At 71.7% G+C, this 112,480-nt stretch carries 110 protein-coding genes, 1 tRNA gene and 3 pseudogenes (2 of these 114 cut by a window edge); 48 read left to right on the plus strand and 66 right to left on the minus strand.

Annotation, left to right across the window (positions count from 1 at the left end):
* A protein-coding gene (locus OG965_RS20295; protein ID WP_371653504.1) for a disulfide bond formation protein B crosses the window boundary here: on the plus strand, positions 1-41 show its final stretch. Its footprint begins 616 nt before the window's first position; only the last 41 of its 657 coding nucleotides appear in the window; the start codon falls outside the window, past its left edge; its stop codon occupies positions 39-41.
* A gap of 83 nt (positions 42-124) precedes the next feature.
* On the opposite strand, the gene OG965_RS20300 is transcribed toward OG965_RS20295, so the two are convergent.
* Both OG965_RS20300 and OG965_RS20305 read right to left on the minus strand, forming a co-directional pair.
* The gene (locus tag OG965_RS20300) at positions 125-601 is read right to left on the minus strand and encodes a hypothetical protein (protein ID WP_371653505.1); all 477 of its coding nucleotides are present in this window, start codon (positions 599-601) and stop codon (positions 125-127) included.
* A 35-nt stretch (positions 602-636) separates the two neighbouring features.
* Complete coding sequence (locus OG965_RS20305; protein WP_371653506.1) at positions 637-2,412, minus strand: S8 family serine peptidase; 1,776 nt, start codon at positions 2,410-2,412, stop codon at positions 637-639.
* Positions 2,413-2,695: 283 nt separating this feature from the next.
* Here OG965_RS20305 and OG965_RS20310 point away from each other — a divergent pair, with 283 nt between their 5' ends.
* Both OG965_RS20310 and OG965_RS20315 read left to right on the plus strand, forming a co-directional pair.
* Complete coding sequence (locus OG965_RS20310) at positions 2,696-3,328, plus strand: TetR/AcrR family transcriptional regulator (RefSeq protein ID WP_371653507.1); 633 nt, start codon at positions 2,696-2,698, stop codon at positions 3,326-3,328.
* A 23-nt stretch (positions 3,329-3,351) separates the two neighbouring features.
* On the plus strand, positions 3,352-5,013 hold the full coding sequence (locus tag OG965_RS20315) for an FAD-binding dehydrogenase (protein WP_371653508.1): 1,662 nt from the start codon (positions 3,352-3,354) through the stop codon (positions 5,011-5,013).
* A 41-nt stretch (positions 5,014-5,054) separates the two neighbouring features.
* Here the strand turns inward: OG965_RS20315 and OG965_RS20320 are convergent, their stop codons facing one another.
* The 3 genes from OG965_RS20320 to OG965_RS20330 form a co-directional block, all read right to left on the minus strand.
* A complete protein-coding gene (locus OG965_RS20320; RefSeq protein ID WP_371653509.1) occupies positions 5,055-5,645 on the minus strand; it encodes a hypothetical protein in 591 nt (196 codons plus the stop codon).
* A 184-nt stretch (positions 5,646-5,829) separates the two neighbouring features.
* Positions 5,830-7,368: an alkaline phosphatase gene (locus OG965_RS20325; RefSeq protein ID WP_371653510.1), complete on the minus strand. Its 1,539-nt coding sequence runs from the start codon at positions 7,366-7,368 to the stop codon at positions 5,830-5,832.
* 100 nt (positions 7,369-7,468) lie between these two features.
* The gene (locus OG965_RS20330) at positions 7,469-8,977 is read right to left on the minus strand and encodes an LCP family protein (protein WP_371653511.1); all 1,509 of its coding nucleotides are present in this window, start codon (positions 8,975-8,977) and stop codon (positions 7,469-7,471) included.
* Positions 8,978-9,067: 90 nt separating this feature from the next.
* Here OG965_RS20330 and tatA point away from each other — a divergent pair, with 90 nt between their 5' ends.
* The 3 genes from tatA (at position 9,068) to OG965_RS20345 (ending at position 11,983) form a co-directional block, all read left to right on the plus strand.
* On the plus strand, positions 9,068-9,280 hold the full coding sequence (gene tatA, locus OG965_RS20335; protein ID WP_371653512.1) for a Sec-independent protein translocase subunit TatA: 213 nt from the start codon (positions 9,068-9,070) through the stop codon (positions 9,278-9,280).
* A 90-nt stretch (positions 9,281-9,370) separates the two neighbouring features.
* Positions 9,371-11,137, plus strand: coding sequence for a prolyl oligopeptidase family serine peptidase (locus tag OG965_RS20340; protein WP_371657004.1), 1,767 nt, complete (start codon positions 9,371-9,373; stop codon positions 11,135-11,137).
* 81 nt (positions 11,138-11,218) lie between these two features.
* Positions 11,219-11,983, plus strand: coding sequence for an SURF1 family protein (locus OG965_RS20345; protein WP_371653513.1), 765 nt, complete (start codon positions 11,219-11,221; stop codon positions 11,981-11,983).
* A gap of 204 nt (positions 11,984-12,187) precedes the next feature.
* On the opposite strand, the gene OG965_RS20350 is transcribed toward OG965_RS20345, so the two are convergent.
* The 7 genes from OG965_RS20350 to OG965_RS20380 all read right to left on the minus strand — a co-directional run bounded on the left by OG965_RS20350 (position 12,188) and on the right by OG965_RS20380 (position 18,733).
* Positions 12,188-13,507 (minus strand): hypothetical protein, encoded by a 1,320-nt coding sequence (locus OG965_RS20350; protein WP_371653514.1) that lies wholly within the window; start codon positions 13,505-13,507, stop codon positions 12,188-12,190.
* Complete coding sequence (locus OG965_RS20355) at positions 13,504-14,175, minus strand: SigE family RNA polymerase sigma factor (RefSeq protein ID WP_371653515.1); 672 nt, start codon at positions 14,173-14,175, stop codon at positions 13,504-13,506. Before OG965_RS20355 ends, OG965_RS20350 begins: the two co-directional genes overlap by 4 nt.
* 295 nt (positions 14,176-14,470) lie before the next feature.
* Entirely contained in the window at positions 14,471-15,526 is a 1,056-nt protein-coding gene (locus OG965_RS20360; protein ID WP_371653516.1) for an aspartate-semialdehyde dehydrogenase, read from the minus strand.
* The gene (locus OG965_RS20365) at positions 15,523-16,794 is read right to left on the minus strand and encodes an aspartate kinase (protein ID WP_266981148.1); all 1,272 of its coding nucleotides are present in this window, start codon (positions 16,792-16,794) and stop codon (positions 15,523-15,525) included. Before OG965_RS20365 ends, OG965_RS20360 begins: the two co-directional genes overlap by 4 nt.
* A gap of 225 nt (positions 16,795-17,019) precedes the next feature.
* Positions 17,020-17,679, minus strand: a complete 660-nt coding sequence (locus OG965_RS20370) for a DUF5063 domain-containing protein (protein ID WP_371653517.1) — start codon at positions 17,677-17,679, stop codon at positions 17,020-17,022.
* The gene (gene recR / locus OG965_RS20375) at positions 17,672-18,271 is read right to left on the minus strand and encodes a recombination mediator RecR (protein WP_371653518.1); all 600 of its coding nucleotides are present in this window, start codon (positions 18,269-18,271) and stop codon (positions 17,672-17,674) included. The genes OG965_RS20370 and recR overlap by 8 nt, the downstream gene beginning before the upstream one ends.
* 126 nt (positions 18,272-18,397) lie before the next feature.
* Positions 18,398-18,733, minus strand: coding sequence for a YbaB/EbfC family nucleoid-associated protein (locus OG965_RS20380; protein ID WP_101388998.1), 336 nt, complete (start codon positions 18,731-18,733; stop codon positions 18,398-18,400).
* Between the two features lie 313 nt (positions 18,734-19,046).
* On the opposite strand from OG965_RS20380, the gene OG965_RS20385 reads away from it, so the two are divergent.
* Positions 19,047-19,772 carry an SLATT domain-containing protein gene (locus tag OG965_RS20385; RefSeq protein WP_371653519.1) on the plus strand — a complete coding sequence of 242 codons (726 nt, stop codon included), beginning with the start codon at positions 19,047-19,049 and terminating at the stop codon, positions 19,770-19,772.
* Positions 19,773-20,042: 270 nt separating this feature from the next.
* On the opposite strand, the gene OG965_RS20390 is transcribed toward OG965_RS20385, so the two are convergent.
* From OG965_RS20390 to OG965_RS20410, 5 genes are all read right to left on the minus strand, one after another.
* Complete coding sequence (locus tag OG965_RS20390; RefSeq protein WP_371653520.1) at positions 20,043-20,915, minus strand: class I SAM-dependent methyltransferase; 873 nt, start codon at positions 20,913-20,915, stop codon at positions 20,043-20,045.
* Between the two features lie 125 nt (positions 20,916-21,040).
* Positions 21,041-21,691: a hypothetical protein gene (locus OG965_RS20395; RefSeq protein ID WP_371653521.1), complete on the minus strand. Its 651-nt coding sequence runs from the start codon at positions 21,689-21,691 to the stop codon at positions 21,041-21,043.
* Positions 21,692-21,861: 170 nt separating this feature from the next.
* The gene (locus OG965_RS20400; RefSeq protein WP_371653522.1) at positions 21,862-24,276 is read right to left on the minus strand and encodes a dolichyl-phosphate beta-glucosyltransferase; all 2,415 of its coding nucleotides are present in this window, start codon (positions 24,274-24,276) and stop codon (positions 21,862-21,864) included.
* Positions 24,273-24,938 carry a GntR family transcriptional regulator gene (locus OG965_RS20405; protein ID WP_371653523.1) on the minus strand — a complete coding sequence of 222 codons (666 nt, stop codon included), beginning with the start codon at positions 24,936-24,938 and terminating at the stop codon, positions 24,273-24,275. Before OG965_RS20405 ends, OG965_RS20400 begins: the two co-directional genes overlap by 4 nt.
* A 415-nt stretch (positions 24,939-25,353) precedes the next feature.
* The gene (locus OG965_RS20410) at positions 25,354-26,715 is read right to left on the minus strand and encodes an aspartate aminotransferase family protein (protein WP_371653524.1); all 1,362 of its coding nucleotides are present in this window, start codon (positions 26,713-26,715) and stop codon (positions 25,354-25,356) included.
* Positions 26,716-27,122: 407 nt separating this feature from the next.
* Between OG965_RS20410 and OG965_RS20415 the strand changes: the two genes are divergently transcribed.
* From OG965_RS20415 to OG965_RS20425, 3 genes and pseudogenes are all read left to right on the plus strand, one after another.
* On the plus strand, positions 27,123-28,988 hold the full coding sequence (locus tag OG965_RS20415) for a serine/threonine-protein kinase (protein WP_371653525.1): 1,866 nt from the start codon (positions 27,123-27,125) through the stop codon (positions 28,986-28,988).
* Between the two features lie 13 nt (positions 28,989-29,001).
* Positions 29,002-29,163, plus strand: a pseudogene (locus OG965_RS20420) (Scr1 family TA system antitoxin-like transcriptional regulator); the annotation flags it as partial.
* Between the two features lie 34 nt (positions 29,164-29,197).
* The gene (locus tag OG965_RS20425) at positions 29,198-29,377 is read left to right on the plus strand and encodes a DUF397 domain-containing protein (protein WP_371653526.1); all 180 of its coding nucleotides are present in this window, start codon (positions 29,198-29,200) and stop codon (positions 29,375-29,377) included.
* Here the strand turns inward: OG965_RS20425 and OG965_RS20430 are convergent.
* On the minus strand, positions 29,353-30,141 hold the full coding sequence (locus OG965_RS20430) for a hypothetical protein (RefSeq protein WP_371653527.1): 789 nt from the start codon (positions 30,139-30,141) through the stop codon (positions 29,353-29,355). The genes OG965_RS20425 and OG965_RS20430 overlap by 25 nt on opposite strands.
* 60 nt (positions 30,142-30,201) lie before the next feature.
* Here OG965_RS20430 and OG965_RS20435 point away from each other — a divergent pair, with 60 nt between their 5' ends.
* Together OG965_RS20435 and OG965_RS20440 are read left to right on the plus strand one after the other, a co-directional pair.
* Entirely contained in the window at positions 30,202-30,591 is a 390-nt protein-coding gene (locus OG965_RS20435) for a hypothetical protein (protein WP_371653528.1), read from the plus strand.
* Positions 30,592-30,717: 126 nt separating this feature from the next.
* The gene (locus OG965_RS20440) at positions 30,718-31,863 is read left to right on the plus strand and encodes a serine/threonine-protein kinase (protein WP_371653529.1); all 1,146 of its coding nucleotides are present in this window, start codon (positions 30,718-30,720) and stop codon (positions 31,861-31,863) included.
* A 69-nt stretch (positions 31,864-31,932) separates the two neighbouring features.
* Here the strand turns inward: OG965_RS20440 and OG965_RS20445 are convergent, their stop codons facing one another.
* A complete protein-coding gene (locus OG965_RS20445; RefSeq protein WP_371653530.1) occupies positions 31,933-33,216 on the minus strand; it encodes an adenylosuccinate synthase in 1,284 nt (427 codons plus the stop codon).
* Between the two features lie 143 nt (positions 33,217-33,359).
* Here OG965_RS20445 and OG965_RS20450 point away from each other — a divergent pair, with 143 nt between their 5' ends.
* The gene (locus tag OG965_RS20450; protein ID WP_371653531.1) at positions 33,360-34,184 is read left to right on the plus strand and encodes a diacylglycerol kinase; all 825 of its coding nucleotides are present in this window, start codon (positions 33,360-33,362) and stop codon (positions 34,182-34,184) included.
* Positions 34,185-34,444: 260 nt separating this feature from the next.
* On the opposite strand, the gene OG965_RS20455 is transcribed toward OG965_RS20450, so the two are convergent.
* Complete coding sequence (locus OG965_RS20455) at positions 34,445-35,932, minus strand: MFS transporter (RefSeq protein WP_371653532.1); 1,488 nt, start codon at positions 35,930-35,932, stop codon at positions 34,445-34,447.
* A gap of 133 nt (positions 35,933-36,065) precedes the next feature.
* Here OG965_RS20455 and OG965_RS20460 point away from each other — a divergent pair, with 133 nt between their 5' ends.
* Positions 36,066-36,791 (plus strand): TetR/AcrR family transcriptional regulator C-terminal domain-containing protein, encoded by a 726-nt coding sequence (locus OG965_RS20460; protein WP_371653533.1) that lies wholly within the window; start codon positions 36,066-36,068, stop codon positions 36,789-36,791.
* Here the strand turns inward: OG965_RS20460 and OG965_RS20465 are convergent.
* From OG965_RS20465 to OG965_RS20540, 16 genes are all read right to left on the minus strand, one after another.
* Positions 36,788-38,014 (minus strand): cytochrome P450, encoded by a 1,227-nt coding sequence (locus OG965_RS20465; protein WP_371653534.1) that lies wholly within the window; start codon positions 38,012-38,014, stop codon positions 36,788-36,790. The genes OG965_RS20460 and OG965_RS20465 overlap by 4 nt on opposite strands.
* A 212-nt stretch (positions 38,015-38,226) precedes the next feature.
* On the minus strand, positions 38,227-38,898 hold the full coding sequence (locus OG965_RS20470) for a response regulator (protein ID WP_371653535.1): 672 nt from the start codon (positions 38,896-38,898) through the stop codon (positions 38,227-38,229).
* On the minus strand, positions 38,895-40,262 hold the full coding sequence (locus OG965_RS20475; RefSeq protein ID WP_371653536.1) for a sensor histidine kinase: 1,368 nt from the start codon (positions 40,260-40,262) through the stop codon (positions 38,895-38,897). Before OG965_RS20475 ends, OG965_RS20470 begins: the two co-directional genes overlap by 4 nt.
* 97 nt (positions 40,263-40,359) lie before the next feature.
* Entirely contained in the window at positions 40,360-41,232 is an 873-nt protein-coding gene (locus tag OG965_RS20480; RefSeq protein ID WP_371653537.1) for an alpha/beta hydrolase, read from the minus strand.
* A 256-nt stretch (positions 41,233-41,488) separates the two neighbouring features.
* The gene (gene kynU, locus OG965_RS20485; RefSeq protein WP_371653538.1) at positions 41,489-42,679 is read right to left on the minus strand and encodes a kynureninase; all 1,191 of its coding nucleotides are present in this window, start codon (positions 42,677-42,679) and stop codon (positions 41,489-41,491) included.
* Complete coding sequence (locus OG965_RS20490) at positions 42,672-43,532, minus strand: tryptophan 2,3-dioxygenase family protein (protein ID WP_371653539.1); 861 nt, start codon at positions 43,530-43,532, stop codon at positions 42,672-42,674. The genes kynU and OG965_RS20490 overlap by 8 nt, the downstream gene beginning before the upstream one ends.
* A gap of 121 nt (positions 43,533-43,653) precedes the next feature.
* A complete protein-coding gene (locus OG965_RS20495; protein WP_371653540.1) occupies positions 43,654-44,565 on the minus strand; it encodes a DUF3152 domain-containing protein in 912 nt (303 codons plus the stop codon).
* 167 nt (positions 44,566-44,732) lie between these two features.
* The gene (locus OG965_RS20500) at positions 44,733-45,146 is read right to left on the minus strand and encodes a DUF3151 domain-containing protein (protein WP_371653541.1); all 414 of its coding nucleotides are present in this window, start codon (positions 45,144-45,146) and stop codon (positions 44,733-44,735) included.
* A gap of 198 nt (positions 45,147-45,344) precedes the next feature.
* The gene (locus OG965_RS20505; RefSeq protein WP_371653542.1) at positions 45,345-46,802 is read right to left on the minus strand and encodes an MFS transporter; all 1,458 of its coding nucleotides are present in this window, start codon (positions 46,800-46,802) and stop codon (positions 45,345-45,347) included.
* A gap of 83 nt (positions 46,803-46,885) precedes the next feature.
* Positions 46,886-47,908, minus strand: coding sequence for a class II fructose-bisphosphate aldolase (gene fbaA, locus OG965_RS20510; RefSeq protein ID WP_371653543.1), 1,023 nt, complete (start codon positions 47,906-47,908; stop codon positions 46,886-46,888).
* 292 nt (positions 47,909-48,200) lie between these two features.
* On the minus strand, positions 48,201-48,740 hold the full coding sequence (gene pyrE, locus OG965_RS20515; RefSeq protein WP_371653544.1) for an orotate phosphoribosyltransferase: 540 nt from the start codon (positions 48,738-48,740) through the stop codon (positions 48,201-48,203).
* A gap of 10 nt (positions 48,741-48,750) precedes the next feature.
* Positions 48,751-49,557, minus strand: coding sequence for an aldose 1-epimerase (locus OG965_RS20520; RefSeq protein ID WP_371653545.1), 807 nt, complete (start codon positions 49,555-49,557; stop codon positions 48,751-48,753).
* A 69-nt stretch (positions 49,558-49,626) separates the two neighbouring features.
* Positions 49,627-50,463: an SRPBCC domain-containing protein gene (locus OG965_RS20525; protein WP_371653546.1), complete on the minus strand. Its 837-nt coding sequence runs from the start codon at positions 50,461-50,463 to the stop codon at positions 49,627-49,629.
* A 63-nt stretch (positions 50,464-50,526) separates the two neighbouring features.
* On the minus strand, positions 50,527-52,107 hold the full coding sequence (locus tag OG965_RS20530) for a polyamine aminopropyltransferase (protein WP_371653547.1): 1,581 nt from the start codon (positions 52,105-52,107) through the stop codon (positions 50,527-50,529).
* Between the two features lie 122 nt (positions 52,108-52,229).
* Positions 52,230-52,754, minus strand: a complete 525-nt coding sequence (locus tag OG965_RS20535; RefSeq protein ID WP_371653548.1) for a DUF2617 family protein — start codon at positions 52,752-52,754, stop codon at positions 52,230-52,232.
* 404 nt (positions 52,755-53,158) lie between these two features.
* On the minus strand, positions 53,159-53,443 hold the full coding sequence (locus OG965_RS20540) for a hypothetical protein (protein ID WP_371653549.1): 285 nt from the start codon (positions 53,441-53,443) through the stop codon (positions 53,159-53,161).
* A gap of 101 nt (positions 53,444-53,544) precedes the next feature.
* Here OG965_RS20540 and OG965_RS20545 point away from each other — a divergent pair, with 101 nt between their 5' ends.
* On the plus strand, positions 53,545-54,762 hold the full coding sequence (locus tag OG965_RS20545; RefSeq protein WP_371653550.1) for a pyridoxal phosphate-dependent aminotransferase: 1,218 nt from the start codon (positions 53,545-53,547) through the stop codon (positions 54,760-54,762).
* Positions 54,763-54,943: 181 nt separating this feature from the next.
* Complete coding sequence (locus OG965_RS20550) at positions 54,944-55,999, plus strand: glycosyltransferase family 39 protein (RefSeq protein ID WP_371653551.1); 1,056 nt, start codon at positions 54,944-54,946, stop codon at positions 55,997-55,999.
* Positions 56,000-56,017: 18 nt separating this feature from the next.
* Here OG965_RS20550 and OG965_RS20555 read toward each other — a convergent pair whose 3' ends face one another.
* Together OG965_RS20555 and clpB are read right to left on the minus strand one after the other, a co-directional pair.
* Positions 56,018-56,563 carry a YbjN domain-containing protein gene (locus tag OG965_RS20555; protein WP_371653552.1) on the minus strand — a complete coding sequence of 182 codons (546 nt, stop codon included), beginning with the start codon at positions 56,561-56,563 and terminating at the stop codon, positions 56,018-56,020.
* Positions 56,564-56,689: 126 nt separating this feature from the next.
* Positions 56,690-59,287, minus strand: a complete 2,598-nt coding sequence (clpB, locus tag OG965_RS20560; RefSeq protein ID WP_371657005.1) for an ATP-dependent chaperone ClpB — start codon at positions 59,285-59,287, stop codon at positions 56,690-56,692.
* A 114-nt stretch (positions 59,288-59,401) separates the two neighbouring features.
* Between clpB and OG965_RS20565 the strand changes: the two genes are divergently transcribed.
* The gene (locus OG965_RS20565; RefSeq protein ID WP_371653553.1) at positions 59,402-59,854 is read left to right on the plus strand and encodes a pyridoxamine 5'-phosphate oxidase family protein; all 453 of its coding nucleotides are present in this window, start codon (positions 59,402-59,404) and stop codon (positions 59,852-59,854) included.
* Positions 59,855-59,973: 119 nt separating this feature from the next.
* On the opposite strand, the gene OG965_RS20570 is transcribed toward OG965_RS20565, so the two are convergent.
* The gene (locus OG965_RS20570) at positions 59,974-60,294 is read right to left on the minus strand and encodes a (2Fe-2S)-binding protein (protein ID WP_371653554.1); all 321 of its coding nucleotides are present in this window, start codon (positions 60,292-60,294) and stop codon (positions 59,974-59,976) included.
* Between the two features lie 398 nt (positions 60,295-60,692).
* Between OG965_RS20570 and OG965_RS20575 the strand changes: the two genes are divergently transcribed.
* The gene (locus OG965_RS20575; protein ID WP_371653555.1) at positions 60,693-61,619 is read left to right on the plus strand and encodes a helix-turn-helix transcriptional regulator; all 927 of its coding nucleotides are present in this window, start codon (positions 60,693-60,695) and stop codon (positions 61,617-61,619) included.
* Entirely contained in the window at positions 61,616-62,113 is a 498-nt protein-coding gene (locus OG965_RS20580) for a hypothetical protein (protein WP_371653556.1), read from the plus strand. Before OG965_RS20575 ends, OG965_RS20580 begins: the two co-directional genes overlap by 4 nt.
* A 181-nt stretch (positions 62,114-62,294) precedes the next feature.
* Here OG965_RS20580 and OG965_RS20585 read toward each other — a convergent pair whose 3' ends face one another.
* Both OG965_RS20585 and OG965_RS20590 read right to left on the minus strand, forming a co-directional pair.
* A complete protein-coding gene (locus tag OG965_RS20585) occupies positions 62,295-62,810 on the minus strand; it encodes a hypothetical protein (protein WP_371653557.1) in 516 nt (171 codons plus the stop codon).
* A gap of 13 nt (positions 62,811-62,823) precedes the next feature.
* Positions 62,824-63,204, minus strand: a complete 381-nt coding sequence (locus OG965_RS20590; protein ID WP_371657006.1) for a helix-turn-helix domain-containing protein — start codon at positions 63,202-63,204, stop codon at positions 62,824-62,826.
* Positions 63,205-63,792: 588 nt separating this feature from the next.
* Here OG965_RS20590 and OG965_RS20595 point away from each other — a divergent pair.
* From OG965_RS20595 to OG965_RS20615, 5 genes are all read left to right on the plus strand, one after another.
* Positions 63,793-64,356, plus strand: a complete 564-nt coding sequence (locus OG965_RS20595) for a hypothetical protein (protein WP_371653558.1) — start codon at positions 63,793-63,795, stop codon at positions 64,354-64,356.
* Complete coding sequence (locus OG965_RS20600; protein WP_371653559.1) at positions 64,353-64,538, plus strand: helix-turn-helix domain-containing protein; 186 nt, start codon at positions 64,353-64,355, stop codon at positions 64,536-64,538. Before OG965_RS20595 ends, OG965_RS20600 begins: the two co-directional genes overlap by 4 nt.
* Before the next feature lie 463 nt (positions 64,539-65,001).
* Complete coding sequence (locus OG965_RS20605) at positions 65,002-65,466, plus strand: hypothetical protein (protein ID WP_371653560.1); 465 nt, start codon at positions 65,002-65,004, stop codon at positions 65,464-65,466.
* Between the two features lie 3 nt (positions 65,467-65,469).
* A complete protein-coding gene (locus tag OG965_RS20610; protein ID WP_371653561.1) occupies positions 65,470-66,900 on the plus strand; it encodes a hypothetical protein in 1,431 nt (476 codons plus the stop codon).
* 117 nt (positions 66,901-67,017) lie between these two features.
* A complete protein-coding gene (locus OG965_RS20615; protein ID WP_371653562.1) occupies positions 67,018-68,244 on the plus strand; it encodes a lactonase family protein in 1,227 nt (408 codons plus the stop codon).
* 120 nt (positions 68,245-68,364) lie between these two features.
* Here OG965_RS20615 and OG965_RS20620 read toward each other — a convergent pair whose 3' ends face one another.
* Positions 68,365-69,240 (minus strand): sigma-70 family RNA polymerase sigma factor, encoded by an 876-nt coding sequence (locus tag OG965_RS20620; protein ID WP_371657007.1) that lies wholly within the window; start codon positions 69,238-69,240, stop codon positions 68,365-68,367.
* Positions 69,241-69,367: 127 nt separating this feature from the next.
* Here OG965_RS20620 and OG965_RS20625 point away from each other — a divergent pair, with 127 nt between their 5' ends.
* Positions 69,368-69,808, plus strand: coding sequence for a hypothetical protein (locus OG965_RS20625; protein ID WP_371657191.1), 441 nt, complete (start codon positions 69,368-69,370; stop codon positions 69,806-69,808).
* A 25-nt stretch (positions 69,809-69,833) separates the two neighbouring features.
* Positions 69,834-70,091 (plus strand): hypothetical protein, encoded by a 258-nt coding sequence (locus OG965_RS20630; protein WP_371653563.1) that lies wholly within the window; start codon positions 69,834-69,836, stop codon positions 70,089-70,091.
* A gap of 88 nt (positions 70,092-70,179) precedes the next feature.
* Here the strand turns inward: OG965_RS20630 and OG965_RS20635 are convergent, their stop codons facing one another.
* From OG965_RS20635 to OG965_RS20660, 6 genes are all read right to left on the minus strand, one after another.
* Complete coding sequence (locus OG965_RS20635) at positions 70,180-70,626, minus strand: heat shock protein transcriptional repressor HspR (protein WP_371653564.1); 447 nt, start codon at positions 70,624-70,626, stop codon at positions 70,180-70,182.
* A gap of 1 nt (position 70,627) precedes the next feature.
* Positions 70,628-71,815 (minus strand): molecular chaperone DnaJ, encoded by a 1,188-nt coding sequence (dnaJ, locus tag OG965_RS20640; protein ID WP_371653565.1) that lies wholly within the window; start codon positions 71,813-71,815, stop codon positions 70,628-70,630.
* A 45-nt stretch (positions 71,816-71,860) separates the two neighbouring features.
* Positions 71,861-72,502 carry a nucleotide exchange factor GrpE gene (gene grpE, locus OG965_RS20645; RefSeq protein ID WP_371653566.1) on the minus strand — a complete coding sequence of 214 codons (642 nt, stop codon included), beginning with the start codon at positions 72,500-72,502 and terminating at the stop codon, positions 71,861-71,863.
* Positions 72,502-74,364, minus strand: coding sequence for a molecular chaperone DnaK (dnaK, locus tag OG965_RS20650; RefSeq protein WP_371653567.1), 1,863 nt, complete (start codon positions 74,362-74,364; stop codon positions 72,502-72,504). Before dnaK ends, grpE begins: the two co-directional genes overlap by 1 nt.
* A gap of 312 nt (positions 74,365-74,676) precedes the next feature.
* Positions 74,677-75,489, minus strand: a complete 813-nt coding sequence (locus OG965_RS20655) for an FkbM family methyltransferase (protein ID WP_371653568.1) — start codon at positions 75,487-75,489, stop codon at positions 74,677-74,679.
* Positions 75,486-76,514: an MraY family glycosyltransferase gene (locus tag OG965_RS20660; protein WP_371653569.1), complete on the minus strand. Its 1,029-nt coding sequence runs from the start codon at positions 76,512-76,514 to the stop codon at positions 75,486-75,488. The genes OG965_RS20655 and OG965_RS20660 overlap by 4 nt, the downstream gene beginning before the upstream one ends.
* Before the next feature lie 242 nt (positions 76,515-76,756).
* Here OG965_RS20660 and OG965_RS20665 point away from each other — a divergent pair, with 242 nt between their 5' ends.
* Entirely contained in the window at positions 76,757-79,018 is a 2,262-nt protein-coding gene (locus OG965_RS20665; RefSeq protein WP_371653570.1) for a (Fe-S)-binding protein, read from the plus strand.
* Positions 79,019-79,126: 108 nt separating this feature from the next.
* On the opposite strand, the gene OG965_RS20670 is transcribed toward OG965_RS20665, so the two are convergent.
* On the minus strand, positions 79,127-80,050 hold the full coding sequence (locus tag OG965_RS20670) for a hypothetical protein (protein ID WP_371653571.1): 924 nt from the start codon (positions 80,048-80,050) through the stop codon (positions 79,127-79,129).
* Between the two features lie 253 nt (positions 80,051-80,303).
* On the opposite strand from OG965_RS20670, the gene OG965_RS20675 reads away from it, so the two are divergent.
* Positions 80,304-81,419, plus strand: a complete 1,116-nt coding sequence (locus OG965_RS20675; RefSeq protein WP_371657008.1) for an FG-GAP repeat domain-containing protein — start codon at positions 80,304-80,306, stop codon at positions 81,417-81,419.
* Positions 81,420-81,545: 126 nt separating this feature from the next.
* Positions 81,546-82,490, plus strand: coding sequence for a Yip1 family protein (locus OG965_RS20680; RefSeq protein WP_371653572.1), 945 nt, complete (start codon positions 81,546-81,548; stop codon positions 82,488-82,490).
* Between the two features lie 76 nt (positions 82,491-82,566).
* Here the strand turns inward: OG965_RS20680 and OG965_RS20685 are convergent, their stop codons facing one another.
* The 3 genes from OG965_RS20685 to OG965_RS20695 all read right to left on the minus strand — a co-directional run bounded on the left by OG965_RS20685 (position 82,567) and on the right by OG965_RS20695 (position 83,910).
* The gene (locus OG965_RS20685) at positions 82,567-83,064 is read right to left on the minus strand and encodes a phosphoribosyltransferase (RefSeq protein ID WP_101392481.1); all 498 of its coding nucleotides are present in this window, start codon (positions 83,062-83,064) and stop codon (positions 82,567-82,569) included.
* A gap of 14 nt (positions 83,065-83,078) precedes the next feature.
* Positions 83,079-83,654: a dCTP deaminase gene (gene dcd, locus OG965_RS20690; protein ID WP_371653573.1), complete on the minus strand. Its 576-nt coding sequence runs from the start codon at positions 83,652-83,654 to the stop codon at positions 83,079-83,081.
* Positions 83,655-83,724: 70 nt separating this feature from the next.
* Entirely contained in the window at positions 83,725-83,910 is a 186-nt protein-coding gene (locus tag OG965_RS20695) for a hypothetical protein (protein ID WP_371657192.1), read from the minus strand.
* A gap of 247 nt (positions 83,911-84,157) precedes the next feature.
* Between OG965_RS20695 and OG965_RS20700 the strand changes: the two genes are divergently transcribed.
* The 3 genes and pseudogenes from OG965_RS20700 to OG965_RS20710 all read left to right on the plus strand — a co-directional run bounded on the left by OG965_RS20700 (position 84,158) and on the right by OG965_RS20710 (position 85,370).
* Positions 84,158-84,231 (plus strand) — tRNA-Gly (locus tag OG965_RS20700).
* Between the two features lie 129 nt (positions 84,232-84,360).
* On the plus strand, positions 84,361-84,708 hold the full coding sequence (locus OG965_RS20705) for a transcriptional regulator (RefSeq protein WP_371653574.1): 348 nt from the start codon (positions 84,361-84,363) through the stop codon (positions 84,706-84,708).
* A pseudogene (locus OG965_RS20710) lies at positions 84,705-85,370 on the plus strand (nucleotidyl transferase AbiEii/AbiGii toxin family protein). The gene OG965_RS20705 and the pseudogene OG965_RS20710 overlap by 4 nt, the downstream one beginning before the upstream one ends.
* 20 nt (positions 85,371-85,390) lie before the next feature.
* Here the strand turns inward: OG965_RS20710 and OG965_RS20715 are convergent.
* Positions 85,391-85,570, minus strand: a pseudogene (locus OG965_RS20715) (UTRA domain-containing protein); the annotation flags it as partial.
* Positions 85,571-85,897: 327 nt separating this feature from the next.
* Between OG965_RS20715 and OG965_RS20720 the strand changes: the two are divergent.
* Positions 85,898-87,028 (plus strand): TIR domain-containing protein, encoded by a 1,131-nt coding sequence (locus OG965_RS20720; protein WP_371653575.1) that lies wholly within the window; start codon positions 85,898-85,900, stop codon positions 87,026-87,028.
* A gap of 256 nt (positions 87,029-87,284) precedes the next feature.
* Here the strand turns inward: OG965_RS20720 and OG965_RS20725 are convergent, their stop codons facing one another.
* Positions 87,285-87,905, minus strand: a complete 621-nt coding sequence (locus OG965_RS20725; protein WP_371653576.1) for a helix-turn-helix domain-containing protein — start codon at positions 87,903-87,905, stop codon at positions 87,285-87,287.
* A 130-nt stretch (positions 87,906-88,035) separates the two neighbouring features.
* Between OG965_RS20725 and OG965_RS20730 the strand changes: the two genes are divergently transcribed.
* Positions 88,036-88,707, plus strand: a complete 672-nt coding sequence (locus OG965_RS20730) for an FMN-dependent NADH-azoreductase (RefSeq protein ID WP_371653577.1) — start codon at positions 88,036-88,038, stop codon at positions 88,705-88,707.
* A gap of 118 nt (positions 88,708-88,825) precedes the next feature.
* Here OG965_RS20730 and OG965_RS20735 read toward each other — a convergent pair whose 3' ends face one another.
* Entirely contained in the window at positions 88,826-89,269 is a 444-nt protein-coding gene (locus OG965_RS20735; RefSeq protein ID WP_371653578.1) for a MazG nucleotide pyrophosphohydrolase domain-containing protein, read from the minus strand.
* 55 nt (positions 89,270-89,324) lie between these two features.
* Positions 89,325-89,651 (minus strand): alpha/beta fold hydrolase, encoded by a 327-nt coding sequence (locus OG965_RS20740; protein WP_371653579.1) that lies wholly within the window; start codon positions 89,649-89,651, stop codon positions 89,325-89,327.
* A 394-nt stretch (positions 89,652-90,045) separates the two neighbouring features.
* On the opposite strand from OG965_RS20740, the gene OG965_RS20745 reads away from it, so the two are divergent.
* The 4 genes from OG965_RS20745 (at position 90,046) to OG965_RS20760 (ending at position 93,113) form a co-directional block, all read left to right on the plus strand.
* The gene (locus tag OG965_RS20745; protein WP_371653580.1) at positions 90,046-90,483 is read left to right on the plus strand and encodes a hypothetical protein; all 438 of its coding nucleotides are present in this window, start codon (positions 90,046-90,048) and stop codon (positions 90,481-90,483) included.
* 107 nt (positions 90,484-90,590) lie between these two features.
* Positions 90,591-91,142 carry a toxin gene (locus OG965_RS20750; protein WP_371653581.1) on the plus strand — a complete coding sequence of 184 codons (552 nt, stop codon included), beginning with the start codon at positions 90,591-90,593 and terminating at the stop codon, positions 91,140-91,142.
* A gap of 97 nt (positions 91,143-91,239) precedes the next feature.
* Complete coding sequence (locus OG965_RS20755; RefSeq protein ID WP_371653582.1) at positions 91,240-92,499, plus strand: MAB_1171c family putative transporter; 1,260 nt, start codon at positions 91,240-91,242, stop codon at positions 92,497-92,499.
* 107 nt (positions 92,500-92,606) lie between these two features.
* On the plus strand, positions 92,607-93,113 hold the full coding sequence (locus tag OG965_RS20760; RefSeq protein ID WP_371657009.1) for a hypothetical protein: 507 nt from the start codon (positions 92,607-92,609) through the stop codon (positions 93,111-93,113).
* Positions 93,114-93,288: 175 nt separating this feature from the next.
* Here the strand turns inward: OG965_RS20760 and OG965_RS20765 are convergent, their stop codons facing one another.
* Positions 93,289-94,923, minus strand: a complete 1,635-nt coding sequence (locus tag OG965_RS20765; protein WP_371653583.1) for an MFS transporter — start codon at positions 94,921-94,923, stop codon at positions 93,289-93,291.
* A gap of 142 nt (positions 94,924-95,065) precedes the next feature.
* A complete protein-coding gene (locus tag OG965_RS20770; RefSeq protein WP_371653584.1) occupies positions 95,066-96,118 on the minus strand; it encodes a PucR family transcriptional regulator in 1,053 nt (350 codons plus the stop codon).
* 430 nt (positions 96,119-96,548) lie between these two features.
* Here OG965_RS20770 and OG965_RS20775 point away from each other — a divergent pair, with 430 nt between their 5' ends.
* A complete protein-coding gene (locus OG965_RS20775; RefSeq protein ID WP_371653585.1) occupies positions 96,549-97,490 on the plus strand; it encodes an esterase/lipase family protein in 942 nt (313 codons plus the stop codon).
* 3 nt (positions 97,491-97,493) lie between these two features.
* On the opposite strand, the gene OG965_RS20780 is transcribed toward OG965_RS20775, so the two are convergent.
* Positions 97,494-97,754, minus strand: a complete 261-nt coding sequence (locus tag OG965_RS20780) for a DUF397 domain-containing protein (protein WP_371653586.1) — start codon at positions 97,752-97,754, stop codon at positions 97,494-97,496.
* On the minus strand, positions 97,714-98,565 hold the full coding sequence (locus tag OG965_RS20785) for a Scr1 family TA system antitoxin-like transcriptional regulator (RefSeq protein ID WP_371653587.1): 852 nt from the start codon (positions 98,563-98,565) through the stop codon (positions 97,714-97,716). The genes OG965_RS20780 and OG965_RS20785 overlap by 41 nt, the downstream gene beginning before the upstream one ends.
* Positions 98,566-98,700: 135 nt before the next feature.
* Between OG965_RS20785 and OG965_RS20790 the strand changes: the two genes are divergently transcribed.
* A complete protein-coding gene (locus OG965_RS20790; protein ID WP_371653588.1) occupies positions 98,701-99,078 on the plus strand; it encodes an ATP-binding protein in 378 nt (125 codons plus the stop codon).
* Here OG965_RS20790 and trpS read toward each other — a convergent pair.
* On the minus strand, positions 99,075-100,049 hold the full coding sequence (gene trpS / locus OG965_RS20795) for a tryptophan--tRNA ligase (protein WP_371653589.1): 975 nt from the start codon (positions 100,047-100,049) through the stop codon (positions 99,075-99,077). The genes OG965_RS20790 and trpS overlap by 4 nt on opposite strands.
* 216 nt (positions 100,050-100,265) lie before the next feature.
* Complete coding sequence (locus tag OG965_RS20800) at positions 100,266-100,424, minus strand: DUF6126 family protein (RefSeq protein ID WP_371653590.1); 159 nt, start codon at positions 100,422-100,424, stop codon at positions 100,266-100,268.
* Positions 100,425-100,571: 147 nt separating this feature from the next.
* Between OG965_RS20800 and OG965_RS20805 the strand changes: the two genes are divergently transcribed.
* Positions 100,572-101,381: a thioesterase family protein gene (locus OG965_RS20805; protein ID WP_371653591.1), complete on the plus strand. Its 810-nt coding sequence runs from the start codon at positions 100,572-100,574 to the stop codon at positions 101,379-101,381.
* A 537-nt stretch (positions 101,382-101,918) separates the two neighbouring features.
* On the opposite strand, the gene OG965_RS20810 is transcribed toward OG965_RS20805, so the two are convergent.
* Positions 101,919-102,335 carry a hypothetical protein gene (locus OG965_RS20810; protein WP_371653592.1) on the minus strand — a complete coding sequence of 139 codons (417 nt, stop codon included), beginning with the start codon at positions 102,333-102,335 and terminating at the stop codon, positions 101,919-101,921.
* Positions 102,336-102,411: 76 nt separating this feature from the next.
* On the opposite strand from OG965_RS20810, the gene OG965_RS20815 reads away from it, so the two are divergent.
* Positions 102,412-102,717: a hypothetical protein gene (locus OG965_RS20815; RefSeq protein ID WP_371653593.1), complete on the plus strand. Its 306-nt coding sequence runs from the start codon at positions 102,412-102,414 to the stop codon at positions 102,715-102,717.
* Here OG965_RS20815 and OG965_RS20820 read toward each other — a convergent pair.
* Positions 102,620-103,963 (minus strand): PLP-dependent aminotransferase family protein, encoded by a 1,344-nt coding sequence (locus OG965_RS20820; RefSeq protein WP_371653594.1) that lies wholly within the window; start codon positions 103,961-103,963, stop codon positions 102,620-102,622. The two genes, OG965_RS20815 and OG965_RS20820, sit on opposite strands and share 98 nt — an antisense overlap.
* An 80-nt stretch (positions 103,964-104,043) precedes the next feature.
* Between OG965_RS20820 and OG965_RS20825 the strand changes: the two genes are divergently transcribed.
* The 4 genes from OG965_RS20825 (at position 104,044) to OG965_RS20840 (ending at position 109,198) form a co-directional block, all read left to right on the plus strand.
* Positions 104,044-104,799: an alpha/beta fold hydrolase gene (locus OG965_RS20825; RefSeq protein WP_371653595.1), complete on the plus strand. Its 756-nt coding sequence runs from the start codon at positions 104,044-104,046 to the stop codon at positions 104,797-104,799.
* A gap of 64 nt (positions 104,800-104,863) precedes the next feature.
* Positions 104,864-105,916 (plus strand): endonuclease/exonuclease/phosphatase family protein, encoded by a 1,053-nt coding sequence (locus OG965_RS20830; protein WP_371653596.1) that lies wholly within the window; start codon positions 104,864-104,866, stop codon positions 105,914-105,916.
* A 127-nt stretch (positions 105,917-106,043) separates the two neighbouring features.
* Complete coding sequence (locus OG965_RS20835) at positions 106,044-106,973, plus strand: NADP-dependent oxidoreductase (protein WP_371653597.1); 930 nt, start codon at positions 106,044-106,046, stop codon at positions 106,971-106,973.
* Positions 106,974-107,233: 260 nt separating this feature from the next.
* The gene (locus OG965_RS20840; RefSeq protein ID WP_371653598.1) at positions 107,234-109,198 is read left to right on the plus strand and encodes an FUSC family protein; all 1,965 of its coding nucleotides are present in this window, start codon (positions 107,234-107,236) and stop codon (positions 109,196-109,198) included.
* Positions 109,199-109,542: 344 nt separating this feature from the next.
* Here the strand turns inward: OG965_RS20840 and OG965_RS20845 are convergent, their stop codons facing one another.
* Positions 109,543-109,764, minus strand: coding sequence for a hypothetical protein (locus OG965_RS20845; protein ID WP_371653599.1), 222 nt, complete (start codon positions 109,762-109,764; stop codon positions 109,543-109,545).
* A 96-nt stretch (positions 109,765-109,860) separates the two neighbouring features.
* Positions 109,861-110,514 carry a snapalysin gene (gene snpA, locus OG965_RS20850; RefSeq protein ID WP_371653600.1) on the minus strand — a complete coding sequence of 218 codons (654 nt, stop codon included), beginning with the start codon at positions 110,512-110,514 and terminating at the stop codon, positions 109,861-109,863.
* A gap of 172 nt (positions 110,515-110,686) precedes the next feature.
* On the opposite strand from snpA, the gene OG965_RS20855 reads away from it, so the two are divergent.
* Together OG965_RS20855 and OG965_RS20860 are read left to right on the plus strand one after the other, a co-directional pair.
* Entirely contained in the window at positions 110,687-111,649 is a 963-nt protein-coding gene (locus tag OG965_RS20855) for a LysR family transcriptional regulator (RefSeq protein ID WP_371653601.1), read from the plus strand.
* A 248-nt stretch (positions 111,650-111,897) separates the two neighbouring features.
* Positions 111,898-112,480, plus strand: partial view of an APC family permease gene (locus OG965_RS20860; RefSeq protein ID WP_371653602.1) — the start only. It continues 899 nt past the right edge of the window; only the first 583 of its 1,482 coding nucleotides appear in the window; its start codon is at positions 111,898-111,900; the stop codon falls past the right edge of the window.

The raw sequence follows: 112,480 nt of genomic DNA on the forward strand, positions 1-112,480 counted from the left end.
CGCGCTATCAGTTCTTCTACGACGTCCATCTGCTGCCCTGACTCCTCGCGGGCGGCGCATCATGACGTCGTCGGGCCCGGGCCACCCTCTTCGCGGCCCGGGCCCCTCCTCGATGGTCAGAGCGCTACTGCACCGGCCTCGACGCCTCTATCTCTATCCCCTTCACCATCATCCGGTCGTCGTACGCGACCCGTACGAACTGGCCGTGGTGGAACGCGCTCAGGACCCGCTCGATCACGAACTGGCTCGGGTGCGGCAGCCGCACCTGGCGCCCATTGACCACCAGCGTCATGGCCGCCTCGATCCCCGGGAACGCGGCGATCGGGGCCTGCACCGCCGTGGCGTACGCCACGAAGTACTGCGCTTGGGGCTGCGCCTGGGGCTGGGGCTGGCCCTGGGGCTGTGTCTGTGCCTGGCCGCCCTGGTGCCGGCCGAACTGCTGGAGCAGCGACTGGAACGGCTGCTGCTGGCCCAGCTGGTGCAGCTGCTGGAGGTGCTGCGGGACGCCCTGACCCTGGCCGAAGCCCTGGCCCTGGCCCTGGCTCATCCCCAGGCCCTGGCCCATGTCCTGCTCGAACTGCTGCGGTACGAAGGACGTCATCTCTGTTCCCCTTTCGTAGTGTCGGGGTCCGGGGTTCACCGCTCGCCCGTCACCGTCACGCCCACGACCTCGTCGTCATCGGTGTACCGGACGCGTACGGCGTGGCGGCCGCCCGCGAACGCGGTGTGGACCGCGAGGCGGACGTGCGGCTCGGGGTCGCCGAGGGTGCGCCACGCCCCGTTCACGTACAGGCGCAGGCGCGTGGCGCTGCCTTGCGGGTCGGGCAGCAGGTCGTCCCAGAAGCGTTCCGCCGGGCCCTCCGTGATCCGGCGCGGTACGAGGTGGGCCACCGCGGCGCGCAGGTCCGGGCGGGTGCCGATGCGCTGCGAGGACGGGCGGCCCGGCGCCTCCCGCTGGGGCGAGCCGGTGCGGCGCAGGAGCTCGCGCAGGGGCTCGGGCGCCAGCGGGGCCAGGCCCGCCGTGCGCAGCATCCCCTGGAGCGAGGCGAGCACGCCCGCGACCTGCGCGGACGCCGGCGAGGTGCCGGAGAACGCGTCCGTGTACCAGGTGTCCTCCGACTGGCCGCCCTGCAGTTCGCCCGGCCGGTTCCAGAAGCCGCCCGCCGTGGTGACCTCGTGGCCCCAGCCCTGGGCGTCCACCCGCGTACCGAAGTTGGAGAAGCCGAGGCGGGAGCGGTCGGGTCCGTGGTCGCGGCCGTGCGTGCCCGGGGGCGGGGCGCCCGCGCCGACCACGATCGCGCCGGAGGAGGGGGCCGCCGGGTCGAACGGGTTGCGCCACCACGCCGGGAAGCCGTCCGGGCGCGCCTCGTACAGCGCGTCGTCCAGGCTCTCCGCGCCGTTGCCCGCCGCCTCGACGACCACCACGCCGCGCGCCGTCGCGTACCGTACGGCCGCGAAGTCGTCGGGCCACCACTCCAGCGGGATGTGACCGCGCTGGTCGTCGTCGGCCGCGTACCCGAAGCGCGGGCCGGGGCGGTGCAGCGGGACCAGCAGGATGTCGCCGGGGGTGAGGCGGTCGGCGGCGCAGGTGATGGCCCGGGCCGTGCCGATGCCGTGGACCGAGGCGAGCGCGAGGACGGCTTCCGGGACGATGCCCAGCGTGCCGCTGCCGGTGCGGCTGCCGCCGAGCACCCCGAGCACACCGGTGCCGTGGTTGCGCCAGGCCAGGTCCTCGACGGGGGTGCCCGCGACGATCCCGGCGAGCCTGGGGCCGAGGTCGCGGTGGCCGAGCTGCCACGCCGCCTCGACGTCGACGATGCTCACGCCCTCGCCGGAGCCGCCCGCCTGGAGCCACGCCCAGGCCGCGTCCACGCCCTGGGGCGCGGGCCCCAAGTAGCCCTGGCGGCCGCTGAAGTCGGGGGTGACGGCCCCTTCCTTCTCGCGCCGCCCTTCATCCGTACGCTCGTCCGCGTCGTCCTTGTCGGCCTTGTCGTCCTTCGCGCCGAACGGGCCCGTCGCCGGGAAAGCGCTCGGCTTCACGTACGCCGTCTCTATCCCCGGCAGCCCCGCGAGCCGGGAGGCGAGCTCCTCCAGGCGTTCCTCGCCGCCGCGCACCCGGTGGAAGAGCGTGAGGTCGGGTACGTCGGCGCCGTGCCGGGGGAGCAGCGCCAGCGCCTCACGTACCCGGGCCTCACTGCCGAACAGCGGCTCCAGAGCCAGCTGTTGGTCCATCAGGAAGATGTCCAGGGCCGACGATTCCAGGGGCTCCCCGGACGGCGAGCCGCTCTCGGCGAGCTCGGGGCGGGCGACCACGATCAGCTCCCGCTCGACCGGGTGGTACGCGAAGCCCGCGCCCTCGGGCCCGGGGTCCTGTGCCCCGGCCGAGCGTGCCGAGCCGAGCGAGTCGCCCATGGTTCCCACTCCCCATCCGTCCGTGGCCACGCGTCCGTGGCCATGCGTCCGACGGGGAGAACCCTGCTGCGGGGATCCCGACCTGTACAGGAGGCAATCTCGACAAAGGCCGACGCGGCCGAATCGATGGGACGGATACGAGCCACCTCGGCCGGGCGGCCCGGCCGGGCAGGTGGGTGGGCGAGAGGGAGGACGGGGGCGACTCGAACATCCAGGTCAGAGCCCTTGTCGATACATCAGTGCATCGGATACGTTCACGTATCCGAGAGAGGGAACCCATCCCATGAGCACCACCGCCCCGGCGCAGCCGCCCCCGCCCAAGCGCGTCACCACGCGTCGCGCCCGCACCCGGCGGCGGCTGCTCGACTCGGCGCTCGAAGTGTTCGCCGAGGAAGGGTTCGGCCGGTCCACCGTCGAGCAGATCTGTGAGCGGGCCGGCTACACCCGCGGCGCCTTCTACTCGAACTTCACCTCGCTCGACGAGCTGTTCCTCGCCATGTGGGAGGAGCGCTCGACCCGGCTGCTCGCGGATGTGCGCGCCGCCCTCGACGAGGTGTCGGCGGCCGCGCCCGAGGACGCCGTACGGGCCGCGCTGCGGGCCATCCCGGTGGACGACGCCTGGTACCGGGTCACCGCCGAGTTCACCGCGCACGCCCTGCGCAACCCCGCCCTGCGGCGGGTGATGGCCGCCCGGGAGCAGGCGATCCAGGACGCCGTGCTGCCCGCGGTCGTGGCGGCGCTCGGGCGCACCGGGCGCCGGGTGACCGACGAGGACGCGCTCGGGCAGGCGCTCGTCGCCGTCCACGACGGCACCGCCGTCCAGGTCCTGCTCGACCCCGGCAGCGAGGCCGTCCTGGCCCGCCGCGAAACGCTCTTCCTGCACGTGCTCCAGGCCTACAGCACCGCAACCTCCTAACCCCTACCCCCCAGGAGACCGCCGTGAGTGACGACGCCGATGTCATCGTCGTGGGAGCCGGCCTCGCCGGGCTCGTCGCCACGTACGAACTCGTCCGCGCGGGCCGCAAGGTGCTCGTCGTCGACCAGGAGAACGAGGCCAACCTCGGCGGACAGGCCTTCTGGTCGCTCGGCGGGCTGTTCTTCGTCGACAGCCCCGAGCAGCGCCGGATGGGCGTCAAGGACTCGTACGACCTGGCGCTCGCCGATTGGATGGGCTCGGCCGGCTTCGACCGCGAGCGCGAGGACCACTGGCCGCGCCAGTGGGCGAAGGCGTACGTCAACTTCGCCGCCGGGGAGAAGCGGAGCTATCTGCACGGGCTCGGGCTGCGCGTGACGCCGACCGTCGGGTGGGCCGAGCGCGGCGCGGGCACGGCGGGCGGGCACGGCAACTCGGTGCCCCGCTTCCATCTGACGTGGGGGACCGGGCCCGAGGTCGTCCGGGTCTTCCGCGAGCCGGTCCTGGCGGCCGCCGCGCGCGGGCTCGTGACCTTCAAGTACCGCCATCGCGTGGACGACTTGATCGTCGAGGGCGGGGCGGCGGTCGGGGTGCGCGGGAGCGTCCTGGTGCCGTCGGCCGAGCCGCGCGGCGTCGCCTCCTCGCGGGAGGTGGACGGCGAGTTCGAGCTGCGCGCACAGGCCGTCGTCGTCACCTCGGGCGGCATCGGCGGCGACCACGACCTGGTCCGCAGGAACTGGCCGGTCGAGCGGATGGGGCCCGCGCCGCGCTCGATGGTGACCGGTGTGCCCGCGTACGTGGACGGGCGGATGCTCGGCATCACCGAGGGCGCGGGCGGCTCGATCGTCAACCGCGACCGCATGTGGCACTACACCGAGGGCCTGAAGAACTGGGACCCGATCTGGCCCGGCCACGGGATCCGGATCATCCCCGGGCCCTCCTCGCTCTGGCTGGACGCGACCGGGCGGCGGCTGCCCGCGCCGCTCTTCCCCGGCCACGACACCCTCGGCACGCTCAAGCACATCGTGGGGACCGGCCACGACCACACCTGGTTCGTGCTGACGCGGTCCATCGTGGAGAAGGAGTTCGCGCTCTCCGGCTCGGAGCAGAACCCCGACATCACCGGCAAGGACCTGAAGCTGGTGCTCTCGCGGGTGCGCAAGGGCGCGCCCGGCCCCGTGCAGGCGTTCCTCGACCACGGCGAGGACTTCGTCGTCCGCCGCACCCTGCGCGACCTCGTCGACGGCATGAACGCGATCTCCCCCGGCCCCAAGCTCGAACTCGACCAGGTGGAGCGGGAGATCCTGGCGCGCGACCGCGAGATCGACAACGGGTTCGGCAAGGACTTCCAGGTCATGTCGATGCGCAACGCGCGCGCGTACTGGCCGGACCGCATCACCCGGGTCGCCAAGCCGCACCGGCTGCTCGACCCGGCGCACGGGCCGCTCATCGCCGTACGGCTGCACGTACTGACGCGCAAGACGCTCGGCGGCCTGGAGACGACCCTGGAGTCGCAGGTCGTACGGCCGGACGGCACCCCGTTCGACGGGCTGTACGCGGCCGGTGAGGTCGCCGGGTTCGGCGGCGGCGGGGTGCACGGCTACAACGCGCTGGAAGGGACGTTCCTCGGCGGCTGCATCTTCTCGGGCCGGGCGGCCGGACGGGCGCTGGCACGGCGGCTGGCGTGAGGGCCGCGGGACCAACGCCCTTCTGACAGTTACTCGTTCAGTTACTCGTTGACCAGCACCGGCACGGACAGCACGGCGCTCGTCGCCTTCCCTGTCAGCGGGGCCTTCGGTACGGCGGTGAAGTCGATGCCGGCGCCCTCCGCGCGGGGTGCGGCGTGCCCGGCGGTGCCGTGGGCGGCCTCGCCCGCCTCACCCTCCTCCGCGTACTGGAAGGAGCCGGTGCCGACGAGGTGGCCGCGCTCGTCGTAGAACGCGGCGCGCAACTCCAGCGCGAGCACATCGCTCACGTCGGAGGTGATGGCGAAGTGACCGGTGACGGACGGCTTCTCGGAGGACTTTCCGGAGGCCTTCTCCGTGGACTTCTCGGAGAGCGTGAGCTTTGTGATTCGCACCCGGTCCGTGAACGGGCCCTGTTCCAACCGCACTTCACCCCTCGCCGGGACCTTGGCGAGGGTCGCGGCGGGCGCCGGTGCCCCGCTCGGCGCGGGGAAGGTGACGGCCGGGGCCGCCGCCTGCTCGGCCTGCGCGGGCCGCTGCCCGGCGTCGGCCTTGTCGCCGCCGGAGCCTCCGCAGGCCGTGGTGAGGGCCAGGGCGGTCAGGGCGAGGGCGGCCAGACGGATCGAGCGGTTCACTGCGTACTCCTGTGTCGGCGGGTGCGGGGCCGGGAGAGGGTGACCCCCGGCCCCTGGTGGCTGGCCACGGCGGGTCAACCGCTGGGCGGAAGCGGGCTGTTGGGGCGACGTTTCACGTGAAACAGCTCGTGTGGAACAGTCCGCGTTTCACGTGAAACGTCGTGCCACCAACGGCCCTGCCGCGTCAGCCGCGCGGCGCCCGGCCGAACAGCGAGCGGTACATCTTGCCGTACAGCTCGGTGTTGATCTGGCTCGCCGCGAACTTCTCGGCGCCCGGCCCGTACGCGAAGATCGGCACGTCGGCGCCGGTGTGGTTGCCGGAGAGGTAGGTCAGCCAGAGGCTCGCGTCGGGGCTGCCGTCCTTGACGCCCGCCGCGTCGTCCGGCGTACGGAAGGTCGCCGGGGCGAAGTTCTTGGCGTCGCCGGAGCCGGCGCCGTTGAGGATGCCGGACGAGCGGACCGGGTCCTTGGCACCCGACTTGTCGCGCGACGGCGTCGAGTTGTTCGCCGGGTTGCCCGCGTCCGTGTTGGCCGGGGGCGCGACGGACTCGGCGTTGGTGTACGTGCCCTTCTCGATGATGTTGAAGCCCGCGCACTCGTGGTCGGCGGTGACGACGACCAGCGTGTGCCCGTCCTTCTTGGCGAAGTCGTACGCGGCCTTGACCGCGTCGTCGAACGCCTTGACCTCGGCGAGCGTCTGGGCGGCGTCGTTGGCGTGCGAGCGCTTGTCGATCTGGGCGCCCTCGATCTGGAGGAAGAAGCCCTTCTTGGACCGGCCGTTGAGCAGGTCGATCGACTTCTTCGCCATGTCGGAGAGGGTCGGCTCCTGCTTCTGCGGGGCGTCCGCCGGGAGCCCGGCCTTGGCCTGCTCGACGGTCAGGTTGCCGCGGTTGAAGAGGCCGACGACCTTCTTGCCCTTGACGCCGTCGAGGTCGGCCTTGGTGGCGACCTTCTGGCTGGCGGCGGTCTGGGCGGGCAGGTTCGCGTCGCCGAAGCTGCCGAGCACCTGGTAGCCCTGGGCCTGGAGGGCCTTCTGGTCGTCCGGCTCGAAGCGGGCGAGGCCGCCGCCGAGGACCACGTCGGCGGTGCCGTTGCGGGCGATCTGCTCGGCGACCGGGGTGATCAGCGTCTTGTCCTCGGGGGCCTTCTCGTACGAGCCGTCCGCGTTCTTCGGCAGGCAGGCCGCGTCCGAGTAGACCGGGCCCTGGCAGCCGCGCAGCAGCACATGGCTGAACTGGGCGCCGGGGGTGGCGTCGGTGACCTCGGCGGTCGAGACGTTGCCGGTGGCGAAGCCGGCCTTCTTGGCCTGCTCCATCAGCGTGACGCGGCGCTTCTCGTACGCGTCCACGCCGAGCGCGGCGTTGTACGTCTTCACGCCGGACGACCAGGCGGTCGCGGAGCTCGCCGAGTCGGTGACGAGCGCGGGCTGGTCGGTGCCCTTCTCGACGGCGTACGTGGCGACCGCGCCGGTGTAGGGCAGGCGCTCCATGTTCAGCTTGCCCTGGGCGCCGTAGTAGCGCTCGCGGCCGGCGGTGACATGGGTGCGGCCCATGCCGTCGCCGAGGAGGTAGATGACGTTGTGTATCTCCTGGCCGTGGCCCGGGAACGGGCGGGCATCGTGCTGCGGGGCGGAGTTGGCCGTGACGGCGCTGCCCGCCGCGACGGCGGAGGCCAGCGCCACCACCGTCAGCGCCTTGCGGCGCTTGTGTCCCATGGATCTCATGGCCGCGAAGCTATGAGCCGAATATGAACGAGTTGTGAGGTGCGGGCGTACGGCGAACGAACGGCTTTGCCTTTCCGTGGCGGCGCTCCGGGGTGGTGCTCTACCCGTACGAGAGGCCGGAGCAGATGTCGTCGTCCGCCGAGCGGGCCTTGTCCGCGACCTCGGAGGGGACGGCGGCGGGGGCGCCTGTGGGGTCAGCGGCGTACTTGGCGCCGAGGATGACGCTGAGCCCCTCGGCCTTGGCCGGGCGCAGCAACGCGCCGGGGAAGCGCTGGGCGAGCGCGTCGGCGTGGGTGCGCTCGCCCGGCCCGTACTCGATGACGGTGTGGACGAAGTCCTGGGTGGCGGCGGTCGCCGTGCCGGTGACCGTGTAGCCGCCCGCCTTCAGGGCGTCGGCGGCGCGGGCGGCCAGGCCCTTGGTGGTGGTGCCGTTGTAGACGGCGACGGACACCCCGGCGCCGGACGGCGGGGCGCTCGGGCTCGGGCTCGGCGAGGTGGCCTGTGCCTGCTCCTGTGTGCCGCCCGCGTCCTTGCCGTCGACGGTCCGGTCCGCGCGCAGGGCCGCGAAGAGCGCGTCGGCCTGCGGCTGCACTATCGCCACGCGCGCGCCCTCGTACCGCCAGGGCAGGGTGACGAACTTGGTGTTGTGCAGGTCGATTCTCTTCATCGACATGGCGAAGGAGATCAGCTTGTCGGCCGAGCCCAGGCCCGGGTCGACGGTCATTGACTGGGTGGCGGCCTTGGCGAGCGGGAAGAGGGTGGTCGGGCTGAAGCCCTGCGACTTCACCTTCTTCATGAGGCTGGAGATGAACGCCTGCTGGCGCTGGATGCGTCCGATGTCCGAGCCGTCGCCCATGCCGTGCCGGATGCGTACGTAGTCGAGCGCCTTCTGGCCGGAGACCTCCTGGACGCCCTTGGTGAACAGCCGCTCCCCGCGCGCGTGGAGGTTGGGGTTGAGGTCGCCCTGGTAGATGTCCTTGGGTACGCAGACCCGGACGCCGCCGACGGCCTCGGTCATCTTGGCGAAGCCCGCGAAGTCCACGACCACGGTGTGGTCGACGCGCAGCCCGGTCAGCTTCTCGACGGTGTTCTGGGTGCAGGCCGGGTTGCCCTTGGCGGTGTCGCCCACGGAGAACGCCGAGTTGAACATCACGTTGTGCCGGGTCTTGGTCCAACTGCCGTTCGGCAGCTTGCACGGCGGTATGTCGACCAGGGTGTCGCGGGGTATGGAGACGGCCGTGGCGTGCTTGCGGTCGGCGTGGACGTGCATCAGGAACGCGGTGTCCGAGCGGCCGATGTCACCGTCGCCGTGGCCGTACCGCTCGTTGTCGCCGGCGCGCGAGTCCGAGCCGATGACCAGGACGTTCTGGCCCTTGGCCGAGGCGGCCGGGCGGTCGCCCGAGACCCCGCCGTCGTCGAAGGTGCGGATGTCGCCGTTGAGCTGGAGGTAGATCCAGCCGACCCCGGCCATCGCGAGGACCAGGAAGGACACCAGCACGGCGAGCGCCAGACGCAGTCGGTTGCGTCTGCGCCGCCGGGCCGGGGGCGCGCCGACGGCACCCTTCCGGCTCCCGCCGCGCGCGTGTCCCGCCTTGTGGCTGCCTGCCATCCGTACGCCCCATCCGTGTCCGTTTGGTTGTACAGTTGCGCAATGTAGCAAGTCTTTCTAAGAGAGCCGCCGAGAGGGAAGGACGACGGGATGTTCCTGCGCAATGGCCTGGAGCCCTGGCATCTGCTGATCGTTGCCGTGGTGCTGATCCTGCTCTTCGGCTCCAAGAAGCTGCCCGACACGGCTCGGGCGCTGGGCAAGTCGCTGCGGATCCTCAAGAGCGAGACGCGGGCGATGAAGGACGAGTCGGGCCAGGCGGGCACGGCGACCGAGACCGCGCCCCGCAGGATCCCGGAGGCCTGAACCTCCTGCGCCGCCCTCACGTCGAGCGGAGTTGTCCACAGGCTGCGGACGATGTCGGCCGGGCGGCGCATGATGGGGTCCATGAACGAGATGCCGGAGTGGGAGAAGCGGTTCAGGGCGCCCAGGGTCGGGCTCCCCGACTGGGCGGAGGACGCCCCGGACCGCTCGCTGTTCGTGTCGAACGCGACGGGGACGTACGAGCTGTACGCATGGGACCGGGCGACCGGCGCCCAGCGCCAGGCGACGGACCGGCCGAACGGGACGACGGACGGGGTGCTGACGCCGGACGGCGAGTGGATCTGGTGGTTCAGCGACACGGACGGGGACGAGTTCGGCGTGTGGATGCGCCAGCCGTTCGGCGGGGGCGACGACGAGCCCGCCGTGCCCGGCCTGGAGCCGTCCTACCCGGCAGGCCTCGCCCTCGGCCGGGACGGCACGGCGGTGGTCGGCCGCTCCACCGACGAGGACGGCACGACGGTCCACGTCGTACGGCCGGGGGCCGCGCCGGCCGAGATCTACCGGCACCGCGAGTCGGCGGGCGTCGGCGACCTCTCGTACGACGGGGCGCTGATCGCCCTGGAGCACACCGAGCACGGCGACGCGATGCACTCGGCGCTGCGCGTGCTCCGGCTCGACGGCTCCACGGCCGCCGAGCTCGACGACACCAAGGGCGGCGCGGAGGAGCTCGGCCTGGAGGTGCTCGGCTTCGCGCCGCTGCCCGGCGACACCCGGCTGCTGATCGCGCACCAGCGCCGGGGCCGCTGGGAGCCCATGGTGTGGGACGTGGCGTCCGGCGAGGAGACCGAGCTCGCGCTCGAACTGCCGGGCGACGTCGTGGCGGAGTGGTATCCGGACGGCTCGGCGCTGCTCGTCGTCCACAGCTTCGAGGCCCGCAGCGAGCTGTTCCGGTACGACCTGGCGGCGGCCGAGCTGGTCGAGGTGGAGACCCCGGCCGGTTCCGTCTCGGGCGCCACGGCCCGGCCCGACGGGACCGTGGAGTACCTGTGGTCGTCGGCGGCGCGCCCCTCCGAGGTGCGCTCCACCACCGGCGCGGTCGTCCTCGACCCGCCGGGGATGAAGGCACCGGGCTCGGTCCCGGTGGAGGACGCGTGGGTGGAGGGGCCCGGGGGCCGTATCCACGCGCTGGTGCAGAAGCCGGCCGGGTCCGGCCCGTTCCCGACCGTCTTCGAGCTCCACGGCGGCCCGACCTGGCACGACAGCGACGCGTTCGCGGCGGGCCCGGCGGCCTGGCTGGACCACGGGTACGCGGTGGTACGCGTCAACTACCGGGGCTCCACGGGATACGGCAGGGAGTGGACGGACGCGCTCAAGCACCGGGTCGGGCTCATCGAGCTGGAGGACGTGGCGGCGGTCCGGGAGTGGGCGGTGTCGTCCGGCCTCGCCGACCCCTCCAAGTTGGTCCTGGCGGGCGCGTCCTGGGGCGGCTATCTGACCCTGCTCGGCCTGGGCACCCAGCCGGGCGCGTGGACACTCGGCCTCGCGGTGGTGCCGGTCGCGGACTATGTGACGGCGTACCACGACGAGATGGAAGCCCTGAAGGCGATGGACCGCACGCTGCTCGGCGGCACCCCGGAGGAGGTCCCGGACCGCTTCGAGGCGTCGTCGCCGCTGACGTACGTGGACGCGGTGAAGGCCCCCGTCTACATCTCTGCGGGCGTCAACGACCCGCGCTGCCCGATCCGCCAGGTCGAGAACTATGTGGACCGCCTGGCCGCGAGGGGCGCGGTGCACGAGGTGTACCGCTACGACGCGGGGCACGGCTCGCTGGTCGTGGAGGAGCGGATCAAGCAGGTGCGGCTGGAGCTGGAGTTCGCGGGGAGGCACTTGGCGCCATAGGCGAGAGGCCGAGCGAGGCCATCAGAGACAGGCGGGCACCCCGCAGCCCCGCCCCCCGGAGGGATTCCGTACCGTGGTGGTGTGTACCGGTTCCTGCTGACGCCCCGCTGGTGGGGGATCAACGTCTTCGTCGTGCTGGCCATCCCCTTCTGCGTGTTCATGGGGGCCTGGCAGCTCGGCCGCTTCGAGGACCGCGTGCAGTCGCACAACGCGGCCGAGAAGGAGCCCGACGCCTCCGAGCTGAAGGCCGCGCCACTGCACGAGCTGCTGCCCGTCGACCAGAAGACCTCGGGCCGCACGGCGAGCGCGACCGGGCGGTACGGGGAGCAGTTCCTGGTGCCGGACCGGCAGGTGGACGGCAAGAGCGGCTCGTACGTGCTGACCCTGCTGCGCACCGACGGCGGCAAGGCGCTGCCCGTGGTGCGCGGCTGGCTGCCCAAGGGCCGCCCGGTACCGGCCCCGCCCACCGGCGAGGTCGCCGTCGACGGCGCGCTCCAGGCCTCCGAGACGCCCGGCACGGACGGGGTGAACGCCTCGGGCGGGCTCCCGCGGGGGCAGCTCGGGATGATCAGCGCGGCGTCGCTGGTCAACCTCGTGCCGTACGAGGTGTACGACGCGTGGATCACGCTCGCCAAGGCCGACTCGGGGATGACGGCCGTGCCGGCCGCCAAGCCGCAGAACACCGGCCTGGACCTGAAGGCGTTCCAGAACCTCGGCTACACCGGTGAGTGGTTCGTCTTCGCCGGGTTCGTGGTGTTCATGTGGTTCCGGCTGCTGCGGCGCGAGGCCGAGGCGGCGGAGGACGCGGAGTTGGGCCTGGCGCCCGAGCCCAGCGGTACGGGCTGATTCGGTTCGGACGCGTTGTCGGGTGCGGCCGCGTTGTCGGGTTCGGGCCGTCTGTGGCTGGTCGCGCAGTTCCCCGCGCCCCTTAGAAGCATGTCCGTGCGCCCCTGAAAAGCATGTCCCCGCGCCCCTTAAAAGCATGGGGGCGGGGCCGGACTGCGACCGGCCCCGCCCCCTCGTGCTCCTCCCCCTCCGGATGAGGAGCCGTCAGGGTGCGGCCGGGGTCGGCGCCGGGGCCGCCAGGACACCCGTGCGGTAGATCGTTCCGGCACAGGCGTTGGGGATGGTCGCCTCGGCGGTCGGCGCGCCGGGCTCGGCGACGTGGGTCACCGCGACCTTGCCGTCCGTCGGGGTGACGGGCGTCGCCGGGTCGACGGCGCTCAGCTGGGGCTCGGTGCCCGTCGGGGCCGTACCGGTCCCGGTGCCGGCGGTCGCCCCGCCGCCTCCTCCGCTGACCGTCGACGGCGAGGGGTCGGGCGAGGGCTGCGGCTTGGGGCAGGTCTCGGACGGCACCCAGGCGAACTTGACCTCGTACGCGGCCGACGGCTTGAGCACCAGACCGGTGGCTTCGAGCGAGGGGTCGGGCAGCCGGGCCGCCGGGTCGCCGGTGGAGTGGTCCACGACGGTGATCCGGGAGGCGTCGGCAGCTCCCAGCGCCTGGAAGTCGACCTTGCCGGCCCCGGTGACCTGGCAGAGCTTCTGCGAGACATTGGCGACGCGGAACGTGCCGTAGACCTTGCCGTCGGCGTCGGGCTTGCTGATCCGGGCGGACTTCACGCCGAGTTCGGTCGCGTCGCAGACCGGTGAGCCGACGACCACGGGCCCGCCGACGGGTCCGGTCTCGCCGCCCACGGTGCCGCCGACGGCGGTCCGGCCGGGCTCCTCGGGCTTCACGGTCCCGGTCGGCGCCGGGGTGCGGGTGGTCCGGCCGGAGGGCCTGTCGGCCCCCCGGTCACCGTCCTCCACGCCCGGCGCGGTGCCGGTGCCGCCCTGGGTCTGCCGGCCGTGCCCGGCGATGGTGGGCCGGTCCTCGGAGGCCGCGCCGGTGTTGGCGACGTGCAGGAACGCGGGGATCGCGGTGCCGAGGAGCAGCGCCGCGGCGGCCGCGCCGACCACCGCCTGCTTCTTGCGGGCCTGGCGGGCGGGGACGGCCCGGCGCAGCTGGTCCAGGGCTCCCTCGGACGGCTCCATGCCGTCCACCGCGCCGTGCAGCATCCGGCGCAGCGCGTCTTCGTCCGGGGTGAGGCCAGGTGGGAAGGGGTCGTTCACAATTCCGTTTCCAGTCCGGTCGTCCAGAGGGCGGTCGGGCCCGTATGTGCTCTCCCCGTGGCGGCGGCCGTGGCCGTGTTCGCCGTGGTGCCCGTGTTCGCCGTGGTGCCCGTGTTCCCCCCGGGCCCCGGCCGCGCCGGGTGTTCCGTACGCGCTGTGTGAGTCGTCGTCCCGGCGGCCGCGGTGGTCACCGCGCTCCTCGCCGTCTCCCCGCCGTTCCTCCCCGCCCCCGAATCCCGCATTCCACTTGGCGCTCATACCGGTGCCTCCATGGCTATCCGGAGTGCCGCGATGCCGCGCGAGCCGTACGCCTTCACCGAGCCCAGGGATATCCCCAGCGTCTCGGCGACCTGGGACTCGGTCATGTCCGCGAAGTACCGCAGCACGAGGACCTCGCGCTGGCGGCGCTGGAGGCCGCGCATGGCCTTGATCAGCGCGTCCCGCTCCAGCTGGTCGTACGCCCCCTCCTCGGCGCTCGCCATGTCGGGCATCGGCTTGGAGAGCAGCTTGAGCCCGAGGATGCGGCGGCGCAGGGCCGAGCGGGACAGGTTGACGACGGTCTGGCGCAGATAGGCGAGCGTCTTCTCGGGCTCGCGCACGCGCGAACGGGCCGAGTGGACACGGATGAAGGCCTCCTGGACGACGTCCTCGCAGGAGGCCGTGTCGTCGAGCAGCAGCGCGGCGAGCCCGAGCAGCGAGCGGTAGTGCGCGCGGTAGGTCTCGGTGAGGTGGTCGACGGTGGTACCAGCGGCCATGGCGTCGTCAGTGCCCTCGCGGGCCGACGTCGGCTGGGCCGGGACACGGGTGGGGCGCGCGGTCGGCATGGGGGCGATCACCGGCATGCCGCCGGCCGGCCGGGGCCGCCGGAGCGGACGGACCACCGCGCCGCGCACCGGAATAGCGCTGATGTCGAGAACCTCTGCCACGCCAGTTGGACACGCTTCCCCCCGTCAGGGTTGTACGCGTACGACACCGTTTTTGACAGTGCGACAAATGTCCTCATGCGTACTCGCTCTTCCCCAATGCCCGAATATTTACGGCACCTTGATGGGCGACCGCATAGACGCTCCATGCCGGGCTGCCGGTTGCAGGGACACGGAAATGAATCGTGTAACAGGGCAACAGCGCAGTTCAAGTGGTACAGACCAGCGACTTGCTCACAGAGCGTTCACAGATCCTACAAACTCTGTGGCCTTCTCGGCGGCGAAATCGAGCCGGTATTCAGCCGCCGAATTCCCCGGCCGCCAGTTCGGCGATCTGAGCGGCGTTCAAAGCCGAGCCCTTGCGGAGGTTGTCGCCGCAGACGAAGAGATCGAGCGCGTACGGATCGTCGGGTGAGCGCCGCACCCGTCCCACCCACGCCGGGTCGGTGCCGACCGCGTCGGCGGGCGTCGGAAACTCGCCCGCCGCCGGGTCGTCCAGGAGCACCACGCCGGGCGCGGTCGCCAGGATCTCGTGGGCCCGGGCCACCTCGACCTCGTTCTCGAAGGTGGCGTGCACGGAGACGGAGTGGGTGGTGATCACCGGGACCCGGACACAGGTCGCGGCCACCGCGAGCCGCGGCAGGCCGAGCACCTTGCGGGTCTCCTCGCGCAGCCCCAGCTCCTCGCTGGACCAGCCGCCGTCGGCCGGGTCCCCGGACCAGGGCACCACGTTGAGCGCCACCGGCGCCGCGAACGGCCCGGTGTCCTCGCCCACGGCCCGGCGCACATCGCCGGGACCGGTGCCCAGTTCCGTACCCGCGACGAGGGAGAGCTGTTCGCGCAGGGTCTCGACGCCGGCCCGTCCGGCGCCGCTGACCGCCTGGTACGTGGAGACGACGAGCCCGCTGAGGCCGTACTCGGCGTGCAGCGCGCCCACCGCCACGATCAGCGCGAGGGTGACGCAGTGCGGGGAGGCCACGATGCCGCGCGGCCGCAGCCGTACGGCGTGCGGGTTGACCTCGGGCACCACCAGCGGCACGTCCGGGTCCATGCGGAAGGCCGCCGAAGTGTCGACGACCACCGCGCCCTTGGCCGCGGCGACCGGCGCCCACTGGGCGGCCACCTGCTCGGGCACCAGGAAGACGGCGACGTCGACGCCGTCGAGCGCCTCCTCGCCCAGGGCCAGGACCTCGGTCTCCGCACCGCGCACGACGAGCTTGCGGCCCGCCGAGCGGGGGGAGGCGACCAGCCTGATCTCGCCCCAGACGTCCGCGTGCTGGGACAGGATCTGGAGCATCACCGCGCCGGCGCCCCCGGTCGCTCCGACGACCGCGAGCGCCGGCTTGCGGTTCATCGTCCGGTGCCTCCGTAGACCACGGCCTCGTCGGAGTCGGAGTCCAGCCCGAAGGCGGTGTGCACGGCGCGCACGGCCTCGTTGACATCGTCGGCGCGGGTGACCACGGAGATGCGGATCTCGGAGGTGGAGATCAGCTCGATGTTCACGCCCGCGTCGCTGAGCGCCTCGAAGAACCCGGCGGTGACGCCCGGGTTGGTCTTCATCCCGGCGCCGACCAGCGAGATCTTGGCGATCTGGTCGTCGTAGCGCAGCGACTCGAAGCCGATGGTCGCCTTGGCCCGCTCCAGGGCGTCGATGGCCTTGCGGCCCTCGGCCTTGGGCAGGGTGAACGAGATGTCCGTCAGCCCGGTGGAGGCGGCGGAGACGTTCTGGACGACCATGTCGATGTTGATCTCGGCATTGGCGATGGTCCGGAAGATGGCCGCGGCCTCGCCCGGCTTGTCGGGGACCCCGACCACCGTGATCTTCGCCTCGGAGACGTCGTGCGCGACTCCGGAGATGATGGCGTGCTCCACCTGCTGATCCCCTCGCGGTTCGTTGCTGACCCAGGTGCCCTGAAGTCCGCTGAAGGACGACCGCACATGGATCGGAATGTTGTAACGGCGTGCGTACTCGACGCAGCGGTGCAGCAGCACCTTGGAGCCGGACGCGGCCAGCTCCAGCATGTCCTCGAAGGAGATCCACTCGATCTTGCGGGCCTTCTTCACCACCCGCGGGTCGGCGGTGAACACACCGTCGACGTCCGTGTAGATCTCGCAGACCTCGGCGTCGAGGGCGGCGGCCAGCGCGACGGCCGTGGTGTCCGAACCACCGCGCCCGAGCGTGGTGATGTTCTTGCCCTCCTGGCTGACGCCCTGGAACCCGGCGACGATGGCGATGTTGCCCTCGTCGATCGAGGTCCGGATCCGGCCCGGCGTGACATCGATGATCCGCGCTTTGTTGTGGACCGAGTCCGTGATGACGCCGGCCTGGCTGCCCGTGAACGACTGGGCCTTGTGGCCCAGGTTTTTGATCGCCATGGCCAGCAGGGCCATGGAGATCCGCTCTCCGGCGGTCAGCAGCATGTCGAATTCCCGGCCGGTGGGCATCGGAGATACCTGCTCGGCGAGATCGATCAACTCGTCCGTCGTGTCGCCCATCGCGGAAACCACGACGACCACCTGGTGGCCGTTCTTCTTGGCTTCCACGATCCGCTTGGCGACGCGCTTGATGCCCTCGGCATCGGCAACGGAGGAGCCTCCGTACTTCTGCACGACAAGGCCCACGTGCGCTCCTCGCTCAGTCCATTACTACGGTCGGCTCAGTCTAACGAGCGGCCCGGATCCGCCCGGGAGGTGCCACATCGTGAGATGTCCCGCTCACGATGTGATCTTGGTAGGCCCCGGGTGGGTGGCTCGGATCCGGTCCGCTCGTGGAGGGGCACATGCCCCTCGGCCGTGGATGTACGCACGGGTGTGGGGCGGCTCACAAGCCGTACGAGCGAGTACGGACTACTTGACCGTGCGCAGGCCCAGCGGGCCCGCGATCTCCTCGGCCATGACGCGGCCCGCCTCCTCGGCGAGCGACTCCTCGGTCAGGTCCTCGTCCGTGTCGAGGCCGTCCAGCTCCTGCAGGGGCTGGTTGAGGCGGACGTGGGCGACCAGGGCCTGGAGGGCCCGCAGGGTCGCCGAGGCGGTCGAGCCCCAGTTGGAGAAGTAGGAGAACTGCCACCACCACAGCGCCTCGGTGGTGCGGCCCGCGCGGTAGTGGGCGAGGCCGTGGCGCAGGTCGGTGACGACGTCGGCCAGGTCGTCGGAGATCCGGCACGGCACGGGCGCCTTGCGCGGCTCGTACGGGTCGAAGACCTCGGAGTACACGTCGATGGGTTCGAGCAGGGCCGCGAACCGCTCACGCAGGTCGTCGACGTCCGGCTCGGGGCCGAGGTCCGGCTCGTACCGCTCGTCCGGGACGATGTCCTCGTGCGCGCCGAGGCGGCCCCCGGCGAGCAGCAGCTGGGAGACCTCCAGGAGCAGGAACGGCACCGCGCTGTCCGGCTCGTCGCCCTTGGCCACTTCCGTGACCGCGACGATGAACGACTCGACCTGATCCGCGATCTGGACCGCGAAGTCGTCCGGATCCTGGTTGACCGCGTGCAGCGTTGCGTCAGACATCGAGAAGTCGCCTTCCTTCAAAGGCCCGCCCGAGCGTGACCTCGTCCGCGTACTCCAGATCTCCCCCGACGGGGAGTCCGCTGGCCAGCCGGGTGACCCGCAGGCCCATCGGCTTGATCATGCGGGCGAGGTACGTCGCCGTGGCCTCGCCCTCCAGGTTCGGGTCGGTGGCCAGGATCAGCTCGGTGACCGTGCCGTCGGCGAGCCGGGCGAGCAGCTCGCGGATGCGCAGATCGTCCGGGCCGACTCCCTCGATGGGGCTGATGGCGCCGCCGAGCACGTGGTAGCGGCCGCGGAACTCGCGGGTCCGCTCGACCGCCACGACGTCCTTGGGCTCCTCCACGACACAGATGACGGCCGGGTCGCGGCGCGGGTCGCGGCAGATGTTGCAGCGCTCCTCCTGCGCCACGTTGCCGCAGACCGCGCAGAACCGGACCTTGTCCTTCACTTCGAGCAGGGCGTGCGCGAGTCGGCGCACGTCCGTGGGCTCGGCCTGGAGGATGTGGAAGGCGATCCGCTGCGCGCTCTTGGGACCGACGCCGGGCAGCCTGCCCAACTCGTCGATGAGGTCCTGGACCACGCCTTCGTACAACGGACTGCCTCTCGTGGTTCGTCTGGGTGCCTACGGTAGTTGGTGGGCGGGCGCCGCAGAAGGGCGGACCCGCGTTGTTCACCACTGTTCAGGAGCGCGCCCTCGGGAGCGGCCTTGCCCCTCGGCTCAGAAGGGCAGGCCCGGCATGCCGCCGAGGCCCTGCGCCAGCGGACCGAGCTTCTGCTGCTGGAGCTGCTGCGCGTTCTCGTTCGCGGCCTGTACGGCGGCGACGACGAGGTCGGCGAGCGTCTCGGTGTCCTCGGGGTCGACCGCCTTCGGGTCGATGACGAGGCCGCGCAACTCGCCGGAGCCGGTCACGGTCGCCTTCACGAGCCCGCCGCCGGCCTGGCCGTCGACCTCGGTCGCGGCGAGCTCCTCCTGCGCGCGGGCGAGATCCTGCTGCATCTGCTGCGCCTGCTGGAGCAGCTGCTGCATGTTGGGCTGGCCACCACCAGGAATCACGGTGCACTCCGTCTTCAGCGTCGTCGTCTGCCGGAAGGCTCCGGCACTCCGAGCCTACGTGGTCTCCCCGCGCCCTGCTCCGCAACTCTTTCGAGTGAGTCGACCGAGGTTCGCCTACCTGATCAAGGCCCACTTACGGGGGGAAATACCGGGATATCGGCCCTCGCTCCCACCATTCGGCGGTAGGAAGGGCAGTCACGTCTCGGGGGAGGCCGGAGATCGTCGCGCATGGTGATGTGGCGTAACTGTACGTTACGTCACCGAGTGGGACGGACGCCGATGATTTCGATACGCACCGCGGAGGGAGCGCCGGGTGAGCCAGCCGGAGATGCAGCCCGAGGGGCCCCCGGGACCGCCCCGGGACGAGCGCGACCTGACCGGGCGCCCGTTCCCGCTCGGCGACTGGGGCGAGCCCGCGGAACGGCTGGACGAGCTGTACCGGTGGGTCGAGGCGGGCGCGCTGCGCACGGCCGAGTGGTACCTCGCGGACCGGCTGTGGAAACGGCGGGGCGCGCGGGTGCTGCGGGTGTGTACGGCGGCGGGCGCGATCGCCGGGGCGACGCTGCCGCTCCTCGACGTGACGGGCGCGCTGTCGAGCGCGTCCGGCTGGGGCTACTTCTCCCTGCTCCTCGGCGCGGCGTGCCTGGCCTGCGACCGCTACTTCGGGCTGACGTCCGGGTGGATGCGGGACGTGGCGACGGCGCAGGCGGTGCAGCGGCGGTTGCAGGGGCTGCAGTTCGACTGGGCGGCGGAGAGTGTGCGGGAGGTTCTGGGGCCGACGGAGGGGACGGCGAGTGAGGCGGCGGAACGCTGCCTCACCGTTCTGCGTCGGTTCTCGGAGGACGTCACGGAGTTGGTGCGGTCCGAGACGGCGGACTGGATGGTGGAGTTCCGGTCCGGCCCCGCCCCCTTGGTGATGCAGTCCCTGGCGTCCTCGTCCCCCCGCCCGGACGCGGCCCCCGGACCCGGCCGCTTCCCCCTCCCCCCGGGCACCCGCCCGAACATGCCCCGCCAACGCCCCCCGGAGCCCCCGCGCTAGCGGTCCTGCGGCGGCCTCTCCCCACCCCGCCCCTTCGCCTAAACCCTCCGGGGGTGGGTGGGGGTGGAGGAGGGTTTCCCGGGGGCTACGCCCCCGGACCCCCGTTCGTCTGCGGGTCGTCTGTGGCTGGGCGCGCAGTTCCCCGCGCCCCTAAAGGGGCCCGCACCTCGAACGCCGCCGGGGCTGGAGGTGCCGGCTTTTACGGGCGCGGGGAACTGCGCGACCAGCCCCCACCGAACCCGCAGCCGAACGGGAAGCTCCCCGGCGGGTCTAGCGGCGGGGCAGCAAGGTCCTCGCCAAGCGGCGGGCCAGAGGTGCGCGGGGCTTCGGCGGCGCCGTCGCCGGGGGCGTCGCCCGGGGCGGGGTCGAGGCGGAGCCCTCGTGCCGGGACCTCGGCGCCTCCGGCGCCACCGCCTTCTTGCCCGCGATCCGGATCATCGGCGCCCCCGCCACCTCCTCCACCCCGTGCCACATGTCGGGGCGGGAGGACAGCCAGGACAGGAGCTCGGTGCGCGCCGGCTCCGGGTCCGACCACGTGCCGTAGAACTTCGTTCCGGTGATGCAGATCGGGCGGAGGCCGGTCGTCGCCACCGCGCCCCACACCGCCGCGGCGACCCCCGGACAGTGCTCCGCCCGGAAGTCGTCGAACGCCACGATCGCGTCCGGGGCGACCAGCGCCCGCGCCGCCTCGATGTCCCCGTACACGTGCTCGTACAGGTGCGACGCGTCCACGTGGACGAAGCGGCAGGTGGACGGGGAGACGCGGGACGTGATCACCGACGTGGGGGCCTGGACCACCACCGGGAGGTCGTCGTGGAAGGAGAGGTAGTTCGCCTCGAAGGCCCGCCGTGTGAGCGTCGCGTACGAGCGGTCCATCTCCTCGCTGTTGGGGTCGTCCGGCGCGGGCGAGTCGAACAGGTCGCAGACCGTGAACGTCTCGCCCTCCCGCAGGTACGACCCCAGGAAGATCGCGCTCTTGCCCAGGTACGCGCCGAGTTCCAGCAGGTCACCACGGAGTTCCTGGCGCTCCTGGCGCGCCAGGAACCAGTCGAAGAGCAGTTGGTCGGCGGGCCAGAACCACCCCTTGACGTCGGAGAAGCGGGCCGGGGCGGCGGCGCTCTGGGCGCTCGTCGTTTGTGGCATGGAGGACATGAACCGGTCCTACTCCCGCCAAGTGGCGCGGAGTTTACGGTCAGGGGTGGGGCCGGTGGTGCTCCGGCGACATCCCCCGTACGAGACCGACCGGAGACGGCCCGGCGCCGCGCTCCTCAGCTGAAGATGATCATAGAGCCCTGCGCCAGCGACCTCGTCGCCGCCGCGTGCAGCCCCAGCCATACGTGCCGCTCCCGTGCGAAGGGGCTCTCGTCGTACGGGATCGGGCCCGCCGGCTCCTCCAGCGAGGTCGGGCGGTCCGGCGGGGCCGGGGCCATCGGCGGGTTGACGGGGTCTATTCCGATCGCCGGGGCCACGAACTCCAGCTCCCGCAGCAGCCCGTGCGTGGAGCCCAGCGGACCGCCTCCGGCCAGCAGTTCCTCGTTGCCGAGCGGGGTGTGGAAGTCGACGGGCACGTACGCGCCCGCGTGGTCGTAGTGCCAGACCAGATGGGACTGCTGGGCCGTCGTCTCGAACATCTCCAGGAGCTGTTCGTAGTCGCCGCCGAGCTCGTCCACCGGCGTCACGGCGAGACGGCAGAGCTGGAGGAGGTAGGCGCGGCGCAGGAAGTGCAGCGCGTCGTAGTCGAAGCCCGCGACCGGGGCGACGTCGCCCGACAGGCCGGGCATGTACGCGAAGACGGGCACGGGCGGCAGCCCTGCCTCACCGAGCGCCTTGTCGTACGAGGCGATCTCCTCGGCGAACGGGTTGTCGGGGCTGTGGCACAGCACGTCGACGAGGGGGACCAGCCACAAGTCACAGGCCACGGGGCTCCTTACGAGGTCGCTATGGTCGGGACAGCGTAGTCCGCCGAGCACGCTGCGCGAAGCTCGCCCGTCAACTCCCGTGCGGGGCACGCGTCAACGCGCCGTGAAGCCGTCGGCTCAGGCGTCACACGCGTATCAGAAGACGCATCACGACCGACCCGGGGAAGGGCTCAGCGGCCTACGTCCCAGATCCATACCCCGTCCACCTGGCGGCCCTCCCTGCCGAGCAGCCGCGCCACCGTCGTGTACAGCGCCCGGTCGTTGTCCTGCGGGGGCAGGACGACGAGCCCGGCCTTCCAGTACGCCAGGTCCGCCCGCGCCTGGGCGCGCCAGGCGTCGCCGATGTCGGGGATCTCGCCGCCGTAGCGCACATCGCGCAGCAGGTTGGAGGTCCAGCGCGGGGAGGCGCCGTAGATGCCGATGCGGTCCGGGCCCCAGGGGCCGTTGAAGTAGCCGCCGGGGAGCGGGAAGCCGAGGTCCGCGCGGACCTGCCAGTGCAGGGCGTCGGCGGCCGCCGGGTCGGGCAGCGGCACCGTCACCACGGACTCGCCGGGCTTCACGTACGTACGCCACAGCCCGTCCGCGAAGAACGACGGCACCGGCGCCCGCTCGGTCACCGCGAACGGGGTCGGGACGATCGGCAGCAGGGCCAGCGCCACGGCAGCGAGGCCGGCCGGCCGGTTCACCCCGCCCGCCGTCGCCAGGCGGCCGACCGCCAGCGCGACCAGCGCGCCGAGCGCCGGTGCGCAGATCATGCCGACCCGGCCCTCGATGACCGACTCGAAGAGCGGGCGGTGGGCGAGCGCCCGCCAGGGGCCCGGCAGCTCGATGTCCGTGTACGGGATGCTGATCTTCTGGCCGAGCGAGAGCAGCGCCGCCGCCACCGCCGTGCCCGCGAGCGCCTTGACCAGGGCGTGGCGCCACAGCCGTACGGTGATCGCGAAGGCCAGCGCGATCAGCGGCCAGCCGTAGAACGCGTTCTGCTCGGTCCGGTTGAGCGCCAGCTTGTCCGCCGTCGCCTCGTCGCCGAGCAGCGCCCGCCCGGAGAACTTCAGGAAGGAGAGCGGGCTGTTGCCCGCGGCGTCGCCGTGCAGCACCGAGTGGTAGCTCTGGTCGCCGAAGAACTGCCAGGTGAGGGGATACGCCACCAGGGGCAGACAGACCAGGGCGGCCACCCCGATGCCCTTCGCGAGCGCGGGCCCGGCCGCGCGTATGACATCCCGCCGCGCCAGCGCGTACGACAGCGCGAAGAGCAGCATGCCGACCGAGGCGAGCAGCAGGACCTCCTCGCCGAGGAAGATCTGGTACGCGGTGAACAGGCCGAGCAGCACGCCGTCGCGCCGGACGTTCGCGGCCGGTGAGCACAGCCGCAGCGCGCGGTCGACGATCACCGGGATCATGAACAGGACGCAGAAGTTCGGGTGGGCGTTGGCGTGCGAGACCATCGGCGGCGCGAAGCCGGCGAGCGCGCCGCCGAGCCCGGCGGCCCACGGGTTGCCGGTCACCCACCGCGCGAAGAGCCGGGACCAGGCGTACGCCGTCGCGGTGAGGCCGAGCGTGAGGACCAGCGCCCAGGTGACGGTCGGCCCCAGCGCGAGCGTGACGGGGGCGAGCGGCACGGACAGGCCCAGCATGGGGGTGTTCCCCATGAGGTTCACCCCGTCCGGGAAGCCCTGGAGGGTGGTGAAGAACGGGTCGCGCAGATGTCTGACGTTGTCGGCGGTGACCGAGAAGAACCACTCCCACTGGTTCTGGTCCTGACCGGAGTCCGCGAGATAGCCGCGGCCGAGGTCGGTCCAGAGGTCCTTGTAGAGGACGACCGAGGAGAGCAGGAAGAGGGCGAACAGGGCGAGGTTCGCGCGGCTCGCGGAACGGGCCTTGAGGCGTACGAGTTCGAGCAGCACCCGGCCGTAGTCGGCGGGGCCGACCTTGGAGCCCTCCTGGTGGGACCAGCGGACCGGGACCTCGGCCACGGGCCAGCCGCGGCGGCGGAAGTACTGGAGTATCTCCACGTCGATGCCCCAGCCGTCCAGGCGGGCGTCCGCGAAGGCCGCGCGCGCCTTGTCGCCGTCGAAGAGCTTGAAGCCGCACTGGGTGTCGTGGATGCCGGGCACCGCGACGGCGCGTATCAGCCGGTTGCCCATCCGCCCCAGCCACTCGCGGACGCGGCTCTGATGAACCGCTATGTCGGCCTCGGGGTGGGCGCGGGAACCGATCGCGGCGGCCGCCTCGGCGCCGTCGAGCTCCTTGGCGAGCCGGTCGAGCTCGGCGACGGGGGTGGCCAGGTCGGCGTCGGTGAGCAGCACCCGGGCGCCCCGGGAGGCGGCGACGCCGAGCCGCAGGGCGTGCCCCTTGCCGCGGTTGCGGTCGGCGGCGACGAGGCGGATACGGGGGTCGGCGGCAGCGGCGTCCCTGGCCACGTCCGCCGTCCCGTCCTCGGACCCGTCGTCGACGACGATCAGCTCCCAGGAGAGCGGCGCGTCGTGCAGGTGGTCCCGGATCGCGCCCAGGGTCGGGCCCAGGCGCCGCTCCTCGTTGTACGCGGGGACGACGACCGAGAGATCGAGAGGGCCGCCGTCCGTCACCGCTTCAGCCGCTCCGCCCAGGTGAGCGAGTGGTCGTTGTAGGCGCTGATCACGGCGTACGCGGCGTCGCCGTCGCCCTGGACCACCGCGTCCACGAGGTCGCCGTGGCCGTTCCACAGCCAGTCGCTGAGGTCGGAGCGGCCGCGCAGATACGGGACGGCGAAGACCCAGCACTGCATGCGCAGCCGGTGCAGGAAGTCCGAGATGTACGGGTTCCCGGCGAGGGCGCCGAGCTCGCGCCAGAACCGGAGGTCGTAGCCGATGAGGATGTTCAGATCGCCGCTGCGGGCGGCGCGGGCGCACTCCTCGGCGCGGCGCCGGACGGAGACGAGGGCGGGGCCGTGGGCGGCGCCCAGCTCGGTGATCTTCCGGAAGATCCCGTTCACGACGAGGGACCGGGCCTCCACCATGCCCTTGTAGTCCTCCACGGAGAACTCATGGACGCGGAAGCCGCGGTGCTGGTCGGAGTCGAGCAGACCCTGCGCGGTGAGGTCGACGAGGGCCTCGCGGACGGGGGTGGCGCTCACCCCGTACTGCTCGGCGATCTGCTTGACGGTGAACTCCTCGCCGGGCTGCAGGCGCCCGGCCAGTATCTCGTCACGCAGCGCGTCGGCGATCTGCTGCCGCAGCGTACTGCGCGTCACGCCTCCACTCGCGGGCACGGCGCCCCTCCCCTCGTCGGTATCCCGCACACGATAGGCCAGGCCCGGCCGGGTCTCCCCCACCCCGCCCCTTCCCGAAGGCCCTGGGCGGGCGGCCGGGTGGGGGTCGGGGTGGGCTGCTGGGGGCTACGCCCCCAGACCCCGCTTCGGGGCTCCGCCCCGGGGCCCGTGTTTGTCTGCGGGTTCGGTGGGGGCTGGTCGCGCAGTTCCCCGCGCCCCTAAAGACCGGCACCTCCAGCCCCGGGCAAATTCAGCCCCTCCGGCGTTTGAGGAGCGGGGTCCGGGGCGGAGCCCCGAAGCGGGGCGCAGGGGCCGCAGGCCCCGCAAACGGGGGTCCGGGGGCGTAGCCCCCGGGACAACCACCTCCACCCCCACCCACCCCCGGAGGGTTTAGGGGAAGGGGCGGGGTGGGGGCTCAGACCGTGTGCTCGTCCGCTACGGACAGCGCCTCGTCCAGCACCGCGAGACCCTCCTTGGCCTCGGCCTCGGTGATGTTGCAGGGCGGCACGACATGCGTGCGGTTCATGTTGATGAAGGGCCAGAGCCCGTTCTTCTTGCACGCGGCACCGAACGCGACCATGGGCGCGGCATCGGCACCGGAGGCGTTGTAGGGAACGAGCGGTTCGCGCGTCTCCCGGCTCTTCACCAGCTCAAGGGCCCAGAAGACCCCGGTCCCGCGCACCTCGCCGATGGAGGGGTGGCGGGCGGCGAGCTCGCGCAGTCCCGGCTCCAGGACGGTGGAGCCGATGTGGGCGGCCTGGCCGACGATGCCCTCGTCCTCCATGACGTTGATGGTGGCGACGGCGGCGGCGCAGGCGAGCGGGTGCCCGGAGTAGGTGAGCCCACCGGGGAAGGGCCGCTTGTCGAAGGTGGCGGCGATCTCGGCGGAGATGGCGACGCCGCCGAGCGGGACGTAGCCGGAGTTGACGCCCTTGGCGAAGGTCATGAGGTCGGGGGTGACGCCGTACAGATCGGCGGCGAACCACGAGCCCGTGCGCCCGAACCCGGACATGACCTCGTCCAGGACGAGGACGATCCCGTACCGGTCGCAGATCTCGCGGACGCCGGCGAGGTAGCCGGGGGGCGGGGTCATGATGCCGGCGGTGCCGGGGACGGTCTCCAGGATGATGGCCGCGATGCCGGCGGGCCCCTCGAAGGCGATGGTGTCTTCGAGGTGGGTGAGGGCGCGGGCGCACTCCTCGGCCTCGGTGGTCGAGTAGAAGGCGGACCGGTAGAGGAACGGCGCCCAGAACCGGACGACGCCGGCGGAACCGGTGTCCGAGGCCCAGCGGCGGGGGTCCCCGGTGAGGTTGATCGCGGTGGAGGTGGCCCCGTGGTACGACCGGTACGCGCTCAGCACCTTGTGGCGGCCGGTGTGCAGGCGCGCCAGCCGGACGGCGTTCTCGACGGCCTCGGCGCCGCCGTTGGTGAAGAAGATCTTGTCCAGGTCGCCCGGGGTCCGCTCGGCGATGAGGCGTGCGGCCTCGGAGCGGGCCTCGACGGCGAAGGCGGGCGCGAAGGTGGCGAGCTTCCCGGCCTGCTCCTGGATCGCCGCGACGACCTTCGGGTGCTGGTACCCGATGTTGGTGAAGACGAGGCCGCTGGTGAAGTCGAGGTAGCGGTTTCCGTCGTAGTCCCAGAAGTACGAACCCTCCGCGCCGGCGACGGCGAGCGGGTCGATCAGGCCCTGGGCGGACCAGGAGTGGAACACGTGCGCACGGTCGGCGGCCTTCACGGCCGCGCCGGCCCGGGGGTCGGGTTCGACATGAGGGGTCATGGGGCCAGGGTAAGGAGTGGCAGGTGGGGGTGGGGATGGCCAGGTTGTATGGCGTGAGCCGTGTGGCTCGGCAGGGTGTCGCCCCCTCCCCGCCCCGTTCCCGCTGAGACATTTGCGGCTCCGCCGCGTGGCCTCCGGGGGTGGGTGGGGGGTGGAGGCTCGTTTCCCGGGGGCTACGCCCCCCGGACCCCGCTCCTTGCACGCCGGAGAGGCTGGAGGTGCCTATAGGGGCGCGGGGAACTGCGCGACCAGCCCCCACTGAACCCGCAGACAAACAGGGGCCGGGGCGTAGCCCGCAACGGGCGGGGAGGGGCCAGACGGGGGTAACCCCACCCGGCGCGCACTATCCTCACCCCGATGAGCCCGTTTCGAGGGGGCTCGTTCGATCGGGGGAGGGCGACGGCGCCATGGAGAAACTGGGGGCCGGGGATCCGCAGCGGATCGGCGCGTACAGGCTGCTCGCGCGGCTCGGCGCAGGCGGCATGGGCCAGGTGTACCTGGCCCGCTCCGACCGGGGCCGCACGGTCGCGGTCAAGCTCGTACGGCAGGAGCTCGCCGAGCGCGAGGAGTTCCGGGGACGGTTCCGCCAGGAGGTGCAGGCCGCCCGCCGCGTCGGCGGCCGATGGACCGCGCCCGTGCTCGACGCGGACACCGAGGCCGCCGTGCCCTGGGTCGCCACGGGGTACGTGGCCGGGCCCAGCCTCCAGGCCGTCGTCTCGGGCGACCACGGCCCGCTGCCCGAGCGTTCCGTACGCATCCTCGCGCGCGGCCTGACCCACGCGCTCCAGGACATCCACACCGCCGGGCTGATCCACCGCGATCTGAAGCCGTCCAATGTTCTCGTCACCATCGACGGGCCGCGCGTCATCGACTTCGGCATAGCCCGGGCCCTGGAGACCGTCGTCGACGGCGGGCTGACCCGCACCGGCGCACTGGTGGGCTCGCCCGGCTTCATGGCGCCCGAGCAGGTGCGCGGCGACCGGATCACGCCGGCGTGCGACGTCTTCTGCCTCGGGTCGGTGCTCGCGTACGCGGCGAGCGGGAAGCTGCCGTTCGGCGGGAGCGACAGCGGGGTGCACGCGCTGATGTTCCGCATCGCGCAGGAGCCGCCGGACCTTGACGGGGTGCCGGAGTCGCTGCGCGACCTCGTACGGGACTGTCTGCACAAGACCCCCGCGTCCCGGCCCGCGCTCGCCGCGATCCTGGAGCGCCTGGGCCCCGAGGACGCGACGACCGGCCCGTGGCTCCCGGGCCCCCTGGTGGCCGAACTCGGCAGCCACGCCGTGCAGTTGCTGGACGTGGAGAACCCGGAGGGCGGCACGGCCCAGACCCCGGCCCCGACGCCCGCGCTCCCGGCCCCACCGCCGATGCCCGCGCTCCCGCCGGGCCCTCCGGCGGCCGGCACCCCCGACGCCCACGCGACCCCGACCATGATCTCCCCGAACGGGGCGGGCGCGACGGACGCGCCGGCGCCCGGCCTGGCACGCCCCGGCTCGGCCGCCCCCTACGCCACACCCGCACCCCCTCCCCCGCCCTGGGCCAACGGCGGCCCCGCCCCCGCCCACAGCTACCCGCCCCAGCACCAGTCGCCGTACCAACCCCCGTACCCGCAGCCCGGATACGCCTACCCGCACCCGAACCCCACCTACGGATACGGCCCGCCCCCGCCCCCCGGGGAGGAGCCGCCGCGCCGCAGCGCCAAGTCGACGATCGCGCTGGTCGCGGTGGCGCTGGTGGTGGCGGTCGGTGCGGGTGGTGCGGTGTACGCGTACATGAACGACCCCCTGGAGAAGAAGAAGGACACGGCGACGAGCCCCTCGGCCTCCAAGTCGCCGTCCAGCACGCCGAGTTCGGACAGCAGCGAAACCCCGTCCGACTCGCCCTCCCCCAGCGCGAGCGCCCCCGGCGACATCCCGCAGAAGTATCTCGGCACCTGGTCGGGCTCCATCGACAACGCCGGCGGGTCCAACACCCGCCACCTCGTCCTGCAGCCCGGCAAGGTCGGCGACCAGGTCATGACCCTCACGGCGGACGGCCCGCTGGACGGCGGCGGCACCTACCACTGCGTGTTCCGCGCGCCCCTCACCACCACCCCGTCCAGCCCCGACGCCCCGCTCAGGCTCGGCCCCTCCACGGTCGAATCCGGCCCGACCACCTCCTGCTCCCCGGGCGCGGCCACCACCCTCACGGTCCTCCCGGACGGCCGCCTGCGCCGCCAGAACGACGACAACGGCGAACAAGTGGTCTACGACAGGCTGTCGGAGGCGCAGTAGGAAAGCGGCTCAGCTCCCGGAGGGCGAGGGGGAGGAACTGGTCGAGGCGCGGATGGCCCGTAAGGCACGGTTCGAGCCGGAGCCCGTCGCGCTCATCGCGGTGATTCTGGAAGAGTCGACGCTGCGGCGGACGATCGGCACGAGAGCCTGTCGATCTCCGACCCCGCAAAGGTGATTACGTACGCCCAGCGGTTGGCAGGAGGGTACGGATGAGCAGCACCCTGCGGTGGTTCAAGTCCAGCTACAGCAGCGCCAGCGGCGGCGAATGCGTGGAGGTCGCCGCCGGCCCCCAGGCCGTCCACGTCCGTGACTCCAAACTGCCCGAGGGCGGCCCCACCTTCGAGGTCGCCCCGGACGTCTGGGCTCAGTTCGTCGGCTGGGCCGCCTGAGCGGCGGTCATGGTCGGGGCGAGTTCGCGGAACGGGTCCGCCGACTCCGTACCCGACCTGCCGAACGGCGCGTCGAAGCTCCAGACCAGGAACAGCAGGAAGACGATCAGCCCGCTGAAGATCCCGGCGAGCAGCAACTCCCTTGCCGAGCGGCGGATCTGGAGCGTGAAGATCAGCCCGATCGTCACCACGGCCCCGGCGACGAGGCCGAACCAGACGACCCCCGGCAGCGTGGACCCGGCGCTGTCGATCCGTGTGTGCCGGGCGTCGTCGGCGGTGGCGATCTGGTCGAGCAGCGGCTGATAGGCCTGTGCCTGGAGGTCGTTGGCGGGCGCGCGGTGGGTGACGTCGGTGCGTACGGCCGCGAGCAGCGCGGCGCCCTGCGGCGACGGCTCCTGCCCCTGGACCAGCAGGGGCCATTCGGCCGACACGGTGTGGGCGGCGTACGCGTCGATCTCGCCCCGGATGCGGTCGCGCACGGCGGGCGGGTAGACGTCCACCCGCTGCCCGACCTCGTACAGGGCCTGGGCCTCGCGCCGTACGGAGTCCTCGGCCGCGCCGCGCGCCTCCCACACGCCCGCGATCGCGAGGCCGAGCACGATGGCGTACACGACGCCGACCATCATCACCATGTACTCGATGACGTCGGGCGTCTCGCTGGGGTCCTCGGCGTCGGCCACCCGGCGGTGACGCAGGACGGTGACGGTGAGGACGACGGCGCAGACGAGCACCAACGCGGCGACGAGTACTAGCCATTGCGACACGGGCGGGCTCCGGAACGGGATCGGGGACGGAGGATTGCGGCGGCCAGGACGGCGGGGGTGGTGACGACGAGCATCATCGTGACCGTGGAGAACCCGGCCGGGGCGGGGCGCGCCGGCGCGGTGGAGCGGTACGGGTGTACGGGCCGGAGGGCGCCCGGGTGTGCGCGGGCCTTCGCGGCGGGCCGCGGCACCGGCACCGTCGGCACCACCGGCGGCCGCACCTCTTCCGGCGGGCGCGGGCGGGACGTCGGTACGCCGATCTGTGGCGGGGGCGCGACCGACCCGGGGTTCTCACGGCGGACCCCCGGCGGCGCCACGTGGGGCGCGGCGGGCGCGGGCGCGGCGGCCCTCGGCGGGACGGGGCCCACCGGGCACTGCCCGGTGCCCGCGTACAGCTGCGCGGCGAGCGGGTTCAGTGCCACGGTCGCGCCGAGGCAGAGGAGCAGCTGACGGGTGATCACGCCTGGCGAACGATCACTTGGCCCCCGCGATACGGCCTGCGGCCCGCGAAGCGCCCGGCCGACGACCCCGCCCGATCACCTGCCGCACCCACCCCCGCTGTGCCACCATCCCGTCATGGACGACCTGGTTGCGGGGGATCCCTCACACATCGGCCCGTTCCGGCTGCTCGGCAGGCTCGGGGCCGGGGGGACGGGGCGGGTCTATCTGGCCCGGTCGGCGGGCGGGCGGGCGGTCGCGGTCAAGCTCGTACGGGAGGTGCACGCGCAGCGGGCCGCGTTCCGCTCGCGGTTCGCCCAGGAGGTGGCGGCCGCGCGGCAGGTGAACGGTGCGTGGACCGCGCACGTGCTCGACGCGGACGCGACGGCCGAGATCCCGTGGGTCGCGACGGCGTACGTGGCCGGGCCCAGCCTCCGGGACGTCGTGGACCGGGACTTCGGGCCCCTGCCGGAGCCGTCGCTGCTCGTGCTCGCCGACCGGCTCGCGCTGGCGCTGACGGACATCCACAGCGCCGGTCTTGTCCACCGCGATCTGAAGCCGTCCCACGTCCTGCTCGCCATGGACGGGCCGCGCGTCATCGACTTCGGGATCGCGGGTGCGGTGGCCGCGCTGTCGGAGAGCGATATGGCGGGCACCGGGGTGATCGTCGGGTCCCCCGGGTTCATGTCGCCCGAGCAGATCCAGGGCAAGCCGGTCACCCCGGCCGGGGACGTGTTCTGCCTGGGCGCGGTGCTTGCGTACGCGGCGACCGGGCGGATGGCCTTCGGCCTGCCCGACAGCGGCCTCGGGATGATGCTGTTCCGCGTCGTACACGAGGAGCCGGACCTGGTGGGCGTTCCGGCGTCCCTGCTGCCCGTCGTACGGGCGTGCCTGCACAAGGATCCGGAGCGGCGGCCGACGCCGGAGCAGCTCGCCGGGCACCTGGCGACGAACGGCGGCCCGGGCCACTCCTGGTTGCCGCCCGAGGTGCTGGCTCAAGTCGCCGGGCACGCGGCGGAGTTGCGGGAGTCCGGCATTCCTCGCGGTCACCGGCGCCAGTACCCGCTCCCCGTCCCCGAGGACGGATACCGACCCGATCCGCCGCCCCCGCCGCCCGCAGCCGCGAGCGAGGCCCGGATGAGGAGGTCCCCGGCGAGGAAGGCCGCCGGCTTCCCCCGAGGGCAGCAGCGCCGGAGTCTCAGCGGCGCCCTGATCGTCGCCCTGATTCTCCTCGCCCTCGTCGCCTGGTTCGTCGCCTGGTTCTTCGCCCGGTCCCTCACCTGACGACCACATGACGGCGGGGCCGCCGGGAGTACATCCCGACGGCCCCGCCCTCACAACCGAACTTCGCGCCTACAGGAACGAGTTGATCTCGATCGTCTCGGTCCGGCCGGGGCCGACGCCGATCGCGGAGATCGGCGCGCCCGACATCTCCTCCAGCGCCTTCACGTACGCCTGCGCGTTCTTCGGCAGGTCGGAGAAGGTCTGGGCCTTGGTGATGTCCTCGGACCAGCCCGGCAGCATCTCGTAGATCGGCTTCGCGTGGTGGAAGTCGGTCTGGGAGTACGGGAGCTCCTCGACGCGCTTGCCGTCGATCTCGTACGCCACGCAGACCGGGATCTGCTCCCAGCCCGTCAGGACGTCGAGCTTGGTGAGGAAGAAGTCCGTGAGGCCGTTGACCCGGGTCGCGTAGCGGGCGATCACCGCGTCGAACCAGCCGCAGCGGCGGTCGCGACCGGTGGTCACACCGCGCTCGCCGCCGATGCGGCGCAGGTCCTCGCCGTCCTTGTCGAAGAGCTCGGTCGGGAACGGGCCCGCGCCGACGCGCGTCGTGTACGCCTTGAGGATGCCGATCACGCGGCTGATCTTCGTGGGGCCCACGCCCGCACCCGTGCAGGCGCCGCCCGCGGTCGGGTTCGACGAGGTCACGAAGGGGTACGTGCCGTGGTCGACGTCGAGGAGCGTGCCCTGGCCGCCCTCGAAGAGGACGACCTTGCCCTCGTCGATCGCGTTGTTCAGGATCAGCGTCGTGTCGGCGACGAACGGCTTGATCTGCTCCGCGTACTGGAGCATCTCTTCGACGATCTTGCCGGACTCGATGGCGCGCCGGTTGAAGACCTTGGCGAGGAGCTGGTTCTTGCCCTCCAGCGCCGCCTCGACCTTCTGCTCAAGGATCGACTCGTCGTACAGGTCCTGGACCCGGATGCCCACGCGGTTGATCTTGTCCGCGTAGGTCGGGCCGATGCCGCGACCGGTGGTGCCGATCTTGCGGGAGCCGAGGAACCGTTCCGTCACCTTGTCGAGCGTGACGTTGTACGGCGTGATCAGGTGAGCGTTACCGCTGATGAGCAGCTTGGACGTGTCGACGCCGCGCTCGTTCAGCCCGCTCAGCTCGGAGAGCAGGACCGCCGGGTCGACGACGACTCCGTTGCCGATGACCGGGGTACACCCCGGCGAGAGGATCCCGGAAGGGAGAAGATGCAGCGCGTACTTCTGGTCGCCGACGACGACCGTGTGGCCGGCGTTGTTGCCGCCCTGGTAGCGCACTACATAGTCAACGGATCCACCGAGCAGGTCGGTGGCCTTTCCCTTGCCCTCGTCACCCCACTGAGCACCGAGCAGCACAAGTGCGGGCACAGGCGTACACCCCTTCCGGGCGGGGCATGTCCAAGGTCAGTGGGCCGAAGCCGCCAGACCGGTGTGCCCCGGAATAGACGAAGCCCCTGGCGCAATAGCGCAAGGGGCTCTTGCACAAAGATGCTACCCGAGGAAGGACCGATGTGTCGGCTGCCGACCAGCTACTGGTGGTCATCGACCCGGTCGCCCGCCGTATCGACGGCGAGTCCGTACGGATCGCGAAGGATGTGCTGTGCGCGGGTGCACAGGCGAAAATATGCTGGCCGGAGGGGGTGGAGGAGTTCTCGCGGGCCCTCGCTCGGCGGGGTGGGCGGCGGCCGGTGGTGGTGGGTGACGACCGGGCGCTGCTACGTACTGTGACGTTGTTGCAGCGGGAACGTGATGTCCTGGGCCCGGCCCTCGCGCTGGTGCCCGTGGGCACCGCCCCTCTGCTGGAACTTGCCAGGTCACTGGGGGTGCCGATGGGCGCGGTGGCGGCGGCGCGAGCCGTCCTCGACGGGTCCCCGCGCCGACTCGACCTGCTGGTCGACGACAGCGGGGACGTGGTCCTCGGCGGCCTCTGCATCCCGGCGGCTCCGTCGCCGGTGCGGCCTTCCGCCCCGACCGTCTGGGGTACGTGCCGCTCGCTCGTACGCACCCTGGTGCGGGCGCCCGTGCCCGCGCCCGTCGCGGCGGCCGTGGCGCACCGGCTGCGGGTGGAGGCGGACGGGGTGCTCCTGTCCGACCTGGACCGCCCGGTCGCGGGTGTGTCGCTCGCGTCCGGGGACGGGGTCGCCCATGTGGTGGTGCAGCCGCACGCGGGGGCGCTGGTGGTGCGGGCGCGGGCCCGGGCCGTGACGGTCTCCGTCCCGGGGGACGGGTTCCGGTACCGGGCGGGGCAGGTGGTGGCGGGGCCGGTCCGTAGCCGGACGTGGACGGCGGGGACGTGGACCCTGACGCTGCCTTCCCCCACCCCGCCCGTTACCTGAACCCTCCGGGGGGTCCCACGGGGGCTGCGCCCCGGACCCCGTTCGTCTGCGGGTTCGGTGGGGGCTGAGCGCGCAGTTCCCCGCGCCCCTTAGGTAACTCCAGCCCTCCGGCGTACAAGGAGCGCGCCCCTTCAGGGGCGCGGGGAACTGCGCGACCAGCCCCCACCGGCCCGCAGCCGACGACCAGGCGCCGGAGACGGCGAGAGGCCGGTTCCCCCTCCGGGGTACCGGCCTCCGCCACCCACACCCCACCCCACCCCTCACGCCACCAACTCCGCCTCCGCCTCACGCACCCCCTTCGGGTCCCGCATCACCAGGGCCGCCAGGACCGCCGCCGCCAGGACGCCGATCGCGCTGACCGCGAAAGTGGTCGACATCGACGTGGTGAAGGCCTCGTGGGCCGTCCGCACCAGGGTCGAGTCGCCGCCCGCAGTCGCCAGGGCGCCCGCGATCGAGTGCCGAGCGGACTCCGGCGCATCCGCCGGCATCTCCGCCGCGAACCCGCTCGACAGCATCGAGCCGAGGATCGCGATGCCCAGTGCCGTACCGGCCTGCTGGATCGTGTCGTTGAGGGCCGAGCCGACGCCCGCCTTGTCCGCCGGGATCGTGCCCATCAGGGCGCCGACCGCCGCCGGCATCGCCAGGCCCGCGCCGAGGCCGAGCAGGCCGAGGGCGATCGCCGGGACGGTGAAGCCCGAGGACGCGGTGACGGTGGTCAGCAGCGCGAAGGACGAGGCCATCGCCAGCATCCCGGCCACGATCAGCCAGCGGTTGCCGATCTTCGCGGCGAGCGACGCACCCGCCGTGTTGCCGGCCAGCGCCGCCACCGCCAGCGGCACGAACGCCAGGCCCGCCTTGACCGGCGAGTAGCCGAGGACGAACTGGAGGTACTGGGTGAGGACGAGCAGCAGCCCACCCGTACCGATCTGGACGAGCGCCAGCGACACCGAACCGCCGCTGAAGTTGCGGTGCTTGAACAGGACCAGCGGCACCATCGGCGCGACGGTGACGTTCTCCCAGACCACGAATCCGGTGAGGGCGACGACCGCGACCGCCAGGGTGACCAGCGAGCGACCGCCGAACGCGCCGTGCTGCGGGATCTCGATGATCCACCAGATCAGCGCGGTCATCCCGGCCGCCGAGAGCACCGCGCCGAGCGGGTCCGGCTGCTGCCACGGCGCCTTCGACTCGGGCATCAGGACCAGGCCCGCCAGGATGGCCAGCGCCACGACCGGGATGTTGATGAAGAAGATCGAGTGCCAGGAGAAGTGGTCGATCAGTACGCCGCCGAGCACCGGGCTGCCGACCAGGCCGAGCATCGACACCGAACCCCACGCCGCCATCGCCTTGCCGCGCTCCTCCTCGTCGAAGACGGTGATGAGGATCGACAGCGTCGAGGGCATGATCAGCGCCCCGCCGACGCCCATCGCGACCCGTACGGCGATGACTTCGCCGGGGTTGGTGCAGAACACCGCCGCCAGCGACGCCGCCCCGAAGAGCAGCAGGCCGATGATCATCACCTTCCGGCGGCCGAACCGGTCACCGAGGCTGCCGGAGGTGAGCAGCAGGCCCGCGAACACCAGGATGTAGGAGTCGAGGATCCACTGCGTGTCCTGGGCGCTCGCGCCGAGGTCCTCCGTCATCGACGGCACCGCCACGGTCAGCGCCATGCTGTCGATCACCAGCACCAGCGAGCTGAGGCACAGCACGATCAGGATCCACCAGCGGCGTGGATTGCGGGTCTCCATGGGGTTCTTCCTCTCGGCTGCGCACATCGTTCCGTCGATGCGCACACTGTACGCAGCTCCGCACAGTGTGCGCAACCATCAATCCTTGTACGCTAAATGCGAACGTCGTACGCACGTACCGCGAAGGAGTGTCATGGCCGCCAAGAACGCGAACCCGATCCCGTCCGTCTGGGCCCGCAAGCAGCGCGAACCCGACCAGCCCGCGCTCAGCCGGGCCGCGATCGTCCGCGAGGCGGTCGTGATGCTGGACGCCGACGGCATCGAGGCGCTCAGCATGCGCAAGCTCGGCGCCCGGCTGAACGCGGGCGCGACCTCCCTCTACCGGCACGTCGCCACCAAGGACGAGCTGATGGAGCTCGCGGTGGACGAGGTGTTCGGGGAGATCGCCGTACCGCCCGCCGACAGCCCCGACTGGCGGGCCGCCACCACCGAGGCCGCCCAGTCCTTCCGCGCGACGGCCCTGCGTCACCGCTGGCTGGCCTCGGTCCTCGGCCAGGCGGGCCTCGCCTATCTGGGCCCCAACCTGATGTCGTTCTCCGAGCGGCTCGCCGCCCTCTTCGCGGGCTCCGGGTTCCCCGAGCCGGAGCGCGCGATCGAGACCGTCCTGTCGTACGTGATCGGGATGAGCACCACGGAGGCGGCGTGGCTCACCACGGTCGCCCGCTCCGGCGAGTCCGAGGCGGACTTCATCGCCCGCCTCATGCCCGCCGCGCAGCAGGCCGCGGCCGACCACGAGCACCTGGCCGAGGCGTACGCGGCGGAGGTCGTGGACCCGGCCGGGCTGCGCGACGGCAAGTTCGCGTACGGGTTGGAGGTGGTCCTGGACGGCCTGGCGCTGAGGCGCCCGGAGGCGTCCTAGACCTCCACTTCGAGGGCGGTGAGGCCCCGGATCACGTACCCCGGCTTCCAGCGCGGCTCGGAGAGCAGCCGCATACGCGGAGCCTCGCGCAGCAACAGGCCGAACGACACGGCCAGTTCGAGGCGGGCGAGGGGGGCGCCGAGGCAGTAGTGGATGCCCGCGCCGAAGCTGACGTGCCGGTTGGCGGCGACGGGGCGGCGTACGTCGAAGGTGTCCGGGTCCGCGAAGACTGCCGGGTCCCGGTTGGCGGAGCCGAAGAGCAGCGCGACCTCGGACCCACGGGGGATTCTCGTCCCCCCGACCTCGATGTCGTCGAGCACCCACCGCTCGAAGAGCTGCAACGGGGTGTCGTAGCGCAGCAGTTCCTCGATGGCGCCGGGCAGCAGACCGGGCTCGGCGCGCAGCAGGGCCAGCTGCTCAGGGTGGCGGAAGAGCGTCCACCACCCGTTGGCCGTGGTGTTGACGGTGGCCTCATGGCCCGCGTTGAGGAGCAGGACGCAGGTGGAGATCATCTCCTGCTCGGTGAGGCGGGTGCCGTCGCCGTCGTGGACGGCGATGAGGGCGGAGATGAGGTCGGGGGCGGGGGCGGGAGCGCGGCGCCGGTCGCGGATCAACTCCCGTAGGTAGGAGGAGAATTCCCTGGACGCCCGGACCGCGCGGGCGGCGGTGTCCTCGGTGGGGCTCAGCTCGTACATCCCGCAGATGTCGGCCGACCAGGGCCGCAGCAGATGCCGGTCGGCTTCGGGGATGCCGAGCATCTCCGCGATCACGGCGACGGGGAGGGGCTCGGCGACTTCGGCGAGCAGGTCCCCGCCACCGGCCGCGACGAAGTCACCGACGAGGCGGTGGGCGATGCGCTCGACGACGGGCCCGAGCTCCTCGACGCGCCTCGGGGTGAACGCCTTGGCCACCAGCCGCCGGATCCGGGTGTGGTCGGGGCCCTCCAGATCGAGGATCCCCTGGTCGTTGAGGGTGTGGAAGGGCTCGTGCGCGGGGGGTGGGGGTGTACGGCCGAACTCCTCGTGGGTGAAGCGGTGCAGGTAGGTGCGGCCGAGGCGGCGGTCGCGGAGGAGGGCGGAGACGTCGGCGTGGTGGGGCACCAGCCACTGGTTGGTGCGGGGGTGGTGGTGGGTGCGGCCGGTGCGGCGGAGCTCCGCGTAGGCGGGGTAGGGGTTGGCGATGAAGGGGGTGGAGGTGGGCTGGAAGGGGGTGGAGGTGTCCATGGGGGTTCTTTCCCCACCCCACCCGTTCCCTCAAGCCCTCAGCCGGGCGGCTGGGTTCGTCGGCTGCGGGCCCGGTGGGGGCTGGTCGCGCAGTTCCCCGCGCCCCTGAGGGGCTGGAGGTGCCTTAAGGGGCGCGGGGAACTGCGCGACCAGCCAGCCACGGTCCGCGGACGAACGGGGGTACGTGGCAGAGCCCCAAAGCGGGGTGGGGGCTAGGACGGGGTTATCAGGCGGGATTCGTACGCGTACACCGCCGCCTGCGTACGGTCGCGCAGGCCCAGTTTCACCAGCACCCGGCTCACATGCGTCTTGATCGTCGACTCCGCCACCACCAACCGGTCCGCGATCTCCGCGTTGGAGAGGCCCTGGGCTATCAGGATCAGGACCTCCGTTTCGCGGTCGGTCAGCTCCTCGACCTCCACCACTCCCGACACCCCCCGCCGCACCGGCGTCGAACGGGCGAACTCGGTGATCAGGCGGCGCGTCACGGACGGGGCGAGGAGCGCGTCGCCGGAGGCCACCACCCGTACACCCTCCGCGAGTTGACGCGCGGACGCGTCCTTCAGGAGGAACCCCGACGCCCCGGCCCGCAGCGCCTGGTACACGTACTCGTCGAGGTCGAAGGTGGTCAGCACCAGCACCCTCGCCTCGGTGTCCGCCGCCACGATCTCCCGCGTCGCCTCGATGCCGTTCATCTCGGGCATGCGGATGTCCATCAGGACCACGTCGGGGCGGAGTTCGCGGACCTTGGCCACCGCCTCCCGGCCGTCGACCGCCTCGCCGATCACCTCGATGTCGCGCTGGGCGTTGAGCAGGACCGAGAAGCCCTCCCGGACCATCATCTGGTCGTCGACGATCAGTACGCGGATGCTCGCCTCGCTCATGCCTCGTCCGCCGTTGCCGCCGTTGCCGCCGTAACCGGGATGAAGACCGTCACCTCGTAACCGCCGCCGTCCGCCACCTCGCCCGCCGTCATCTCGCCGCCCAGCATCGCCACCCGCTCCCGCATCCCCGTGATCCCGTGGCCGCTGCCGGGCGACGCCGCCGCCGTGCCCGTCGGCGGGCCGTTGACCACGCGCAGGCCCACCCCGCCCAGCACATAGCCGACCTCCACCCGCGCGGCCGCGCCCGGCGCATGGCGCAGGGCGTTGCTGAGGGCCTCCTGGATGATGCGGTACGCCGACAGCTCGACGCCCTGCGGGAGTTCGCGCACCGCTCCCGTGACCGCCTTGGTCACGTCGAGCCCCGCGTCGCGTACGTTCGCAAGGAGCCGGTCGAGGTCGGCGAGGGTGGGCTGGGGGGCGTCCGGCGCCTCGTAGTCCTCCGCGCGTACGACACCGAGCACGCGGCGCAGCTCGGTGAGCGCGGCCACCGCGTTCTCGCGGATCGTCGCGAACGCCTGCGTCAGCTCCGGCGGCGGGTTCTCGACGCGGTACGGGGCCGCCTCGGCCTGGATGGCGACCACCGACATGTGGTGCGCGACCACGTCGTGCAGCTCGCGCGCGATGGTGGTGCGCTCTTCGAGCACGGTCCGCTTGTCGCGTTCCACGGCGGTGACCGACTGCTGGACGGTGATCTTCCGCTCCGCGTCCCTGCGGACGTTCACGACGACGGCGATCAGGAGCAGGATCGCGGACGTGACGGCCATCGGCCCGGCGTCCGAGCCGCCGTCCGGGTCGCCGGAGAACTGCATCACCATGCCGAGCAGCAGCGTGAGGACCCACATCCACGCGGCGGTACGGGGCCGGGTGCGCAGCGCCACCACCACCATCACCGCGAGCTGCGCGAGGAACGCGCCCGGCGCCCACGGCCAGCCGGAGAAGCCGTCGCCCCGGCCCAGGGCGCCCACGACCACCGTGGTCGCGCACACCGTCCACCAGGCGCCGACCGGCCGTATCAGGGTCATGGCGACGGGCACCCCGGTGAGCAGCCCCGACACCGCCCAGATGGGCAGCGCCAGCCCCCCGCCCTGGGACCTGCCGGTGTACGTGATCATCGCGGCGCAGAACGCGACGAAGAGCACGGCCGCGTGCGGGGTCCAGGCCGCGTACCGGCGCAGCCGGTCGGACAGATGGCGGGTGAGCGGGCCGTCCGTACGCATCGGCGGCAGCGGCCGGTAGGCGAAGGCGTCCCGGAACAGGTCCCGGCGGAGCCCGCCGAACGCGTCCATGGCGAGCAGGAATTCGGGGCTGCGCCCGCCGTTGCCCGGCGTGCTCCCCGGCGGCTTGGGGCTGAGGGTCTCGGTCACGTGCCCACGGTAGGCGGGGGCGGGTAGCCGGGGCGTCCCCTGCGCTACGGATCCGACGGGGTCCGCCTCAGGTACTACGGCTCCTACGTTCGGCCGTTCAGTACGCCAGTTGGGCGATCTCCTCCGCGACGACCGCGCAGGCGTCGGCGGCGGGGTCGATGAGGGGGAAGTGGCCGACGCCGTCGAGGAGGGTGAACCCGACGGTCTCCCCGGCCATGGCGGCGGCGTCGACGTACGCCTCGGCCACCGCCTGCGGCACGACGATGTCGTCCCGGCCCTGGACGAGGGTGGTGGCGACGCCGGTGGGGAGGAGGGCGGCGGGGTCGGAGTAGGGAGTACGGGCGCTCAACTTGCCTTCCCCTCCGAGGAGTTGTGTGACGGCCCCGTCGCAGACGTCCAGCGCCACCGCCGTGGTGAAATCGGCGATGGGGGCGAGGGCGACGACGCCGCGGAGGGTGGCGGCAGCGGGGGTGTACCAGGGGGAGTCCGGCGGCAGTACGTGACGGGCCGCGGCCCACAGCGCGAGGTGGCCGCCGGCGGAGTGCCCGGTGAGGACGGTACGGCGGAGGTCGGCGGCGGGCAGGTGCGTGCGGGCGAGGGCGGGGAGGGCGTCGAGGGCGGCGGCCACGTCGTCGAACGTGTCCGGCCAGCGTCCGGCGACGGGGCCGCCGCCACCGCCCTGCCGCGGCAGCAGGCCGCCCCGCCGGTACTCGACGTTGGCGACGGCGAACCCGCGGCGGGCGAGGAAGTCCACGAACGGGGTGAGATGCGCCCGGTCGTACCGCTCGCGCCAGGCGCCGCCGTGGAGGGCGACGACGAGGGGGGCGCCGTCGCCGTCGCCCCTGGGCGCGTAGAAGTCGACGACCTGGTCGGGGTGGGGGCCGTACGAGGCGGTGCTGTCGGGGGCAACGGGCAGATGCGAGAACGCCGAGGCGGCCTCGGCGGCGTCCCTGGCGGCGGGGTCGTGCATGGGTCACCTCTCATGGGGTCGCTGGCGGACGCTACCAGCGATGCCGGGGGGCGGGGCGGTGCCCCCGGACCCCGTTTCGCCTGCGGGTTGTCCGTGGCTGGTCGCGCCCACGCGGCGGAGCCGCACATGTCACAGCCCCGCGCCCCTGAAGGGGCTGGAGTTACCTAAGGGGCGCGGGGAACTGCGCGACCAGCCCCCACCGGGCCCGCAGACAAACACGGGGACCGGGGCGCAGCCCCGCAACAGGGTCTGGGGGCTAACCCAGCGCCGTCGACAGCGCCCGCGCCGCCCTCTCCGCATCCCCGAAGCTCACGTACAGCGGCGTGAAGCCGAAGCGGAGGACATCCGGGCGCCGGTAGTCGCCGACGACCCCCGCCGCGATGAGCGCCCGCATCACCGCCCCCGCGTCCTCGCACCGCAGCGCGACCTGACTCCCCCGCGAACCGTGCGCGGCCGGCGTCACCGACTCGACGAGCCCCGACGGCACGTACGCCGACACGCACTCCAGGAAGAAGTCCGTCAGCGCCAGCGACTTGGCCCGGACGGAGTCGATGGAGACGCCCGTCCAGACGTCGAGGGCGGACTCCAGGGCCAGCATGGACAGGATGTCCGGCGTGCCCACCCGGCCCCGCACCGCACCGGCCCCCGGCACGTACTCCGTACGCATCCCGAAGGGGTCCTCGTGCGAGTTCCAGCCGGGGAGGGGGGAGTCGAAGGACTGTTGGTGGTCGCCTCGTACGTACAGGTACGCGGGCGAACCCGGGCCGCCGTTCAGGTACTTGTAGGTGCAGCCCACCGCGAAGTCCACCCCGTGCGCGTCGAGGCCCACCGGCAGCGCGCCCGCGCTGTGGCACAGGTCCCAGACCGTCAGCGCCCCCGCCGCGTGCGCGGCCGCGGTGATGCCGGGCAGGTCGTGCAGCCGGCCCGTGCGGTAGTCGACGTGGTTGACCAGGATCGCCGCCGTGCGCGGGCCGACGGCCGCGGCCATCTCGCCGGGGGCGACCGGGCGCAGCCGGCGGCCCGTCATCCGCGCCGCGGACCCCGCCACGTACCCGTCCGTCGGGAACGTCGACTCGTCGACCAGGATCTCGTCCCGGTCGGAGGGCGCCAGGCGCACCGCCGCGACCAGGGCCTTGAAGACGTTCACACTCGTGGAGTCGCCCACCACGATCCGGCCGGGCGCGGCGCCGACGAGCGGCGCTATACGGTCGCCGATCCGCTCGGGCGCCGTCCACCAGCCGCTCTCGTCCCAGGATCGGATGCGCAGCTCGCCCCACTCGTGGGCGATGACCTCCTGCATGCGCGCCGCGACGTGGCGCGGCAGCGCGCCCAGCGAGTTGCCGTCGAGGTAGACGGTGTCGTCGTCGAGCGCGAACAGCTCGCGGTGCTTGGCGAGTTCGTCTGCGGCGTCCAGCGCCGCGGCCTTGCCGGCCAGTGCCTCAGACATGGCTGCGCGCCGTCCACAGCTCGGGGAACACGTTCTTCGCGGCGCGCTTCTCCAGCCAGGCCACGCCCGCCGAACCGCCCGTGCCGGTCTTCGCGCCCATCGCTCTCCTCGTCGCCACCAGATGGTCGTTGCGCCAGCGCCACACCAGCTCGCCCACATCGGTCAACGCCTCGCCCAGGCGTACGAGTTCCCCGTTCTGGTCCCCGGCGTAAAGATCCGCCCAGACCGCCTCGACCTGGGGCGAGGGCTCGTACCGCTGGGAGAGGTCGCGGTCGAGGACCGCGGCCGGGACGGCGTACCCGCGGCGCGCGAGCAGCGCGAGCACCTCGTCGTACAGGCTCGGCTCCTGGAGCGCCTTCTCCAGCTCGGCGTGCACGCGCGGCGAGCCCCGGTGCGGCACCAGCATGGACGCCGACTTGTCGCCGAGCAGGAACTCCATCCGGCGGTACATCGCGGACTGGAAGCCGGACCCCTCGCCGAGGGCCGCGCGGTAGGAGTTGAACTGCGCCGGGGTCAGCTGCGCGAGCGGCGTCCAGGACGCGTTGAGCGCCTCCAGCTCGCGTACGGAGCGCTTGAGCGCGTCGACGGCCACGGGCACCCGGTCCTCGCGCAACGCGCGCGTGGCGGTCTCCCACTCGTGGACGATCACCGTGAACCACAGCTCCATGACCTGGGTGGTGACCAGGAAGACCATCTCGCCGGGGTCGTCCGAGCGCAGGTGCTGGAGGTGGGTGAGGACGTCCGCCTGGACGTAGTCCTCGTACGGCGTCGTGCCCGCGAAGTCCAGATTGGGGGCGGCCTCGGCCTGCGCGGCGGCTTCTCTTTCGACCGGTTCGGACATCTTTGATGACATCGCTGTCTCCTCGACGTGTCCGGGTAGCGGTCCGCCCCTTCCTTCATCGGCATCGGAGCCCCGGTCCCCACCCGCATCATAAGCACGCCCGGCCCACCCTCGTCAGGGCCCGGAAGGAGGCCTACGGCACGGACGGGCCCTCCACGAGCGCGCCGCCCTCGGTGTACGGCCACGCGTTGGACTTGCAGCCCTTCAGGCCCTTGATCTGCTGCATCATCACCGGCGCCGCCTTGCCCTCTCCCGGGCAGGCCATGTGCCGGCGGAAGCCGATCATGTGGCCGATCTCGTGGTTGATGATCAGGTGCCGGTACTCGGCGGGCGGCCCGTCGTACTGCGGCGAGCCCCGCACCCACCGCTTGAGGTTGACCACGACACCGCCCTCGACCTCGCAGTTCAGCTCGCCGTGGGTGTCACCGTTGACCGCGCAGAGCCGGTCCGTGGTGGCCGGGGTGGCGATCTTTATCGTCACGTCGGCGTTGTCACCGCCGGAGACCAGCTGGAACCGGCCACGCCCGTGCGCGGCCCAGCTGCGGGGGTGGGCGAGTATCGCCTGGACCTCGGTGGCGGCCTGGCGCGGGGAGACGTCGACGCCGTCCTCGACGAGCACCTTGTAGCGGCGCAGCGGGCCACCGGTGCCGACGGGGGCGCCGGAGGAGCGGGCGGGGGTGAAGGTGCCGGGGCCGGAGGCGGGGACGTCGTCGCCCTTCTCCTTCCCCGAAGCGTCGCCCTCGTCCTTGCCCTCGCCCTTGTCCTTCTTGCCCTTGTCGTCCTTCGGGGGCTTCGGCGGCGAGTCGGCCGGGAGGGGGGCGCGGGAGCCGAGGGGGGTCTCGGCGGCGTACCCCGGCCCGGGGCCGCCGGCGTCCCTGCCGCGCCACTCGGAGAACGCGGCGCCGCAGATGAGGGCGAGGCCGAGAAGGCCGCCTACGAGGAGGAGGGCGCGCGGCTGGCGTCGGGCCGAGCGTCTGCCACGGCTACGGGGTCGGGTGCGGCCACGGCCACTACGGTCTCCGTTGCGGGCTGCTCGCTTGCCCAAGACAGACTTCTCCCCTTGTCACGGCTGGAGTTGGGGGGAGAGGTGTGGGGCCTCGTGCGCCAGCGCCGGATGCGATCCGTTCGGTTCTGCGGTTGTCCTGTATTCGATGGTGCGTGCGATCGTACCGTCCGTACGGGAGTTGTCCGGACGGTACGACTCCGCGCAGGTCAGCCCAGCGTGTCGGCCGCGAGCGGCGAGGAGTCCCGCAGGAACGTCGAGCAGCGCTCGAACTCGGCCTGCTCGCCGATGGCTTGGGCGGCGCGGGCGAGCGCGTGCAGGGCGCGCAGGAAGCCGCGGTTGGGCTCGTGCTCCCACGGCACCGGGCCGTGGCCCTTCCAGCCGGCGCGGCGCAGCGAGTCGAGGCCGCGGTGGTAGCCGGTGCGGGCGTACGCGTACGACTCGACCGTGCGGCCCGCGTCGAACGCGTCGTCCGCGAGCTGGGCCCAGGCGAGGGAGGACGTGGGGTACTTGGCGGCGACGTCGGCGGGGGCGGTGCCCTGCGCGAGCAGGTCGCGCGGTTCGGGGTCGTCGGGCAGGTGCGTCGGGGCGGGGCCACCGAGCAGGTTCTCGTGAATGGACATGGGTCCAGTCTGCCGCGTCCGCCTGCCGCCCGGGGCTTCCCCCCACCCCGCTGCGTTCGTCCGCGGACCGTGCTGGGTTGCTCGCGCAGTTCCCCGCGCCCCTTCAGGGGCGCGGGGAACTGCGCGACCAGCCACCCACCTGGCCGCAGACGAACCCGGCCGCCCGCCAGAGGGCTTTCGGGAAGGGGCGGGGCGGGGTCAAACCCCCCGGTCCCGCTCCAGCGGCGGCGTCACCCCGCACGACACCCGGCACTCCGGATGGCACACCCCCACCGGCGGACGCCGGACCGACAAGAACGCCAGCACCGACCCCAGCACCAGCACCCCCGCACACACCGGCATCGCCCGCCGGAACGTCGAGCCGAACTCCGCCGCCGAGCGGTACGCCGAGGGGGACATGCCCGCCACCAGCGGCAGCGCGGCCACCGCGATCAGCCCCGCCGCCCGCGCCGCCGCGTTGTTGATGCCGCTCGCCAGCCCCGCCCGCCCCGCGTCCACCGACCCGAGGACGGTCGCGGTGAGCGGTGCGACCAGGGTGACCATGCCCAGGCCGAGGACGGCGACCGCGGGGAGCACGTCACGTACGTACGACGCGCCCACACCCACCCGCAGCATCAGCAGCATCCCGGCCGCGCACAGCAGCGGCCCCACCGTCAGCGGCGCGCGCGGGCCGATGCGCTCGCCCAGCGCGCCCGAGCGGGCCGAGAGCAGGAGCATCAAGGCCGTGGTCGGGAGCAGGGCCGCCCCGGCGCCGAGGGCCGAGTACCCCGCGACCACCTGGAGCTGGAGCGCCGCCAGGAAGAAGAAGCCGCCGAACGCCGCGTACACGCACACCGTCACCAGGTTCACCGCAGTGAACTGGCGCGACGCGAAGATCTCCGGCGGCAGCATGGGGTCGGGCAGACGGCGTTCCAGGCGTACGAAGGCCACGCCCAGCAGAAACCCCGCCGCCGCCGCGCCGAGCACCAGCGGCGACGCCCCCTGCCCGGGCGCCTCGATCAGCGCGTATGTCACCAGCGCGAGCGCCAGTGCCCCGAGGATCGCCCCCGTCGCATCGAACCGGGCCGTGTGCACGCGATCGTCCTTGGACTCCGGTACGTGCCGCAGCGCCACGGGGACGCACAGCGCGGCGAGCGGGACGTTCAGCAGGAAGACCCAGCGCCAGCCGGGGCCGTCCACCAGCCAGCCGCCCAGGAACGGTCCGACGGCCGCCCCGACCCCGCCGAGCCCGGACCACACGCCCACGGCCGCGGCCCGGTCGTCGGGGTGGAAACTCGCCTGGATGAGGGCGAGCGAGCCGGGGGTGAGGAGCGCGCCGCCGATGCCCTGGAGGGCGCGGGCGACGATCAGGACGCCCGCGTCGGGCGCGATGCCGCACAGCAGCGAACCGACGGCGAACCAGACGACGCCGAAGACGAAGACCTTGCGGCGCCCGTAGCGGTCGCCCAGCGCCCCGCCGAGCAGGATCAGCCCGGCGAGCGTGAGCATGTAGGCATTGACGGTCCACTGGAGGACGGCCATGTCGGCGTCCAGGTCGGCCCCGATGCGCGGCAGGGCCACATTGACGACGGTCGAGTCGAGCATCGCCATCCCGGACCCGAGCACGGTCGTGAACAGCACCCACCGGCCTGCCGCCGTGCCCATCCGTACGCTCATGCGTTCCACTCTCGCCGAACGCACCGGGCCCGGCACCCCCTGGCAGGGGGTACCGGGCCCGTGGAGCGAAGGAAGGCGAAGGGCTACTTCAGCTTCGTGCCGGTCGAGCGCAGGTTCGCGCACGCCTCGGTGACGCGCTTGGCCATCGACGCCTCGCCGAGCTTGCCCCAGGTGCGCGGGTCGTACGTCGACTTCTTGCCGACCTCGCCGTCGACCTTCAGGACGCCGTCGTAGTTGCGGAACATGTGGTCCGCGACCGGACGCGTGAAGGCGTACTGGGTGTCGGTGTCCAGGTTCATCTTCACGACGCCGTTCTCCAGCGCGGTCGCGATCTCCTGCTCGGTGGAGCCGGAGCCGCCGTGGAAGACGAAGTCGAACGGGGAGGCGTTGCCGTACTTCGCGGCGACGCCCTCCTGGAGATCCTTGAGGAGCTCCGGACGCAGCACGACGTTGCCCGGCTTGTAGACGCCGTGGACGTTGCCGAAGGAGGCGGCCAGCAGGTAGCGGCCCTTCTCGCCCAGGCCCAGGGCCTCGGCGGTGCGCAGCGCGTCGTCGACGGTCGTGTACAGCTCGTCGTTGATCTCGTGGCTGACGCCGTCCTCCTCGCCGCCGGTCGGGGTGATCTCGACCTCAAGGATGATCTTGGCGGCGGCGGCCTTGGCGAGCAGCTCCTGGCCGATGGCCAGGTTGTCCGCGAGGGTCTCGGCGGAGCCGTCCCACATGTGCGACTGGAAGAGCGGGTTCAGGCCCTTGGCGACGCGCTCGGCCGAGACCTCCAGGAGCGGACGTACGTAGCCGTCCAGCTTGTCCTTGGGACAGTGGTCGGTGTGCAGCGCGACGGTGATGCCGTACTTGGCGGCGACGACGTGGGCGAACTCGGCCAGCGCGACCGCGCCGGTGACCATGTCCTTGTTGTACTGGCCACCCAGGAACTCGGCACCGCCGGTGGAGATCTGGATGATGCCGTCGCTCTCGGCCTCCGCGAAGCCGCGCAGGGCAGCGTGCAGGGTCTGGGTCGAGGTCACATTGATGGCCGGGTAGGCGAACTTGCCTGCCTTCGCCCGGTCGAGCATCTCGTTGTAGACCTCGGGGGTTGCGATGGGCATCTGTCCGCTCCTTGTGATGTGCGGGGTGTGCGATATGTGCTGGCCCTGACCTGGGGGCGACGTCATCGTCGCGGCCCATCTTTCCAGACTCTGCGCCCGGCTCCACCCTGCGGACGGACGAGGGGGCGGCTGTTTCACGTGAAACAGCCGCCCCCTCGGGGAAAGCACAGGTCAGAGCCGGTATACGAGGGCTCAGGGACCTTGGGCACCACTTTCGGAGTGCCCGTCAGGCGATCTTGCCGGGTCCCCCGGACCGGTTACGGCCGCGGTGACGGTCCGGGTATTTCGCCCGTTACGCCAGGCCCAGGTCTCCCAGCTGGTACCCCGTGAGGTACGCGAGGCCCGCCTCGGCGATGGCGTCGGCCGCGCCCCGGTCGACGATCGTGGCCACGGCGACGACCTCGCCGCCCGCCTCGCGCACCGCCTCGACGGCCGTCAGCGGCGAGCCTCCGGTGGTGGAGGTGTCCTCGACCACCAGGCAGCGACGGCCCTTGACGTCCGTGCCCTCGATGCGGCGCTGCATGCCGTGCGCCTTCTGCGCCTTGCGCACGACGAAGGCGTCCAGGCGCTGCCCGCGCGCGGCGGAGGCGTGCAGCATCGACGTCGCCACCGGGTCGGCGCCGAGGGTCAGGCCGCCCACGCAGTCGAAGTCCAGGTCGGCGGTGAGGTCGAGCATGACCTGGCCGACCAGCGGCGCGGCCTCGCCGTCCAGGGTGATCCGGCGCAGGTCGATGTAGTAGTCGGCTTCCCGACCCGACGAGAGGGTCACCTTGCCGTGCACCACGGCCTTGTCCTTGATCTGCTGGAGCAGGTCAGCGCGTACGTCAGTCATGTCCGCCAGCTTAGAGGCGACGCCAGCTCCAGGTCGTCGCCAGCTCCAACGGGTCCACCGGCGTCACCAGCCTCGGCAGCGTGTTGAGGCCGTTGGGCGGGCCGGACTGGGGCTCCACGCACACCGCCTCCTCCTGCTCGTCGTAGACGACCACCCACTCGCTGCGGCTAGCCACCTTCAGCTCCAGCTGCTCCGGCCAGGTGAGGGTGACGTCGACGCCGTCGGGCATGCCGAAGCAGTCGTCCCAGGGGCCGGGCAGGGGATCGATGCGGCGGCCGGTGGGCAGGTGGTCGTCGCCGCGCTCCTCCTGCCAGGCGGGGGCGAACCCGAGCCGTACGTCCTCGCCGCCGAGGCTGCGCCGGAACCAGGGGTGCCAGCCGACCTGCGCGGGGAAGGAGTCGCCGTACGTCTCGACGCCCATGGTGAGCGTCAGCGCGCTCTCGGACAGCTCGAAGATCTGGGTGACGCGGCCGGTGTACGGCCAGGGGTCGGCCAGGTCGTACGTGAAGTGGGCCTCGGCGTGGCCGGACTCGCCTCCGCCGGTGCGCACCCGCTTCCAGGCGGTGTCGCGGCCGGTGCCGTGGATGGCGTGCGGCGGGGAGTTCAGCGGCAGCTGGTGCTTGGTGCCGCCGTTGCGGAACTCGCCGTGCTCGATGCGGCCGCACCAGGGGACCATCGGGAACGAGCCGTAGTGCTCGCCCTGGCGCAGCACCTCCGTACCGCCGATACGGAGGCTTTCGATCCGGCATCCGATGTCCGGACGGACCGTCAACTCGACGTCGCCGGCCGCCAGCCGGACACTCTTCTCGCTACTCACGCCCCCGACACTACTTGCGTCACCGCACACGCCGGCGCGCGCGCCACCGTGTTGGCCGGAGTGGTGCGGTCAGCGGCGGCGGCGCAGCACGCGGCCGACCACCACGGCGGAGGCGAGCGCGAGCGCCGCGGCCGGGGCGACCCAGCGCAGGGTGGCCCCCGCGCCGACGCCCGCGGGGGCGGGCACGGGCGCGTACCGCCCGCGCGGCGGCGCGTGGTCGACCTCCTCGGCGCTGCGCCCGATCATGGTCCGCCGCGCGTGGGCGGCCTCTGCGGGTACGTAGTCCGCGTCCCCGGAAAGGTCGAACTCCTCCTCCGCGAGCGGATCGAGCGCGGGCGGCGGAACGACGGCGTCGAAGACGGAGTGGCCGGCGCCTTCCTCGGGCGTGCCCGACCCGGACCCGGAAGTGGTGGGCCCGGTCGGCCCCGCCTCGGGCGCCGTGGCGTCCGCCTCGGGCGCGTCCGCGGCTCCCTTGCCCGCGCCCCTGGTGTCCGTGGCGAGCGCCGCGCCGAAGCGGTCGAGCAGGCGGGAGGCCGAGGCCCTGGCCCCTTCCGGGGTCGCCGTGGACAAGCGGCCGTCCGCCGTCGCCGTGGCGGTGAAGGACAGGCGGGTGCCCTTGCGCTCGGGGGCCAGGCGGAGGGTGAGGGAGAACTTCGCCGCGCCCGTGCCGCGCACCTCCGTGCCCTGCGCCTCCACGCCGAACGTGTCCTCGTCGAGCTCGGTGATCCGCAGCGTGCCCCGGTAGGTGATCGTGTGTCCCTCGACGCGGAGCTTCAGCCGCCCGGCCACCGGCGGCTCGCCCGCGTCCTGCTGCAGGCCGGGGACGCAGCGGGCGACCCTCGCCGGGTCCCGCAGCGTCTGGCGGAGTGACTGGACCTCAACCGGAACGAACACCTCATGCTCCATGGGAAACGAGCCTACTCAGGGGCGGCCGTCCCGTCTGCGCAAACGCGGCGAAGCCCTGACCCCTCATCCCGTATAGCGCGGGTGCACCAGCGTCGACGGGGGCAGTTCGTCGCGGGGCCGCTCGTCCGCCAGGGGCTCCAGCTCGGGGGCGAGCGGGGCCCCCGGGGGCCCGGACGGCGAGGCCAGGACGAAGCCCCAGTCGTGCGGGGGCTTCGTGGCGTCCGAGGCGCGGTCGGGGCCCGCCGTGAAACCCGTGAGGCGGCCCGTCGCGCGGTACGGCACGGTCCACAGGCCCGCCGCCCGTACCGTCGACTCCACCGTCCAGTACGTGTGCGCCCGCGTCGCGACCGGGCCCGCGTGCACCACGATCCGCCCGCCCGGCGCCAGCACCCGCGCGGCGAGGCCGAAGAACTCCTCCGAGTAGAGCTTGGTGCTCGGGGTGATGCCCGGGTCCGGCAGATCGGAGACCACCACGTCGAACGGCCCGGCCGAGCGCCCCGGCCCCCGCAGCCAGCCGAACGCGTCCGCGACCACCGGCCGCACCCGCCGGTCGTCGTACGCATGGCCGTTCAGCGCCGACAGGGCCGGGTCGTGGCGCGCCAAGTCGACGACGCCCGCGTCGAGTTCGACCAGTGTCACCGAGCGCACGCCCGGGTGGCGCAGCACCTCGCGCGCGGCGAGGCCGTCCCCGCCGCCCAGGATCAGCACCCGCCCGTACGGGCCCGAGTCCATCGCGGGGCCCACCAGCGCCGAGTGGTAGCGGTGCTCGTCCCGGCCGCTGACGCGCAGCCGGCCGTCGAGGAAGAGGTCGAGCGGGCCGCCGGGGCCGTGCCCGGTGCGGCTGCCGGTGAGGACGATCTCCTGCACCCCGGTCTGCACCGCGACCCGCACCTGCCCCCCGTACACCGCGCGCCGCGCCGCCTGCTCGAAGGCGCCGACCAGTGCGGTGGTCGTCGCCAGGACCGCGAGGACCAGCACGTTCGCCGCGAACAGCCACCAGCGCGCGCGTGGCGTCAGATCGCGCCGGAACAGCCACAGCACCAGTGCGCCGCCCGCCACCGCGTTGACCGCGCCGGTCACCAGCGCCCCCGTCAACTGGCCGAGCAGCGGCAGCAGGAGGAAGGGGAAGGCGAGGCCGCCGACGAGCGCTCCCACGTAGTCGGCGGCGAACAGGTCCGCGACCGTGCCGCCCGGGTCCTGCCGGGAGACCCGCTGGATCAGGGTCATCAGGAGCGGGATCTCCGCGCCGATGAGCACGCCGATCCCGAGCGAGAACGCCACCAGCGCGTACCTCGCGCCGCCGAACCAGGCGAACGTCGCGTACAGCACCATCGCCGAGCAGCCGCCGACCAGGGCGAGGGCCGCCTCGATGAGGCCGAAGCCGACGGCGGCGTGCAGCCGCAGCCGTTTGGCGAGCAGGGAGCCGATGCCCATGGCGAAGACCATCACGGACAGCACGACGGAGGCCTGGGTGACCGAGTCGCCGATCAAGTACGAGGCGAGGGCGACCAGTTCGAGTTCGTACACGAGTCCGCAGGCCGCGCAGATGAACACGGTGCCGAGCACGATGAACCGCGCGGTGCTGCGCCGGTGTGCCGGCGGCGGGATGCCACAGGGCAGGACGGACACAGACGGTTCGATCATGATGGGAACGCTACGTCACGACTCGCTGACATCTTGTCACCCACAAGAGTGCAACTAGCGCACCGCGGAGGGAATTACGGCCCTCCCAGTGGCGGTGCACCCCCTCCTGCCTGCACGCATTCTCAGAGCCCGACGGGTGCCGCCATTCGGACACCGACCCTCGTACGGGTCACCACCAACTGCCCTTCCTGCGGGTACGCGTGCCAGGTCCGCCAGCGCACCTGGCCCTCGCAGCGCTGCGCGAGCATCGCGGTGAACGCGTGCGGCGAGCCGGGAAACGTCCCCGCAAGGCCGTTGGGGTGGTCCGCGACCAGCGCGAGGAGCTCCTGGGCGCGCCCCGCGAACGAGCCCCCGGACAGCGTCTCCACCCGCGCGGCGAACTCGTATTCCCACTCCCCGAGACGTTTCGCCACCCCGAGGGGCAGCGGTGTGCTGCTGCCGGGCATACAGGCGACGGTCTCCGAACAGGAGCCCCGCTCCTCTTCGAGGAGCACCTGGTGCGAGGCGCCGAGGAGCCTCAACTGGAGTTTGGCGCCGGAGAGTTCGAGGTCGAGGGCGGCCAACGCGGGCAGCGGCTCCCGGCCCAGAGCCCAGGCGAGGTCGCTGGCACGCGTGTCGGTGTAGACGGTCTTGAGAGTCGTGAGCATGGGTGGGCTCCGCAAAAACACACATGGGGAGGGTGGACGACCGGGGTCACCCCGGAACCGGTGCGAGGGAAGGGGGGACCGCCTGCTCAGGTCCGCCCGGTGGGGGTCCGTGGACTGCGTTCCTCAACAGCGAGGGAATCATGAAGTGCGCGGCGCTCACAGCGTTTTTACCCAACTTGGCGTGGTTTCCATCCCCTGGGATGCAACACGGTTCAACTGTTCAACCGGAGGGTGCGCATGAAGGCGCCCGGCGGGTGTCTGCCCGCCGGGCGCGCGGAAGGGGCGTGCGGACGGAATCGGCTGCCCCGTGTCAGCCGCGACCGCCGCGAACGGTCAGCCGTACTCCCGCGAACCGGTCGGCCGGAGGGTCCTTCGAACCGGTCGGCCGGAGCTTGTGTGAACCGTCAGCTGGAGCCGCCGCAGCCGCCGCCCCCGCCGCCGCCGCCGCAGGACGAACCGCCCCCGCAGGAGGAGTGGCCACCGCCGCACGAGTGGCCGCCGTGGTGGCCGTGGCCGCCGCCGCCGTCACCGGCCCACCAGGACCCGGCGGACGAGCCGCCCGATCCGGCCGAGCGGCCCGATCCGGACGAATACCATCCGCGCCGCCACTTGGCGCTGCTTCCCCTGGTCAACCTGCCGACGACGTACCAGATCAGTACCAGTACGGCCCCCGCGACGACATATCCCATCTCCCCCACCGTCCTTCGTTCTTCTCTCTGCGTGACTGGGGGATGCCCCCGGCCACCGGAAGCGAAAGCAGACTTGAGCAACTCCAGAGGTTCCGCGCAGGATGGCGGCCATGACCTCCAGCGCGCGCCCTCTCCTCAACCGCCGCCTCGCCGAGTTCGGGACGACGATCTTCGCCGAGATGTCCGCCCTCGCGGCGTCCACCGGAGCCATCAACCTCGGCCAGGGCTTCCCCGACACCGACGGCCCCGAGGAGGTGCGCGAGGCCGCCGTGCGGGCCCTGCGCGACGGGCGGGGCAACCAGTACCCGCCGGGCCCGGGCGTGCCCGAGCTGCGCACCGCGATCGCGGACCACCAGCTGCGGCGCTACGGGCTCGCGCTCGACCCCGACCGCGAGGTGCTGGTGACGGCGGGCGCCACCGAGGCGATCGCGGCCGCGCTGCTCGCCCTGGTGGAGCCGGGGGACGAGGTGATGGCCCTGGAGCCGTACTACGACTCGTACGCGGCCTGCATCGCCATGGCGGGCGGCACCCGCGTCCCGGTGACGCTGCGCCCCGAGACCGGCGAAGGCGGGCAGCGGCGCTTCGTGCTCGACCTCGACGAGCTGCGCGCCGCCGTCACCCCGCGCACCCGCCTCATCCTGCTCAACACCCCGCACAACCCCACCGGAACCGTGCTCACGCGCGCGGAGCTGACGGCGGTGGCGGAGCTGGCGTGCGAGCGGGACCTGCTGGTGGTGACCGACGAGGTGTACGAGCACCTGGTCTTCGACGGCGAGCACGTGCCGCTGGCGACGCTGCCGGGGATGCGCGGGCGCACGCTGACGATCGGCTCGGCGGGCAAGACGTTCTCGTTCACCGGCTGGAAGGTCGGCTGGGCCACCGGCGCGCCCGAGCTGGTCGCGGCCGTCCGCTCGGCCAAGCAGTTCCTTACGTACGTGGCCTCCGGGCCCTTCCAGTACGCGGTCGCCGAGGCGCTGCGGCTGCCGGACTCGTTCACCGACGGGATGCGCGACGAGCTGCGCGGCAAGCGCGACCTGCTGAGCGAGGGCCTGGCGGCGGCGGGCTTCGCGGTGTACCGCCCGGCGGGCACGTACTTCATCACCACCGACATCCGCCCGCTGGGCGAGGAGCTCTCGCACGGCGGCGACGGCTTCGCCTTCTGCCGGGCGCTGCCGGAGCGCTGCGGGGTGGTGGCGATTCCCAACGCCGTCTTCTACGACCACCGGGACGCGGGCGCGCCTTTCGTCCGATTTGCCTTCTGCAAGAGGGAGAGTGTGCTCGAAGAGGCCGTCTCCCGGCTGAAGGCGCTCGCGGGCTGAGCCCGCAGGCCGGCAGGCCCGCGGGACCGACTACGCGCGCGCCCGGAGGTGCACCCTGTCCGCCGAGATCACCGCCCTCGTACGCCGGTCCGGCGCCGCCCTGTCCACACCGCACCGGCTGACCGCGCTGCGCCGGGCGGCGCCCGCGCTCGGGCTGTTCGCCGCCGTCCGGCTCACCGGGATGCTGTGCCTGGCGGGGTGGGCCTGGCATCTGGGGCGCTCGCCGCGCGCGCTGCTCGCGACGACGTGGGACGCCGACTGGTACATCAAGATCGCGGCGAACGGCTACGGGCGGACGCTGTACTGGCCGGGCGGGGCGGTCCAGAGCGACCTGGCGTTCTTCCCCCTCTACCCGAGCCTGCTGCGGGCGGTGACGACGTTCCTGCCGGTGGCGGGCGGCACGGCCGGGCTGCTGGTCTCCTGGACGGCGGCGGCCGCGGCGGCCTGGGGGATCTACGCGGTCGGCGAGCGCCTGGCGGGCCGCCGCACGGCAACGGCCCTCGTCCTGCTGTGGGGCCTGCTGCCGCACTCCATCGTGCTGTCGATGGCGTACACCGAGCCGGTGATGACGGCGCTGGCCGCCTGGTCGCTGTGGGCGCTCCTGGAGCGGCGCTGGCTGTGGGCGGGCGCGCTGGCGGCCCTGGCGGGCCTCTCGCGGCCGAACGCGGTCGCGGTGGCCGCGGCGGTCACGGTGGCGGCCGCGGCGGCGCTGTGGCGCGGCGGGCGGGGCGTACGGCGGGACTGGCGGGTGTGGGCGGCGGGGCTGGCGGCGCCGCTCGGCTGGTGCGGGTACGTCCTGTCGGTCGGCGCCCGAAGAGGTGATCCGCTGCGCGGCTACTTCGCGGTCCAGGCCGGCTGGACGTCGAGGTTCGACTTCGGCCGGGGGTCGCTGCGCTTCGTACGGAAGCTGGCGACGGGGCCGTTCGACCTCGGCTACACGATGGCGTTCCTGATCACGGCGGCGGCGCTGCTCCTGTTCGCCCTGTTCCTGCTGGAGCGCCCGCCCCTGCCCGTGCTCGTCTACACGGCGGTGCTGGTCCTGATCACGGTCGGCGGCGCGGGGTTCTTCGAGTCCAAGCCGAGGTTCCTGCTGCCCGCGTTCCCGCTGCTGCTGCCGCTGGCGGCCGCGCTGGCGAAAGCCCGGCCGAGGGCGGCGGTCACGGTGACCGCGGCCCTGGCCGGGCTTTCGTTCGCGTACGGGGCGTATCTGCTGACGCTGGCCCCGATGGCGCTGTGAGGCGGTGAGCGCCGTGCGTCAGGCGTCGTCGCCGGGGGCGTCGCCCTCGTCGCCCTCGGCCTCCTCGGCGTCCTTCTCCAGGCCGAGCTGCTCCACGAGCCACTTGTCGAACTCGATCGACGCGCGGACCCAGCTGACGGTCGACGACACGAAGTGCTCCAGGGCGACGCCGGTGCCGATCAGCATCTGCGCCTCACCGATGAGGCGGACGGCGCCGTCGTCGTGGGTGTGCGTGTAGACCTTGGGCCACAGGGTGCGGCGGTTCCAGTCGTCGATCGTCTCCAGCAGCGCGAGCTTGTCGTCGATGCTGTGCGGGCGGTCGTAGAAGGTCCGCACCGAGAAGACCTGCTGGTCGTCCTCGCCACGGAACATGAAGTACGTGCGGAACTCCTCCCACGGCGCGGCGAGGTCGCCCTCGTCGTCCACGACGTACTTGAGCTCCATCTGCTCCAGGAGCTGCTTGACCAGATCCTGGTCGGGTACGACGGGCCCGGCCGGTCCACCGGTGGGCTGCGGGCCGGGCTGAGCCCCGAAATTCGGAATCGAGGACGGGTCGATGCTCATCGTGAATCTTCCTTCGTACGGTTCCGGTCATCCTCTCCCATGCCGGGCGGGGGCTGGCAACCCCCGCCACGGGTATCCGCTGACGGCTGACCGAATCCCGGCGCGCGGGCCGGTTCGGGGCGTGTCCTAGAGGGTCTTTCCGGTCGCCGCGCCCACGATCAGCCCTTCCCCGAACCGGTCGACGCGGACCGTGTCGCCGTCCTTGACCTCGCCCGCCAGGATCTCCTTGGCGAGGCGGTCGCCGATGGCGGTCTGGATGAGGCGGCGCAGGGGGCGGGCGCCGTAGGCCGGGTCGTTGCCCTCCTCGGCCAGCCAGGCCAGGGCCTCGGGGGTGACCTCCAGGGTGAGGCGGCGTTCGGCCAGGCGCTTGGCCAGGCGGGCGATCTGGAGCTCCGCGATGTGGGCCAGCTCGTCCTTGGTGAGCGCCGAGAAGACCACCAGGTCGTCCAGGCGGTTCAGGAATTCGGGCTTGAAGGAGGCCCGGACCATCTCCAGAACCTGTCGCTTCTTCTCTTCTTCGCTGGTCAGCGGCTCTACCAGGTACTGGCTGCCCAGGTTCGACGTCAGGACCAGGATCGTGTTGCGGAAGTCGACCGTGCGGCCCTGGCCGTCGGTGAGGCGGCCGTCGTCGAGGACCTGGAGGAGGACGTCGAAGACCTCCGGGTGCGCCTTCTCGACCTCGTCGAGCAGGACCACGCTGTACGGGCGGCGGCGGACCGCCTCGGTGAGCTGGCCGCCCTCCTCGTACCCCACGTACCCGGGCGGGGCGCCGACCAGGCGGGCCACGCTGTGCTTCTCGCCGTACTCCGACATGTCGATGCGGACCATCGCCCGCTCGTCGTCGAAGAGGAAATCGGCCAGCGCTTTGGCCAGTTCCGTCTTGCCCACGCCCGTCGGGCCCAGGAAGAGGAAGGAGCCGGTGGGGCGGTCGGGGTCCGCGATGCCCGCCCGGGTGCGGCGGACCGCGTCCGAGACCGCGCGGACCGCCTCGCCCTGGCCGATCAGCCGGCGGCCCAGCTCGTCCTCCATGCGCAGCAGCTTCTGCGTCTCGCCCTCCAGGAGGCGGCCCGCGGGGATGCCGGTCCAGGCGCCGACCACGTCCGCGATGTCGTCCGGGCCGACCTCGTCCTTGACCATGGTGTCCTTCGAGGCCTCCTGCTCGGCCTCGGACGCCTCCTCCAGCTCGCGCTCCAGGGTCGGGATCTCCCCGTACAGCAGCTTGGAGGCGGTGTCGAAGTCGCCGTCGCGCTGGGCGCGCTCGGCCTGGCCGCGCAGGTCGTCGAGGCGCTCCTTGAGCTCACCGACGCGGTTCAGGCCCTCCTTCTCCTTCTCCCAGCGGGCGGTGAGGCCGCGCAGCTCCTCCTCCTTGTCGGCGAGGTCGCGGCGGATCTTCTCCAGGCGCTCCTTGCTCGCCGCGTCCGTCTCCTTGGAGAGGGCCAGCTCCTCCATGCGCAGCCGGTCGACGGCCCGCTGGAGCTCGTCGATCTCCACGGGGGAGGAGTCGATCTCCATGCGCAGGCGCGAGGCGGCCTCGTCGACCAGGTCGATCGCCTTGTCGGGCAGGAAGCGGGAGGTGATGTAGCGGTCGGACAGGGTCGCGGCCGCCACGAGTGCGCTGTCCGCGATCTGCACCTTGTGGTGCGCCTCGTACCGGCCCTTGAGGCCGCGCAGGATCGCGATGGTGTCCTCGACCGTGGGCTCCGCGACCAGGACCTGCTGGAAGCGGCGCTCCAGGGCGGGGTCCTTCTCGATGCGCTCGCGGTACTCGTCGAGCGTCGTCGCGCCGACCATCCGCAGCTCGCCCCGGGCCAGCATCGGCTTGAGCATGTTGCCCGCGTCCATGGCCGAGTCGCCGCCGGCGCCCGCGCCGACGACCGTGTGCAGCTCGTCGATGAACGTGACGATCTGGCCGTCGCTCGCCTTGATCTCGGAGAGGACGGTCTTGAGTCGCTCCTCGAACTCGCCCCGGTACTTCGCCCCCGCCACCATCGCGCCGAGGTCCAGCGAGACGAGCCGCTTGTTCTTCAGGGACTCGGGGACGTCGCCCTTCACGATCCGCTGGGCCAGGCCCTCCACGACGGCGGTCTTGCCGACGCCGGGCTCACCGATGAGCACCGGGTTGTTCTTGGTGCGCCGGGAGAGCACCTGCACGACCCGGCGGATCTCCTGGTCCCGGCCGATGACCGGGTCGAGCTTGCCCTCGCGGGCCGCGGCCGTGAAGTCCGTGCCGAACTTCTCCAGGGCCTTGTACTGGCCCTCGGGGTCGGGGGTTGTCACCCGCCGTCCTCCTCGTACTGTCTCGAATGCCTCAAGGAGCTTCTTCGCGGTCGCGCCCTGCCGGTCGAGCAGCTCGCCGGTCCGGCCGCCCTTGGCGGCGAGGCCGATGAGCAGGTGCTCGGTGGAGAGGAAGTCGTCGCCCAGTTCCTTGGCGCGCCGCGCGGCGTCGGCGATGACGGCCAGCAGTTCGCGGTCGGGCTGGGGCGGGGCGACCGTGGACCCGGTCACGCTGGGCAGCGCGGCGAGCAGCCGCTCCGCCCCCGACCGTACGGCAGCCTGGTCGGCGTCGACCGCCGCCAGCAGGTCGACGATGTTCTCGTTCTCCTCGCCCATGAGGAGGGCGAGGAGCAGATGCGCGGGCGTCAGGTCCGGGTGTCCGTCGGACACGGCCCGGTTACTGGCCGCGTTGATCGCGTCCCGGCTCTTGTTGGTCAGCTCGGCGTCCACGTGCGGTCTCTCCTCCTCGGCGTAGGTCCCCACTACATGACTCATCCAGCGTACATAAAGTTGAGCCGATTCCGCTCAAGGTGCGGGGACCGGGTTCGGCGTAGGTTTCCGCGCATGACCACGACCACGGAGCCGGCCGCCGCCCCGGCCACCCGCACCCGTACCCCGCTGGACCCCCGGCAGCCCGATCCGGCCTACCTCAGCTTCTGGCGCGAGCGGCACTTGTGCACGCTGACGACCCCGCGCCCGGACGGCAGCCCGCACCTGGTGCCGGTGGGGGTCACCTACGACCCGGAGGCCGGGATCGCGCGGGTTATCGCCAACAAGTCGAGCAAGAAGGTCGCGAACGTGCGGGCCGCCGGGGCGGAGGGGGCGCGGGTGGCGATCTGCCAGGTGGACGGGCGCCGCTGGGCCACTCTTGAGGGCCGGGCGTACGTGGTGACGGAGCCGGGGCCGATCGCCGAGGCGGTGGCGCGGTACGCCGAGCGGTACGGGCGGGTGCCGCGCGAGAACCCGGACCGGGTGCTGATCGAGATCGTCCTGGAGCGGGCGATGGGCAAGGGCTGAGCGCGGATGCCGTCGCGCGCGTGCGCGCGCAGCACAGCGGCGCCACCGTGTTCAGGTCCACGATGGCGCCGCTGTGTGGGGGAAGCGCCTGAGCGATTTACAACGACGGGGGAATCGCTTCAGGCGCTGCGGGGGGTGGCGGTAGATGACTCGGGGTCGAACAGTTCGTGGTCACGCTGATCCAGATTGACGAACACCATGCCGTACCGCACGGCACAGCGAATCGGCTGCGGCGCCCCTCGTGGCCGGCGGAGGCACCGGTAGGCACGGACGTCCTCGTCGTCCTCGCGAGCGACCAGGATCGGCTCGCCGAACAGGGTGACCATCAACGAATCGCCACCGTGCGGAATAGCCGTGACGAGGTCGATGAAGTGCCACCCCGAGCGGTAGGCCGTGGCCATCTCGCGCCGGAAGACCCGGTCGTCCGGAGGGAGGCTCATGCGCCGACACCCCCGGGCGCGACCTCCCAGGTGGGCTCACCCGGAGAAGCCAGGACCCGCGTCACCGGCTTGTGCTCCCAGGTGGGCTCTCCCGGAGCCGCTACGGTTCCGTGGGACGGCTTGCTCTCCCACGTGGGTTCCCCACTCGCGGCGAGAGCGCAAAGAGCAGCCGTGACAACGGCTATAGCGCTGAGTGCTCGAACCATCCTGCTCATGGCCGATCTCCACCTCTTTATGATCATTCCCTCCCCCCGCGCATAAGACGATGGCTCACTCTGAGCGCTTCCACCAGCGAGGCCAGGCATCATGTTCCTGTAATTCAGGAGTATGAGGGGGGTGTAATCCGGTTGTATCAGGGGCACTTCGGACATAGTCATGGCCCTACAGACCTGTGCGAGATGGGCAAGACCCTCTACGGCACCGCGTTGCGTACCGGCGGAATAACTCGCACGGAAGCCCAGGCCGCTCCCTGTCTCATCGATCTCGCGCTGCTGCGGCCCGATGCGGAGGACGCGGAGCAGCTGCGGCCGGTCCCTCCCTCCGTCGTCCTGAACCAGCTCGTGCAGCCGCTCGAACGCGAGATCCAGGAGCGCAGGAAGCTGTCGATGTCGCTGGCCAGCACCTTCGAGCCATTCATGGCCATCACCAGCGAAGACGCGGCAAGCACCCATGCGATCACGGTCCTTGAGGGACTCGAACTCATCAACGCGACGCTGGACCGCGTCATCGACGAGTGCACCAAGGAGCTGCTCACCATCCAGCCCGGCAGCGGGCGCAGACCCGAGACCCTGGAGTCGGGCCTGCGCCGGGTCCAGCCGCTGCTCGACCGGGGCGTCGACATGCGCACCCTCTATCAGCACACCTCCCGCCACCACTCCGCGACGATCGGATATGTGGAGCGCATCGCGCCGTACGGCCTTGAGGTCCGCACGCTGGAAGAGATCATCGACCGGCTGATCATCGTGGACCGCCGGGTCGCCTTCATCCCCGCGCGCAGCGACCGCCGGGTCGCGCTCGAACTGCGGCACGAGGGCCTGGTGCAGTATCTGGTCGGCGTCTTCGACCAGTTCTGGCTGCACGCGGTGCCGTGGGAGGAGGAAGTCCCGTACGCCCAGAAGGCGGAGGGCATCACGGGCGTCCAGCGCTCCATCGCCAAGCTCCTGGTGGAGGGGCACGTGGACGACTCGATCGCACGCCGGCTCGGTATGAACGTACGTACCTGCCGCGCGCACATCGCCAAGCTGAACGCCGCTCTCGGCAGCGGCAGCCGCGCCCAGCTCGGCTATCTCATCGCCCAGTCCGGAATCCTGGAGCAGGACAGTTGAACGCGTTGCCCGACGTCGCACCGGAGGAGCCTGTCGTCGAGTTCGACGCCGACGCGGGCACCGTCACGGTCTCCGGTGAGGGCCTTCCCGCCGTCGCGCTGCGCCGCACCGGCGGGAAGGCGAACGACCACACGCCCGTCGGCACCCGCGACGCCGGTCTGCTCACGCTGGCCGTGGACGGCGAGCCGGCCCGTATCTCGATCGCCAAGGGGCGCCTGACCCGGCGCTCCTACCGGGTGGACGTCCGCTGCGGCACGGCGAAGTACCGGCTGGCGCCCGACTCCATCGCGGGCAGCCGGCTCGTGCGGGACGGGCGGCGGCTCGGCACCCTGATGTGCGACGGGGACGGACGCGTGGAGGCGGACTGGCACGACGGTGCGAAGGTGCTGCCGCTCGATGTGTCGATGGGGTACGCGCTGGCCGCCGGGTTCGGCACGGGGGCGCAGCCGATGTGGATGACGGCGACGGAGATCGTGGCGGACCTGCTGAACTGAGCGGTTCGGTGGGCGGTGACTTTGGCTGCGGCTCGGTGGGGGCTGGTCGCGCAGTTCCCCGCGCCCCTAGGAGGTTGGGCCCGCCGGGGTTGCCACGGGGATCGCCCCGCAGGGGCGCACTTAGGGGCGCGGGGAACTGCGCGACCAGCCACAGACGGTCCGCAGACAAACCCCGGGCCCCCTACACGTGCGGGTGGCTGCCCGGTGGCTCGTCGTCGTCCGCGGCTCGGCCCCGCTGGCGCCCGCGCGGGCGGTGCGGCATCAGGTCCTTGCCGCGCGCCTCGCCGGTGCCGACGATCGGCAGGGGGTGCGCGGGGCGGCCGTCGGGGGACTGGGGGAACTGCAACAGCCGCCCGGGCGCGGGTGTTTGACCGGCCTCGGGATGCCCGGCCGCGTCCCGCCCGCCGTCGCCACCGGGGTACGCGTCCCCCTCCGGTGGGCGCCCCGTCCGCTGCGTACCGTCGCCGCCCCAGTCACCGGCGGGCTCGGCCGCGGCCGCCCGGCGGCTGACGCGGGCGTGCTCCTCCCAGCCCTCCCGGAACCAGCGGAGCTGCTCGTGCTGGAGCTCCTCGTCGGTGAGGACACGTATGCCGTCGAGGCCGGCGCGCCGGACCTTCTCGCCCAGCTCGATCAGCAGGCCGCCCAACAGCTGGGCCAGCCCGTCCTGTTCGGCCCCTGATCCGTCGTCGTCCGCCATCCCCGCCCCCCCTTCACACCCCCGGGCTGCCGGCCCCCTCGCCGCTCTCCGGCAGGAACGCCTTCGTCACGCGTACGAAGAGCTCCCGCAGTTCGGGAGGCACCCCCATGCGGCGGGCGGCCTCCTCGGGGCTGAGCTGAGGGCCATCCACGTCCTGCCCGCCCCGGGTCACGGCAATCGGCAGATCGTCCTCGGAGAGCCGCCCGGACCGGATGAGCATGTCCCGCAGCGGTACGCCGAGCACGGCCGCCAGTCTGCGCATGGTCTCCAGGTCCGGCATGCTCTGGCGCTGCAACAGCCTGCTCACGGCGGCCCGGTGGACCCCGGCGTCGTCCGCGAGCTTCGACTTGCCGCCGCCGCGCGGGCTGTCGATGTCGTAGTGACGCAGCCGCATCAGGCGCTCGATCCAGGTGGCGAACTCTTCGAGCCCGGCCGCGTGGCTCCGGCCGCCGTCGCCGCGGTAGCCCTGCTCGTTGCGGGCGCCGGCCCGTGCGCTCGAACCCATGTGGTCGCTCTCCCTCGTCGCGGGGAACAGCGTACTCCTGGCGCACTCGCGCGACAGTAGGTGCGCGCTCGCACGCAGAGTTCGCTTGCGTACGCGCACGCACCGTGTCACCCTGATCACGCGTTCGCAATTTGCCGAACTCGTGTTCCCATACGTGGGGAGGGGTTTGCACGTGCCCGCACACATGACCGCTCCAAAGACGCCCTTGACCTCGGACTTATCCCGATCGGCGGACGACCTCGACTGGCGCAGGGCCGCCGCCTGCGCAAACCTCCCGCAACGCTCCGTATTCGCCCGCGTTCCCTCCGAAGCCGAACCGGTATTGCGAGCATGCAACCAGTGCCCCATCCGTCGGGAGTGCGAGGTGGTCGTCGACCCCGCGCACACCTTCTTCGACGGGGTGAGCGGCGGACGGCTCTGGCGCAACGGCCGCGAGGTCAAACGGACCACGGCACACGCCTCCCGGCAGGCGGGGCGATGAGGACCGAGGGCACGGGCACGGTGAACCCCACGAGCGCGGACGCCGGTGCGGTGTGGCTGGAGTCGCTGGCCCGCCGGTTCCCCGACCTCCTCGCGGAACTGGCCCCGTCCCCCACGGGCCTGCGCGAACGGCCCGGCGGCGGGGCCGCGCGCTCCACCACCGCCCCGATCCGGCTGCACATCTCCGACGCCGTACGGGACATCACCGACGGCGTGGTCGAACTGGAGGAGGCGGTACGGGAGCGGCTCGGCCTGCGCCCGGCGGCCCCGGCCCCGGTGGTGGCCCGGCTGCGCCGCATCGCCGGACTCCTGGACCGCGTAAGGGAGTTGCCCGACCTCGCCGAGCACCTGACGGAGGAGACCCGGCGCATGGCCCGGCGCTGCGCCCGCGAACTCGGGGACCCGGAGCAGATGATCCGGCTCGACGGGCGCTGCCCCGCGTGCGACTCGGTGTCGCTGCGCATCTTCCCGGAGCGCGGCGCCGTGCTCTGCGTGAACCCCGTCTGCCGCCATGTGGTGGAGACGGCCCCAGGGGATTCGGCCCCGGGGGAGGCTTCGTGAGCACGTGTCTGGTCTCCGGCGACCTCGCCGCCGCCGAAGTCGCCGTCTCGCCCTCGACGATTCGCAAGTGGGTCCAGCTGGGACATCTCAGATCCGCGGGCCGCCAGGGGCGCAGGCTGCTCTACCGGCTTGAGGACGTTTTCGCGGCGGAGCGTTCCGTACATCGCGAAGAGATCGAATAAAGATCCTTTCCATAATCCCCCATGGCCTCACCCGTCCCAGGGTGGGGCCATTTTCCGTGCGGGCGCACCGGCCCCAAATGCCCCCGGAGAAAGTCTGGTTGCACAATCGGCGGCCATGGATCACACTTGATGCAGCGGCAGAGCTGCGCCCGTATACCGGGCGACGGGTCTGCCGCTTCGCGTTGGCGCCTCGTGTTGGCACTTCCTGCCGCGAAGATCACATTCCGCCAATCCAACGGCGGAACGCCGCAGTTGCACGCCCTGGCGCATTAACCACCCGTACACCCCGCACACCGTCGACGCACCTCGCCCGCATGGCTACCTTTTGCGCTCTCATTCGAGCAATTCACGCCAAAGGGAGCCCGAAATGGCGAGGACGGCGAGAAAGACGCGAACGGACAGCGCAGAGGCCCGAATTCACGCATGGCTGGTCGGGCACAGCCTTACCTTCCTGCGCCTCAGCATGGGCGCGGTAATGCTCGGTTTCGGCATTCTCAAATACTTCCCGGATCTGAGTCCGGCCCAAGGGCTCGTCGTCGCCACGCTGCACCGGCTGACGGCGGGCCTGGTGCCGGGCGTGGTGTCCGGGAGAGCGGCGATGGACTGCGTCGCCACGCTGGAGTGCTCCATCGGGCTGCTGCTTCTCACCGGGCGGTGGATGCGCCCGACGGTCGCCCTTCTCCTGGTCCACCTCGTCGGCATCCTCAGCCCGGTGCTCCTGCTGCCCGGGCGGGTGTTCGGCGGGCCGCACCACATGCCCACCCTCGAAGGCCAGTACGTCCTCAAGGACGTGATCCTGCTCGCCGCCGGGCTCGTCATCGCCACCACGGTCCGCGGCAGTGCTCTGACCGTCCGCCAGCAAGCGCTGGACGACAGCCCGGCCGGCGTCACCCACAGCACGCCGGAGGGCATCCCGAAAGGAAACTAACCAGTGGATCAGATCCTGTTCTGGAACGCGGTCGCCCTGGAGGCCGACCGCACGGCCCACACCACGGGCGCCCCCGCCGAGGCCGGCACCCGGGGCCCCTGCGGCGCCTCCCGGGCGCTGGCGATGACCCATCTCGCCATGCACGACGCCTACTTCGGCATCCACCCCGGCCACGACTGCTACCTGGGCGGCTCGCTGCCCCAGGCCCCGGTCGGCGCCTCCTCCGACGCGGCCATCGCCGCCGCCGCGCACGCCACCCTCAGCGTGCTCTACCCGACCCAGAAGGACTACTTCAACGCCCAGCACCGGGCCGCCGGGCTCCCCGCGGGCCAGGGGACCAGCGACGGCCACGCCTTCGGCCTGCGGGTCGCCGGGGTGCTCCAGTCGCTGCGCAGGAACGACCCCGGCCTCGGCGACGACGGCTACGTCTACTCGGTCGACCGGCTGCACCACCGGCCCGACCCGGTCGACCCGGGCCAGGGCGCGTACGCCGCGTTCTACGGCGCCCGCTCCCACCTGTTCGCGGCGACCACCCGCCACCACCTGGACGCCCCGCCGCGGCCGGGCACCCCGAAGTACCGGGCGGGGCTGCGCCAGGTGCGCGCCAAGGGCATCGCGACGCATCTGACGGGTGCGCTGCCGGAGGACCTGCGGGCAAGCCGCCGCACCCAGCAGGAGACCACCGCGGGCATGTTCTGGGCGTACGACGGGGTCGTCGGCCTGGGCACACCGCCCCGCTTCTACAACCAGATCGTCCGGAAGATCGCGGAGGCGCAGCACAACGACACCGGCAAGAACGCCCGGCTGTTCGCCCTGCTCAACACGGCCATGGCGGACGCGGGCATCCTGGCCTGGTTCGACAAGTACCACTACGACCTGTGGCGCCCGGTCGTCGGCATCCGCGAGCAGGACGCCTCCTCGGGCCCGGCCGGCACCGGCACGGCGGCCCTGGGCACGGACGCCGACCCCGAGTGGCTGCCGCTGGGCGCGCCCAACACCAACAACCCCGGCGGCAAGGTCAACCGGACGCCGAACTTCCCGTCGTACCCCTCGGGCCACGCCACCTTCGGGGCGGCCGCCTTCCAGTCGGTGCGGCACTTCTACCACCAGGGGAATTACGGTCCTGACAATCTGGCCGCCGGTCTGGAATTCGTCTCCGACGAACTCAACGGCACCAATGCCGACCCCAATGGCATCGCCCGGACCCGGGTGGTCCGCACCTTCCCCGGCGGCCTCTGGGAAATGATCAGGGAGAACAGCCTCAGCCGGGTATTCCTCGGCGTGCACTGGAACTACGACGGCTGGGTCCCGAACGCCTCCGGCGACATGGATCTGAGTCTGAACATCGGCGGTGTCCGGCTCGGCCTCGACATCGCCAACGACATCGCCACGCACGGCCTGCGGGCCTCGCGCGCGGCCGGTCCGGCGGCCTGACCCGCCCCGGCGATGAACTTGCTGACCCGCGGCCGCAGGCCGCATTCCAGGAAATCCGGCACGGAAAAGGAAATCACTGTGGAAACAACTGTGGAGACAAACGAGACTGTTGATGCGGTGACCGAGCTCGGATCCGGACACCCCGGCGACAACCCGCCCCCGCCCCGGCGCGGCGGCTTCGTCTATGTGATGAGCAACCAGGAGACCGGCAACTCGGTGACGGTGTTCACCCGTGACGTCTACGGCAATCTGACCCGCAAGGGCACCTACCCGACCGGCGGCCTCGGCGTCGGCCGCAGCTACGACCTGGAGGACACCTCCGACCCGCTGGTCTCGCAGGGCTCGCTGATCGCCGGCGAGGACCAGCGGTTCCTGTTCGGCGTCGACTCCGGCAGCAACGAGGTCTCCTCCCTCGCCATCGAGGGCGAGCGGCTGCGGCTGGTCAGCCGGGTCGCCACCGGCGGCGTCCGCCCGGTCAGCCTGACCGTGCACGGCAACCTCCTGTACGCCGTCAACGCCACCGACGGCTCGATCTCCGGCTTCCACATCGGTGACGACGGCTCGCTCACCCCGGTCGACGGCTCCCGCAAACCCCTGATCGGCGGCGCGGCGGCGGGCCCGTCGCAGATCCAGTTCACGCCCGACGGCACCCAGTTGATCGTCACCGAGCGGCAGACGAACATCATCGACGTCTTCCCCGTCGACGCGTACGGCCGCGCGGGCGAGCCGGTGCGCAACCAGTCCAACGGCCTCGCCCCGTTCACCGCCACCTTCCACGGCGACGTGCTGATGGTGGCCGAGATCATCGGCGCCCCCGGCTTCTTCGGCTCCATGTCCACCTACCGGGTCAACCGCGACGGCACCCTCCAGGTGATCAGCGGCTCGGTGACCACCACCGAACTCACCACCTGCTGGACGGCGAACAGCACCCTGGACCCGAGCGTCATCTACGTGGCGAACGCCCAGAGCGGTTCGATCGGCGGCTTCCGCATCGACGAGCAGGGCGCGATCAGCCTCTTCCCTGCGGACGGCCACCTCGCCGTCACCCGCAACTCGCACGCGACCCAGGACATGGCCATCACCAACGACGGCCTGTACCTGTACGTGCTGACCGCCGGGATCGACGAGAAGATCGCGGACCCGCGGCTGCCCACCTACGTCGAGGGGACGCCGTACTGCGACAAGATGTCCATCAGCGCCTACCGGATCGAGGCCAACGCCGGTCTGACCACGCTCAAGGGCTTCGGCGTGGCCGACGACCCGCCGCGGGTCACCAGCCCCGGCGTCCTGGCGCCGAGCGCGGGCGGTCTGGCCCCCGGATCGGAGGGGATCGTCGCCTTCTGACCCGTACCTCCTGCTGAACACTGACTAAAGCCCGCGGTGGTCCACGGCCGTCCCGCGAACGCCGGCCGTGGACCGCCTTTGTCCCTACGGATCCATACCTACGGATCCGTACGAAACCGCTCAGGCCGCCAGCACCGCCAGGTCCAGGCGCCGCAGCCGGTCCGGGTCGGCCCGGAGCGTGATCCCGGTGATCCTGCCGTCCGCCAGCGTGAACCCGATGACCACCTTGAGCTCGCCGCCCGGCGCCCACACGGCGCCCACCGTGCCGTCCACCAGGGCGAGTTGGGCGGTCTGGGCCCGTCCGTTGAACGTGCCGGCCACCGCCAGTGCCCCGCGCACCTCGCCCATCGCGCCGACCTCCACGGTCGCGCGGTCGGCCCGCACCACCACATCGGGGTCGAGCAGTTCGAGCAGCGCGTCGAAGTCGCCCGCGCGCGAGGCGGCGAAGAAGGCGTCGACGACCTCCCGCTGGCGGGCCAGATCCGCGTCCGGCACCGGCGCCGACTCCTGCACCCGGCGCCGCGCACGGCTCGCCAGCTGCCGGGTGGCGACCGTGGAGCGCCCCACCACCGGGGCTATCTCGTCGAACGGCACCATGAACATGTCGTGCAGCACGAAGGCGATCCGCTCGGCGGGCGCCAGCGCGTTCAGGACGACCAGCATCGCCAGGCCCACCGAGTCCACGAGCAGCACCTCGTGCTCGGGGTCGCCCGGCTCCTCGTGCCCGCGCGGGTGGACCGGCACGGGCTCGTCGTACAGCAGCTCGCGCCGTGAGTCGCGCGAGCGCAGCATGTCCAGGCACACCCGTCCCACGACGGTGGTGAGCCAGCCGCCGAGGTTCTTCACACAGCTCGCGTCGGTGCGGCTGAGCCTCAGCCACGCCTCCTGGACGGCGTCGTCCGCCTCGTTGAGGTTGCCGAGTATCCGGTAGGCGACGGCCCGCAAGTGGGTGCGGTTGGCCTCGAACCGCTCGGCCAGCCGTTCGCCCTCGTCCACGTTCGCGGTCACTTCTTCCCTGCCTCACCCGAAGAGGTGACACCGACTGTATCCGCTGTCCCGCCCCACGGGTACGCCGATTCAGCTCTCAACTGCCTTACAGATCAGGACATTTGATGGAGGTCCCATGGCCGTACCACCCGCATCACCCGCACCCGGTGTCACCCGGGTCGACGCGGCCCGCGCCCAGCGCCTGGAAGCGCTCGGCCGCACCTGGGCCTTCGAGCTGGGCGGCGAGGTCTTCGAGCTGCCCCGGGAGTTCACCCGCGAGACCGCCCGACGGCTGCGCGCCCTGGGCGGCGACGACCTCGGCGCCTCGCTCGAACTCCTCCTGGGCGAAGGGCAGTCCGCGCGGCTGCGCCGCCACCGCCCCTCGCCGCACGACGCCGAGGCCGCCCTCGCGTCCTGGGGCCGGGACACCGGGCTCGGCCTGGGGGAAGGCTGCGCCTCGGCGTGTACGTGGACGACAACGCCGAGGCGCTCGAAGCCGCGCTGCTGCGCCACTACGGCGTGGACCTCCTGGACTGGCACCGCGGCCGGCTCTCCTCCCGCCGCCTCGCGGTCCTGATCCGCCATCTACCGAAGGAGCCGTCATGGTGAGCAGCGGCCAAGCCGAAGGGGTCGCGATCGAGCTCGAACGGCTGCGGCGCGCGGTGGACGTCGGATTCGCCACCACCCGGGGCGACCTGGCGCTGCTCCTCCAGCGCGCCGACCAGACCGACAAGACCCTCGGCGAGCACGACGACCGCCTGGACACCCTGGAGCGCGCCCGCTGGCCGCTGCCCGCGATCGCCGCCCTGACCTCCTGCGCCGCCCTCGCGGTGAGCATCTGGCAGGGCGCGGGTCACTGAACGTCCCTTGTCCGAAGGACTGACGGCACACAAAAGGGCCCGCGGCCCCCGTGAGGGGCTGCGGGCCCTTTGTGCGTGTTGCTCCTGCTTACTCCTGCGGCCGCTTGGGCCGCCACACCACCAGGGCGCTGGTCTGCTGCACGTCCTGGTACGGCACGAGATCGCGCCGGTACGACGCGTGGACCTGGGCCTCGCGCTGCCGCATCGCGGCCGCCGCCCCGTCCACCGCCGTGGAGAGCTCGGCGACGCGCTGCTGGAGCGCGGCCACCTGGTTCTCCAGCTCGATGATGCGCTTGATGCCGGCCAGGTTGATGCCCTCGTCCTGCGACAACTGCTGCACCGTACGGAGCAGGTCGATGTCTCGGGCCGAGTAGCGCCGGCCGCGCCCGGCCGTGCGGTCGGGCGAGACCAGGCCGAGGCGGTCGTACTGCCGGAGGGTCTGCGGGTGCAGACCGGAGAGCTGAGCGGCGACCGAGATGACGTACACCGGCGATTCGTCGGTCAGTTCGTACGGATTGCGTCGTCGGCCGTCCATCTCATGCTCCCTTCGCGGCCTGGAACAGTTCTTCCCGCGGATCGTGATCCGCAGTCGCCTCGCGGTACGCCTCCAGCGCGTCGCGCGCCTTGTCGTCGAGATCCTTGGGCACCACGACCTCCACGGTGACCAGGAGGTCGCCGCGCGAGCCGTCCTTGCGGACCGCGCCCTTGCCGCGGGCCCGCATCGTACGGCCGTTGGGCGTTCCCGCGGGGAGCTTCAGGGTGACCGGGGGCCCGCCGAGGGTGGGCACCTTCACCTCGCCGCCGAGCGCCGCCTCCACGAAGGTGACGGGCACGCTGACCGTGAGGTTGTCGTCCTTGCGGCCGAACACCGGGTGGCCGTCGACGTGGACGACCACATAGAGGTCGCCCGCGGGTCCCCCGCGCTCGCCCGCCGCGCCCTTGCCGCGCAGCCGGATCCGCTGGCCGTCGAAGACGCCCGCCGGGATACGGACCTGCATGGTCCTGGACGACTTGGCGCGCCCGCTGCCCTTGCAGACGTCGCAGGGGTCCTGGGCGATCAGACCCCGGCCCTTGCAGTCGACGCACGGGTCGGTGAGCGAGAAGCCGCCGCCGGTGCCGCGCGAGACCTGGCCGGTGCCGACGCACGTCGGGCACACCCGAGGCGTACCGTTTTTGTCGCCGGTGCCCGAACAGGCCTTGCAGGGGGCCTGGCTGGAGAGCCGGATCGGGACCGTGGCCCCGTCGACCGCCTCGGTGAAGCTGAGCGTCACCTCGGACTCCAGGTCCTGGCCGCGGCGCGGCTGGGTCCGGGTGCCGGTGCCCGCGCCGCCCCGGTTGAAGAGGCCGCCGAACACGTCGCCCAGGCCGCCGCCGAAACCGCCGCCACCACCGCCAGCAGCCCCGCCCTGGGCGCCCCCGAAGAGGTCGCCCAGGTCGAAATTGAAGCTGCCGCCGCCGGCGCCGGGACCGGCCCGGAAGCCGCCGTTGCCGAAGAGGGCGCGCGCCTCGTCGTACTCCTTGCGCTTCTTCGGGTCGCCGAGGATGTCGTTGGCCTCGGAGATCTCCTTGAAGCGCTCCTCCGCCTTGACGTCGCCCTTGTTGGCGTCCGGGTGGAACTCCCGGGCGAGCTTTCGGTACGCCTTCTTGATCTCGGCCTCGGTGGCGTCCTTGGGGACGCCGAGGACCTTGTAGTAGTCCTTCTCGACGAAGTCCTTCGTGCTCATCGACGTCCCTCCTTCCGGACGATCACTTCATCCATGACCGCTGCGTCAGCCCTTGTCCGGGCCAACGCTCTCCTCGTCGGCCTTGTCTTCCTTGCCCTCCTTCGCCGCGCCCGGCTGGGGCTCGGCGACGGCGACCCGCGCGGGGCGGATCGTACGCTCGCCGATCCGGTACCCGGGCTGGAGGATCGCGACGCACGTCGTCTCGGTGACGTCCGGCGCGTAGGAGTGCATCAGGGCCTCGTGGACCGTCGGGTCGAAGGGCTCGCCCTCCTTGCCGAACTGCTGCAGGCCCATCTTCGCGGCGACCGTCTCCAGCGACTCGGCCACCGACTTGAAGCCGCCGGTCAGTTCGCCGTGCTCACGGGCCCGGCCGATGTCGTCGAGCACGGGCAGCAGCTCGGTCAGGAGGCCGGCGACGGCGATCTCCTTGACCGTGACGCGGTCCCGCTCCACGCGGCGGCGGTAGTTCTGGTACTCGGCCTGAAGGCGCTGGAGGTCCGCCGTGCGCTCACCGAGCGCCGTCTGGGCCTGGTCCAGCTGTGCCGTCAGAGCGATCTCCTTGGCTGCGTCCCCGGCCGGGGCCGCCTTCCCCTCCTCGGAGGAGTCGGCGGCCTTCGGCTCGGCGTCTTCCTGTGTGCCGGAGGGGACGTCGGGCTTCTCCTCGAAACCCGGGGTCTCCTCAGACATCAGGCCGCGCCGCCCTTCGCGTCTCCCGGCTTCTCGTCGTCGACGATCTCGGCGTCGACGACGTCGTCCTCGGCCTTGTGCGCACCGTCACCGGCAGCGCCCTCGGCGCCGGCGGCACCCTGCGCGGCCTGGGCGTCCGCGTACATCGCCTGGCCGAGCTTCTGGGAGACGGCCGCGAGCTTCTCGGTCGCGGTGCGGATCTCCGCGGTGTCCTCGCCCTTGAGCTTTTCCTTCAGCTCGGTGACAGCGGTCTCGACCTCGGTCTTGACCTCGCCCGGGACCTTGTCCTCGTTGTCCTTGAGGAACTTCTCGGTCTGGTAGACGAGCTGCTCGCCCTGGTTGCGGGACTCGGCGGCCTCGCGGCGGCGGTGGTCCTCCTCCGCGTACTGCTCGGCCTCCTCGCGCATGCGGTTGACCTCGTCCTTCGGCAGCGAGGAGCCGCCGGTGACGGTCATCTTCTGCTCCTTGCCCGTGCCCAGGTCCTTCGCGGTCACGTGCATGATGCCGTTGGCGTCGATGTCGAAGGCGACCTCGATCTGCGGCACGCCGCGCGGGGCCGGCGGCAGACCGGTCAGCTCGAACATGCCGAGCTTCTTGTTGTACGCCGCGATCTCGCGCTCGCCCTGGTAGACCTGGATCTGCACGGACGGCTGGTTGTCCTCGGCCGTCGTGAAGATCTCGGAACGCTTGGTCGGGATCGTGGTGTTGCGCTCGATGAGCTTCGTCATGATCCCTCCCTTGGTCTCGATGCCGAGGGACAGCGGGGTCACGTCGAGGAGCAGGACGTCCTTGACCTCACCCTTGAGGACACCGGCCTGCAGGGCGGCGCCGATGGCGACGACCTCGTCCGGGTTGACGCCCTTGTTGGCGTCCTTGCCGCCGGTCAGCTCGCGCACGAGCTCGGCGACGGCCGGCATACGGGTGGAGCCACCGACGAGAACGACGTGGTCGATCTCGGAGAGCTGGATGCCCGCGTCCTTGATGACGTTGTGGAACGGGTGCTTGCAGCGCTCAAGAAGGTCGGCGGTCAGCTGCTGGAACTGAGCGCGCGTCAGCTTCTCGTCCAGGTGCAGCGGGCCCTCGGCCGAGGCCGTGATGTACGGCAGGTTGATCGAGGTCTCGGTGGACGAGGACAGCTCGATCTTCGCCTTCTCGGCGGCCTCGCGCAGGCGCTGGAGCGCCATCTTGTCCTTGGAGAGGTCCACGCCGTGGCCGGAGTGGAACTGCTTCACCAGGTAGTCGACGACGCGCTGGTCCCAGTCGTCACCACCGAGGTGGTTGTCACCGTTGGTGGCCTTCACCTCGACGACGCCGTCACCGATCTCCAGGAGCGACACGTCGAAGGTGCCGCCGCCGAGGTCGAAGACGAGAATGGTCTGGTCGTCCTTGTCGAGCCCGTAGGCCAGGGCGGCCGCGGTCGGCTCGTTGACGATGCGCAGGACGTTGAGGCCCGCGATCTCACCGGCCTCCTTCGTCGCCTGACGCTCGGAGTCGTTGAAGTACGCCGGGACGGTGATGACCGCGTCGGTGACCTTCTCGCCCAGGTACGCCTCGGCGTCGCGCTTCAGCTTCTGCAGGATGAAGGCGCTCATCTGCTGCGGGTTGAAGGTCTTGCCGTCGAGGTCGATCTTCCAGTCGGTGCCCATGTGGCGCTTGACCGAGCGGATGGTCCGGTCGACGTTGGTGACGGCCTGCCGCTTGGCGACCTCACCGACGAGGACCTCGCCGTTCTTGGCGAAGGCGACGACGGACGGCGTGGTCCTGGCGCCTTCGGCGTTGGTGATGACGGTGGGCTCGCCGCCTTCGAGAACGCTGACGACGGAGTTAGTCGTGCCCAGGTCGATGCCGACCGCACGTGCCATTTCGATTCCTCCAACAACTGACATCTTGAGTGGAACTGACTCAAGGATGCATCACCCGTCCCGGGTGGTCAACAGAGCTGAGTCGACTCGACTCAACTTTTATGTTGCGCTTAGGTGTGCGGCTTGTGTGTGCCCGGGCTTCGTCTGCGGGCCGGTGGGGGCTGGTCGCGCAGTTCCCCGCGCCCCTTAGGTAGTCCGCCTCAGCCGGAGAGTCCAGCTCAGCCACAGGCTTTTAGGGGCGCGGGGCTGTGACACTTGCGGCTCCGCCGCGCGGGCGCGACCAGCCCCCACCGGGCCACACTCGACAACGCGTCAACTCGCGTGCGCCGCCTGCGCCGGGACCTGTTCGGCCGGGTCGGGGGTGTCCTCCCGCAGCAGCACCAGCTCGCACTGGAGCAGGCGGCCGTCCCGTGGGTCCGCGAGCCCGGGACGAACCGACATCAGGGACAGACCGAGCCCGTCGCGCGCGTGGGCCAGCACGTCGTCGAAGCCCGCCCCGCCCTCGTACAGCGGTACGAGCGCCGCCCCGGCCTGGAGGCCGACGATCTCGTCCGCGAAAGCGCCCGCACCCCGCAGCACCTCCCGCTCGTACCCCTGCACCGCGAGCCGTACGAAGACCCGCTCGCCGGGGGCGGTGACGCCTTCCCACAGCCCGTCGAGCCGGTGCGCCTCCACGCTGCGCGTGCCGGTGTACCCGGCGTGCGGGGCGGCGGCCCGGTGGCGGGGCAGCATGGTCAGCGCCGAGCTGCTCAGGCCCGCGTCGCCCGCGATGTTCAGGGTGAGCGGGCCGGTGTGGTCGGCGAGCGCGTACGGCAGGACCGACCAGAACGGGTCCTCGGCGGCCCGCAGCCGCAGCTCGGCGCGGGGTTCGCGGAGCGGCTCGAAGGAGACGATCCGGCCCTCGTAGCCGCAGCGGCGCAGCATGGCGCCGTACGCGCCGGAGTGCGCGCCGACGTCGAGGACGAGGTCGATCTCGTACCGCCGCAGCAGCCGGACCAGGCGCGGGCCGTCGCCCATGGCCGGAGGGCGGGGCGCGCCGAGGGGGCGGGGAAGGCGGCGCAGGGCGGTGCGCGTGAAGTCCTTGAAGGCCGTGAAGTCCTTGAAGGCCTTGAAGTCGATGCTCACGCCGGTGCTCCTTCGTGGGCCGCCCCGGGGGCGGGTTCGGTACGCAGCGCCTCGTCGCCGTAGACCGGCACCCTCAGCAGCACCACCACCGCGACCGCCGTACCCAGGGCCAGCGGCAGCACGGCGGGCGGGGCGAGGCGGCCGTCGTGGACGAGCAGCGCGGTGACCGTCCCGGCGAGCGCGGCGAGCCCGAGGACGACCGCCGTGCCCTGCACGGTCAGCCCGCCGCGGCGCAGCCGGTGCGCGATGTGGTCGGCCGCGCCCTCGGCCAGCGCCCGCCCGGCGCGCCGCCGCGACACCAGGACCACGACCGCGTCGGCCAGGACCACGGCGGTCAGGGCGAACAGCGAGGCGCCGGCCCGGGCCGGGCCGGCCTCGGTGTGGACGAGCACGGTGGCCGAGGCGAGCAGGAACCCGGTGAAGAGCGAGCCGCAGTGGCCGAGCACGATCCGCGCCGGGTGCCAGTTGTGCACCAGGAACCCGGTGAGCGAGGCGGCCAGGACGCTGAGCAGCAGGGCGAGCCCCGGCAGCGCGTCCGCGATGGCGCAGACGGCGAGCCCGAGCGCGGTCACCCCGGCCACCGTCCCCATCGCCCCGTCGGAGGCGTCCAGCAGGCTGAAGGCGTTGGTGACGAGGACGATCCACAGCACGGCGAGGGCGCCCGGGCCCGGCGAGAGCCCCGACGCCAGGGCGACCACCACGGTGGCGGCGGCGGTCTGCACCCCGATCCTGACCCGGGCCCCGAGCGGGCGCAGGTCCCCGGCGAGGCCGAGCAGCGCGACGGCCCCGGCGGCGCCGAGCAGCGGCCCCACGCCGTCCCCGAGGGCGGCGAGCCCGAGCACCGGCCCGGCCCCGACGGCGGTGAGCGTGCCCACCGCGACCGCGATCCCGCCGAGGTGCGGGGTGCGGGCGCCGCGCGAGCCCCGGCCCCGGGCCCCGACGCGCAGGACGGCCGCGCGGACCACCGCGGCCAGCAGGGCGGTGCAGAGCAGGGCGGCGACGGCGGCCGTGAGCCCGGAGATCATGCGAACCAAGTTAGATTGTTATGTCCGTGTATGGGCTGAATAACACGATGGACATTTCAAAAGTGCCGAACCCTGTCCGACACTGGTCCCCGGCCGGCTACTGACGCTGGCCAACTGAGGTCGGCCTGAGCGACACAGATCACCGCGTGCGCGGCTACAGTGCCGCCGGATAAATGGGTACGCTCAGACGAGCTCGATAAGTTACTGCTTAGTAATCCCTGGCAGGCCCGAGGAGCCCCCACATGCAACTCGCCGCGATCGTTGTGTCGCTGGTCCTAATCGCGGTCGGCGTAGCGCTGTTCGGCCGTGCCGTCTGGCAGATCTACCGGTTCGTGCGGCTCGGCCAGCCGGTGCCCGCGGGCACCCGGACCGACGAACCCGTGCAGCGCACCGTGACGTTGGCCAAGGAGTTCCTCGGCCACACCCGGATGAACCGCTGGGGCATCGTCGGCGTCGCGCACTGGTTCGTGGCGGTGGGCTTCTTCTCGCTGCTGCTGACGATCGTCAACGCCATCGGCCAGCTCTTCCAGGCCGACTGGCTGATCCCCATCATCGGCGACTGGCTGCCGTACGAGATCTTCGTCGAGTTCCTCGGCCTGATGACGACGCTCGGCATCCTCACGCTGATCACCGTCCGCCAGCTGAGCAAGGCCGACAAGCCGGGCCGCAAGTCCCGGTTCGCGGGCTCCAACACCGGCCAGGCGTACTTCGTCGAGACGATCATCCTCATCGTCGGCGTCTGCATCATGACGCTGCGCGCCCTGGAGGGCGTCCAGCACCACGTGGACAGCTACGAGCCCGGGTTCTTCGCCTCGTACCCGCTGATCCTGGCCCTCAAGGGCCTGAGCCTGACGGCGATCCAGAACATCACGTACGGCGTCGCGGGCCTCAAGATCGCGGCGTCGTTCATCTGGATGATCACGGTCTCCCTCAAGACCGACATGGGCGTGGCCTGGCACCGCTTCCTCGGCTTCCCCAACATCTGGTTCAAGCGCGAGGCCGACGGCGACGTCGCCCTCGGCGCGCTCCAGCCGATGACCTCCGGCGGCAAGGCGATCGACTTCGAGGACCCGGGCGACGACGACGTCTACGGCGTCTCCCAGATCGAGCACTTCTCCTGGAAGGGCATCCTCGACTTCTCCACCTGCACCGAGTGCGGCCGCTGCCAGTCGCAGTGCCCCGCCTGGAACACCGGCAAGCCGCTCTCGCCGAAGCTCCTGATCATGTCGCTGCGCGACCACGCGCACGCCAAGGCGCCTTACCTGCTCGCGGGTGGCGGCAAGGACATGGAGGGCAACGAGAAGGCGACGCCCGAGCAGCTGAAGGACGTTCCCGCGTCGGCCATCGCCGAGGCCGAGCGCCCGCTGATCGGCACCGCCGAGGAGAACGGCGTCATCGACCCGGACGTCCTGTGGTCCTGCACCACCTGCGGCGCCTGTGTCGAGCAGTGCCCGGTCGACATCGAGCACATCGACCACATCGTCGACATGCGCCGCTACCAGGTGATGATCGAGTCCGCGTTCCCGTCCGAGGCGGGCACGATGCTCAAGAACCTGGAGAAGAAGGGCAACCCCTGGGGGCTCGCCAAGAAGCAGCGCGTCGAGTGGACCAAGGAGGTCGACTTCGAGGTCCCGATCGTCGGCAAGGACGTCGAGGACCTGTCCGAGGTCGACTACCTGTACTGGGTCGGCTGCGCCGGCGCCCTTGAGGACCGCGCCAAGAAGACCACCAAGGCCTTCGCGGAGCTCCTGCACATGGCGGGCGTCAAGTTCGCGATCATGGGCGGCGACGAGAAGTGCACCGGCGACTCCCCGCGCCGCCTGGGCAACGAGCCGCTGTTCCAGCAGCTCGGCCAGGAGAACGTGGCGATGCTGAACATGGCGTTCGGCGAGGACGACGAAGACCCTGAGACGAAGAAGCCGAAGTCGTCGAAGAAGATCGTCGCGACCTGCCCGCACTGCTTCAACACGATCGCCAACGAGTACCCGCAGCTCGGCGGCGAGTACGAGGTCATCCACCACACCCAGCTGCTCCAGCACCTCATCGACGAGGGCAAGCTGATCCCGGTGACGCCGGTGGACGGCCTGATCACCTACCACGACCCGTGCTACCTGGGCCGCCACAACAAGGTCTACACGCCCCCGCGCGAGATCATGTCGGCCGTCCCGGGCCTGCGCCAGCAGGAGATGCACCGCCACAAGGAGCGCGGCTTCTGCTGCGGCGCCGGTGGCGCGCGGATGTGGATGGAGGAGCGGATCGGCAAGCGCATCAACAACGAGCGTGTTGATGAAGCACTTTCCCTCAACCCCGACATCGTCTCCACGGCCTGCCCGTTCTGCCTCGTCATGCTGACCGACTCGGTCAACGGCAAGAAGAACGACGGCCAGGCGAAGGAGTCGGTCCAGGTCGTGGACGTGGCGCAGCTGCTGCTTGAGTCGGTGAAGACGCCGGCGGACGCGGCGTCGGCGGACGAGGAATCAGCGCCGGAGACCGTGGCCCCCTAAGGGGCGCGGGGAACTGCGCGACCAGCCCAGCACGGTCCGCAGACAACGTACGAACCGAAAGCGGCCAGTCCTGCCCCCGAGGCAGAACTGGCCGCTTTCGCGTATGCGTCAGCCGCGCTGCTGACCACGCCGGTGGTACAGCGCGAACCCCAACCCGGCCGCACCCGCCGCAGCCATCCCCCCACCGGCGGCGATGAGCGGCGCCTGGTTCCCGGACCCACCGGAAACACCCTCGGCACCGGCCTTGACGCCCCCCTTGGGGACGACGCCGGTGGTGGGGGCGGCCTTCTTCCCGCCCTTGCCGTCGACCGTGTACTTCTCGATCAGCTTGCCGTGGAAGTCGTACACCCAGCTGTTGCCACCGTGCTTGCCGTCGATGACGACGAACTTGTAGAAGCCCTTGCCCGCGTTGACGATCTTGTACGTCCAGCCGTCGTTCAGGGTCGACGGGTTCTTCAGGTCGATCGAGCCGAGGAAGTTGCCGTTCGGCATGGAGATCTCGACGCGCGGGCCGTCGGTGGTCTTGATCAGCTTGGCGATACGCCCGTCGGGCATGGTGATCTTCACGGAGGAGATGACCTTGGAGTCGGCCTTCTTCTCCTGCTTCTTCTTCTCCGGCGTCTTGCCGCCGTCGACCCACGAGGTGACCGTGCCGTCCGGGTTGAGGACCACGTGCAGACCGTTGTTCTCGCCGACCGCCTTGGAGCCGTTGGCCGCGAGGGTGTCGAGCTTGGCGCCGTTCGCCCAGATCTCGGCCTCGTAGTGGTTCTGGCCGAGCTTGTAGACCTTGGCGACGGAGCCGTCGGCGAGCTTCACGGACTTCACGAAGGAGCGAAGCTCCTGCGGCTTCTGCTCGTCCTGCGGCTTCTGCTCGTCCTTGGGCTTCTGGTCGTCCTGGCCCTGGTCCACCGGCGTCGGAACCGGCGTCGGGTCGGTGTCGGCCGCGAAGGCAGCGCTTGCCGGGAGGGCGAGGGCGGCGATGGCTCCGGTGGCGATGGCGGCGGTACGAATGGTGCGACGGGTGGCGCGCATATCGGTGGCTCTTCCTCGTAACTCGACGGCTTCGGTGTCGTGTATGTCGTGTCTGTAGCCCTTTGTGGCGGCGACACCAAGAAAGTTACGAGGGGGATGTCTGGGTCATGCGTAGGCGATGTAACAGGCAACTGGCCACTTGGCCTGCGGGAATGTAAATACGCGCCATTTCAACCAAAATGCCACGCACTGCATCGGTACGACTACCCAGCGCTTAACCATTGGCCATCGATACGGCATTCTGTGGCACGTGATGCGGAGAACGGTGGTGCGAGTGGTGGCGGGAGTGGTGGTGGCCGCGGCCCTCGGGGGCGTGGCGGGGTGCGACTCCGCGTCCGCCCACCACCCGGCGCCCCGTGCCACCACGGCCGCCGCCGGAGCGGGGGGCGCGCCCCGGCCCGTACCGCACGGCCGCGGCAGCCACGTCCCGTACGACTTCAACGGCGACGGCCACCGCGACCTCGTCGTGAACGACCTGGCCAAGGGCGACAGCTACGGCGACGACGCGGGCATCGCGGTCGTCTACGGCACGGGCTCCGCCGGCGCCCTCGACCCGGCCGCCCGCCAGGTCCTCACCACGCGCCTCAGCGCGGCCCCGGTCGGCGGCAAGCCGCCCGCCACGTTCGACGCCGAGGCGGCGTGCGACCTGGACGGGGACGGGTTCGGCGATCTGATCGTCACGACCGACCCGCCCTACGACGGCATCGGCCGCCCGCCCGTGCCCCTCCAGGTCCTCTTCGGCGGCCCCGGCGGCCTCACCGGCCGCGCGGTCGTCCTGGGCATCCCCGAGCGGGCCCGGTACGGCAACGACTGGCCCGACCACCCCGTCTGCGGCGACTTCGACGGCGACGGGGCCACGGACCTGGCGGTCACCGCGACCGGCGGGCGCGTCAGCTTCCTGCGCGGCCCCTTCGCCCGCACCGGCGCCCCGCGCGCGGCGGACGCCTCGCTGCCCGGGGGCGGCCCCGTACTGGCCGCGCCGGAGCCGAAGGCGGATGTGAACGGGGACGGGTACGACGACCTGGTGGTGCGCGCGTCGGCCGCGCCGGGCGCGCGGGCCAGGCTGCTCCTCGGCGGCCCGCAGGGCCCGGTGCGGCCCGGCGGCACCTATACGTACGCCCCGGGCACATCCGCGCGCCCGCCGAAGCCGCCCGCCAACGGCCTGCCCGCCACCGACCTCCCTGGCGGCGGCCCGGCCCCCGTGACGGACGTCCTCCAAGTCGCGGACTTCACCGGTGACAAAGTGCCCGATGTGGCGGTCCGCATCCACCGGGGCGAGACGCGGGACCTGGTGGCGGTGTACGCGGGCACGGGTGCGGGGCTGCGGGCGAAACCCCTGGTCGGGTTCACGACGGCGGGCTGGGGCTGAGCCCGTGCGGCCCGCCGCCGCCGACCCCTCCGGGTCCCCCTAGGGGATGTCACAGCTCAGCCGCAAAGACGGCCTGTTCCCGCCGCCCCGGCTTGGCGACCCGTCAGAACAGGTACGTTCGAAAGCGTGGCAGGATTCAGGATGGGGCGCGGCCGGGACGACCGGAACCCGCGACGGCAACCGCAGCAGGGGCAGGGACACGGCCGAGGACAGCAGTGGCCAGACCCCCAGCAGCAGCGCGCACAGCAGCAGTACGGGTACGGGCAGCAGCAGCCGTACCCGCAGCAGGGCGAGCCGGAGTACTTCGGCGACCCGTACGGCCAGGGCCAGGGGCAGCCTCAGGGCGGATACGGCCAGGGGCAGGGCCAGGGCCAACAGCCGTACGGCCAGGGCATGCCGCAGGGGTACGCGCCCGCCCAGGACCCGTACGCCAACAACCCGGGCCACACCCAGGCCTTCAGCATCGGCGAGGACCCGTACGGCTCGGGGGCGACCTATCGCGCCGGTGCCGCCACGGCGCCGCCGTCCGGCCCCCGGCTGCGCTGGAAGGAACTGCTCAACGGCATCGTGATGCGGCCGGGACCGACGTTCTGGCAGATGCGCGACTACCCCGTGTGGGGCCCGGCGCTCACCATCACGTTCCTCTACGGCCTGCTGGCGATCTTCGGCTTCGACAAGGCCCGCGCGGAGGTCATCAACACGACGCTCAGCAAGGCCGTGCCGGTGGTCCTGATGACCGGCGTGGTCTTCGTGATCGGCGGCATGATCCTCGGCGCGGTGACGCACACGATGGCGCGCCAGCTCGGCGGTGACGGCTCCTGGCAGCCGACCGTCGGCCTCTCCATGCTGATCATGTCCCTCACGGACGCGCCCCGGCTGCTGCTCGCCCTGTTCCTGGGCGGCGACAACGGCCTGGTCCAGGTGGTCGGCTGGGCGACCTGGCTGGCGGCGGGCGCGCTGTTCACGTCGATGGTGAGCAAGTCCCACGACCTGCCCTGGCCGAGGGCGCTGGGCGCGAGCGCGATCCAGCTGGTGGCGCTGCTGAGCCTGATCAAGCTGGGCACGATCTAGCCGGCTGGCGGATACGCGAAAGGGGCCCGGGGTTCAGTAGAACCCCGGGCCCCTTCCTCGTACTCGCCGGCCCGGACTACGCGTCCAGAACCTGCCCCTCGCGGCGTACGACGGGCGGCTCGACGCTCCACGGGAAGTTGATCCACTCGTCGGTGCGCTTCCACACGTACTCGCACTTCACCAGGGAGTGCGACTTCTCGTAGATCACGGCACTGCGGACCTCGGCGACGTGGTCGACGCAGAAGTCGTGGACGAGCTTGAGGGTCTTGCCGGTGTCGGCGACGTCGTCCGTGATCAGGACCTTCTTGCCGGAGAAGTCGATCGCGTTGGGGACGGGCGCGAGCATGACGGGCATTTCGAGGGTGGTCCCGACCCCGGTGTAGAACTCCACGTTCACGAGGTGGATGTTCTTGCAGTCCAGGGCGTAGGCGAGGCCACCGGCGACGAAGACGCCGCCGCGGGCGATGGAGACGACGATGTCGGGCTCGTAGCCGTCGTCCGCGATGGTCTGCGCGAGGTCGCGGATCGCGCCCCCGAACTTCTCGTAGGTGAGGTTCTCTCGTACGTCGCTCATGTTCTCGCTGCCGCTCACACCTGGGTCCGATGGAAATTGAGATACGACCGCGAGGCGGTCGGTCCGCGCTGGCCCTGGTACCGGGACCCGGACCGCTCCGAGCCGTACGGCGACTCGGCGGACGAGGTCAGCCGGAACAGGCACAGCTGCCCGATCTTCATGCCCGGCCACAGCTTGATCGGGAGGGTCGCGAGGTTCGAGAGCTCCAGCGTCACGTGCCCGGAGAAGCCGGGGTCGATGAAGCCGGCCGTGGAGTGCGTGACCAGGCCGAGCCGCCCGAGCGAGCTCTTGCCCTCCAGGCGGGAGGCGAGGTCGTCGGGGAGGGAGATGACCTCGTAGGTCGAGGCGAGCACGAATTCACCCGGGTGAAGGATGAAGGGCTCGTCACCGTCCGGCTCGACGAGCCGGGTGAGGTCCGCCTGCTCGACGGCGGGGTCGATGTGCGGGTACCGGTGATTCTCGAACACCCGGAAATAGCGGTCGAGCCGCACATCAATGCTGGATGGCTGGACCATGGATTCGTCGTACGGATCGATGCGGACGCGACCCGCGTCGATCTCGGCCCGGATGTCCTTGTCTGAGAGAAGCACGTCCCGAGGATACGCAGGGTGCGCGGGGCTGCCGTAATCGGACAGACCCGCGCGCGCCACCGCGTACCGCCTACCGCTGTTCGCGCACCACCGGGACGGCGTGCCGCAGCCGGGCGCAGCGGGGGCACCGGAGCAGCCGGCCGGGCCCGATCCGCTCGGCCCCGAGCTGCTGCATCGGGAACGAATCGGTGGTGAAGACATGCCCCTCGGCACAGCGGACGACGGTGCGCTCCAGCGAGTCCATCAAGTGGCTCAAGTCCCTTCCCCAACAACAAGCATGGACGGAGAAACCACCACATTAAGGGATGAACGGGACGCCACTCCAGGCGGCACTCCGACGACGCACCCACCCGCCTGGACCCCCTGCACCGTACGCCCCAACTCCGGCCCCCGGCACCCGAATCCCGCCACGCGGAACGCGAGCAGCCCCCGGGCGGATACGCCGGGGGGCTGGCATGGGGTAGGGTGAGCAACGATACGAGCCCCTTTCGGGGGATCGTCGCGCGAGTGTAGTTTAATGGTAGAACATGAGCTTCCCAAGCTCAGAGCGCGGGTTCGATTCCCGTCACTCGCTCCAGCTTTAACCCCCAGGTCAGCGATCTGGGGGTTGTTTGTTGTCCAGGCCGCTTGGACCCTTTCGGCGCGCGGCGTCCGCCGGCTGGCCATAAGCCCGGCGCTCCCACCCGCACCCAGCCATAATCGACCCATGGCCACACCGCCAAGCGTCTCCGAGCTCCGCCGCGCCAAGTACGCCCGGCGGCTGCCCGCTGAGCTCTCGGAGCTGGGCGGACCCGAGCACGGCACGGTCGCCCTCCCCCTCCACCTGGCCTGGTCCGGCCTGACGGAGTTCGACCTCGATCAGCCCCGGCTGAGGATGAGCTGCTACCGGATCGTGCTGGCCGAGGGGATGCACGACGACCTGGTCGAGTACCTCAACCGGGACCTGCTCATCAGCATGTGGCCGGTCCTGCGCACGCTCATCAGCCGGGATATCCGCGACGTGTGGGAGCACGCCTTCGCCGACCTGGCCCCGGATGCGCGGGCTGTTGCGTGAACCTGACCCACCTGCACCGCCGCCTGCTGGCCGATGTGCTCGCCGTGGGCGGCGCGTACCCATTGGCGGTCACCGGCGGCTACGCAGTGCAGGCGCACGGGCTGGTCGACCGGCTGAGCCAGGACCTCGATGTCGCGACCGAGAACCCGGACCCCATGGAGAACATCGCGGCCACCGTACGAACCGGGCTGGAGCAACGCGGCTGGAGTGTCCGGGCATTGGAGACGGACCCGCTCTCCGCACGGCTGATCGTGACCGATCCCGACAGCGGCGAGGAGTGCGAGGTCGACGTCCTCAAGGAGGTTCTCTGACGCCCGCCTGTGCAGACCGAGTACGGCTTGGTGCTCTCCCTCGAAGACGTGGTCGGCACGAAGGTGCGGGCGCTGGCCGACCGGGGACTCGCCCGCGACCTCATCGACGTACGCGCGGCAGCGGACCGCTGGAGCCCCACAGAACTTGAGGAGCTCGGGCGGCGGCACGCCCGCGACGCGTTCGACCTCTCCGACCTTCAGACCCGACTGGCCGGCGCGGACTGGATCGACGACACCGAGTTCGCCGCGTACGGGCTCGGCGAGCGCGACATCAGCGCCCTGCGGCAGTGGGCTCAGGAATGGGCAGATGACATCAACGAGCGGATACACGATCAGCTCGACGACGAGTGAACAACAAGCCTTCCGACCCTTCAGGTGGCGGGGAGTTGGTAGGCGAGGACGAAGGCGTCAGCGGCCATGATGGTGTCGCAGACTTCGACGGCGCGGCCTTCGGTGTCGTACGCGGTGCGGATCAGGTGGATGACGGGGACGCCGGGGGCGAGGTGGAGCGTACGCACCTCCTGTGGGGAGGGCATGCGGGCGCGGATCTCCGGGCCCCCGGGCGCGGGGCCCGGCGCCCGGCGCCCGGGGGCCGCAGACAGCAAACGGCCCTCAGGCACGGAAATCCCGCTTGGGCCGGGGCGGTCGGCTCCACGGCTTTACCCACCTCACCGGTTCGGGTCCCGCGCCGAGCAGGACCAAGGGGCCACTCGGACACATCAGTGGGCAGGCCAAGGCTGCCCAAGTCGCTGGCCAGCGCATGGCCCCCTAATCATGCTCGACCCCAAACCGGGCAGGACACCGGCCAAGGCTGCTCCGCCGACCTTTTTCCGGATTCCTCGGGTGGAAATCTCATCACGCGCGTACAGTTCCGGGCCATGGCGAAAGTACAGCCCGCAGGGTTCTGGAGCTACACCCATCGCGATGATCAACTGGACGGCGGTCGAATCACCAGACTCTCTGAGCGCATCAGCCACGCATTCGAAATGATCACCGGTGAACCGCTTGAGATCTTCCTCGACAAGAAGGCCATTGAATGGGGCGAAGCCTGGCGCAGACGTCTCGATATCGCCCTGACGGGAACCACCTTCCTCATCCCCGTTGTCACACCCAAATTTCTTGTAAGCCAGGAATGCCGACGTGAGGTGATCACTTTTGCCGGGCATGCAGCAAGCCTAGGACTGGAAGAGCTCCTACTGCCGATCCTCTATGTTGATGTGCCCCAACTCGCCGAAGGTTCTAGGGGCGAACCGGACGATGAGGTCCTGGAGCTCATCGCTCGTCGGCAGTGGGTTGACTGGCGCGACCTTCGCCTGGAGGACGAAGACTCCCCCCAGTACCGAAAGGCCGTGCACATGCTCGCCTTGCGGTTGAGCGAGATCATCGAGAGTGCGCCACCACCCACACCAGTGCAGCCACCGGGCACAAACGACTCAACCGAAGACGCTCCTGGGTTCGTCGAAGCCATGGCGGAGATGGAGCAAGCGCTCCCTTCCTGGCTCGACACTATCCAACAGTTTGCAGGAATCATCACCCTCATCGGCGAGCAAACATCCTGGGCAAGCAACGAGATGACCGCATCCGATGCCAGAGGCGGGGGGTTCGCCGGGCGCGTTCGCGTGACCGAAGAGCTGGCTTCTCGGCTCGCGGATCCGGTGGAAACAGTCGATGCCCTTGGGGCGAAGTACTGGGCAGAGCTGGCATCCATCGATCCTGGGGTCATTAGCTTCGTCAGGCAGGCTGCTGACGGCGACCTCTCCGTCGAGGACCGGAATGTCGCCCAGGATTTCTTCCGTGCAGTTAACGAGCTCGCCGACGTGACTCGGGAAACCACCGAGAACCTCCGAGGTTTCTCCGACAGCGTTGCAGGAGCCGCTGAGGGAAGTCGTCTCCTGAGGCCGCAGTTCAGGACGATTCAATCCTCGGTTCAAAAAGTCATCGACAGTCAAACAATCATCGACGAATGGGTCCGATTGATCGGCGAAACCGACCTGAAGGATAACCGCTAGATCCGAGAAAATCCCCTGCTCAAGTTCGTGCCAGACCCGTGCCAGGTAGGGCGGGGACCAGCAGTCAGCGGCGGGCGCCAAGGCAGGTCCGAGACTTCTCCCTGACACCGGTTCTCTCTGGTCATGAGCCGGATGGGGCCTAGAAGATCGGTGATTCCCAACCTCAGAGCGCGGTTTCGATTTCCGTCACTCGCTCCATGAGAAAGCCCCAGGCCGGCGGACTGGGGCTTTGCTGTTCCCCGGGCCTCTGGCCGTCTCAGGAGCCCAGCGTGCGTCGCGCCAGCGTCGCGAGGCTCGCCGCGATGCGCTCCGCGCTGAGGCCCAGTTCGCGTTGGTGGCGGAACAACTCGGGGGCCAGTGGGGCCAGTAGTTGGTCCGCGAGGGGCTGGGGGTCGGGCAGGCCGGCCTCGCGCGCCAGGTGGGCGACGTGGGCGTGCCAGAAGCCGTACGCGCCTGTCCCGTACCGCACCGCACCGGTCTCCGCGCCGAGGGCCAGGGGGAGGTGGGCCTCCAGTAGCGCGGCCATCTCGGTGTAGAACGCGGCCAGGCGCTCGCCCGGTGACGGGGTCTGCCCGCCCGGCTCTCCGGGGCCGAGCGGCGGTGCGCCGCGCAGCAATTTCTCCTGGAGGGCCCGCTCGTGCTCGTCGAGCAGTGCGCGGGCGATCGCCGCGCGGTCGGGATAGCGGCGGTACAGCGTCCCGCGGCCGACTCCGGCGGCCTTCGCGATGTCGTCCATGGTCACCGAGGCGGGGTCGCGCTCGGAGAAGAGCCGCTCGGCGGCCGAGAGGATCCGGGCCCGGTTGCGGGCCGCGTCCGCCCGCTCGGGCGGCGCGGTGGGTGCGGTCCCGGCCTGGGGCAGCAGCGGACGTTCACTCATGACATCACCCTAGGAGGGAAGTGGACACGGTGTCCAGTTAGGCGTTACGGTCCCGAGGGTTGGTAAGTGGACGCCGTGTCCACTTACCCCGATCGGCCAGCAACCCCCCGTACCCACAAGGGAGTTCTCCATGCCGCACCTCCTCCACCTCGACTCAAGCGCCCGCCTCGACTCCTTCTCCCGGCGGCTCGGGGCGACGTTCGCCGCCACGTGGCGGGCCGCCGGTGGCGGCACCGTGGTGTACCGGGATCTCGCCGCCGAGCCCGTGCCGCCGATCCGGGAGGCATGGACCCGTATCTGCGACACGTTCCTGCGCGAGGGCATCACCGACATCGGCCGCTACGCCGAGGCCGTCCGCAGCGACGAGGAGCGTGCGGCATGGGCGGTCGTCGAACCGCTCCTCGCCGAACTGGTCGCCGCCGATGTCGTCCTCATCGGGGCGCCGATGTACAACTTCGGGGTCCCGGCCGCCCTCAAGGCGTGGATCGACCAGGTCACCTTCCCCAAGATGGTGCTCGCACCGCGCAAGTTCGTGGTCGCCTCCGCACGCGGCGGCGCCTATGGCCCCGGCCTGCCGCGCGAGCCGTTCGACCACCAGGGCCGCTACCTCGTCGACTTCTTCCGCGGCCACTACGCCGTCGACGACGCCGAGATCATGAGCGCCGAGCTCGTCAACGCCCTCGTCGATCCCACGCTGGCCCCGCGCCGCGAGCAGCAACGCGACTCGTACGCCGAGGCCGACCGCGCGGCACGTGAACTCGCCGTGAAGCTCGCCCACTTCACCATCGCCAGGGAGGACTGACCATGCCATGGCTTTGACTGCTGGTCACAGCGCCGCCTCCTCGCGAAGCCGACACACCCGGAGCCGACAGGCCCGCGAAGGCGGCAGGCCCGGGGAGTCCCCGGGCACCCGCCGGACCTCAGCCCTCCGCCCCGTCGCCCCGCTCCCACCCCTGCTCGCGCAGCACCCCCGCCACATCCGGCGCCCGGTAGTGCTCGCCCTTGAGGACCTTGCCGTCGGCGCGTAGGAGCGGGCGGCCGTCGGGGCCCAGTTTGGTCATGTTGGCCCGGTGGATCTCCGCGATGACCGCGTCCAGGTCGATGCCGTGGACGAGGGCCGTGCCGTACGCCACGTAGACGACGTCCGCCAGTTCGTGGGCCAGGTGGTGCAGGGGGCCCTCGACCGAGACCTCCGCCGCCTCGGCCGCCTCCTCGACCAGGAGGTCGCGGCGGTGGGCGGCGAGGTCCGGGGGGATCTCCGTGGGGGTCGTGCGGGCGTCCAGGCCGAACGTGGTGTGGAATTCCCGGACCAGCGGGGCCGGAGACGGTGTGGCTGCTGTTGTTCGTTGTGCGGGGGTGCTCATTCGGGTCAGTTTACGTAACCCCGGCAGACCCCAAGTCGAGCTCCCCGTACGCCCGTTACGCCGTCATCAGGATCAGGCGGCTCACCAGGTCCGGGCGGCGGGACGCCACCGACTCCGCCAGCGGGGAGCCCTTCGCTATGCCGAGGAGTTCCACCCGGCCCTCCCCCATGTCCTCGATCACCGCTATCAGCTGGTCTTCCGCCAGGCTCTCCGTGGTCGGGGAGAGGTGCGGGGTGATCAGCGTGTGGCCGCGCGCCAGGCCCACCGCCGCGTACGGGACCGGCGGGGTGCCGATACCCCCCTCGTGGACCAGCACCAGCGGGCGGCCCGTTCCCGCGCGCTCGTAGTGGATCTGTGCATCTGCTATCGACACGATCGGCATGACCGGCCCTCCCGTTGGCACTGGCGCACAGCCTGCCCGGGGTCGGTCACCGGCGGGAGGTCACTGCTGAGGCTGGGATCGGCGATCCCAGGATGCGGACGGCTGCGTACGTACGTACGCATGCGCTATCGGCGGGGCGACTGTCCTTGGTGCCTGACTCGGTGTCATAATGTATGGGTAGCCCTTCGTGCATCCCCCGTCGCGAAGGGCTACATCTATGTGCGGGCGCGTGTATGTGCACAGCCGCGCACACCCTGCCCGGTTCCGGGCATGGCGTGGCCTTCACACGGGCAAGGGACTCCCCTCGTGGCCCCCTGCCCGTGTTTTTTCGAGTTAACAGTGGCGTAGAGTGTTTGTGCAAGCCCAGTTCTGACCAGACGGGGTGGGGGATCCGATGGAAGACGACACGCCTGACACTCCTGAGCTGGCGACCTTGCAGCAGAAGGTCGCCTACATGGTGGAGAAGACCTTCCCCGGCGAGAACGTCTCGGGGCGGACGTTCTCCGACCTGGTGAAGGAGCGCGGCGGGCACCTGTCCCACAGCTACTTCTCCAACATCCTCGCGGGCAAGGTCACGCATCCCTCCGAGGACATCCTCAAGGCGCTCGGGCTCGGCTTCGGTGTCGACTGGCGGTTCTTCAAGGAGGAGTCCGAGGTCGTCGACGACGTCGTGGCGGGGCTCCAGTTCCTCGCCAAGCGGCGTACGGGCGAGATCAGCGGCATCGCAGGGCGCGGGCTCGACGACGACGGTCTTTCCGCCGAGCTGCTTCAGTTCGCCCTCTCCCTCCTTGAGGAGAGCAGCGGCAAGAAGGACAGCGACTCCGACTCCTAGCGTCGCCGGACCCCCCGTATTCACTCTCGTTCGTTAAGATGCGCCGATTGATCGCATGTCCATACGCACGAACGCGTGACTACGCCCAGAGGGACCCAGAGGCTTCCATGTCCATGCGCGAGCTGCGGAGAGAGTGCGAGGCCGGGCTCGCCGACCTGCCGATCCCCGCCCCGTTCAGCATCGAGGGCCTGGTCGCGAACATGGAGGAGGCCCGCGGCCGCACCATCGTGCTGCGGGAGCTGCCCGACCGGCTGGCGCGGGTCAACGCCGCCTGCGGGCTCCGGCTCAAGGCCGGGAACACCAGCTTCGTGCTCTACCGGAAGCGGCCCACCGACTACCAGACCCAGCACGTCATCCTCCACGAGCTGTGCCACGAGTGGTTCGACCACGGGACCTCGCTCGGCGCCGAGCAGCTCAAGGCCCTGCTGCCGATGTTCGACACCTCGCTCATCCAGCGCGTCGTCAGCTCCGGCGCCGCCGTGCAGGCGCGCGCCCAGTACGACACCCATGACGAGCGCGTCGCCGAGTTCGGGGCCTCCCTCATCCCCCGGATGGCCATGGACGTGACCAGCGACGACATGGTCGGCCGGCTCGCCAACTCGCTCTCCCGGCCCGTCGCCCACCGCCGCCGGGGCCTCAACTTCTTCCGCAGAGACTGATTCCGCCGAGACCGATTCCGCAGAGACCGAACTCCCGCGGCCTCCACCCAAGGCCGCCGAAACCGTCCCCCATTCCTGCCCCCGAGGAATCCCCCCGATGACTCCGCTCGACCTCGCCGGCTATCTCATAGCCGCGCTGATGACCGCCGTCGCCCTGTGGCGTATGCCCGCCGCCCTGTGGGGCGACGAGGAGGACAAGCGCCGGCGCGCCCTGTGGGGCTGTTACGCCGGGTTCGCCGTCGCCCTGTGGACCAAGACCAAGTTCGTACGGATCACACTGAACGACAGTGAGGTCACCGACCTCGCCGTCCTCATCAAGCACTACACCGCCACCATCGCCATCCTGGCGATCCTCAGCTACATCGTGGCGATCTACGGCCACTTCCCGGACGAGGGCGCGATCCCCCGGCACGTGCGCTTCGCGCGGACCGTGCAGCGGGTCGCCGCCAAGGCGTCCGCGGCCACGCTGATCCTGCTGACCGTGCTGTTCTTCACGGTGGTGGACCGTTCCGTCCCCTCCGACCGGTTCGTCTCGGACCATGCGGGGCAGTGGGGCGCGACGCTCTACATGAGCGTGTTCTACCTGTACTTGGGCGCCTCCTCGGCAGTCTGCGCGTACCAGTGGGCGCTGGCCACCGGCAACGCGCGGGTGCGGCATCTGCGCGTCGGGCTCGGCATGATGACGTTCGCCATGTTCATCGGCGTGGCCTACACCCTCAGCCGGACGCTCTTCCTGTGGGTGAGCGTCATCGACCGGCCGAGCAGGTCGTTCGCGCTGCACTTCGACGAGATCACCGAGGCCTCGCAGGTCGTGCTGTTCGCGTTCTTCGCGCTCGGCGCGTCCATCCCCGCGTTCACCAAGGGCTGGCGCCGGGTGCGGCTGTGGCGGGCGCAGGCGCGGCTGCACCCGCTCTGGTACGAGCTGATGACGGCCTTCCCGGACCAGCCGTTCGAGCCGCCGGCGCCGCTGCTGCGGGAGCTGACGCGCTTCGACACCCCGGCCGACCTGCGGATCGACCGGTGGGCGGCGGACATCGCGGACGCGGTGGAGAAGCTGCGCCACTATGTGCCGGACGAGCTGCTCGACGCCGCCAAGGAGGCCGCCGGGCCCGAGGCGGCCGGGCCGCTCGCCGACGCGCACTGGATCAGGGCCGCGCTGGCCGCCAAGGCCGACGGCGCCGCCGCGGGCCGGGCCGCCGCCATCGAGCCGCAGCACGCCACGGACCAGGACGGCGAGGTCGCCTGGCTGGTGCGGGTGGCCGCCGCGTACAAGACGATTCCGTACGACCGGGCCCGCCAGGTCCTGGCGTCCGCCGAAGACCGCACCCAGGCCCAGGCCCAGGAGACCTCCGCGTGACCAGCAGCATCGAAAGCCGCACCGCCGGGCTCGACGACCCCGCCCGGCGCCCCGTCGCCCTCGCCGTCACCAATGTCCTCCAGCCCCGCAACTGCCTTCTCGTCGGCATGCTCGGCATCGGGTTCGCGGCGGCGGGCGACTGGACCGGGCTGCTGTGGGGGTTCCTCGGGGCGCTGTGCGCGGGGCTGATCCCGGCCGGGTACATCGAGTGGGAGCGGGGGCGCGGCACGTGGGGTGACCGGCACGTGGTCGACCGTACGAAGCGGGCGCCGATCTTCTTCGTCATCCTCGGCTCGATCGGCACCGGCTCGCTCGTCATGGTCCTCGGGGACGCGCCCGTCGGCATCCTCGCGGCGATGCTGGGCCTTTGGGTGATGACGATCGGGCTGCTCGCGGTGAACACGGTCTGGAAGATCTCGGTGGACGCGTCTGTGGCGTCGGCGGTGGTGGCGCTGCTCGCGGCGGTCCAGCACGAGCCGCGCTGGCTGTTCCTGTACGCCCTGACCATCGCGGTGTGCTGGTCCCGGGTGGCCCTCAGCTACCACACGGTGGGGCAGACGGTGGCGGGGGCGGCGCTGGGGGCGGCGACGGCGGTGGCGTTCGTATTCGTCTGACCGCGCGCGCGGGTGTCGTGTTCTCCGGCTGCGGCCCGGTGGGGGCTGGTCGCGCAGTTCCCCGCGCCCCTAAAGACCTGTGGCTGAGCTGGGTTCTCCGGATGCGGCCGACTACCTAAGGGGCGCGGGGAACTGCGCGACCAGCCCACCACCGGCCCGCAGGTGAAACGAACCGTCACATGTGGATCGGGCCCGCGTCCCCGCCCTCCGTCGGATGCGGATGCGGCGGCCCCTTGCGGTACAGGATCACCGTGAGCAGCAGGCCGAGGGCAAAGAAGCCCGCCGACCACCAGTACGCCGTGGCGTAGCTCTGCAGCTGGGCCTTGGCCAGGACCTGCGGGGTGTGCTGCTTGCCGACCAGGTAACTGCTCGCCGCGCTCGTGGCCAGCGTGTTCAGCAGCGACGTGCCCACCGAACCGCCCACCTGCTGGCTGGTGTTGACCATCGCCGAGGCCACGCCCGCGTCATGGGCCGCGACCCCCGCCGTGGCCAGGTTCATCGCCGGGGCGAAGATCAGGCCCATGCCGCAGCCCAGGACCAGGAGCGGCGGCAGGACGTGGGCGGCGTACGTGCTGTCGACGTCCAGGGCCGTCATCCACACCAGCCCCGCCGCACCAAGGCCCATGCCCAGCGGCACGATCGGTTTGGCGCCGACCTTGGGCACGAAGTTGTTCTGGGCGATCACCGAGGACGCGATCATGATCACGACCATGGGGATGAAGGCGAGTCCGGTCTTCACGGGCGAGTAGCGAAGGATCTGTTGCAGGTAGTACGTGAGGAACAGGAACACGCCGAACATCCCGGCGCCGGAGACGAACATGCCGAGGAAGGAGGCTCCTCGGTCCCGGTCGAGGACCACCCGGAGGGGCAACAGGGGGTGCTCGGCGCGCAGTTGCCACCGTACGAAGGCGATCAGCAGGACTCCGCCCGCCGCCAGGTAGCCCCAGGTCTGGCCCGAACTCCAGCCGTGCTTCTCGGCGTTGGAGAAGCCGAAGACGATGCAGAACAGGCCCGCCGAGACGAGGAGCGTGCCGGGGATGTCCAGTTTCGGGCGGTCGGCCGGGGCTCCGGGGTGGAGCAGGCGCAGGGCGCCGAGGAAGGCGATCGCCGCGAAGATGAGGTTCACGTACAGGCACCAGCGCCAGTTGAGGTACTCGGTGAGCAGACCGCCGAGCAGCAGGCCCACCGCGCCGCCGGTGCCCGCGATGGCGCCGTAGATCCCGAAGGCCTTGGCGCGCTCCTTCGGGTCGGTGAACGTCGTGGTGAGCAGGGAGAGCGCGGCGGGTGCGAGCAGCGCGCCGAAGACGCCCTGGAGGGCGCGGGCGATGACGAGGACCGAGAAGCTGGGCGCCGCGCCGCCGATGGCCGAGGCCACCGCGAAGCCGATCAGGCCGGTCAGGAAGACGGCCTTGCGGCCCACCAGGTCGGCGACGCGTCCGCCGAGCAGCAGCAGCGAGCCGAAGGCCAGGGCGTACGCGGTGACGATCCACTGGCGGTTGCCGTCGCTGAAGCCGAGGTCGCTCTGCGCGGAGGGCAGAGCGATGTTCACGATGGTGGCGTCGAGCACCACCATGAGCTGGGCGACGCCGATGACCGCGAGGACCAGCCAGCGGTGTTCATGGGCGGCGCCCTGATGGCCGGTGCCTCCGGCGGCAGCGGCGGCGGCCGTGGCCGCGCCCCCGCCGCGCAGTGGCTGTCCGTCGGGACTCGCCCCGGTCGCCGCCGCTCCGGCACTCTCCTCCGGTGCCGAAGCGGCGGCTATGCGTTCCGCCCTGCCCTCTTCGACGGCGTCCTTGGTGTGACGACCCATGGCGTACGTCTCCTTACGGGGGATACGCGCCCTTCATCACGCTAAGGGGAGGTACGGCGCTCCGCCACGCGAGTGACGCGGGGGGCCAATGGGGTGGTCTACCGGGCGCAAACGTTTCGTCGCCGGGAGCAACCGCGAGACGCTACGGCATCGCGGGCGGCCGGTCCTCCGACACGCCGGGCTCCGGGCCCAACAACCGGAAACGTAAGGCCACTTCGAGCTCGAAGCGGGCGTCCGGGTCGTCGAGCGCGGAGCCGAAGAGCTGCTCGATGCGGCGCAGGCGCTGGCGTACGGTCTGCGGGTGCAGCGCGAGCTGTTCCGCCACCTCGGGCGCGCTGCCCCGATGGGACTGGAGCCACACCAGGAGCGTGGTGGCGAGCCGGGTGGCCTGCTTCGGAGTGAGGTCGTCCAGGGGCCGCAGACGCCGGTCGGTGAACAGCCTGACGAGCGGCTGGTCCCCGAGGAGCAGCAGCTCGGGCAGGCGCTCCTCGCAGCGGACGATCCCGGCGGACTGTCCGAGGCGTGCGAGGAGTGTGCGCGCCCAGCGCAGTGAGTCCGCCGCCATGGCGAGCGGCACGGTCGGCCCGATGACGGCCCCCCGTACATCCAGCGCCCCCGCGAACGCCTGGTCCCCGAAGGCCGTCGCGGGGTCCGGGACCAGCAGATACGGCTCGGGGCTGTCCAGGTCGGCGAGGACCGCCGGGGGCAGTCGGCGGTGGGTGCGGTCGCGGTCGGCGGGTGGTCCGAGCGCGACGCACGCCACCATGTCCGGCAGCGTCCAGCCCGCCACCACCGCCGCCTGTTCGACCGCGGGCGGGGCCGCGCCGGAGACGATCCGCCCCAGCAGATGGTGGCGCCTGCGCCCCAGCGCGCCCGCCTTGTCGGCCTGCGCCTCGGCATAGCCGCGCACCGAGACGGCCGAGATCTCGTCGATGTGCGCGAACACCGCCTCCGCGAGCAGCACCACCTGGTCGGCGCCCATCCCGGCCCGCCGCGCCGCGCGCGCGTACCGCCGCCAGGCGACGCGGGCGCCGAGCCGGTACGCGGCCTGGAGCGCGTCGAGGCTGCGGCCCTCCGCGAACTCGCCCCGCCCCAGCACCCAGTAGACCCGCCACCGGTCCTCGCCCCGACCGGCGGGCGGGGCGGCCCCACCCGCCTCCACGAGGTCCGCGAATTCGGCGAGAGCGGTTTCCACCCCGCGCTGTATTCCGTATCCGAACTTACCGTCCAGCGGTCGGGAGAATTCCGGTACGTGCTGTCTTATCTGCCGAATCACCTCGGCCGCGGTGGAGCGCTGTTCTTTTCGCAGCTCTGCGGCGAGAGCACCCGGCAGAGCTGCCCATGGCCCGGCCATGGCTGCGATTATGAGCGCTTGTTACTCACCAGTCAATGGTTGCGACATGCCAGGTTGCCGCCCCGTTACCGCCCGTCACACCGGGATACGCTCACACCCGTGACAAGTTTCCGCAGCCCGTGGACAAATCTCCGGCATATCTCTGCGGACTTGACGGAGTTCGACTGAGATCCATTGCCCGCGCCCGGAATCCACACGTACTTTCGCCTGGTCGAATTCCAGACAAGGGACGGTACTGGATATGAGATTTTCCCGAATTTCCCGGGCCTGCGTGAGTGCCGCAGTCGCAGCCGCGGGGCTCATGGCGCTGAGCACGGCCCCGGCCAAGGCCGCCGAGAACGGTACGGCCGGGGCGACCGTAACCCGCCCGGTGGAGACCCACTACAGCATCGGATTCCTCGCCGGCCTCCTCAAACCCACCGAGGCGCCGCCCGGCGCCAACGACTGGTCCTGCCGCTCCACGGCCCACCCCACCCCGGTGATCCTGGTGCACGGCACGGCCGAGAACATGAACCTCAACTGGCGCGGAGCCGCGCCACTGCTCGCCAACAACGGCTACTGCGTCTTCGCCTTCAACTACGGTGGCAAGACGCCCACTTCACCGCTCCAGGGCATGGAGAAGATCGAGGACGGCGCGGCCGTGATGGCCGCCTTCGTCGACAAGGTGCGGGCCGCGACGGGCGCGCCGAAGGTCGACGTCGTCGCCCACTCCCAGGGCGGCCTGGTCACGCGGTACTACCTCAACAACCTCGGCGGCGCGCCCAAGGTCGACAAGCTCGTGGCGCTGGGCACGCCGAACCACGGCACGACGCTGAGCGGTCTGACCGAGTTCGGCCGCGTGCTCCGACTCCTCGCGCCCGCCAACGAGTTCGTGGTCGGCCCGGCCTGCCCCGCGTGCGTCCAGCAGGAAGTCGGCTCGGACTTCATCAAGGCGCTGAACGCGGGCGGCGGTACGGCGCCGGGGGTGACCTACACGAACATCGCGACGAAGTTCGATCAGGTCACGACCCCGTACACGTCGACGTTCCTGGCCGCCGGGCCGCACGTCACCAACATCACGGTGCAGAACCAGTGCGTGCTGGACGCCACGGATCACACGGAGATCTCCTACGACCCGATCGCGCTCACGAACGTACTGAACGCACTGGACCCGGCGCACCCCCGGCCGATCCCGTGCCAGGTGGTGCTGCCGGTGACGGGCCCGCTGCTCTGACCCTCAGAGGCTGCGTACGAAGGTGGTGAAGGCGGCGGGGCCGACGACGAAGGCCCCGCCGTCCGGGTTCTTGGAGTCGCGGACGGCGATGCGGTGGGGTTGGGTGGCGATTTCGACGCATTCGCCGCCGGTGTCGGAGCTGTACGAAGACTTCTGCCAGGCGGCGACCCCGAGGGGGGCGCACTCGACGCAGTTGCCTCCGGTGTCGCCGCTGTACGACGACTTACGCCATGTCGCGCCTGCCAGGTTTTGGTTGGTCCCCATAGCGCTCCTCCATTACACGGGCGATCAGTGCCGCCGAATCCTCCACGGAGTGCGCGGCGGCCTGCAAGTGATCGTAACGGAGTGAACCCTCCCTGATAGCTTGCGGGTTGGCCGTCATGTGGCCGCTTACGAAGTCCTCGGTGTACACCAGGTCCGGATCGTCGTCGAAGCGCAGAGTGGTGAACTCACCCATCAGTCCCGCGTGCTCACCCGCCTCGAACGGCAACACCTGCACGTTCACCCACTCCCGTGCCTTGTTGAGGTGCAGCAGGTGTTGGAGCTGCTCACGCATGACCTTCCGACTACCGACCTCCTGGTGCAGCACCGCCTCGCTCATCACCACCCAGATCAGCGGCGGGGTCTCGCGGTCGAGGATCCGTTGGCGTTCCATGCGAGCCTCGACGCGCGCGTCGATGTCGCCCTCGTCCCGTACGCCGAGCACGGCACGTGCGTAATCCTCGGTCTGGAGCAGCCCGTACACCAACTGCGGGTGGAACGACGAAATGAAGGCCGCCCTCGCCTCCATCTCCGCGTACTGCTGGAACCACGAAGGCAGCTGGCTCCGCAGCACCAAACCCACCAGCCGCGCGAAGAACCCCTCCGTGAGGAGCGCCGCGTCCAGCCGCTCGGAGATGTCCCGCGTCGGGACCTTCCGCGCCGTTTCGATCTGGCCGATCAACGACGCCGCGCAGAAGATGCAGTTCCCGAGCTGCTCCTGCGTCATTCCGGCCGCTTCGCGCTTGCGGCGCAGCTCGGAACCGTAATAATCCAGCGGTGAGGCGCTGGGATCGAGGTCTCGGATGTTGACCATGATGAAGGGTCACCCCCAACCGCACGCGGTGGACAGATTTTTCTGCCCCTACCGACCGTAACCAGATCACCGCACTCTGGTGGCGTGAATCACGCAACTCACCCTTCCGAGGCGCAAGTTGGGGGTCGTTACGGCATGCACATCACCGTGGGCGACCACTCGGCCCGGCATCTGCGCCGGATCCTGCGCTGGTATCTGGCGAGCTGGTCCATGACCTCCCTCACCGACTCGGCCGAACTCGCGCTGACCGAGCTGACGGCCAACGTCGTACGCCATGTGCCCGGCCGCCACTGCCATGTCCTGATACTGGCCAGGCCGACCGGGGTGCGCGTCGAGCTGACGGACGACTGCGCCGAGCTGCCGCGTACCCCCGCCCGTCCCGATGAACTCGCGGAGTCCGGGCGGGGGTTGATGATCGTGGCAGCGGTGACGAGCCGGTGGGGGGTGCTGCCGCACTCGTGGGGCGGGAAGACGGTGTGGTTCGAGTGCGACAGGAGCGATGAGCCCGACTAGCGGAAGCCGCCCATGGCGACGCGGACCTCGTCGAGGGTGACCTCCGCGATCGCGTTGGCGCGTTTGTTGCCCTCGCGCAGGACCTCCCGTACGTACGGGAGGTCGCTCGCGTACTCCGCCCGGCGGGTCCGCATCGGCGCGAGGTAGGTGTTGACGGCCTCGGTGACGTGCCGCTTGAGCGCGGCGGCGCCGCCGTCCCCGATCTCGGCGGCCACGTCGTGCGGGTCGCGGTCCTGGCAGAGGGCGGCGAGCTGGAGCAGGCCGGAGACGCCGGGGCGGTCGGCGGGGTCGTACGTGATGCGGCGGTCCACGTCGGTCGTGGCGCGGCGGACGAGCGCGGCGGTCTCGTCGGCGGTGGCGGAGAGGGGGACGGAGTTGGAGCGGGACTTGCTCATCTTCGTACCGTCGGTGCCGAGGAGCAGGGGCGCGGCGGAGAGCAGGGCCTCGGGCTCGGGGAAGACCTGCCCGTAGCGGTCGTTGAAGCGGCGGGCGATCGTACGGGTGAGTTCCAGGTGGGGGACCTGGTCCTGGCCGACCGGGACGACGTCGGCCTTGCAGAAGAGGATGTCGGCGGCCTGGTGGACCGGATACGTGAACATCAGCCCGCTGACGGCCGATTGGCGCGAGTGCGCGATCTCGTCCTTCACGGTGGGGTTGCGGCCGAGCTCGGCGACCGAGACGAGGCTGAGGAAGGGGAGGAGGAGCTGGTTGAGGGCGGGGACGGCGCTGTGGGTGAAGACGGTCGCGCGGGCGGGGTCGATGCCGGCGGCGAGATAGTCGAGGACGAGGCCGTGGGTGTGGCCGAGGAGGTCTTCGGCGATGTCGCGGTCGGTGATGACTTGATAGTCGGGGATGACGAGAAGGACGTCCATTCCCTCGTCCTGGAGGCGGACGCGGTTCTGGAGGGTGCCGAAGTAGTGGCCGAGGTGGAGGGGGCCGGTGGGGCGGTCGCCGGTGAGCATGCGGGTCATTTGGCTGTGCCTCTCTGGGTCGGTGGCGGGCGTCGGGGACGGCCGCGCGCCTCAGAGGGCTGGGCATGCGAAAGGGCCGTCCGTATCGAACGGCCCTCGATGGCGTGCAGGTGTCGTGGCCGCTCCTAGAAGGAGCGCCACCAGCAGAGATTGCTGACACGGTGCACGGCGGAAGTCATGGGGCGAGTGTACGCCGGGGCCTGCGCCCGGGGCCCGCTATTTGTGGGAGTGCTCGCCCACGTAGAAGAGCAGCCAGACGAAACCGGCGAAGAGGTGCGTGCCGAAGATGTAGAAACCGGCGCGGAGGGCGATGCCGCGCTCTTTGGTCTTCTCGGCGTCCTCGGCGTCCTCGGCGTCGGCGGTGCTCTTGGCCACGGGGTCCTCTTCTGGTGGTGGGTGCTGTCCAGGGTACGGGGGCCCGGCCGCTTGTGCGTTACGTCACGGTGACCGGCGGGCGGGGCGCTCCCTACGATGCGTGACAGATGCAGCTAGTCGATGGAGCCAGTCGAGGAGACCGATCCCGTGACCACAGGCGTTGCCGCTCGCGAGAGCTACTACGAGCGGACGGGCGAGCGCTCCTACAAGCCCACGGCCCACGCCGGGGGTGCGTGGAGCCCCGATGAACAGCACTTCAGCCCGGTCGCGGGGCTCGTCGTGCACGCCCTCGACCAGCACCTGGCGACGGCGACGCGACCGGGGAATCTCGTACTCGCGCGGATCAGCTACGACATCCTCGGCCGCATCGCACTCGACGAGTGCGAGATCACCGTGGAGACGGTTCGGCCCGGCCGGACCATCGAGCTCCTTGAGGCGACCGTGGCCATCGCCGGCCGTCCGGTCGTCCGCGCGCGGGCCTGGCTGCTGGCGTCCCTGGACACCTCTGCCGTCGCCGACAGCCCGCACGAGCGGCTCCCCGCACCCGAGGAGCTCGCTCCCTGGGTGATGAGCGAGGGGTGGGGCGGGGGCTACGTCTCGTCCATCGAGGTCCGCCGGACGCCGCCGGTCCGCAAGGGGCGTACGTCGGCCTGGCTGTCCTCGCCCGTCGACCTGGTCGCGGGCGAGCCGAGCAGTGCCCTCGCCTCGTACATCACGCTCGTGGACACCGCGAACGGCATCGCCGTCCAGCAGGACCCGACGGCGTGGATGTTCCCGAACCTCGACCTGACGATCCATCTGCACCGGCAGCCGGAAGGGCCGTGGACCGGGCTTGACACGACCGTCACCTTCGGGCCGTCGGGGCAGGGGCTGACCAGCAGCGTCCTGCACGACGTCCACGGGCCCGTCGGCCACGCCGAACAGATCCTCACGGTGCGCCCGCTGGCGGGCGGCTGAACGGGCCCGGGGTTCGTCTGCGGGCCGGTGGGGGCTGGCCGCGCAGTTCCCCGCGCCCCTAAAAACCACCGTTCGCCTGCGGGTTGTCTGTGGCTGGTCGCGCAGTTCCCCGCGCCCCTTAATCAGCCCGGGGTTTGTCTGCGGGTTGTGGTGGGCTGGTCGCGCCGTTCCCCGCGCCCCTCAAAACCATCGTTCGACTGCGGACCGTGCTGGGTTGCTCGCGCAGTTCCCCGCGCCCCTGAAAGCCTGTGGCTGAGCTGGACTCTCCGGCTGCGGCGGACTACCTGAGGGGCGCGGGGAACTGCGCGACCAGCCCCCACCGGGCCGCAGCCGAAGAGCGACGCATGCCGCGAAGCGGGCCGCCGCGAGCAGGGGCGGGCGCCGACGGTGGTGGGGCAGCGCCCGGGCCGCCGGAGGCGGGTGCACCACGTACGCGCGGGCAGACGCCGACGGTGGGCGGCCACCCACCAGAGGCCCGGGCGATCCAACCCCGCTGAACGGGCGGGCGGGTGGGCGTCGCGGGCGGGTGGGCCCGGGTCAGTCCTCGCGCGTGTAGAACGTGTAGAACGCCGCCGCCATCATCCCGCCCCCCAGCAGCGCCCCCATCATCGACGCCCCGAACACGCTCTCCCCGGACTGGGCGTACAGGAACCCCGTCCCCGCCCCGAACAGCGTTCCGAACGCCGCCGCCCGCAGCTCCCGCGGCAGGCGGCCCTGGATCATCAGCAACCCCAGCCCGAGCGCAGCGATCACCGCACCGGACACCAGGCCGAGCGCGATGTTGGCGCCGGTGACCTCGCCGCCCCGCCGGTTGATGGACGCGGCCCAGAAGCCGTAGAAGATCCCGATGACCACCGGCAGGGCGATCAGCGCCACCGGCAGGCCGAGACGGGCGGTCAGGCCGGAGAGAGGGCCGGGCCGGGACGGTGCCGGCATCGCTGCGTGTGCGGACATGGCGCAACTCCTTCCACTTCCCCCATACAGCCCACACCCGCGCGCCCCGCCCGGCAACCCGGGGTTGGCTGGACCCGTGCGCTCCTCCGTCACCGCAGTCGGCCTCGGCATCGCCGCGGGCGGGCTCGGGCTGCGCGCCCTGGTCGCACTGGGCCGTGTCCTCACCCTCGCCGACCTCCCGGCCCACACCGACCCCGGCACCGCCGCGGGCGTCTACGACACGCTCACCGCGATCCTGCGCAACGCCGCCTGGGGTGCCGTCGCCGTGGGTCTCGCCCTGGCCGTCACGGCCTGGCTGAGCGGCCGCGTACGGCGAGCCCCGCCAGCCGACGAAGCGCCGCGTCGAGCACCGGCCGCGGCGGCGACGCCAGACCCACCCTGACCGCGTCCGGCGCCGAAGCCGCGCCCACCGCGAACGCCGAACCGGGCGTGACCGCGATCCCCAGCTCCGCCGCGGCCGCCGCCACGAACGTCTCCGCCCGCCACGGCGCCGGCAGCTCCCACCAGCAGTAGTAGGAGCACGGGTCGGTACGGACGGAGAAGGTGCCCAAATGGCGCGCCACCAGCGCGTGCCGCGCCGCCGCCTCGGCCCGCTTCGCCGCCGTCACCGCCTCGACCGTCCCGTCCTCCACCCACCGCACCGCCGCCTCCAGGTTGAACCGGCCCGCCGTCCACGCCCCGGACCGCAGCGCCCGCGCGACCTCCTCCGCGTACGCCTCGGGGACGCTCAGGAACCCCACCGTCAGCCCGGGCGCCAGCCGCTTCGACAGGCTGTCCACGAGCAGGGTCCGCTCCGGCGCGTATGCCGCCAGCGGCGCGGGCGCATCCACGGCGGCGGCCAGGAACGCCCACGTCGTGTCCTCCACCGCCGCCAGCCCCAACTCCTCCAGAACCAGAGCCAGTTCCTCGCGTCGCGCGCCCGGCATCGTCAGCGACAGCGGGTTGTGGAGCGTCGGCTGTACGTACACCGCGCTCAGCGGCGTACGCCGGTGCGCCGCCTCAAGTGCCGACGGCAGCATCCCCGAGCCGTCCGTCCCGATCGGCACCAAGGTGATTCCCAGCCGCTCCGCCACCGCCTTGACCAGCGGATACGTCAGCTCCTCCACCCCCACCCGGCCCCCCGGCCGCACCAGCGCCGACAGCGCCGCCGCGATCGCCTGGCGGCCGTTGCCCGCGAACAGCAGCCGGTCCGGGTCCGGGCGCCAGCCGGGGCGGGCGAGCACCCGGGCCGCCGCCGCCCGCGCCCCGGGGGTGCCGTCCGCCGCCGCCGGGCGGGTGGCCTCCAGGAGTACGTCCGGGCGGGCCAGGCCCGCGAGAGCGCGCGCCATCAGCTCCGACTGGCCGTCCGCCACGGGGTAGTTGAGCTCCAGGTTCACCGGGGTGCGGCCGCTGTCCTCCGCGAGCACCGACCCCGGGTGCGGCGGCGCCGCCCGTACGAACGTGCCGCGCCCGACCTCGCCCACCACCAGGCCCCGGCGCACCAGCTCCCCGTACGCCCGTATCGCCGTGGAGACCGCGACCCGGTGGCGGCGCGCGAACGTCCGCTGGGGCGGCAGCCGGTCGCCCGGGCGCAGCCTCCCGTCGGCTATCGCCTTCGCCACCCCGTCCGCCAGCCGCCGGTAGTCCATCCCAGGCCCGCCCCTCCCACATTGCACCGAGAGCAAAGATCTTATTGCACCGAGCAGTTGGGCCCGCCTAGCCTCCTGACATGCCCACCACCTACACCGACCGGGGCACGGGCGACGCCCTGCTCCTGGTCCACGGCCATCCCTTCGACCGCACGATGTGGGACCCCCAGATCGAGGAGTTCGCCCGTACGCACCGGGTCGTCGCCCCCGATCTGCGCGGCTACGGCAGCGCGCCCGGCACCCCCGGCACGACCCTCCTGTCGGACTTCGCCGAGGACGTCCGCGCGCTCGCCGACCGGCTCGGCATCGCGCGCTTCACGCTCGGCGGGCTCTCCATGGGCGGCCAGATCGTCATGGAGTGCTACCGGCTCTTCCCGGAGCGCATCAGCGGCCTGCTCCTCGCGGACACCTTCCCCGCCGCCGAGACCCCGGCCGGGCGCATCGCCCGCCGCGAGACGGCCGACCGGCTCGTACGCGAGGGCATGAAGCCGTACGCGGACGAGGTCCTGGAGAAGATGGTGGCGCCGTACGCGGACGCCGAAGTGAAGGCGCACGTCCACCGGATGATGACCACCACCGATCCCGAAGGCGCCGCCGCCGCGCTGCGCGGGCGCGCCGAACGGCCCGACTACCGCGAGCTGCTCACCACCGTCACCGTCCCCACCCTGATCGTCGTGGGGCGCGACGACACGTACACACCGGTCGCGGACGCCGAGGCGATGCACGCGGCGGTCCCCGGATCCACCCTCGTCGTCGTGGAGTCGGCGGCCCATCTGCCCAACCTGGAGCGGCCCGCCGAGTTCAACGCGGCCCTGCGCGCCCAGCTGACGGGCTGAACACCCGTACCGGCGGATACTTGAGAGCGGAACGGCCTGTCGAACCGTCGACCGGGAGAGGCTCTTGGACACCAACGCCGACGCCAACGCCGACTCCCTTGGCACCGCACCGCCCTGGCCCGCCACGGACGCGGCGGCGGGGCCGCCCGGGGAGCGGGGGCACCCGTGGCGCCGGGCGAGTGCGGTCCTGGGCGGGCTTGTGCTCGCCGGGGTCAGCGCGGTCGTCGGGTGCCGGACGGCCGGCTCCGACGGGGTCACGCCCGTGCCGCAGCTGCTCGCCTTCCTGCCGTGGCTGCTGGTGCCGGGCGGCGCCGGGCTGGTCCTGGCCGCGTTCGGGCGGTGGCGGCTCGGGATGGCGTGGGCGCTCGCCGTACTGGCGCTGACCGGCTGGTACACCCAGCCGTACGGCGCCGAGATCACCCGGCCGCACGGCCGCCCCCTCGGCGAGCTGCGCGTCCTCACCTCCAACACCGAATTCGGCTGGGCGACGGACGACTTGATCACGGCGGTGCGGCGCGAGAAGCCGGACTTCGTGTTCGTCGAGGAGTGCTCCTTCGTCTGCGCGGACGCGCTGGAGCAGCGGGTGACCAAGGCGGACTACCCGTACCGGAACGTCGTACGCGAGGACAGCTCGGCCGGGTCCGCGATCCTCAGCAAGTACCCGCTCACGGCCGCCCCCACCATCCCCTCCGAGATGGCCATGCCGGGCGCGGTGGCGCGGGTGGCGGGGCGGGACGTACGGCTCCAACTCGCCCATCCCGAGCCGCCGCTGCCGGGGCGGGAGGGCACGTGGCGCCGGGAGCTGGGGCGGGTGCGGGACTTCGCGGCGTCGGCGAAGGGGGAGCCGGTGATCGTCGCCGGGGACTTCAACGCCACCCAGGACCACGCCGCGTTCCGGTCGGTCCTGAAGGCGGGCGCCCTGCACGACAGCGCCCGGCTCGTGGGCAGGTCCCGCGCGTACTCCTGGCCCGCCGACCGCACCACGCCGTTCCGGACCCAGATCGACCATGTGCTGGTCAGCGGCGACGACTTCACGGTCAGGTCGGCGCGGTTCCTGACCCTGCACGGGTCCGACCACCGGGCGCTGGTCGTCGACCTCGAACTGTTCGAGGGTTAGGGCCTGTCCACCGGACAGGCCTTAGGGCCGGATGGCGGTTCGCCGGGGTGCGGGTGGCGGGCTCCCGGGTGAGGATCGGACCGTCCGGGAGCCCGGGGCAGGGGGCCGATCAGGAGGTCGTACGCGTATGCGCGCTGTCGCGGTCCAGGCCTTCAGGGCCACGCCGGGGGTCATCCAGGTCCCCAAGCCGGTACCCGGCCCCGGCGAGGTCCTGGTGAAGATCGACTACGCCGCCCTCAACCCGTTCGACTGGCAGGTCGCCGACGGCCTCCTCGACGGCCGGGTCCCTCATGTCTTCCCGCTGGTCCTGGGCCTCGACTTCGCGGGCCGCGTGGACGTGGTCGGGCCGGGCGAGAACCGGTTCGTGGTGGGCGACGCGGTGTACGGGCAGGCGGCGCGGCCACCTGTGGGGACCGGAACGTACGCGGAGTACGTGGCGATGCCGCACGACTCGACGATCGCCGGGGTGCCGGACGGGCTCGCGCTGCGGGCGGCCGCGGCGCTGCCCACCGCCGGGATGACCGCGCTCCAGATCCTGCGCACCGGCGTGGCGCTCGAACCGGGCGACTCGATGCTCCTCGTGGGCGCGGCGGGCGGGGTCGGCAGCGCGCTGACCCAGCTGGCGGCGGCGCGGGACATCCGGGTCGTGGCGGTGGTGCGGGGCGACGAACGGGAGCGGATGCGGGCGCTGGGCGCGGCGGTCTCGATCGACTCCACCGAGCAGTCCGTGCGCGAGGCGTGTGCGCGGGCCGTGCCGGGCGGGGTGGACGCGGTGGTCGACCTGGTGTCGGCCGACGCGGAGGCCTTCGACGCGTACGCGTCGCTGATGCGCCCGGGCGGCGCCGCGCTGAGCACCCGGGGCGCGGCCGCGCCCGGGAAGGGCGTGAACTTCCGGCTGACGGCGTCGGGAGCGCTGCTCGACGCGCTGGCCGCGGCGGCGCTGGCGGGCGAGGTGCACGTGCCGGTGGACGGGGAGTACCCGTTGGAGAAGGCGCCGGAGGCGCTGGAGCGGAACCGGGTGGGCGGGGCGCGGGGGAAGACGCTGTTTGTGCCGTAGGAATGTTTGTCCACAGGGTGTGGATAAACATTCCGACTGTCGAACACTCACCTGCGGGCCGGTGGGGGCTGAGCGCGCAGTTCCCCGCGCCCCTAAAAGCCTGTGGCTGAGCTGGACTCTCCGGCTGCGGCCGACTGCCTGAGGGGCGCGGGGAACTGCGCGACCAGCCCCCACCCACCCACAGACAAAGGCCGGGCAAGATCCATTGTGCCGAAGACCCACCCAAAAGGTCTGATTCACCGTGATCGCATACTGATGCCATGGGTGCACAGCTCGACGTGGACAAAGACCCGGGCGACCGGGGGCGGGTGCGGCTGGCGCCGCCGCAGTGGCTGGTCAGCGGGTTGCGCCCGCAGAGCACGCCGATCGTGTGGCCCGCCGTCGCCCGCGCCGGGGTCGGCCTCGCGGCCCCGCTCGCCGTGGGCTTCGCCACCGACCAGCCGGCGTACGGCGCGCTGGTGTCGATGGGCGCCCTGTCGGGCGTCATCGGCGACACGGCCGACGCGTACCGGATGCGGGTCTTCAACATCGCCGTGCCGCAGCTCTTCGGCGCGATCGGCGTCACGCTCGGCACCCTGGTGTACGGGGACGGCTGGCTCGCCGTCGCCGTGCTCACCCTGGTCGCGCTCGTCTCCGGAATGATCTCGTCCATCGGCGCGGTGGCCTCCGTGTCCGGGCTGCTGCTCCTGTTGAACGCGGTGGTCGGGGCCGGGCTTCCGATGCCGTCGCCGTGGTGGAAGGCGCCGCTGCTGCTCACCCTCGGCGGCCTGTTCGTCCTCCTGCTCACCCTGCTCGGCTGGCCGCTGCGCAACCGGGTCCCGGAACGGGCCGCCGTCGCCGCGACCTACCGGTCGGTGGCCGACCTCCTCGAAGCGGCGGGCACACCGGCGTACGACGCCAAACGGCAGGCGGTCACGCAGTCGCTCAACACGGCGTACGACCTGGTGCTCGCGCGCCGCACCCGCGACCACGGACGGCGCAGCCCGCTGGTACGGCTGCTCGCGCAACTCAACGTGGTGATCCCGCTGGTGGAGGCGGCCCCGGCGGCGCACCTGCGGGGACGGCCCCTGCCTCCTGAAATCCCTTCCGCCGTACGGGAGTTGGCGTCGGCGGTGGAGCAGGCGCGGACGGGACCGGTGCCGGACCTGGCGCTCCCCGAGCCCGCCAAGCCGTCGGAGCGGGCGGTGGACGCGGCGCTGCGGCACGCGGCGGTCGTGGTGCACAAGCCGGACCCCGACCCGTACAACGTCGACGACCGGCTCGGGCGCCCGGCGGCGCTGCGGATCCGGCTGCGGCGGGGCGCGCGCAACGTGCTGTTCTCACAGGCGTCCTGGCGGTACGGACTGCGGCTCGCGCTCTGCATCGGGCTCGCCCAGGCGCTGGTGTCGCTGGTGGCGGTGCCGCGCTCGTACTGGGTGGCGCTGACCGTCACATTCGTACTGAAGCCGGACTTCGGGTCGGTGTTCTCGCGGGCGGTGCTGCGGGCCCTCGGCACGGCGGTGGGTCTCGTCACGGCGGCGGCGGTCCTCGCGGAGGTGCCACGGGGCTGGTGGGACGTGCCGGTGATGGTGGTCCTGGCGGCCCTGATCCCGGCGTTCTCGGCGAAGGGGTACGCCTTCCAGACGGCGGCGATCACGCCGGTGATCCTGCTGCTGTCGGACGTCCTGAACCACCAGGGCTTCGCCCTGGTCCTGCCGCGTCTGTGGGACAGCCTGATCGGCTGCGGGATCTCGCTGGTGGCCGGGTACCTGCTGTGGCCGGAGAGCTGGCACACCCGGATCGGGGACCGGCTGGCGGACGCGGTGGGGGAGGCAGCGGCGTACGTGGAGTGCGCGTTCGCCGGCGAGGACCAGGCGGAGCGGGTGCGGCGGCGGCGCCGGATCTACCGGGACCTGTCGGTGGTCCGCTCCGAGTTCCAGCGGGCCCTGACCGAGCCGCCGCCGACCGGGGCGCGGGCGGCGGCGTGGTGGCCGCTGGTGGTGGCGGTGGAACGGATCGTGGACGCGACGACGGCGGCGCGGGTGCGGGTGAACCACGGGGCGGCGGCGCCGTCCGCCTCCGAGGTGGCGGAGGTTTCCCGCGAGCTGCGGGCGCTGGCGGACGGGCTCCGGGCCTCGTCCACGCTGGTGGAGGTACGGGCGTCGCTGACGGGGTCGGAGGAGAGTGTCCTCGCCCCCCTCCGCCAGGAGGTCCGAGCGGCCCGGGCGATCGCGTCCCCGCGCTGACCCACCCGCCCGCCCGTTCGGCGGGGTTGGGTCGCCCGGGCCTCTCGTGCGTGGCCGCCCACCGTCGGCGTCCGCCCGCGCATGCGTGGTGCGCCCGCTTCGCGGAAGTGGCTTGTTCTTCGGCTGCGGCCCGGTGGGGGCTGGTCGCGCAGTTCCCCGCGCCCCTCAGGCAGTCCGCCGCAGCCGGAGAACCCAGCTCAGCCACAGGCTTTCAGGGGCGCGGGGAACTGCGCGAGCACCCCCCACCGGCCCGCAGACGAACCCCGGGCCGAAAAGGGGCGCGGGGAACTGCGCGACCAGCCCACCACAACCCGCAGACAATCCCCGGGCCAAAAAAGGGGCGCTCAGAACAGTGGTAGCTGGCCCGGGAACGGGGCCAGTTCGAAGCCGTCCAGGGTTCGTTGGGGTGGCGCCGCCGGGGCCCGCCGCTTGGAGCCCGGGCAGAGCGTCAGCTCCCCGCCGCCCGACGCACGCGTACGCGGATCGTGGCGCACGTACTTGCCCGCGACCACGGCCACGGCACGGCCGCACGACGGACACGGACGGCGGGGAGAGACACTCGACATGCGTTCATGCTGCCAGAGGGGTACGACACCCGGGTGCCCCACCGGCCCGCACGCCGAGTCGGAGGCGCGGCTCCGGACGAGCCCCGCCCGTACCCCCTACGCCGCCGGCTTGAACGCCGACGCCAGGCCGTTCTGCCACAGGGTGTTCACCCGCGACCGCTCCCGGCTGTTCGGGTACGCGTTGGTGCACGACGTGCCCGGCCCGCCGCCGGACATCAGCTCGCTGCACGGGCCCGAGTAGTGGTCCGGCAGACCGAGGACGTGGCCGGTCTCGTGGGCGACCACGCGGACCGAGGAGTACTGCTGGTTCTGCTGGTAGTCGAGGAAGATGTACCCGCCGCCGTGCCCGTCCGTGGACGCGTACGAGCCGTTCGGGTCGTTGCCCTCGCGGTACGAGAAGTCGGCCCCGGAGGAGGACTCGGCGAGGCGTACGTTCTGCACCGAGGAGTTCCAGATCTGCGCGGACTGCGATATCTGGGAGCGGAAGCTCGGCGCGTTGCGGGTGCTGTAGTAGACGGTGACGGAGGCCGCCAGCGGGTTGGCGGCCCGCTTCTTGGCCACCGACTTCATCACGGCGTCGTAGAACGCCTTGTTGTTGGAGGCTTCCTTGGCCGAGCCCGCGTACGTCGAGCCGTGCACGTAAGCAGACGTGGTGGTGGAAGGCGCCGCCGCCGTCGCGGGGATCGCGCCGAGGCCGGCGAGCGCCAGACCCAGTGCGGTGGACAGGACGACAGTCCTCTGGTGTCTCATGGGGGGCTCCTGGTCGTTCTCGTGGGGGTGGCTCCGGTGGGTTGCCGGGACCAGGGCGAGTGTCGGGGAGCCGGGTGCGCGCGGGGATGATGGCAATCGGCGATAACTCGGTGTTATCGGCGGGGAATCGGCCGTCTAGTGCGGGACATGACAACCCCTTTACCCTCGGGCCATGGAGCTCGACGTGAGGCACCTCCGCGCCCTCTGCGCGATCGCCGATACCGGCAGTCTGCACAGGGCCGCGCGGCAGCTCGGAACCAGCCAGCCGGCCCTGACCACCCAGCTCCGGCGCATCGAGCACTCACTGGGCGGACTGCTCTTCTCCCGGGAGCGCACCGGCTGCCGGCCGACCCCCCTCGGCCAGATCGTCCTCAGCCGCGCCCGCCCCCTGCTCGCCGGGATGAACGCGCTGGTCACCGAGGTACGGGCGGCCGTCGACGGGGTGGACGGGCGGCCCCGGCTGCGCATCGGCTCGACCGCCAGCCGCGCCATCCCCGGCTGGCTGAGACGGCTGCGCGAGCGTCTGCCCGGTACCGAGACCCAGCTCCATGTCGCCGTCTCCGCCAACGCCCTGCTCGGCCTGGTCGCGGCGGGCGAGCTCGACGTGGCCTTCATCCACCAGGTGGAGGGCTGCCCGCTGCGGGTGCCGGACGGCCTCGACGTGCGCGTACTCGTCGAGCGCGAGCCCCAGTTCATCTCGCTCGCCGTCGACCACCCGGCCGCCGCCGACGAGGTGGTGGACCTCACCGACCTGGCGGACGACCGGTGGATGGTCGACCCCAGCGTGGACGGCGAGTGGGACGGGCTGCGGCGCGTGTTCGCCGCCGCCGGGCTCAACCCCCGTGTGCTGCACGGCGATTACCTCACCGCCGCCTCCCTGGTCGCCACCGGCGAGGTCGTCACCCCCTGCCAGCCGACCTCCCGCCCGCGCCCGGACATGGCGATCCGGCCCCTGCGCGGCGACCCCCTGGCCGTACGGCTGCTGCTCGCCGCGCGGGCGGGGGCGTACCAGGAGGCGCTGTACGGGACGGTCCACTCCGCGCTCGACTCCGCGTACTGGGAGGCGGCCCGGATGTCCGCGCCCTACCGCGCCTGGCTGTCGGGGCCTCGGGCCTTGCGGCCCGTACTGGGCTGAGTACCCCTTTATCGGCCCGGTGTTCGTCTGCGGGTTGTGGTGGGCTGGCCGCGCAGTTCCCCGCGCCCCTGAAAATGCCGCTGCGCGGCATCCCCTGGGGCGCCCCGAAGGGGCGCATCTCAGGGGCGCGGGGAACTGCGCGCTCAGCCCCCACCGGCCATTACGATGCACGCGATCTCCAACCCCCGCCCGCGGGACCGGAGTTCCGACATACCGCCATATGTCGCGTTGCGCAGCAAAGGACGGCCATGAACAGTAGAAGCCGCACCGACAGAGGGCTACGCTCCAACGCCCTCGGCACGTTCGACACCGTCGTCATGGCCGTCGCGGGCAGCGCGCCCGCGTACTCGCTGGCCGCCACCACCGCCGTACTGACCGGGTCCGTCGGCCTCGCCGGGCCCGCCGCGCTGCTCTACTGCGCGATACCCATGCTCGGCATCGTCCTCGCCTTCGGGCGCCTGGGGCGCATCGACGTCAACGCGGGCGCCGCCTACTCCTGGGTGGCCCGGACCCTGCACCCCTTCCTCGGCTTCATGAGCGGCTGGGCGCTGGTCGTGGCCGCCACCATCTTCATGGTGGCCGGATCGCTGCCCGCCGGGCAGATGACCCTCGCCCTGTTCGACCCCGAGCTCGCCCACCACACCGCGCTCGCCACCGCAACCGGCGCCGGCTGGTTCCTGCTGATGCTCGCCGTGGTGCTCGGCGGCGCCCGGCTCTCCGCCCGCGCCCAGGTGATCGTCTCCGGCGTGGAGCTCGCGATCCTCGTCGTCTTCGCCGTCGGCGCGCTCCTCCACCACGGCGGCGCCGCCCCCTTCGACTGGTCCTGGCTGG

The organism is Streptomyces sp. NBC_00224 (assembly GCF_041435195.1).
GTDB lineage: Bacteria > Actinomycetota > Actinomycetes > Streptomycetales > Streptomycetaceae > Streptomyces.

Coding starts and splice junctions, on each gene's coding strand:
- OG965_RS20565 (WP_371653553.1), top strand. CDS start 59,402: ATGACCACGACCACGGAGCCGGCCGCCGCCCCGGCCACCCGCACCCGT.
- OG965_RS20470 (WP_371653535.1), bottom strand. CDS start 38,898: ATGAGCGAGGCGAGCATCCGCGTACTGATCGTCGACGACCAGATGATG.
- OG965_RS20685 (WP_101392481.1), bottom strand. CDS start 83,064: ATGAGCGACGTACGAGAGAACCTCACCTACGAGAAGTTCGGGGGCGCG.
- OG965_RS20570 (WP_371653554.1), bottom strand. CDS start 60,294: ATGAGCCTCCCTCCGGACGACCGGGTCTTCCGGCGCGAGATGGCCACG.
- OG965_RS20665 (WP_371653570.1), top strand. CDS start 76,757: ATGCAACTCGCCGCGATCGTTGTGTCGCTGGTCCTAATCGCGGTCGGC.
- OG965_RS20500 (WP_371653541.1), bottom strand. CDS start 45,146: ATGTCCATTCACGAGAACCTGCTCGGTGGCCCCGCCCCGACGCACCTG.
- OG965_RS20755 (WP_371653582.1), top strand. CDS start 91,240: ATGACTCCGCTCGACCTCGCCGGCTATCTCATAGCCGCGCTGATGACC.
- grpE (WP_371653566.1), bottom strand. CDS start 72,502: ATGTCTGAGGAGACCCCGGGTTTCGAGGAGAAGCCCGACGTCCCCTCC.
- OG965_RS20745 (WP_371653580.1), top strand. CDS start 90,046: ATGGAAGACGACACGCCTGACACTCCTGAGCTGGCGACCTTGCAGCAG.
- OG965_RS20705 (WP_371653574.1), top strand. CDS start 84,361: ATGGCCACACCGCCAAGCGTCTCCGAGCTCCGCCGCGCCAAGTACGCC.
- OG965_RS20360 (WP_371653516.1), bottom strand. CDS start 15,526: ATGAACCGCAAGCCGGCGCTCGCGGTCGTCGGAGCGACCGGGGGCGCC.
- OG965_RS20540 (WP_371653549.1), bottom strand. CDS start 53,443: ATGGGATATGTCGTCGCGGGGGCCGTACTGGTACTGATCTGGTACGTC.
- OG965_RS20635 (WP_371653564.1), bottom strand. CDS start 70,626: ATGGACGGCCGACGACGCAATCCGTACGAACTGACCGACGAATCGCCG.
- OG965_RS20820 (WP_371653594.1), bottom strand. CDS start 103,963: ATGGACTACCGGCGGCTGGCGGACGGGGTGGCGAAGGCGATAGCCGAC.
- OG965_RS20410 (WP_371653524.1), bottom strand. CDS start 26,715: ATGACCCCTCATGTCGAACCCGACCCCCGGGCCGGCGCGGCCGTGAAG.
- kynU (WP_371653538.1), bottom strand. CDS start 42,679: ATGTCTGAGGCACTGGCCGGCAAGGCCGCGGCGCTGGACGCCGCAGAC.
- OG965_RS20490 (WP_371653539.1), bottom strand. CDS start 43,532: ATGTCATCAAAGATGTCCGAACCGGTCGAAAGAGAAGCCGCCGCGCAG.
- OG965_RS20760 (WP_371657009.1), top strand. CDS start 92,607: ATGCTCGGCATCGGGTTCGCGGCGGCGGGCGACTGGACCGGGCTGCTG.
- OG965_RS20575 (WP_371653555.1), top strand. CDS start 60,693: ATGGGCAAGACCCTCTACGGCACCGCGTTGCGTACCGGCGGAATAACT.
- OG965_RS20585 (WP_371653557.1), bottom strand. CDS start 62,810: ATGGCGGACGACGACGGATCAGGGGCCGAACAGGACGGGCTGGCCCAG.
- dnaK (WP_371653567.1), bottom strand. CDS start 74,364: ATGGCACGTGCGGTCGGCATCGACCTGGGCACGACTAACTCCGTCGTC.
- fbaA (WP_371653543.1), bottom strand. CDS start 47,908: ATGCCCATCGCAACCCCCGAGGTCTACAACGAGATGCTCGACCGGGCG.
- OG965_RS20535 (WP_371653548.1), bottom strand. CDS start 52,754: ATGCTCACGACTCTCAAGACCGTCTACACCGACACGCGTGCCAGCGAC.
- tatA (WP_371653512.1), top strand. CDS start 9,068: ATGTTCCTGCGCAATGGCCTGGAGCCCTGGCATCTGCTGATCGTTGCC.
- OG965_RS20720 (WP_371653575.1), top strand. CDS start 85,898: ATGGCGAAAGTACAGCCCGCAGGGTTCTGGAGCTACACCCATCGCGAT.
- OG965_RS20480 (WP_371653537.1), bottom strand. CDS start 41,232: ATGCACGACCCCGCCGCCAGGGACGCCGCCGAGGCCGCCTCGGCGTTC.
- OG965_RS20605 (WP_371653560.1), top strand. CDS start 65,002: ATGGGCGCGGTAATGCTCGGTTTCGGCATTCTCAAATACTTCCCGGAT.
- OG965_RS20340 (WP_371657004.1), top strand. CDS start 9,371: ATGCCGGAGTGGGAGAAGCGGTTCAGGGCGCCCAGGGTCGGGCTCCCC.
- OG965_RS20460 (WP_371653533.1), top strand. CDS start 36,066: ATGGCCGCCAAGAACGCGAACCCGATCCCGTCCGTCTGGGCCCGCAAG.
- OG965_RS20370 (WP_371653517.1), bottom strand. CDS start 17,679: ATGTCTGACGCAACGCTGCACGCGGTCAACCAGGATCCGGACGACTTC.
- OG965_RS20810 (WP_371653592.1), bottom strand. CDS start 102,335: ATGTCCGCACACGCAGCGATGCCGGCACCGTCCCGGCCCGGCCCTCTC.
- OG965_RS20630 (WP_371653563.1), top strand. CDS start 69,834: ATGGTGAGCAGCGGCCAAGCCGAAGGGGTCGCGATCGAGCTCGAACGG.
- OG965_RS20545 (WP_371653550.1), top strand. CDS start 53,545: ATGGCGGCCATGACCTCCAGCGCGCGCCCTCTCCTCAACCGCCGCCTC.
- OG965_RS20855 (WP_371653601.1), top strand. CDS start 110,687: ATGGAGCTCGACGTGAGGCACCTCCGCGCCCTCTGCGCGATCGCCGAT.
- OG965_RS20325 (WP_371653510.1), bottom strand. CDS start 7,368: ATGAGATCCATGGGACACAAGCGCCGCAAGGCGCTGACGGTGGTGGCG.
- OG965_RS20740 (WP_371653579.1), bottom strand. CDS start 89,651: ATGCCGATCGTGTCGATAGCAGATGCACAGATCCACTACGAGCGCGCG.
- OG965_RS20790 (WP_371653588.1), top strand. CDS start 98,701: ATGCACATCACCGTGGGCGACCACTCGGCCCGGCATCTGCGCCGGATC.
- OG965_RS20425 (WP_371653526.1), top strand. CDS start 29,198: ATGAGCAGCACCCTGCGGTGGTTCAAGTCCAGCTACAGCAGCGCCAGC.
- OG965_RS20750 (WP_371653581.1), top strand. CDS start 90,591: ATGTCCATGCGCGAGCTGCGGAGAGAGTGCGAGGCCGGGCTCGCCGAC.
- OG965_RS20725 (WP_371653576.1), bottom strand. CDS start 87,905: ATGAGTGAACGTCCGCTGCTGCCCCAGGCCGGGACCGCACCCACCGCG.
- OG965_RS20835 (WP_371653597.1), top strand. CDS start 106,044: ATGCGCGCTGTCGCGGTCCAGGCCTTCAGGGCCACGCCGGGGGTCATC.
- OG965_RS20525 (WP_371653546.1), bottom strand. CDS start 50,463: ATGGAGCATGAGGTGTTCGTTCCGGTTGAGGTCCAGTCACTCCGCCAG.
- OG965_RS20330 (WP_371653511.1), bottom strand. CDS start 8,977: ATGGCAGGCAGCCACAAGGCGGGACACGCGCGCGGCGGGAGCCGGAAG.
- OG965_RS20785 (WP_371653587.1), bottom strand. CDS start 98,565: ATGGTCAACATCCGAGACCTCGATCCCAGCGCCTCACCGCTGGATTAT.
- OG965_RS20310 (WP_371653507.1), top strand. CDS start 2,696: ATGAGCACCACCGCCCCGGCGCAGCCGCCCCCGCCCAAGCGCGTCACC.
- OG965_RS20550 (WP_371653551.1), top strand. CDS start 54,944: ATGCTGTGCCTGGCGGGGTGGGCCTGGCATCTGGGGCGCTCGCCGCGC.
- OG965_RS20845 (WP_371653599.1), bottom strand. CDS start 109,764: ATGTCGAGTGTCTCTCCCCGCCGTCCGTGTCCGTCGTGCGGCCGTGCC.
- OG965_RS20675 (WP_371657008.1), top strand. CDS start 80,304: ATGCGGAGAACGGTGGTGCGAGTGGTGGCGGGAGTGGTGGTGGCCGCG.
- OG965_RS20300 (WP_371653505.1), bottom strand. CDS start 601: ATGACGTCCTTCGTACCGCAGCAGTTCGAGCAGGACATGGGCCAGGGC.
- OG965_RS20590 (WP_371657006.1), bottom strand. CDS start 63,204: ATGCGGCTGCGTCACTACGACATCGACAGCCCGCGCGGCGGCGGCAAG.
- OG965_RS20670 (WP_371653571.1), bottom strand. CDS start 80,050: ATGCGCGCCACCCGTCGCACCATTCGTACCGCCGCCATCGCCACCGGA.
- OG965_RS20390 (WP_371653520.1), bottom strand. CDS start 20,915: ATGCCACAAACGACGAGCGCCCAGAGCGCCGCCGCCCCGGCCCGCTTC.
- OG965_RS20505 (WP_371653542.1), bottom strand. CDS start 46,802: ATGAGCGTACGGATGGGCACGGCGGCAGGCCGGTGGGTGCTGTTCACG.
- OG965_RS20455 (WP_371653532.1), bottom strand. CDS start 35,932: ATGGAGACCCGCAATCCACGCCGCTGGTGGATCCTGATCGTGCTGTGC.
- OG965_RS20415 (WP_371653525.1), top strand. CDS start 27,123: ATGGAGAAACTGGGGGCCGGGGATCCGCAGCGGATCGGCGCGTACAGG.
- OG965_RS20465 (WP_371653534.1), bottom strand. CDS start 38,014: ATGGACACCTCCACCCCCTTCCAGCCCACCTCCACCCCCTTCATCGCC.
- OG965_RS20530 (WP_371653547.1), bottom strand. CDS start 52,107: ATGATCGAACCGTCTGTGTCCGTCCTGCCCTGTGGCATCCCGCCGCCG.
- OG965_RS20780 (WP_371653586.1), bottom strand. CDS start 97,754: ATGGGGACCAACCAAAACCTGGCAGGCGCGACATGGCGTAAGTCGTCG.
- OG965_RS20595 (WP_371653558.1), top strand. CDS start 63,793: ATGAGGACCGAGGGCACGGGCACGGTGAACCCCACGAGCGCGGACGCC.
- OG965_RS20765 (WP_371653583.1), bottom strand. CDS start 94,923: ATGGGTCGTCACACCAAGGACGCCGTCGAAGAGGGCAGGGCGGAACGC.
- dnaJ (WP_371653565.1), bottom strand. CDS start 71,815: ATGAGCACGAAGGACTTCGTCGAGAAGGACTACTACAAGGTCCTCGGC.
- OG965_RS20825 (WP_371653595.1), top strand. CDS start 104,044: ATGCCCACCACCTACACCGACCGGGGCACGGGCGACGCCCTGCTCCTG.
- OG965_RS20730 (WP_371653577.1), top strand. CDS start 88,036: ATGCCGCACCTCCTCCACCTCGACTCAAGCGCCCGCCTCGACTCCTTC.
- trpS (WP_371653589.1), bottom strand. CDS start 100,049: ATGACCCGCATGCTCACCGGCGACCGCCCCACCGGCCCCCTCCACCTC.
- OG965_RS20305 (WP_371653506.1), bottom strand. CDS start 2,412: ATGGGCGACTCGCTCGGCTCGGCACGCTCGGCCGGGGCACAGGACCCC.
- OG965_RS20840 (WP_371653598.1), top strand. CDS start 107,234: ATGGGTGCACAGCTCGACGTGGACAAAGACCCGGGCGACCGGGGGCGG.
- OG965_RS20555 (WP_371653552.1), bottom strand. CDS start 56,563: ATGAGCATCGACCCGTCCTCGATTCCGAATTTCGGGGCTCAGCCCGGC.
- pyrE (WP_371653544.1), bottom strand. CDS start 48,740: ATGACTGACGTACGCGCTGACCTGCTCCAGCAGATCAAGGACAAGGCC.
- OG965_RS20735 (WP_371653578.1), bottom strand. CDS start 89,269: ATGAGCACCCCCGCACAACGAACAACAGCAGCCACACCGTCTCCGGCC.
- snpA (WP_371653600.1), bottom strand. CDS start 110,514: ATGAGACACCAGAGGACTGTCGTCCTGTCCACCGCACTGGGTCTGGCG.
- OG965_RS20350 (WP_371653514.1), bottom strand. CDS start 13,507: ATGAGCGCCAAGTGGAATGCGGGATTCGGGGGCGGGGAGGAACGGCGG.
- OG965_RS20660 (WP_371653569.1), bottom strand. CDS start 76,514: ATGATCTCCGGGCTCACGGCCGCCGTCGCCGCCCTGCTCTGCACCGCC.
- OG965_RS20625 (WP_371657191.1), top strand. CDS start 69,368: ATGGCCGTACCACCCGCATCACCCGCACCCGGTGTCACCCGGGTCGAC.
- OG965_RS20440 (WP_371653529.1), top strand. CDS start 30,718: ATGGACGACCTGGTTGCGGGGGATCCCTCACACATCGGCCCGTTCCGG.